The 111,819-nt window shown below is 62.0% G+C and carries 107 protein-coding genes, 1 other RNA gene and 3 pseudogenes (2 of these 111 only partly in view); 57 read left to right on the forward strand and 54 right to left on the reverse strand.

The genetic code is table 11. The annotated features are described in order from the left end of the window. The 4 genes from clpB to DDQ68_RS19250 all read left to right on the forward strand — a co-directional run. Nucleotides 1-2,051, forward strand: partial view of an ATP-dependent chaperone ClpB gene (clpB, locus tag DDQ68_RS19240; protein ID WP_109657750.1) — the 3' portion only. The gene continues 559 nt to the left of window position 1, outside the view; 2,051 of the gene's 2,610 nt are visible here — the last part of the coding sequence; its start codon lies off the left edge, out of view; its stop codon occupies nt 2,049-2,051. 86 nt (nt 2,052-2,137) lie between these two features. Beyond that, nucleotides 2,138-2,701: a hypothetical protein gene (locus DDQ68_RS23100; protein WP_162550255.1), complete on the forward strand. Its 564-nt coding sequence runs from the start codon at nt 2,138-2,140 to the stop codon at nt 2,699-2,701. Between the two features lie 12 nt (nt 2,702-2,713). After that, entirely contained in the window at nt 2,714-3,244 is a 531-nt protein-coding gene (locus DDQ68_RS23105) for a HEPN family nuclease (protein ID WP_162550256.1), read from the forward strand. A 430-nt stretch (nt 3,245-3,674) separates the two neighbouring features. Then, on the forward strand, nt 3,675-5,009 hold the full coding sequence (locus tag DDQ68_RS19250; RefSeq protein WP_109658523.1) for a flavin monoamine oxidase family protein: 1,335 nt from the start codon (nt 3,675-3,677) through the stop codon (nt 5,007-5,009). Between the two features lie 176 nt (nt 5,010-5,185). Here the strand turns inward: DDQ68_RS19250 and DDQ68_RS19255 are convergent, their stop codons facing one another. The 3 genes from DDQ68_RS19255 to DDQ68_RS19265 form a co-directional block, all read right to left on the reverse strand. After that, on the reverse strand, nt 5,186-6,034 hold the full coding sequence (locus DDQ68_RS19255; protein WP_109657752.1) for a class I SAM-dependent methyltransferase: 849 nt from the start codon (nt 6,032-6,034) through the stop codon (nt 5,186-5,188). 228 nt (nt 6,035-6,262) lie between these two features. After that, on the reverse strand, nt 6,263-6,850 hold the full coding sequence (locus DDQ68_RS19260; protein ID WP_162550257.1) for a hypothetical protein: 588 nt from the start codon (nt 6,848-6,850) through the stop codon (nt 6,263-6,265). Between the two features lie 7 nt (nt 6,851-6,857). Beyond that, a complete protein-coding gene (locus tag DDQ68_RS19265) occupies nt 6,858-7,235 on the reverse strand; it encodes a hypothetical protein (protein ID WP_109657754.1) in 378 nt (125 codons plus the stop codon). Between the two features lie 251 nt (nt 7,236-7,486). Here DDQ68_RS19265 and DDQ68_RS19270 point away from each other — a divergent pair, with 251 nt between their 5' ends. Both DDQ68_RS19270 and DDQ68_RS19275 read left to right on the forward strand, forming a co-directional pair. Then, nucleotides 7,487-8,101: a HupE/UreJ family protein gene (locus DDQ68_RS19270; RefSeq protein ID WP_109657755.1), complete on the forward strand. Its 615-nt coding sequence runs from the start codon at nt 7,487-7,489 to the stop codon at nt 8,099-8,101. Nucleotides 8,102-8,212: 111 nt separating this feature from the next. Next, on the forward strand, nt 8,213-10,564 hold the full coding sequence (locus tag DDQ68_RS19275; protein WP_109657756.1) for a M1 family metallopeptidase: 2,352 nt from the start codon (nt 8,213-8,215) through the stop codon (nt 10,562-10,564). Between the two features lie 115 nt (nt 10,565-10,679). Here DDQ68_RS19275 and DDQ68_RS19280 read toward each other — a convergent pair whose 3' ends face one another. Both DDQ68_RS19280 and DDQ68_RS19285 read right to left on the reverse strand, forming a co-directional pair. Beyond that, nucleotides 10,680-11,372, reverse strand: a complete 693-nt coding sequence (locus DDQ68_RS19280) for a cytochrome b/b6 domain-containing protein (protein WP_162550258.1) — start codon at nt 11,370-11,372, stop codon at nt 10,680-10,682. Between the two features lie 11 nt (nt 11,373-11,383). Beyond that, complete coding sequence (locus tag DDQ68_RS19285) at nt 11,384-12,631, reverse strand: pyridoxal phosphate-dependent aminotransferase (protein ID WP_109657758.1); 1,248 nt, start codon at nt 12,629-12,631, stop codon at nt 11,384-11,386. Between the two features lie 127 nt (nt 12,632-12,758). Here DDQ68_RS19285 and DDQ68_RS19290 point away from each other — a divergent pair, with 127 nt between their 5' ends. Beyond that, complete coding sequence (locus tag DDQ68_RS19290; protein ID WP_109657759.1) at nt 12,759-13,430, forward strand: TylF/MycF/NovP-related O-methyltransferase; 672 nt, start codon at nt 12,759-12,761, stop codon at nt 13,428-13,430. Between the two features lie 229 nt (nt 13,431-13,659). On the opposite strand, the gene DDQ68_RS23110 is transcribed toward DDQ68_RS19290, so the two are convergent. The 4 genes from DDQ68_RS23110 to DDQ68_RS19305 form a co-directional block, all read right to left on the reverse strand. Further along, nucleotides 13,660-14,382 (reverse strand): hypothetical protein, encoded by a 723-nt coding sequence (locus DDQ68_RS23110; protein ID WP_162550259.1) that lies wholly within the window; start codon nt 14,380-14,382, stop codon nt 13,660-13,662. A 97-nt stretch (nt 14,383-14,479) separates the two neighbouring features. Beyond that, the gene (icd, locus tag DDQ68_RS19295; RefSeq protein WP_109657760.1) at nt 14,480-15,745 is read right to left on the reverse strand and encodes an NADP-dependent isocitrate dehydrogenase; all 1,266 of its coding nucleotides are present in this window, start codon (nt 15,743-15,745) and stop codon (nt 14,480-14,482) included. A 146-nt stretch (nt 15,746-15,891) separates the two neighbouring features. Further along, on the reverse strand, nt 15,892-18,867 hold the full coding sequence (locus DDQ68_RS19300; RefSeq protein ID WP_245897116.1) for a M16 family metallopeptidase: 2,976 nt from the start codon (nt 18,865-18,867) through the stop codon (nt 15,892-15,894). A gap of 184 nt (nt 18,868-19,051) precedes the next feature. Further along, nucleotides 19,052-21,031 carry a DNA polymerase III subunit gamma/tau gene (locus DDQ68_RS19305; protein ID WP_109657762.1) on the reverse strand — a complete coding sequence of 660 codons (1,980 nt, stop codon included), beginning with the start codon at nt 21,029-21,031 and terminating at the stop codon, nt 19,052-19,054. 184 nt (nt 21,032-21,215) lie between these two features. Here DDQ68_RS19305 and ssrA point away from each other — a divergent pair. Together ssrA and DDQ68_RS19315 are read left to right on the forward strand one after the other, a co-directional pair. Continuing rightward, nucleotides 21,216-21,588, forward strand: a transfer-messenger RNA (tmRNA) gene (gene ssrA / locus DDQ68_RS19310). 105 nt (nt 21,589-21,693) lie between these two features. Continuing rightward, nucleotides 21,694-22,014 (forward strand): hypothetical protein, encoded by a 321-nt coding sequence (locus tag DDQ68_RS19315; RefSeq protein ID WP_109657763.1) that lies wholly within the window; start codon nt 21,694-21,696, stop codon nt 22,012-22,014. Nucleotides 22,015-22,152: 138 nt separating this feature from the next. Here the strand turns inward: DDQ68_RS19315 and DDQ68_RS19320 are convergent, their stop codons facing one another. After that, nucleotides 22,153-22,371: a hypothetical protein gene (locus DDQ68_RS19320; protein ID WP_109657764.1), complete on the reverse strand. Its 219-nt coding sequence runs from the start codon at nt 22,369-22,371 to the stop codon at nt 22,153-22,155. A 698-nt stretch (nt 22,372-23,069) separates the two neighbouring features. Here DDQ68_RS19320 and DDQ68_RS19325 point away from each other — a divergent pair. Then, on the forward strand, nt 23,070-23,414 hold the full coding sequence (locus tag DDQ68_RS19325; RefSeq protein WP_109657765.1) for a hypothetical protein: 345 nt from the start codon (nt 23,070-23,072) through the stop codon (nt 23,412-23,414). Between the two features lie 104 nt (nt 23,415-23,518). Continuing rightward, nucleotides 23,519-23,899, forward strand: coding sequence for a hypothetical protein (locus DDQ68_RS19330; RefSeq protein WP_109657766.1), 381 nt, complete (start codon nt 23,519-23,521; stop codon nt 23,897-23,899). Nucleotides 23,900-23,972: 73 nt separating this feature from the next. Here the strand turns inward: DDQ68_RS19330 and DDQ68_RS19335 are convergent, their stop codons facing one another. From DDQ68_RS19335 to DDQ68_RS19355, 5 genes are all read right to left on the reverse strand, one after another. After that, a complete protein-coding gene (locus tag DDQ68_RS19335) occupies nt 23,973-24,326 on the reverse strand; it encodes a hypothetical protein (RefSeq protein WP_109657767.1) in 354 nt (117 codons plus the stop codon). A gap of 84 nt (nt 24,327-24,410) precedes the next feature. Next, on the reverse strand, nt 24,411-25,394 hold the full coding sequence (gene uvsE, locus DDQ68_RS19340) for a UV DNA damage repair endonuclease UvsE (RefSeq protein ID WP_109657768.1): 984 nt from the start codon (nt 25,392-25,394) through the stop codon (nt 24,411-24,413). A gap of 47 nt (nt 25,395-25,441) precedes the next feature. Beyond that, the gene (locus DDQ68_RS19345; RefSeq protein ID WP_109657769.1) at nt 25,442-26,116 is read right to left on the reverse strand and encodes a carboxypeptidase-like regulatory domain-containing protein; all 675 of its coding nucleotides are present in this window, start codon (nt 26,114-26,116) and stop codon (nt 25,442-25,444) included. A 124-nt stretch (nt 26,117-26,240) separates the two neighbouring features. Next, nucleotides 26,241-26,942, reverse strand: coding sequence for a hypothetical protein (locus DDQ68_RS19350; RefSeq protein WP_109657770.1), 702 nt, complete (start codon nt 26,940-26,942; stop codon nt 26,241-26,243). A gap of 89 nt (nt 26,943-27,031) precedes the next feature. Beyond that, entirely contained in the window at nt 27,032-28,270 is a 1,239-nt protein-coding gene (locus DDQ68_RS19355) for a metallophosphoesterase (RefSeq protein WP_109657771.1), read from the reverse strand. Between the two features lie 104 nt (nt 28,271-28,374). Here DDQ68_RS19355 and radC point away from each other — a divergent pair, with 104 nt between their 5' ends. Next, nucleotides 28,375-29,112, forward strand: coding sequence for a RadC family protein (gene radC / locus DDQ68_RS19360; protein WP_109657772.1), 738 nt, complete (start codon nt 28,375-28,377; stop codon nt 29,110-29,112). Nucleotides 29,113-29,215: 103 nt separating this feature from the next. After that, nucleotides 29,216-29,821, forward strand: a complete 606-nt coding sequence (locus DDQ68_RS19365) for a DUF1684 domain-containing protein (RefSeq protein WP_109657773.1) — start codon at nt 29,216-29,218, stop codon at nt 29,819-29,821. A gap of 124 nt (nt 29,822-29,945) precedes the next feature. Here DDQ68_RS19365 and DDQ68_RS19370 read toward each other — a convergent pair whose 3' ends face one another. From DDQ68_RS19370 to DDQ68_RS19380, 3 genes are read right to left on the reverse strand one after another with little or no spacing between them, the layout of a single operon-like run. After that, nucleotides 29,946-30,686, reverse strand: a complete 741-nt coding sequence (locus tag DDQ68_RS19370) for a ferredoxin reductase (protein WP_109657774.1) — start codon at nt 30,684-30,686, stop codon at nt 29,946-29,948. Further along, nucleotides 30,683-31,327 (reverse strand): sulfite oxidase-like oxidoreductase, encoded by a 645-nt coding sequence (locus DDQ68_RS19375; protein ID WP_109657775.1) that lies wholly within the window; start codon nt 31,325-31,327, stop codon nt 30,683-30,685. The genes DDQ68_RS19370 and DDQ68_RS19375 overlap by 4 nt, the downstream gene beginning before the upstream one ends. 47 nt (nt 31,328-31,374) lie before the next feature. Then, complete coding sequence (locus tag DDQ68_RS19380) at nt 31,375-31,974, reverse strand: Uma2 family endonuclease (RefSeq protein WP_109657776.1); 600 nt, start codon at nt 31,972-31,974, stop codon at nt 31,375-31,377. Between the two features lie 127 nt (nt 31,975-32,101). Here DDQ68_RS19380 and pheT point away from each other — a divergent pair, with 127 nt between their 5' ends. From pheT to DDQ68_RS19410, 6 genes are all read left to right on the forward strand, one after another. Continuing rightward, complete coding sequence (gene pheT, locus DDQ68_RS19385; RefSeq protein WP_109657777.1) at nt 32,102-34,540, forward strand: phenylalanine--tRNA ligase subunit beta; 2,439 nt, start codon at nt 32,102-32,104, stop codon at nt 34,538-34,540. Between the two features lie 155 nt (nt 34,541-34,695). Then, nucleotides 34,696-34,992, forward strand: a complete 297-nt coding sequence (locus DDQ68_RS19390; protein ID WP_070746400.1) for a hypothetical protein — start codon at nt 34,696-34,698, stop codon at nt 34,990-34,992. Between the two features lie 26 nt (nt 34,993-35,018). After that, nucleotides 35,019-35,312 carry a cell division protein ZapA gene (locus tag DDQ68_RS19395; protein WP_068228787.1) on the forward strand — a complete coding sequence of 98 codons (294 nt, stop codon included), beginning with the start codon at nt 35,019-35,021 and terminating at the stop codon, nt 35,310-35,312. A gap of 128 nt (nt 35,313-35,440) precedes the next feature. Next, on the forward strand, nt 35,441-37,108 hold the full coding sequence (gene rny / locus DDQ68_RS19400; RefSeq protein WP_109658524.1) for a ribonuclease Y: 1,668 nt from the start codon (nt 35,441-35,443) through the stop codon (nt 37,106-37,108). A gap of 146 nt (nt 37,109-37,254) precedes the next feature. Then, complete coding sequence (locus DDQ68_RS19405) at nt 37,255-38,025, forward strand: hypothetical protein (protein WP_109657779.1); 771 nt, start codon at nt 37,255-37,257, stop codon at nt 38,023-38,025. Nucleotides 38,026-38,054: 29 nt separating this feature from the next. After that, nucleotides 38,055-39,005, forward strand: a complete 951-nt coding sequence (locus tag DDQ68_RS19410) for an N-acetylmuramoyl-L-alanine amidase (protein ID WP_109657780.1) — start codon at nt 38,055-38,057, stop codon at nt 39,003-39,005. 13 nt (nt 39,006-39,018) lie between these two features. Here DDQ68_RS19410 and DDQ68_RS19415 read toward each other — a convergent pair whose 3' ends face one another. Beyond that, nucleotides 39,019-40,452, reverse strand: a complete 1,434-nt coding sequence (locus DDQ68_RS19415) for a mercuric reductase (RefSeq protein ID WP_109658525.1) — start codon at nt 40,450-40,452, stop codon at nt 39,019-39,021. Between the two features lie 84 nt (nt 40,453-40,536). Here DDQ68_RS19415 and DDQ68_RS19420 point away from each other — a divergent pair, with 84 nt between their 5' ends. Both DDQ68_RS19420 and DDQ68_RS19425 read left to right on the forward strand, forming a co-directional pair. Continuing rightward, entirely contained in the window at nt 40,537-41,310 is a 774-nt protein-coding gene (locus DDQ68_RS19420; RefSeq protein ID WP_109657781.1) for a hypothetical protein, read from the forward strand. Nucleotides 41,311-41,446: 136 nt separating this feature from the next. Beyond that, entirely contained in the window at nt 41,447-41,878 is a 432-nt protein-coding gene (locus DDQ68_RS19425) for an organic hydroperoxide resistance protein (protein ID WP_109657782.1), read from the forward strand. A gap of 76 nt (nt 41,879-41,954) precedes the next feature. Here DDQ68_RS19425 and DDQ68_RS19430 read toward each other — a convergent pair whose 3' ends face one another. Next, on the reverse strand, nt 41,955-43,160 hold the full coding sequence (locus DDQ68_RS19430) for a hypothetical protein (RefSeq protein WP_109657783.1): 1,206 nt from the start codon (nt 43,158-43,160) through the stop codon (nt 41,955-41,957). A gap of 102 nt (nt 43,161-43,262) precedes the next feature. Beyond that, complete coding sequence (sucD, locus tag DDQ68_RS19435) at nt 43,263-44,144, reverse strand: succinate--CoA ligase subunit alpha (RefSeq protein WP_109657784.1); 882 nt, start codon at nt 44,142-44,144, stop codon at nt 43,263-43,265. A gap of 182 nt (nt 44,145-44,326) precedes the next feature. On the opposite strand from sucD, the pseudogene DDQ68_RS19440 reads away from it, so the two are divergent. Together DDQ68_RS19440 and DDQ68_RS19445 are read left to right on the forward strand one after the other, a co-directional pair. Continuing rightward, nucleotides 44,327-45,301, forward strand: a pseudogene (locus DDQ68_RS19440) (PLP-dependent cysteine synthase family protein); the annotation flags it as partial. 111 nt (nt 45,302-45,412) lie between these two features. Continuing rightward, nucleotides 45,413-45,814: a response regulator gene (locus DDQ68_RS19445; protein WP_109657786.1), complete on the forward strand. Its 402-nt coding sequence runs from the start codon at nt 45,413-45,415 to the stop codon at nt 45,812-45,814. 69 nt (nt 45,815-45,883) lie between these two features. Here the strand turns inward: DDQ68_RS19445 and ade are convergent, their stop codons facing one another. Next, nucleotides 45,884-47,542, reverse strand: coding sequence for an adenine deaminase (gene ade / locus DDQ68_RS19450; RefSeq protein ID WP_109657787.1), 1,659 nt, complete (start codon nt 47,540-47,542; stop codon nt 45,884-45,886). A gap of 91 nt (nt 47,543-47,633) precedes the next feature. Between ade and DDQ68_RS23115 the strand changes: the two genes are divergently transcribed. From DDQ68_RS23115 to DDQ68_RS19470, 5 genes are all read left to right on the forward strand, one after another. Further along, complete coding sequence (locus DDQ68_RS23115) at nt 47,634-47,783, forward strand: hypothetical protein (protein WP_162550260.1); 150 nt, start codon at nt 47,634-47,636, stop codon at nt 47,781-47,783. Nucleotides 47,784-47,807: 24 nt separating this feature from the next. After that, nucleotides 47,808-48,473, forward strand: coding sequence for a hypothetical protein (locus tag DDQ68_RS19455; protein WP_109657788.1), 666 nt, complete (start codon nt 47,808-47,810; stop codon nt 48,471-48,473). 22 nt (nt 48,474-48,495) lie between these two features. Next, nucleotides 48,496-48,903 (forward strand): hypothetical protein, encoded by a 408-nt coding sequence (locus DDQ68_RS19460; protein ID WP_109657789.1) that lies wholly within the window; start codon nt 48,496-48,498, stop codon nt 48,901-48,903. Nucleotides 48,904-48,935: 32 nt separating this feature from the next. Next, entirely contained in the window at nt 48,936-49,628 is a 693-nt protein-coding gene (gene cmk / locus DDQ68_RS19465; protein WP_109657790.1) for a (d)CMP kinase, read from the forward strand. A 100-nt stretch (nt 49,629-49,728) separates the two neighbouring features. Then, on the forward strand, nt 49,729-50,610 hold the full coding sequence (locus DDQ68_RS19470; RefSeq protein ID WP_109657791.1) for a 4-hydroxy-3-methylbut-2-enyl diphosphate reductase: 882 nt from the start codon (nt 49,729-49,731) through the stop codon (nt 50,608-50,610). Between the two features lie 12 nt (nt 50,611-50,622). On the opposite strand, the gene DDQ68_RS19475 is transcribed toward DDQ68_RS19470, so the two are convergent. Both DDQ68_RS19475 and DDQ68_RS24325 read right to left on the reverse strand, forming a co-directional pair. Continuing rightward, nucleotides 50,623-51,171 (reverse strand): O-acetyl-ADP-ribose deacetylase, encoded by a 549-nt coding sequence (locus DDQ68_RS19475; RefSeq protein ID WP_245897117.1) that lies wholly within the window; start codon nt 51,169-51,171, stop codon nt 50,623-50,625. A gap of 27 nt (nt 51,172-51,198) precedes the next feature. Next, on the reverse strand, nt 51,199-51,330 hold the full coding sequence (locus tag DDQ68_RS24325) for a hypothetical protein (RefSeq protein ID WP_281271048.1): 132 nt from the start codon (nt 51,328-51,330) through the stop codon (nt 51,199-51,201). 32 nt (nt 51,331-51,362) lie between these two features. Between DDQ68_RS24325 and DDQ68_RS19480 the strand changes: the two genes are divergently transcribed. From DDQ68_RS19480 to DDQ68_RS19510, 7 genes are all read left to right on the forward strand, one after another. Further along, entirely contained in the window at nt 51,363-51,647 is a 285-nt protein-coding gene (locus tag DDQ68_RS19480) for a 2TM domain-containing protein (protein WP_109657792.1), read from the forward strand. 152 nt (nt 51,648-51,799) lie between these two features. Further along, complete coding sequence (locus DDQ68_RS19485) at nt 51,800-52,279, forward strand: ATP-dependent zinc protease family protein (RefSeq protein ID WP_109657793.1); 480 nt, start codon at nt 51,800-51,802, stop codon at nt 52,277-52,279. Nucleotides 52,280-52,405: 126 nt separating this feature from the next. Further along, nucleotides 52,406-53,344 carry a 30S ribosomal protein S6--L-glutamate ligase gene (gene rimK / locus DDQ68_RS19490; protein ID WP_109657794.1) on the forward strand — a complete coding sequence of 313 codons (939 nt, stop codon included), beginning with the start codon at nt 52,406-52,408 and terminating at the stop codon, nt 53,342-53,344. A gap of 23 nt (nt 53,345-53,367) precedes the next feature. Continuing rightward, a complete protein-coding gene (locus DDQ68_RS19495) occupies nt 53,368-54,324 on the forward strand; it encodes a succinylglutamate desuccinylase/aspartoacylase family protein (protein ID WP_109657795.1) in 957 nt (318 codons plus the stop codon). A gap of 45 nt (nt 54,325-54,369) precedes the next feature. Beyond that, nucleotides 54,370-55,035 carry an OmpH/Skp family outer membrane protein gene (locus DDQ68_RS19500; RefSeq protein ID WP_109657796.1) on the forward strand — a complete coding sequence of 222 codons (666 nt, stop codon included), beginning with the start codon at nt 54,370-54,372 and terminating at the stop codon, nt 55,033-55,035. A 271-nt stretch (nt 55,036-55,306) separates the two neighbouring features. Then, a complete protein-coding gene (locus DDQ68_RS19505) occupies nt 55,307-56,419 on the forward strand; it encodes an IS4 family transposase (RefSeq protein ID WP_162549735.1) in 1,113 nt (370 codons plus the stop codon). A gap of 232 nt (nt 56,420-56,651) precedes the next feature. Further along, the gene (locus DDQ68_RS19510; RefSeq protein WP_211320180.1) at nt 56,652-56,951 is read left to right on the forward strand and encodes a hypothetical protein; all 300 of its coding nucleotides are present in this window, start codon (nt 56,652-56,654) and stop codon (nt 56,949-56,951) included. Nucleotides 56,952-57,266: 315 nt separating this feature from the next. On the opposite strand, the gene DDQ68_RS19515 is transcribed toward DDQ68_RS19510, so the two are convergent. The 4 genes from DDQ68_RS19515 to DDQ68_RS19530 all read right to left on the reverse strand — a co-directional run bounded on the left by DDQ68_RS19515 (nt 57,267) and on the right by DDQ68_RS19530 (nt 60,206). Beyond that, nucleotides 57,267-57,911, reverse strand: a complete 645-nt coding sequence (locus DDQ68_RS19515) for an NAD-dependent epimerase/dehydratase family protein (RefSeq protein WP_109657797.1) — start codon at nt 57,909-57,911, stop codon at nt 57,267-57,269. Between the two features lie 115 nt (nt 57,912-58,026). Beyond that, a complete protein-coding gene (locus DDQ68_RS19520; RefSeq protein WP_109657798.1) occupies nt 58,027-58,365 on the reverse strand; it encodes a hypothetical protein in 339 nt (112 codons plus the stop codon). Nucleotides 58,366-58,389: 24 nt separating this feature from the next. Next, nucleotides 58,390-58,701 (reverse strand): hypothetical protein, encoded by a 312-nt coding sequence (locus DDQ68_RS19525; protein WP_109657799.1) that lies wholly within the window; start codon nt 58,699-58,701, stop codon nt 58,390-58,392. Nucleotides 58,702-59,375: 674 nt separating this feature from the next. Next, a complete protein-coding gene (locus tag DDQ68_RS19530) occupies nt 59,376-60,206 on the reverse strand; it encodes a CvfB family protein (RefSeq protein ID WP_109657800.1) in 831 nt (276 codons plus the stop codon). Between the two features lie 195 nt (nt 60,207-60,401). Between DDQ68_RS19530 and DDQ68_RS19535 the strand changes: the two genes are divergently transcribed. After that, on the forward strand, nt 60,402-60,863 hold the full coding sequence (locus DDQ68_RS19535) for an energy transducer TonB (RefSeq protein ID WP_109657801.1): 462 nt from the start codon (nt 60,402-60,404) through the stop codon (nt 60,861-60,863). Nucleotides 60,864-61,057: 194 nt separating this feature from the next. Here DDQ68_RS19535 and DDQ68_RS19540 read toward each other — a convergent pair whose 3' ends face one another. Next, nucleotides 61,058-62,965 (reverse strand): BamA/TamA family outer membrane protein, encoded by a 1,908-nt coding sequence (locus tag DDQ68_RS19540; RefSeq protein WP_109657802.1) that lies wholly within the window; start codon nt 62,963-62,965, stop codon nt 61,058-61,060. 176 nt (nt 62,966-63,141) lie between these two features. Between DDQ68_RS19540 and DDQ68_RS19545 the strand changes: the two genes are divergently transcribed. The 7 genes from DDQ68_RS19545 (at nt 63,142) to DDQ68_RS19580 (ending at nt 68,933) form a co-directional block, all read left to right on the forward strand. Continuing rightward, nucleotides 63,142-64,410 (forward strand): putative DNA modification/repair radical SAM protein, encoded by a 1,269-nt coding sequence (locus DDQ68_RS19545; RefSeq protein ID WP_109657803.1) that lies wholly within the window; start codon nt 63,142-63,144, stop codon nt 64,408-64,410. 35 nt (nt 64,411-64,445) lie between these two features. Next, the gene (locus tag DDQ68_RS19550) at nt 64,446-64,628 is read left to right on the forward strand and encodes a hypothetical protein (RefSeq protein ID WP_109657804.1); all 183 of its coding nucleotides are present in this window, start codon (nt 64,446-64,448) and stop codon (nt 64,626-64,628) included. A gap of 276 nt (nt 64,629-64,904) precedes the next feature. Then, entirely contained in the window at nt 64,905-65,747 is an 843-nt protein-coding gene (locus DDQ68_RS19555; RefSeq protein ID WP_245897118.1) for an alpha/beta fold hydrolase, read from the forward strand. Continuing rightward, the gene (locus DDQ68_RS19560; protein ID WP_109657806.1) at nt 65,744-66,670 is read left to right on the forward strand and encodes a TIGR03915 family putative DNA repair protein; all 927 of its coding nucleotides are present in this window, start codon (nt 65,744-65,746) and stop codon (nt 66,668-66,670) included. Before DDQ68_RS19555 ends, DDQ68_RS19560 begins: the two co-directional genes overlap by 4 nt. A 108-nt stretch (nt 66,671-66,778) precedes the next feature. Continuing rightward, nucleotides 66,779-67,633 (forward strand): dTDP-4-dehydrorhamnose reductase, encoded by an 855-nt coding sequence (rfbD, locus tag DDQ68_RS19565; protein WP_109657807.1) that lies wholly within the window; start codon nt 66,779-66,781, stop codon nt 67,631-67,633. 350 nt (nt 67,634-67,983) lie between these two features. After that, nucleotides 67,984-68,373 carry a helix-turn-helix domain-containing protein gene (locus tag DDQ68_RS19575; RefSeq protein WP_211320143.1) on the forward strand — a complete coding sequence of 130 codons (390 nt, stop codon included), beginning with the start codon at nt 67,984-67,986 and terminating at the stop codon, nt 68,371-68,373. Further along, nucleotides 68,292-68,933 (forward strand): IS630 family transposase, encoded by a 642-nt coding sequence (locus tag DDQ68_RS19580; RefSeq protein ID WP_245897119.1) that lies wholly within the window; start codon nt 68,292-68,294, stop codon nt 68,931-68,933. The genes DDQ68_RS19575 and DDQ68_RS19580 overlap by 82 nt, the downstream gene beginning before the upstream one ends. Nucleotides 68,934-69,112: 179 nt before the next feature. Here DDQ68_RS19580 and DDQ68_RS19585 read toward each other — a convergent pair whose 3' ends face one another. Beyond that, nucleotides 69,113-70,315 carry an MFS transporter gene (locus DDQ68_RS19585; protein ID WP_109657809.1) on the reverse strand — a complete coding sequence of 401 codons (1,203 nt, stop codon included), beginning with the start codon at nt 70,313-70,315 and terminating at the stop codon, nt 69,113-69,115. Between the two features lie 109 nt (nt 70,316-70,424). Here DDQ68_RS19585 and DDQ68_RS19590 point away from each other — a divergent pair, with 109 nt between their 5' ends. After that, entirely contained in the window at nt 70,425-70,973 is a 549-nt protein-coding gene (locus DDQ68_RS19590) for a GreA/GreB family elongation factor (RefSeq protein ID WP_109657810.1), read from the forward strand. On the opposite strand, the gene DDQ68_RS19595 is transcribed toward DDQ68_RS19590, so the two are convergent. Both DDQ68_RS19595 and DDQ68_RS19600 read right to left on the reverse strand, forming a co-directional pair. Beyond that, entirely contained in the window at nt 70,960-71,748 is a 789-nt protein-coding gene (locus DDQ68_RS19595) for a carboxypeptidase-like regulatory domain-containing protein (RefSeq protein ID WP_109657811.1), read from the reverse strand. The genes DDQ68_RS19590 and DDQ68_RS19595 overlap by 14 nt on opposite strands. 584 nt (nt 71,749-72,332) lie before the next feature. Further along, on the reverse strand, nt 72,333-73,259 hold the full coding sequence (locus tag DDQ68_RS19600) for an AraC family transcriptional regulator (protein WP_109657812.1): 927 nt from the start codon (nt 73,257-73,259) through the stop codon (nt 72,333-72,335). A 152-nt stretch (nt 73,260-73,411) separates the two neighbouring features. On the opposite strand from DDQ68_RS19600, the gene DDQ68_RS19605 reads away from it, so the two are divergent. The 3 genes from DDQ68_RS19605 to DDQ68_RS19615 all read left to right on the forward strand — a co-directional run bounded on the left by DDQ68_RS19605 (nt 73,412) and on the right by DDQ68_RS19615 (nt 75,939). Continuing rightward, nucleotides 73,412-74,941, forward strand: coding sequence for an aldehyde dehydrogenase family protein (locus DDQ68_RS19605; protein ID WP_109657813.1), 1,530 nt, complete (start codon nt 73,412-73,414; stop codon nt 74,939-74,941). A 67-nt stretch (nt 74,942-75,008) separates the two neighbouring features. Beyond that, on the forward strand, nt 75,009-75,539 hold the full coding sequence (locus DDQ68_RS19610) for a hypothetical protein (protein WP_109657814.1): 531 nt from the start codon (nt 75,009-75,011) through the stop codon (nt 75,537-75,539). A 7-nt stretch (nt 75,540-75,546) separates the two neighbouring features. Beyond that, entirely contained in the window at nt 75,547-75,939 is a 393-nt protein-coding gene (locus tag DDQ68_RS19615) for a DUF779 domain-containing protein (protein ID WP_109657815.1), read from the forward strand. Nucleotides 75,940-76,164: 225 nt separating this feature from the next. On the opposite strand, the gene DDQ68_RS19620 is transcribed toward DDQ68_RS19615, so the two are convergent. The 5 genes from DDQ68_RS19620 to DDQ68_RS19640 form a co-directional block, all read right to left on the reverse strand. Continuing rightward, nucleotides 76,165-76,674, reverse strand: a complete 510-nt coding sequence (locus tag DDQ68_RS19620) for a DUF4440 domain-containing protein (protein WP_109657816.1) — start codon at nt 76,672-76,674, stop codon at nt 76,165-76,167. A gap of 106 nt (nt 76,675-76,780) precedes the next feature. Continuing rightward, complete coding sequence (locus DDQ68_RS19625) at nt 76,781-77,320, reverse strand: YMGG-like glycine zipper-containing protein (protein WP_109657817.1); 540 nt, start codon at nt 77,318-77,320, stop codon at nt 76,781-76,783. A 177-nt stretch (nt 77,321-77,497) separates the two neighbouring features. Beyond that, nucleotides 77,498-79,924, reverse strand: a complete 2,427-nt coding sequence (pbpC, locus tag DDQ68_RS19630; protein WP_109657818.1) for a penicillin-binding protein 1C — start codon at nt 79,922-79,924, stop codon at nt 77,498-77,500. Continuing rightward, nucleotides 79,921-80,805, reverse strand: a complete 885-nt coding sequence (locus DDQ68_RS19635) for a hypothetical protein (protein WP_109657819.1) — start codon at nt 80,803-80,805, stop codon at nt 79,921-79,923. Before DDQ68_RS19635 ends, pbpC begins: the two co-directional genes overlap by 4 nt. Nucleotides 80,806-80,962: 157 nt before the next feature. Then, entirely contained in the window at nt 80,963-86,506 is a 5,544-nt protein-coding gene (locus DDQ68_RS19640; RefSeq protein ID WP_109657820.1) for an alpha-2-macroglobulin, read from the reverse strand. Between the two features lie 122 nt (nt 86,507-86,628). Between DDQ68_RS19640 and DDQ68_RS19645 the strand changes: the two genes are divergently transcribed. The 3 genes from DDQ68_RS19645 (at nt 86,629) to DDQ68_RS19655 (ending at nt 90,921) form a co-directional block, all read left to right on the forward strand. Continuing rightward, nucleotides 86,629-87,534 carry a LysR family transcriptional regulator gene (locus DDQ68_RS19645; RefSeq protein WP_109657821.1) on the forward strand — a complete coding sequence of 302 codons (906 nt, stop codon included), beginning with the start codon at nt 86,629-86,631 and terminating at the stop codon, nt 87,532-87,534. 68 nt (nt 87,535-87,602) lie between these two features. Further along, entirely contained in the window at nt 87,603-88,805 is a 1,203-nt protein-coding gene (locus tag DDQ68_RS19650; RefSeq protein WP_109657822.1) for a threonine synthase, read from the forward strand. Between the two features lie 226 nt (nt 88,806-89,031). Then, nucleotides 89,032-90,921: a polysaccharide deacetylase family protein gene (locus DDQ68_RS19655; RefSeq protein WP_162550261.1), complete on the forward strand. Its 1,890-nt coding sequence runs from the start codon at nt 89,032-89,034 to the stop codon at nt 90,919-90,921. On the opposite strand, the pseudogene DDQ68_RS24045 reads toward DDQ68_RS19655, so the two are convergent. The 3 genes and pseudogenes from DDQ68_RS24045 to DDQ68_RS24870 form a co-directional block, all read right to left on the reverse strand. Beyond that, nucleotides 90,897-91,406 (reverse strand): annotated as a pseudogene (locus tag DDQ68_RS24045) (pyridoxamine 5'-phosphate oxidase family protein). The gene DDQ68_RS19655 and the pseudogene DDQ68_RS24045 overlap by 25 nt on opposite strands. Nucleotides 91,407-91,484: 78 nt before the next feature. After that, complete coding sequence (locus tag DDQ68_RS19670; protein WP_162549719.1) at nt 91,485-92,192, reverse strand: IS630 family transposase; 708 nt, start codon at nt 92,190-92,192, stop codon at nt 91,485-91,487. Further along, the gene (locus DDQ68_RS24870; RefSeq protein ID WP_109652446.1) at nt 92,173-92,499 is read right to left on the reverse strand and encodes a helix-turn-helix domain-containing protein; all 327 of its coding nucleotides are present in this window, start codon (nt 92,497-92,499) and stop codon (nt 92,173-92,175) included. The genes DDQ68_RS19670 and DDQ68_RS24870 overlap by 20 nt, the downstream gene beginning before the upstream one ends. A 188-nt stretch (nt 92,500-92,687) precedes the next feature. Between DDQ68_RS24870 and DDQ68_RS19680 the strand changes: the two genes are divergently transcribed. Further along, on the forward strand, nt 92,688-93,017 hold the full coding sequence (locus DDQ68_RS19680; RefSeq protein WP_162550262.1) for a transposase-like zinc-binding domain-containing protein: 330 nt from the start codon (nt 92,688-92,690) through the stop codon (nt 93,015-93,017). A gap of 4 nt (nt 93,018-93,021) precedes the next feature. Further along, nucleotides 93,022-93,381, forward strand: coding sequence for an IS1 family transposase (locus DDQ68_RS24875; RefSeq protein ID WP_109657827.1), 360 nt, complete (start codon nt 93,022-93,024; stop codon nt 93,379-93,381). A 70-nt stretch (nt 93,382-93,451) separates the two neighbouring features. On the opposite strand, the pseudogene DDQ68_RS24880 reads toward DDQ68_RS24875, so the two are convergent. From DDQ68_RS24880 to DDQ68_RS19725, 6 genes and pseudogenes are all read right to left on the reverse strand, one after another. Beyond that, nucleotides 93,452-93,886: pseudogene (locus tag DDQ68_RS24880) on the reverse strand (IS1 family transposase). A 274-nt stretch (nt 93,887-94,160) separates the two neighbouring features. After that, complete coding sequence (locus DDQ68_RS19700; protein WP_109654769.1) at nt 94,161-94,601, reverse strand: transposase family protein; 441 nt, start codon at nt 94,599-94,601, stop codon at nt 94,161-94,163. A 5-nt stretch (nt 94,602-94,606) separates the two neighbouring features. Further along, nucleotides 94,607-95,110 carry a transposase family protein gene (locus DDQ68_RS19705; RefSeq protein WP_109657830.1) on the reverse strand — a complete coding sequence of 168 codons (504 nt, stop codon included), beginning with the start codon at nt 95,108-95,110 and terminating at the stop codon, nt 94,607-94,609. A gap of 235 nt (nt 95,111-95,345) precedes the next feature. After that, nucleotides 95,346-96,362, reverse strand: a complete 1,017-nt coding sequence (locus DDQ68_RS23565) for a hypothetical protein (protein WP_211320181.1) — start codon at nt 96,360-96,362, stop codon at nt 95,346-95,348. Nucleotides 96,363-96,471: 109 nt separating this feature from the next. Next, the gene (locus DDQ68_RS19720; protein ID WP_109657831.1) at nt 96,472-96,882 is read right to left on the reverse strand and encodes a response regulator; all 411 of its coding nucleotides are present in this window, start codon (nt 96,880-96,882) and stop codon (nt 96,472-96,474) included. A 290-nt stretch (nt 96,883-97,172) separates the two neighbouring features. Continuing rightward, entirely contained in the window at nt 97,173-98,744 is a 1,572-nt protein-coding gene (locus DDQ68_RS19725) for a sensor histidine kinase (protein ID WP_109657832.1), read from the reverse strand. A 69-nt stretch (nt 98,745-98,813) separates the two neighbouring features. On the opposite strand from DDQ68_RS19725, the gene DDQ68_RS19730 reads away from it, so the two are divergent. Then, nucleotides 98,814-99,644 carry a TrmH family RNA methyltransferase gene (locus DDQ68_RS19730; protein WP_109657833.1) on the forward strand — a complete coding sequence of 277 codons (831 nt, stop codon included), beginning with the start codon at nt 98,814-98,816 and terminating at the stop codon, nt 99,642-99,644. Nucleotides 99,645-99,805: 161 nt separating this feature from the next. On the opposite strand, the gene DDQ68_RS19735 is transcribed toward DDQ68_RS19730, so the two are convergent. From DDQ68_RS19735 to typA, 5 genes are all read right to left on the reverse strand, one after another. Continuing rightward, nucleotides 99,806-100,030, reverse strand: coding sequence for a hypothetical protein (locus DDQ68_RS19735; RefSeq protein WP_109657834.1), 225 nt, complete (start codon nt 100,028-100,030; stop codon nt 99,806-99,808). A gap of 142 nt (nt 100,031-100,172) precedes the next feature. After that, entirely contained in the window at nt 100,173-102,653 is a 2,481-nt protein-coding gene (galB, locus tag DDQ68_RS19740; RefSeq protein ID WP_109657835.1) for a beta-galactosidase GalB, read from the reverse strand. Nucleotides 102,654-102,706: 53 nt separating this feature from the next. Then, on the reverse strand, nt 102,707-103,150 hold the full coding sequence (cynS, locus tag DDQ68_RS19745) for a cyanase (RefSeq protein ID WP_109657836.1): 444 nt from the start codon (nt 103,148-103,150) through the stop codon (nt 102,707-102,709). Between the two features lie 115 nt (nt 103,151-103,265). Then, nucleotides 103,266-103,781, reverse strand: a complete 516-nt coding sequence (locus DDQ68_RS19750) for a DUF6630 family protein (protein WP_109657837.1) — start codon at nt 103,779-103,781, stop codon at nt 103,266-103,268. 79 nt (nt 103,782-103,860) lie between these two features. Next, the gene (typA, locus tag DDQ68_RS19755) at nt 103,861-105,672 is read right to left on the reverse strand and encodes a translational GTPase TypA (protein ID WP_109657838.1); all 1,812 of its coding nucleotides are present in this window, start codon (nt 105,670-105,672) and stop codon (nt 103,861-103,863) included. 243 nt (nt 105,673-105,915) lie between these two features. Between typA and msrB the strand changes: the two genes are divergently transcribed. From msrB to DDQ68_RS19770, 3 genes are all read left to right on the forward strand, one after another. Next, entirely contained in the window at nt 105,916-106,467 is a 552-nt protein-coding gene (gene msrB / locus DDQ68_RS19760; protein WP_109657839.1) for a peptide-methionine (R)-S-oxide reductase MsrB, read from the forward strand. A 154-nt stretch (nt 106,468-106,621) separates the two neighbouring features. Then, nucleotides 106,622-107,410, forward strand: a complete 789-nt coding sequence (locus DDQ68_RS19765) for a DUF3050 domain-containing protein (protein WP_109657840.1) — start codon at nt 106,622-106,624, stop codon at nt 107,408-107,410. 85 nt (nt 107,411-107,495) lie between these two features. Beyond that, nucleotides 107,496-107,843, forward strand: a complete 348-nt coding sequence (locus DDQ68_RS19770; protein WP_162550263.1) for a hypothetical protein — start codon at nt 107,496-107,498, stop codon at nt 107,841-107,843. 90 nt (nt 107,844-107,933) lie between these two features. Here DDQ68_RS19770 and DDQ68_RS24330 read toward each other — a convergent pair whose 3' ends face one another. Further along, nucleotides 107,934-108,698, reverse strand: a complete 765-nt coding sequence (locus DDQ68_RS24330; protein WP_109657842.1) for a hypothetical protein — start codon at nt 108,696-108,698, stop codon at nt 107,934-107,936. 243 nt (nt 108,699-108,941) lie between these two features. Here DDQ68_RS24330 and metG point away from each other — a divergent pair, with 243 nt between their 5' ends. After that, the gene (gene metG / locus DDQ68_RS19780) at nt 108,942-110,984 is read left to right on the forward strand and encodes a methionine--tRNA ligase (RefSeq protein WP_109657843.1); all 2,043 of its coding nucleotides are present in this window, start codon (nt 108,942-108,944) and stop codon (nt 110,982-110,984) included. Between the two features lie 70 nt (nt 110,985-111,054). Here the strand turns inward: metG and pth are convergent, their stop codons facing one another. Both pth and DDQ68_RS19790 read right to left on the reverse strand, forming a co-directional pair. Further along, on the reverse strand, nt 111,055-111,621 hold the full coding sequence (gene pth, locus DDQ68_RS19785; RefSeq protein WP_109657844.1) for an aminoacyl-tRNA hydrolase: 567 nt from the start codon (nt 111,619-111,621) through the stop codon (nt 111,055-111,057). A gap of 167 nt (nt 111,622-111,788) precedes the next feature. Next, nucleotides 111,789-111,819: the 3' end of a 50S ribosomal protein L25/general stress protein Ctc gene (locus tag DDQ68_RS19790; RefSeq protein WP_109657845.1), read on the reverse strand. The gene runs 542 nt beyond the window's last position; the window shows 31 of its 573 coding nt (coding positions 543-573); its start codon lies off the right edge, out of view — the gene reads right to left on this strand; its stop codon occupies nt 111,789-111,791.

The following is a 111,819-nucleotide window of genomic DNA, read 5'->3' on the forward strand; positions in this document are numbered from 1 at the left end:
GCGTGCTCCAGATTCTGTCGCGCCGCACCAAAAACAACCCCGTGCTGCTCGGCGAGCCTGGCGTGGGCAAAACCGCCATTGCCGAGGGCCTGGCCCAGCGCATCGTGGCCGGCGACGTGCCCGAAAACCTGAAAGATAAAACCTTGATGAGTCTCGACCTGGGCCTGCTCGTGGCCGGGGCCAAGTTCAAGGGCGAATTCGAGGAGCGCCTCAAGTCCGTCATCAAGGAAGTGACCGACTCGGAGGGGCAGATTTTGCTTTTTATCGACGAAATACACACCCTGATTGGGGCCGGCGGGGGCGGCGAGGGCGCCATGGATGCGGCCAACCTGCTGAAGCCCGCCCTGGCCCGCGGCGAGCTGCACGCCATCGGCGCCACCACGCTCAAGGAATACCAGAAGTACATCGAGAAGGACAAGGCCCTGGAGCGCCGCTTCCAGGCCGTGATGGTGGACGAGCCGAGCCAGCCCGATGCCATCAGCATCCTGCGCGGCATCAAGGAAAAGTACGAGTTGCACCACGGCGTGCGCATCACCGACGACGCCGTGATTGCGGCCGTGGAGCTGAGCAGCCGCTACATCACCGACCGCTTCCTACCCGACAAAGCCATCGACCTGATGGACGAGGCCGCCGCCAAGCTACGCATTGAGATGAACTCCATGCCCGAGGAACTGGACGAGGTGCAGCGCCGTATTATGCAGCTCGAAATTGAGCGCGAGGCCATGCGCCGCGAAGAAAACCACGACCGCGAGGCCGTGCTGAGCAAAGACTTATCGGAGCTGAACGAGCAGCGTGACTCATTGAAGGCCAAGTGGGAAGGCGAGAAAGCCGTTCTCACTGGCATCCAGACCGAGAAGGAAAACATCGAGCGCTTTAAAACCGAAGCCGAGCAAGCCGAGCGCCAGGGCGACTACGGCCGCGTGGCCGAGCTGCGCTACGGCAAAATCCAAGAGGCCGAGCAGCGCCTGAAAACCTTGCAGGACGAAGCCAGCGCTACCAAAGACGGCGGCGCGATGCTGCAAGAAGTGGTGACCAGCGAGGACATTGCCGAAGTAGTGGCCAAGTGGACCGGTATCCCGGTAAGCAAAATGCTGCAAGCCGACCGCGACAAGCTGCTCAACCTCGAAACCGAGCTGGGCAAGCGCGTGGCGGGCCAGACCGAGGCCATCGCGGCCATTTCGGACGCCGTGCGCCGCTCGCGCGCCGGCCTGCAAGACCCCAAGCGGCCGATAGGCTCGTTCATCTTCCTGGGCACCACCGGCGTGGGCAAAACCGAGCTGGCCAAGGCCCTGGCCGAGTACCTATTCAACGACGAAAACGCCCTGGTGCGCATTGACATGAGCGAGTACCAGGAGCGCCACGCAACCTCGCGCCTCATCGGGGCCCCTCCCGGCTACGTGGGCTACGACGAAGGCGGCCAGCTCACGGAGGCCGTGCGTCGCAAGCCCTACTCGGTGGTGCTGCTCGATGAAATCGAAAAGGCCCACCCCGATGTGTTCAACATCCTGCTGCAAGTGCTCGACGATGGCCGCCTCACCGACAACAAAGGCCGGGTGGCGAACTTCAAGAACACCATCATCATCATGACCTCGAACACGGGGGCCGACATCATTCAGCGCAATTTCAAGGAGCTGAACGAGTACAACCACGAGGAAGTGGTGGACCGCACCCGCGACGAGGTGATGGACCGCCTCAAGGAGCATATGCGCCCCGAGTTCCTGAACCGCATCGACGAAATCGTGATGTTCCAGCCCCTCAAGCGCAAGGAAATCCGCCGCATCGTGGACATCCAGTTCCGCCAGATTCAGCAGCGCCTGCAAGAAGCCGGCATCAGCCTCGAAGCCACCAGCGAGGTGCTCGACTACCTCGGCGAGCAAGGCTTCGACCCGCAGTTTGGGGCCCGGCCGCTCAAGCGCGTGCTCCAGCGCGTCATCCTCAACGAGCTGAGCAAGGAGATTCTCTCCGGCAAAGTGAGCAAGGACGCCGTGGTAGAAGCCGTGCTGGAAGATGGCGCAGTAAAGTTCGAGAACGTGGAGATGCCGGCGGTGTAGGCGTTGGTTGTATATGTTTGTGAGAAGCCCCGTCAGCATGGTGTTGAAGGGGCTTCTCTTATTTAAAACGTTAACGAAACCACAGTATGAAAATGATTTTTGCAATCCTCTTTTCAAGCATTTTACTTTCAACGACTGCTTATGCACAGGTCAATAGAGTGGTCGATGCTAAGCGCGGTTTTAAAGATTTTAAATTAGGTGACCCAAAATCAAAATGGACTGCCAATCTTGTCTTTGACAAAACGGTTGGTACTATGAAAATGTACCGTTACAATGGTCCATGTTGCCAGCAGGTATTTGATTCACAAGCAGAAAAAATACTTTTAGGATTTAGTGATGTAAGCAATAAATTAGTGGCGATATATATTTCGACACCGACTAGGCCGTACAAGTGGTTGGAAGGGTATTTGGAGTATTATGAACATGGATTTAAGGAGATGTTCGGAGAGCCGCAGCATACTGAGCATAAACCCGTACCGGGTAAAAATTTAGAATGTTGGACATATACTTGGTATGGTAGCGACTGTTCCATCGATTTACGTGCGTATTATGGCCCAACCGAGAATGGTGAAATGTACTCTGAGGTTTATGTGCTGGACAAAGCCTATGTAATGAACCAGTCAAGTAAAAAAAGTAGTTCAGGATTTTAAAAGCAGACTGAGATGAGCGAGATGCAAGGTTTTGGAAAATTGTTTGTAGAGCGGTCTGTTAAGATGCTTGATACAAATTGGAATAATTTGAAGGAACAAGATGTAGAGGTTACTACTCTAGTTAGTTGTGTCTTTTCGCTTCTGTGTCTTATTGAGTCTGGCATCGAGTTTAAGCTAGGTAGGACAGAATTAGAAAAGGATAAATTTGAAAGATTTTTTGCTGATGTACCGCTTTTTTATAAGTTCAATCCCTCTGAATTTACTGAAAATAAAATCATTACTAGTCAAGTGCATATAATAGAGAATAGTATTCTTTGTAACGATTCTCAAAATCGTGGTTTTGAAAATTTGATTAAGAAAATAAGAAACTCTTTTGCACATGGTAACATATTGCCTATAAATAAAGCAGGAAAATGGGATGCAATTCGTGCTTGGAATAGAAACAGAAATGATATAATTGATTTTATTTTTGAGGTGGGGACAGAGGAATTGTTTGGAGTATACAAGCAACTGGCCTCGATTTATAAGGAATCAGTAAAATAGTCCGCCCAATCTGGCTCGATCCCCAATCTGGCGCGAGTTTAGGCGCAGCCGTAACTCGTGACCAGCCATGAGGTGGAGGTTGTGCCTCCAGTGCCGCAACGCGGCAATGGTCAGCCGCTCGGACGGGTCGTTTTAGGACCAGTCGTTCTGTTACGAGGCACATCCTCACCAGGTGTGCTGGCACGAGTTACGCTGCGCTAAACTCGCGCCAGCTTCCGAAACACTAAGCTACCTTGGCCGCGGCAGCCACGGCGGCGGGACGCGGGGGCTGCCGTGAGCAGAAACTGAAGACACCCTCGCTACTGCCGCCGCTGGGGTGGCGGCTGGGGCGCAAGCCTATCCTGACAATATTGACTGGGCCTATTAAGCATTGATTCAAACAAAAAGTCCTGCTAGTGCTTGCTAGCGGGGCTTTTTCTTGCGCATTACCATGGCTGCCAACAGCAATAATTATTCTACCGACGTGCTGATTATCGGGGCGGGGGCTGCGGGGCTATTGGCGGCGCGGGAGCTGGCCCGGGCTGGCCGGCGCGTGTGCATCGTGGAGGCGCAGGACCGGATTGGCGGGCGCGTGCACACGCTGGGGCCCCCGGGCTTCACCCAGCCCATTGAGGCCGGGGCGGAGTTCATGCACGGGGAAGTGCCCCTCACCAGGGCCCTGCTGGCGGAAGCGGGCATGGCTTGGGAGGAAGCCGATGGCGAATCGTACCTAGTGCAGGATGGCCAGTTGCAAGCCCAGGCCAATTACTTCGCACCGCTGCCTCCGCTGCTGGAAAAACTCCAGGCGCTGACCCAAGATATACCGCTGGCTGATTTCCTGACCCGCGAGTTTCCGGGGCCCCAGCACGCGGCGCTGCGCGCCTTTGCCACCCAGTTTGCCGAAGGCTACGACGCGGCCGATGCGCAGCGCGTGAGCGCCTGGGCCATGCGCGACGAGTGGGTGGCGGGTGGGGCCCAGGGCTCGCTGCGGCCGGCGGGGGGCTACGGGCCGCTGTTGCACTGGCTGGCGGCGCAGGCGCAGGCGGCGGGGGTCCTGCTGCACCTGGCGGCGCCGGTGCGGGAAATCCGGTGGCAGCCCGGGCAAGTTGAGGCCGTAACGGCCGCCGGCGCTACTTATCGCGCCCGGCAGGTGCTGTGCACGGTGCCGTTGGGGGTGTGGCAGCAGGGCCCTCAGCAGGCTGGCTACCTGGGCTTCGTGCCAGAAGTGGCCGCGCACCGGGCCGCCGCGGCCCAGCTGGGTTTTGGCTCGGTTATCAAAATCGTGCTGGAATTCCGCACACTTTTCTGGCACGAGCGGCTGCCGGAGATGGAGTTTCTGCTCTCCGATGCGGCCGTGCCTACTTGGTGGAGCCAGCTGCCCGCTACTACGCCCCAGCTAACCGGCTGGCTGGCTGGCCCCGCCGCGCAGCGGCTCGCGGGGGCTCCTGATGAGGCGGTGCTGCAACTCGCTTTGGCGTCGCTGGCCCCCTTGCTGGCGGTGTCGCTCGAGGCTCTGCAAGGGCAGCTCTGCGCCAGCTACGTGCGGAACTGGGGCCGCGAGCCGCACACTTACGGTGCGTATTCGTACGCTACGGTGGGCGCTAGGGCGGCGCAAGCGGCCTTGGCTACGCCCGTGGCTGACACGCTGTTTTTCGCTGGCGAAGGCGCCTACAGCGGCCCGTTTGCTGGTACGGTGGAGGCTGCGCTTGTTAGTGGCCAGGACGCCGCCCGCGCGCTGCTGGCCCGGCCGGTACTAGCCGCCGCGCCCAGCCGTCCAGTTGCGTAATCGATGCGGCTATTAGGGGCCCTGGGGTTGGCGGGCTAGTTGATACCGCCGGCGCTCTGGGGCCCTATTGCAATCAAATTAGCGCCGTTTTCACTGCTTGGCAGTATGTCAAAATAGCCGGTGGCAGCGGTGTTGCATTGCTCCGCTTGCGCTGAAATGGCGCTGGCTGCGCATCGTTACCCTTTCTCCGCCGAAAGTACCAGTGAGGTAAATTGCAGGCGAATTTCCCCGTCTATCCTTTTCTGCTCCAGCGCTTCAAACACTGATTTCTTGATGGCTACCCGCGTGGCTTCGTCTGCTTGGTCCATAGCGGCCACTACGGGCGCGGCCACTTCCATCATATTTTGCCAGTATTCATTCGGCGTGGCAAAACTAACGGTGCTCACCATCTCTTTTTGGTGGACGTTTTGAAAGCCAGCTGCTTGCAATATCCCATCCAGCATGCCGGGCTGCGCGCAGCGGAACATGCCGGGGGCCCCGGGCGCCGGGGCCGGTAGGGCCATATGCGCGGTAATGGCGCCCATCATGGTGGTTATCCAGGGGTTCTGGGCCGGGGCGGCCCACACGCAGGTGGCCAGCCGGCCGCCGGGCTTCAGTACCCGGTGCATTTCCTGCGCCGCCAGCAGCATATCCGGGAAAAACATGAAACCCATCCGGCAGCTGACGGCATCGAAGCGGTGGTTATCGAAGGGCGCTTCGCATACGTCGCCCGCCACCGCTTCGTAGTTAGCAATGCCCTGCTGATTAGCATTTTCCCGGGCCACGGCCAGCATGCCCTCCGATAAGTCGAGGCCAATTACCCGGCCGTGGTTGGCCAGGCGGGCGATGGTCAGGCCGGGTTCGCCGGTGCCGGTGGCCACGTCCAGCACTTGGTCGCCGGCCGTGATGTGGAGGGCGTTAACAATCTCGTCCCCTATGGGCCGAAGAAAATTCATTGTCCAGCTGTCCCATTTTTTCCAGCCGGGGGAAAACCTGTCCCACGTTTGCTTTTGTTGGTCGCGGATTTGCTCAAGGGCAGTTTCCATTGGGGGCGGGGGTGAAGGGTGGAAAAATGTAGTTCGGGGCTTGCCATATCTCCCACGAGCTGCTCCGGGCCCCCACCGCCGGCAGGCTTGGTGAAGGAGCGGTAAATCATATATAATATAAATAAAATTTATGAATCATACATGATTTGTAGCTAGGTTCCCAACCCTGCGCAACGCTGGCGCACGGTGCAGGGAAAGCCGAGCCAGCCTTACCCGGCTAGCTACGGGCTACGGCATTTTTCCTTGCCGGGCCATCATTTTCTCGCGCGCCATTTGCTGGCTCAGCGCTTCGCGGAGGTAAGCGGCGTCGGCAAAGTGCTGGGGTTTAAGTAGGTGGCGGTATTTGGCGGGCACGGGCTGGCGGGCGTAGTAGGCCCGATCCACGGCCAGCAAATGGTGCTTGTTGAACTTGTTAGCGTGGGCCACGAAGCCCGCCACCGTGGCCGCCAGGATGGCGATGCCCAGGGGCGGCGAAATGGCTTCGCTGGCCACGTGCTGTTGCCCGTAGGCATCGGTGCTGGAAATGGGTAGCGCAAGCGAGGCTCCCACCACGTAGGGCACCAGGAACAGGTAGCCCGCCGCCCGCCGCTTGCGAAACAGCGACAGCAGGGCCCCCGTGGTGTCGGCGCCGCTGGTGGCCGTGGCTTGGTAGCGCGGCAAGTACCAGTTGTTGAGCACTAACACGGCCCCCGAGTCGGCGGGCGCAGCGGTTGGGGTGGGCCCTTGGGCCAATGCGCTGGGCGGGCCGGACTGGGCAAAGGCCGCCGGCCCGCTGAGCAACAGCAGCGCCAATAGCAAATGGAAAGGAAAACGCATGGCGGAGTTAGCTGGCGGCCTTCACCGGTACGGCTTTGTAGTTGATAATGGGCTGGTTGAAGAACCGGGGCTTGAGCTTGCGCCGCAACGAACGCGGCAGCGGCTGGCCGGCCGCGTAGGCCGTAAGGGTGCGCTCCAAGCGGCCGTTGCCGAAACGCAGCATTTTGGATAAGCCGTAGCCCAGGATGGGGGACGCGACCAGGAATACCGCGCCCACGTTGGGCCCCTCGTTCTGCACTGCGTAGCCGCTGTAGTTGCTGCTCGTCGTGTTGCTGGCCGTGGCGATGCGCACCGCCGACAGGGCCCCGGCCACCATCCACCCGGCCCCGCCGGCCTGGCGGCGACCATATAAATTGATGATGGCCTGGGCCGTGTCGTTGTGCAAATATTGGCTTCGTAAGCGCTGCTTAAGTCCCTGTGGGTCGTTTTCGAGGCCCTGCGCGGCTCCTCTAAAACCGAACAATCCAACCAATAATGCGATAAGTAAAAGTTTGTGCATTCGTATATGAAATGAGCGAAGGATAAGGGCGCAATATAGTAGGCTACTGCTCGAATAGAATGCGGGTTTGCACTTTGCCGCAGCAACTTGGCCGGCGTCCAGGGGCCCTAAGCAAGCTGGATTTGTAGTTTTGCCGCATGGGCTCCGTTTTTCAAACCTACCTGCAATTAGGCTTTCTGCATATCTGCAACCCGCGGGCTACCGACCACCTCACGTTTTTGCTGGCCCTATGCGCGCCCTATGTGCTGGCCGACTGGCGGCGGGTGCTAGCGCTGGTCACGAGCTTCACCGTGGGGCACTCGTTCACGCTGGTGCTGGCCACGCTGCGGCTCGTCACGTTTCCACCGGCCATTATTGAGGCCCTGATTCCGGTGACCATTATGGCCACGGCCGCCTTCAATCTGGCGCGGGCCGGGCGGGCGGGCGGGCCCGCCACGCCGCGCCGGGGCCCCGCGTCGCTGCTCTGGACGGCCCCCAACGCCCTGGCCGCCGCGTTTGGCCTCATCCACGGCCTCGGATTTTCCAACTACCTGCGCGAATTGCTGGGCCAGCAGAGCCGGCCGGTGCTGGAGCTGCTGGCCTTTAATGTGGGCGTAGAGCTGGGGCAGGTGCTGATTGTGAGCGTGATCCTGGCGCTGGGGGCCTTGCTGCTGCGCGGCTTCGGCGTGGCCCAGCGCGACTGGGTGCTGGCTGTGAATGGCGCGGCGCTGGGCGTGGCGGCGCTGCTGCTGCTTCAGCAGAAATACGCTTGAGGTAGGAAAAAATGCAGCGCGGTAGGGAGCTCTGCAACTTGGCGGCGTAATTTGCCGCCTTTACCAGTCTCGGCTACTTCATCCATTTTGTTGAAACCTATTCCCCGGTCCATGCCCCGTTTTTCCTCCCTGAAAGCCGCGCTGCTGCTGCTGCTGGCCGCCCCGGCGGCCCACGCGCAGCTCACCAACTCCGGCACCGACAAGTTCGCGCAGCTCGAAACGCTGCTGCCCACGGCTAACAGCTACCGCACCGCCAGCGGGGCCCCGGGGCCCCAGTACTGGCAGCAGCGCGCCGACTACAACATCGCCGTGACGCTCGACGATGCCAAGCAGGCCATTACGGGCCGCGAAACCATCACCTACACCAACCTCTCGCCCGACACGCTGCCCTACCTGTGGGTGCAGCTCGACCAAAACATCCTCGATAAAAACTCCATTACCACCGCCACGCAGGTGGCCGCGCTCGACGCGCGGGTGCCATTCCAGGCCGTGGACAATATGGTGCAGCGCGACTTCGACGGCGGGTTCAAGATTGAGTCCGTGACCTCGGCCGACGGCAAGGCGCTGGCTCACGTCATCAACCATACCATGATGCGGGTGGATTTGCCCCGGGCCCTGGGGCCCAAGCAGTCGGTGTCGTTCAAAATTAATTGGCGCTACAATATCAACGACCAGCTGAAAATCAACGAGCGCAGCGGGTACGAATACTTTCCGCAGGACAAAAATTACCTCTACGAAATCGCGCAGTTTTACCCGCGCATGGCCGTGTACTCAGATTTCCAGGGCTGGCAGAATAAGCAGTTTTTGGGCAACGGCGAGTTTGCCCTACCCTTTGGCGACTACCGCGTGAGCATTACCGCCCCGGCCGACCACGTGGTGGGCGCCACCGGCACGCTCCAGAACGCTGCCCAGGTGCTCACTGGTACCCAGCAGGCGCGCCTGCGCCAGGCCGTGGGGGCCAAAAAGCCGGTGCTCATCGTGAGCCAGGCCGAGGCCGTGAAGAACGAAAGCAGCCAGGCCGGCCGCACCAAAACCTGGACCTTCGCCGCCAAAAACGTGCGCGACTTTGCCTGGTGCAGCTCGCGTAAGTTTATCTGGGACGCCATGGGCGTGCAGCAGAACGGTAAGCCGGTGATGTGCATGAGCTACTACCCCAAGGAGGGTAACCCGCTGTGGGGCAAGTACTCTACGGAAGTAGTGGCCCACACCATCAAGACGTATTCGAAGTTTACCATCCCGTACCAGTACCCGGTGGCCATCTCGGTGCACGGCCCGGTGGGCGGCATGGAGTACCCGATGCTGTGCTTCAACGGGGGCCGGCCTGAGGCCGACGGCACCTACTCGGCCGACCGGAAGTACGGCATGATTTCGGTGATCATTCACGAAGTGGGCCACAACTTCTTCCCGATGATTGTGAACTCCGATGAGCGCCAGTGGACGTGGATGGACGAAGGCCTGAATACCTTTATGCAGTACCTGACGGAGCAGGAGTGGGAGCGCAACTACCCCTCGCGCCGCGGCGAGCCGAAGGACATTGTGGCTTATATGCGCACCGATAAGAGCCTGCAAACCCCGATTATGACCAACTCGGAATCGGTGCTGCAATTTGGTAATAACGCCTACGGCAAGCCCGCCACGGCCCTGAACGTACTGCGCGAAACGGTGATGGGCCGCGAGCTGTTCGACTACGCCTTCAAAACCTACGCCCAGCGCTGGGCCTACAAGCACCCCACGCCCGCCGATTTCTTCCGCACGATGGAGGACGCCTCGGCTGTGGACCTTGACTGGTTCTGGCGCGGCTGGTTCTACGGCACCGACCGCTGCGACCTGAGCATTGACGCGGTGAAGTACTACAACGTGAACACCAAGGACCCGAGCGTGGAAAACGCCCGCCTGCAAAAACTGCAAGCTGCCCAGCCGCAAACCGTATCGCAGCAGCGCAACGCCCAGGACATCAAGCAGACCGTGGTGGACGAGAAGCCCGACCTGAAGGACTTCTACAACAGCTACGACCCGCTGGCCGTGACCGATGCCGACCGCAGCCGCTACACCGCTTACACCAAAAACCTGACCTCCGACCAGCAGCAGCGCCTGCGCGACAACACCAACTTCTACGAGCTGAGCCTCCGCAATGTGGGCGGCCTCGTAATGCCAGTCATTCTGCAACTGACCTACGCCGATGGCAGCCAGGAAATCCAGAATATTCCGGTGGAGCTGTGGCGCAAAAACAACGAGCAGGTGACTAAGGTCGTGACCACGAGCAAGCCGGTGGTGAGCTTTGTGCTCGACCCCTACCTGCAAACGGCCGATACCGACCTGAGTAACAACGCCTATCCGCGCCAGCCCGTGGCCTCGCGCTTCGAGCTGTTCCAGCAGTCGTTCCCGGCCCAGCCTAACCCCATGCAGCTGCAATCCATCCAAAGCTCAACGCAAAAAGCCGAGGACAAGCCGCTGAACAAATAGGCAGCACCAGCTTTCGAGCAGATACAAAAAGAGCGGCTCCCAGGAGCCGCTCTTTTTGGTGGTGCATGTAGCTCGGACTACAAAGTCCACGCTACACGGTTGCCTTCCGAACGAGCTATGCAGGGCCCCGGCGCGGTAGCTTAGCTTCGCCGCTGATCATCCGCGAAATAAGGCCGTGATCTTTGGTTATTTCCGACCACACCACACCAGCCAAATGCACAACGAAGTAGGTAAGAATCAGGTACATGGTCACGCCGTGTATATCGCCTACCGTGTGCTCGATACTATGCAGGAACGGCACGTCGTCGGCCCAGGTGAGGGCAAGGCCGGTGATGACCATGACGGTCAGGAAGAGGTAGAACAGCGCGTAAGTGGTTTTGGCAAATAACGCGTGGCGCGCGTCGCCCTTATCGGCGGGCGGGGCGAGGCGATACTTGCGGGCTACCAGCATTAGGCGCGTCGAAAAGCGTACCTCCGCGGGTCCCCGCAGCTCCATCAACACGCGCAGCAGCCAAAACGCCGCCAGCCCCAAGCCGATGGCAATGTGCCATTGCCAGATTCGGTCGCTGATGATATGGGCAAACGCCCGGCCTTGCTGCTCGGTGGGGGCCGCACCATCCTTACTCGCCGCCTGAATAAACTCCGGCACGGCCGAGCGCGCATTAACGATAACCTTCAGGAACAAAATAGTTAGTAGTTGCCCAGTCACCAGCAGCGCGCTGCCCCAGTGCCACACGCGCAGCGGAGCCGAGTAGTCGTGGGTAGAATTCGAGTCGGTTTTTTGAACCGAAACAGGTGAGGGAACCATGAGTGAGGTAGTTACGAAGTGGGGAGATACGCTACTTCTGCAGTCGCTGCTCTCGCAAGATACACCGTGCGGCCCGGATACGTGCGCAAGGCTACTTCCAAGCATGTCATGGCGGCGGCCAGGTCGGTGCGGTTGATGACGTAGGCGATGCGCACCTCCTGGATGCCCAGGCCCGGCGTGTGGTAAAAGCCGTTGGCAGGCGACAGCATCAGCGTCTGGTTATCGAGCGTAAACTCTTCCAGCAGCCACTGCCCGAACTTCTCGGCGTCGTCGACGGGCAGGCGGGCCACCACGTAGAATGCCCCGCCTGGCATGGGACACGTCACGCCCGGCATGGCCCGCAGGCGGCCGACCATGAGGTCGCGGCGGGCCTGGTACTCGGCGCGGGTGCCGTCGAAGTAGGAGGGGGGCAGGTCGGTTGCGGCCTCGGCGGCTATCATTTCCAGGGTGGGGGGACAAATGCGCATCTGCCCGAAGTGGAACGCGGCCTGCCACACGTCCGGGTTGCGCGTGACGAAGGCCCCCACGCGGGCCCCGCAGGCACTGTAGCGCTTCGAGATGGTGTCGAGCACTATTGCATACGGCTCGCTGCCTTCCAGGCTGAGCGCGCTGGTCGAAGTGGCCCCATCGTAGCAATACTCGCGGTACGCTTCGTCCGACAGCAAATACAAATCGTGGCGGATGCACAGGCCCAGCAGGGCCTCCAACTCGTCGCGCCGGTACACATAGCCGGTGGGGTTGCTGGGGTTGCAGATGAGGATGGCGCGGGTGCGGTCTGTAATCACGGCCTCAAAATCGGCCAGCGGCGGCAGGGCAAAACCGTCCTCGATGTGTGACGTAACGGCCACGATGTTCACGCTAGCCGCGATGGCAAATGCGGTGTAAGCGCCATAAAAAGGTTCGGCTACAATCACCTCATCGCCCGGGTTGAGGCAGGCGAGCATGGCGAACAGGATGGCTTCGCTGCCCGCCGTCGTCACCATGATGTGCTCGAACTGGGCCGGAATGCCCGCCCGCTGGTAGTAGGCGGCCAGCTTGTGGCGGTAGCTATCGGAGCCCGCCCCCAGCCCGTAGCTCAGCACCTTAATGTCGGCGTTGCGCACCGCCTCCATCATCTCGGGGGGCGTCAGCACGTCGGGCTGGCCGATGTTGAGCGGATAAACGACTTTGCCGGCCTGCTTGGCAGCATCGGCAAAGGGCAGCAACTTGCGAAACGGCGACACCGGCATGGCCTGGCCGCGGTGGGAGATTTGTGGCATACTCATCAAAGGTACGATTGGCGATGCGGTAAGGAAACGCTTCGGCCGTGTAGGGCCCCCGCTGCGGGCAGCGCAGGCGCTAACTTGCCGCGCCGCCCGCCGGGGCCCTAAAATATCCGTAGTTCCCATGAGCGTTGCCCGATTCTTATTCCATCAGCTAGCCAGCGTTTTGTCGGCTAAAAGCCTTTACCTCACCAAATCGCTGAGCTACAAACAGGAACCCGCACCATTGCCAATCAACCTTGATTATGTGCGCTACGCCACGCTGGGGCTGTGCGCCCAGGAAATAGTGCGTAGAAACGTGCTCGGCAACGTGGCCGAAGTGGGAGTGTACAAAGGCGACTTCGCCAAGCGCCTGAATCAGCTTTTCCCGCAGCGCCAGCTTTACTTATTCGACACCTTCGCCGGCTTTGCAGATCAGGACGTGGCCACGGAAGTAGCGGCCGGTTTCTCAGCTGGCAACCAGAATTTTGCTGATACGAGCGTAGAAAGCGTGCTGGCCCAAATGCCGTTTCCGCAACAATGCGTCGTGAAAAAAGGGTTTTTCCCAGCTACTGCCGCCGGCGTGGACGATACCTTTTGCTTCGTCAGCCTCGACGCCGATTTGTACGACCCGCTCCTGGAAGGACTGCGGTTCTTTTACCCACGGCTAGTACCGGGCGGGTTCATTTTTGTGCACGATTTCAACAACGACGGCTACAAAGGGGCCCGCCAGGCCGTGCTGGATTTTTGCCAGAGCCAAAGTCTAAGCTTCATCCCTCTGCCAGATGGCGGCGGTACTGCGGTGCTGAGCAAATAAGCGCGGTATTGAAAGCCCGCGTTATCTGTTGGGGCCCCGGTGGCACTTGCTATAACTCAGCTACGAGGGATTTTTGAGGGTTGTCATGGCGGTGGGCAGCTTGGTGGCGTTTGCTAAACTATACTTCGGGCTGCGAAAGTGCTAGGGGGGGTGCGGTTGCTGTCTACTATAGGCGCACGATAAATCACAGGCTTGAAGCCTACGAGCCACAGACACACGCTAATAGAAGCTATTTTTTTAGTAAATTTTTTGCATCACCGTCAAACATCAAATCCATAATCAACTTCATTGCTTCAGGCTTATCCGTAAAAGACTGCATAATTGCCATATTCTTTTCTTCCTCTGGCATTGAATTGTCAGTAAGGGCTTTCAAAAACGATGGATTTCCCATTATCATCATGAATAAATTAGCCATAGGCTCAGACTGATTTCTCTCCGCAATATCAGCGAAATCAGGAAACTTATGCTTAGTATATTTAGCAAAAGTCAGAACCTGATTGTCTGCCCTACCAGGATTTTTCTCATACCACGAAAAAAAATCTCTAAAGCTTTTACTGAGTTCTCTTACACCCTTCGCCGTACAATCATATTCGATATACCTCTGATGTGATATATCGAATGGGGCGTTAAGTTTTATTTCTCTATTACGAATCAAAATTGTTCCTGGCTTACAACAATGCCTAACCCCTAATTCATAATAGACATTTGGGTTGGGATAAGTAATGTCGACTACCATAAATTCATCATTCATAATATGGTCCAATATATCTGATGTAATTGTACCAGGAACGGCACATTCATCAGCCCTAATAATATCAAGTCCAGGTTTAGCATTCTCTAACGCTGCTTTTATAACATTATCATAAATGTTTCTCAGTTCCTCAGTCGTAATATCCGTTTCACCAAAATTTTGGCCACTAATTGCCATTGCGACAAAACAAGTAGAATTCATATGATTGAGTATTAGGTAGTATTAGATTAAAGAAACCCCCGCGCCAGCCAAAGCCGACGCGGGGGTTTCTGTTGGTGCTTAGGTAGCAGCCAAGCTACTACATATTCTTCACAATCTCAGCGCCGAACTCGCTGCATTTCAGCAGGGTGGCACCTTCCATTTGGCGCTCGAAGTCGTAGGTGACGCGCTTACTTTCGATGGCGGCTTCCAGACCTTTGTTAATGAGGTCGGCGGCCTCTTTCCAGCCCAGGTGCTCCAGCATCATCACGCCCGAGAGGATGACTGAGCCGGGGTTCACTTTATCCTGGTTGGCGTACTTGGGGGCCGTGCCGTGGGTGGCCTCAAAGATGGCGTGGCCGGTTACGTAGTTGATATTGGCGCCCGGCGCAATGCCAATGCCGCCCACGATGGCCGCCAGGGCGTCGGAGATGTAGTCGCCGTTCAGGTTCAGCGTGGCTACTACCGAGTACTCGGCGGGGCGCAGCAAAATCTGTTGCAGGAAGGCATCGGCGATGCTGTCCTTGATGATAAGCTTGCCCTGGTCCTGGGCCTGCTTTTGCAGGGCGTCGGCCACGGCCACGCCCTGCTTTGCCACAATCTTATCATACTGGGCCCAGGTGAATACCTTGGCGCCAAACTCCTTCTCGGCCAGCTCGTAGCCCCAGGTTTTGAAGGCGCCCTCGGTGAACTTCATGATGTTGCCCTTGTGGACAATCGTCACCGACGGCAGCTTATGCTCCAGGGCGTACTTGATGGCGGCGCGCACGAGGCGCTCGGTGCCTTCCTTGCTCACGGGCTTGATGCCGAACGACGACGACTCGGGGAAGCGAATCTTCTTCACGCCCATTTCGTCCACCAGGAATTCCAGCATTTTCTGGGCCTGGGGCGTGCCGTTCATGTACTCGATGCCAGCGTAAATGTCCTCGGTGTTCTCGCGGAAGATGACCATGTTGGTCAGCTCCGGGTGCTTCACCGGCGAGGGCACGCCGTCGTAGTAGCGCACAGGGCGCACGCAGGCGTAGAGGTCCAGTTCTTGGCGCAGGGCCACGTTCAGCGAGCGGATGCCGCCGCCCACGGGTGTAGTCAGGGGCCCCTTGATGCCCACGAGGTAATCGCGGAAGGCGTCAAGGGTCTCGGTGGGCAGCCAATTGCCGGTTTGCTTAAAGGCTTTTTCGCCGGCCAGTACTTCCTTCCACACCAGCTGCTTTTTGCCGCCGTAAGCTTTTCCCACGGCCGCGTCAAATACAAGTTGCGCGGCGCGCCAGATGTCCGGGCCCGTGCCATCGCCCTCAATGTAGGGAATCGTAGGCTTGTCGGGTACGTTCAGCTTGCCATTTTTGATGGTGATTTTCTGTTCTGCCATGTGGAAAAGAGTTGTGCGGTTGTCAGTTAGTAGGAATCGTTGTCAGGGTGGGAATCAAAGGCGGCCCGTGGCGGCGCGGCTTCGGGCGAAGCGCCAGCCGGGCCCCGCAGCCTGACAACTACCGGGGCCCCACGGACCAGGAAGCATCAGTAGCCGAACAGCTCCTTCAGCGTGAGCTGCTGCACGGTGCCGTATTTGGCTAGTTCCTTGAAGTTGAGCCGGTCTTTCGAGCCGATGACCAGCACCACTTGGTTCTGGCCCTTCACTTTGGCGGCCTGAAACTTCTTCAGGTCGTCGAAATTCATCTTGGCGGTCTGCTCGTATACGTCGCGGCGCACGTCGTAGTCGAGGCCCAGGCGGCGGGCCCGCTCGTAGCTCAGCAGAATGCCTTCGTGGGTGATGCGGTCGGTAGCAATGCTGTTGCGGATGGACTGCTTGGCAATCTGAAGGTTGGCTTCGGCCATGGGCATGTCGGTAAGCAGGCCTTGCATGCCGACCATGGCTTCGGGCAGCTTGTCGCTCTGGGTGCCGATATAGCTCACGATGTAGTTGGAGCGGCCCAGCTTGTCGGCGCTGGCGTAGCGCGAGCTGGCCGAGTAGGCTAGGGCCTTGCTCTCGCGCAGGTCCTGGAACACGATGCTGCCCATGCCGCCGCCGAAGTACTCGTTGTAGAGGCTTATTGTGGGCACCAGGCCCTTGTCGTAGAGGTCGCCCTTGGTCAGGAACAGGATTTCGGCCTGCACCATATTGTAATCGGCCCAGTACACCCTGCGGTCTTTCAGCGGCTGCTCCGCGAAATCCTTGGCCGGCGGGTCGGGCGTGAGCTTGGCGGGGGTGCGGTGCTCGGCCTTCAGCACGGCCACGGTGCCTTCTACCGGCCGGGGCCCGTAGTACAGCACGCGGTGCTGGTAAGTGGGCAATTTTTTCAGGATGGCCGTCAACTGCTCCGGCTTCAGGGCCTTCAATTCCTTCTCGCTCACTACGTCGGTAAACGGGTTCCGGGGGCCGTATTTCACGTAGTTCAGCATGGCCTGGTTCAGAATCACTCCCTTGCTGAGCTTGGCGTCCTGGCGCTGTTTGAGGATGCCGGCCACCTGGTTTTTCAGGGCCCCCGCGTCGGGGCGCGGGTTATTCAGCAACTGCTCGAACAGCTTCAGCGCCGGCTCCAGGTTGCTGTCCAGTCCGCTCAGGCTAATGAACACCCGGTCTTGCCCGCTGCTGACGGCGAACGAGCAGCCCAGCTTGTAAAACTCCTGCTGTAACTGCGCCGCCGTGTACTGGCCGGTGCCGAGGTACTGCAAGTAATCGGTGGCTACATCGAGGCGCGGGTCGTTGTTGGTGCCCAGGTCAATGACGTAAAACAGGCTAAACAACCCATTTTCGGTATTTTTGGTGTAGTACAGCGGCAAGCCGGGCTTTACCTCGGCTTGCTGAATGTCCTTCTTATAGTCCACAAACACTGGCTGCAACTCCGTGCTGGGCAGCTTCGACACCTCTGTGTAGTAGGCCGAGGCCGCGTCGCGGTTGGCCGGCACCGGCGTAATGGTAGGCTTCACCACCTTCACCGTGTTGGGGTCTTTGCCGGTGCGCTTGAAGACGGTGACGTAGTTAGCGCCGTAGTGGTCGTTGGCAAACTTCACGATTTCGGCCTTCGTGATGGTGCCGAAATCCTCCTGCTGCTTCACATAGTCGGCCCAGCTGATGCGCTCGATAAACGACTCATAAAAGGCGCTGGCGCGGGCCAGGTTGCTCTCGTAGTCCTTAGTGCGTTGCAGCTTTTCGTTGTTAATGACGGCCGGAATCAGCCAGTCCGGGAACTGGCCATGCTTCACTTTTGCCACTTCGGCCAGCATCAGGGCCTGCACCGCCTCCAGCGACTGCCCCTGGCGGGGTGTGCCGAACAGAATATGCGTGGAATAATCGTCGTTCAGTTCAGTGAAGGTGCTGGCTTGCAGCACCTTTTGCTGCTGGTTCAGGTCGAGGTCGAACAGGCCGGCCTGGCCGTTAGTCAGAATCTTGTCCAGCATCCGCAGCCTCAGGCCGTCGCGGGTAGCTTTGCCCGCAAAGCGGTAGCCCACCATCACGTTCTCGGCCTGGGGCCCCACCACTGCCTTGGTGATGGGAGCCGCAATCGGTTGCTCGACGGGCGAGTTGAACGCCGGCACGGGTTTCTTCTGCCAGGCCCCAAAGTACTTGTCAATCAGCCGGATGGTTTGGTCGTAGTCCAGGTCGCCGCTCAGGCACAGCGCCACGTTGTTCGGCACGTAGTATTCGCCGAAGTACTTCTTAATCTCCGTAATCGACGGGTTTTGCAGGTGCTCAATCGTGCCAATAGTCGTCTGCGTGCCGTAGGGGTGCGTGGGGTAGAGCGCCGCGTTCAGCGTTTCAAACTCCTTGCTAAAGTCGCTGTCGAGCCCCCGGTTTTTCTCCTCGTATACTGCCTCCAGCTCGGTATGGAACAGGCGCGGTACCATTTCGGTGAATCGCTCGCTCTGCACGGCAGCCCACTTCTCCAACTGGTTGCTCGGGATATCTTCCTGGTACACCGTTTCCTCGTTTGAGGTGTGCGCATTCGAGTCCTTCGAGCCGAGGCTGCCCATCAGCTTGTCGTACTCGTTGGGTACGGCGTAGCGGGCCGCCACGCCTGAAATCGAGTCAATCTGGTGGTAGGTGCGCTTGCGGGCCGCGGGGTCGTTGCGCTGGCCGCGGTAGGTCTCGTACAGGGCCTCAATCTTGTCCAACTCGGGCTTTTCCTTGCTCCAATCCTTGGTGCCGAGCCGCGACGTACCCTTAAACACCATGTGCTCAAGGTAGTGAGCTAGGCCGGTGGCGGCCGCCGGGTCATTTTTGGAGCCTGCCCGCACGGCCACGTAGGTTTGGATGCGCGGCGCGTTCTTGTAGTCCGACAGGTATACCGTCAGCCCATTATCCAGATGGTAGATGCGGGCGTTGAGCGGGTCGTTGGGGGCCGTTTCGTAGGAATAGGTTTTCTCCTTTGCGGCGGCCGGCGGGGCCGTGGCGGCCGGTACCGTGGCGGTAGCCGCTGGCTTACTGGTCTGGCATTCGGTTGCAAAGCTCAGGGCTGCCAGGGCCGGAAGTAACAGCAAAGAAGATTTTTTCACGAAATCGGGCGTGCGGGAAGTTAATAGCTAGACGAAAAAACAAAGGTAGTTGGCTGATAGGGGAATAAAAAACGGTTTTTATAGGAGAAACCGAGGACTTTGCCCGCTGTCTGGGGCCCCAAGCTGCGCGCTAAGCGCCAATCACGTTATTCCGCAAACCCAACTTTTCTGCCAATCCCACTCACTAAAAGTCAGCCTCCAGTCCCAGCCGCTGCTTGGCCTCGCGCAAAGCGGGAAACCGCTCGGCTAAGTATTCAAATTTATCGGTGGCCGTGTACAATTTCCGGGCAGTGGGGGCCGCCTGCGCTACCACCGGCACTACGTTGAGGCGGGGGTGGCCGGTGCGGCGGCGCAACTCCACCAAAAACTCGGTGCGCATCTCGTTAAACTGGTCTTCCTGTACCGGGTTGTCCACGGTCAACTCGATGCGGTGGTCGGGCCCGGCGGCCACGGCGCGGTTGAGCAACGTGTACTCGCTCATGCGCTCCTGGGCGCGGCGTTCCTCGGCCATCCCGCGCCACACGCGTTGCAGTAGCGCGTCATCGACGGGCGCTACGGGCCCCGAGCTGGGCATTGGGTCCGCCAGCGCCGGGCCCGCTTTGGCCGCCGCAGGCCGAGCACTAAAATCCTTAAGGCTGGGTAGTTTGCTGCCCGTGCTGGCCCCTAAGATGAGGAGCGACGGCGGGGCCGGGCGCGGCTCCGGCTCCAGGCCTTCCATGCTCGGCACGCCTGTTTCCACATGCGGGAACGTGTCGCGCATCTGGTGGCGCTCGGTAACGGCCGCATCCGGCTCGGCCTCGATGCTGGGCGTGTCGTGTAGCTCGTCCACGCCGTTTTCCACGGGCAGCGGCTCGGGGCCGTCAGCCGGCGCGGGGGCCGCTACCACGGGGGCGGGTACTGGTGCAATGCGTGGCGCGGCCGCGGCCGGTGGGGCCCCCGGCAGCGGCGTTGGGGCGGCTTGGACGGGCGCCGGGGCCCCGGTAGCGGCCAGCCCGGGGCCTTCGGTCACGCTACTGGTTTTTTTTTTAGCGGCTTCGGGGCCGCTTATGTCGCGCACAAATTGCACGGCCCCGTTGAGGTAGGCCAGCTTCATGAGCGTGAGTTCGACGTGCAGGCGCTGGTTTTTGGCTTGCTTGAATTCACGGTCGCACTGGCTCACCAGGTTCAGGGCCGAGAGTACGAAGGCCAGGGGCGCGGCCTGTGCCTGCGCCACGTACTGCTTCTTGATGCCGTCCGACACCTCCAGCAGTTGCACCGTCACGGCGTCTTTGCAGACCAGCAGGCCGCGCAGGTGCTCGGCGGTGCCCACCACAAAGTTGTGCAAGTCAAACCCTTGCTGCATCACTTCATCCAGCAAAAGCAGCGCAGCCGAGAGGTTCTCTTGCAGCAGCGCCTCCACCAGCCGGAAGTAATAGTCGTAGTCCAGCACGTGCAGGTTCTGTACTACGTCTTTGTAAGTCAGGTTATTGCCCGCAAAAGTCACCATCTGGTCGAACATCGACAGCGCGTCGCGCAGGCCCCCATCAGCCTTCTGGGCCAGCAGGTGTAGGGCGTCGTCCTCAGCCGCCACGCCTTCCTGGGTGGCCACGTAGCGCAGGTGCTGGCGCATGTCGTCGACGCGGATGCGGCTGAAGTCGAAGATCTGGCAGCGCGACAAAATCGTGGGGATGATTTTGTGGCGCTCGGTAGTGGCCAGGATGAAAATGGCGTAGGACGGCGGTTCTTCCAGCGTCTTCAAAAAGGCATTAAAGGCCTGATTGGACAGCATGTGCACCTCGTCGATGATGTAGACTTTGTACTTGCTGCCGGCCTGCGGGGGGTAGCGCACCTGCTCCACCAGCGAGCGAATATCCTCCACCGAGTTGTTGGAGGCGGCGTCCAGCTCGTGCACGTTAAACGAGGCGTTTTCTTGGAACGCTACGCAGGAGGCGCATACACCACAGGCCTCTATTTCGGGCGTGAGGTTGGTGCAGTTGATGGTTTTGGCCAGGATGCGGGCGCAGGTGGTTTTGCCCACGCCGCGGGGCCCGCAAAACAGGAACGCCTGGGCCAGGTGCTGGCTCTGAATGGCGTTTTGCAGCGTGGTGGTGACGTGCTGCTGCCCCACCACGCTGCGGAAGGTGGCGGGACGGTACTTCCGGGCCGAAACGACAAAATTCTCCATAAGACTTCCTACAAAGTTACCCCGAAAACAGGGCGTTTGAAAGCCCGCTTTGGGGCCCCCAACCGGCCCGGGGCCCCGCGAAACCTTTCCGCCACCGCTGGCGTTTAGCCAGTCCCGCGTACATTTGCGGTCCGCCAGGCAACTCCTCCGAGTTGTGCAACGGAAACTCGTTCTTCTAACATTTGGGGCTGACCGGAATTGACAGCTTGCGCATATCGCGGGTAAGCGTGCCGGGAGTTGAACGAAGCTCTCCCGTAAAAAAAATCGCTCAAACAACAACTGGCGACTATTCGTACGCCATGGCTGCCTAGTTCAGAATTAGGTAATGCCATCGTGCCGCTTGGGTAAGTTTTTACACCTGGGAGTTCGGCGCGTCGTAAGTAGAAACTAGCCTCCGAAGAGCTGTGATTCGGTAGCGAAACCCAACTGCAGCTAAGGGGATTTCAAGGGCCTGATGTGCGCCTGAAATTCTTCGAAAATTCAAGCATAGATACGCACGTAGAAAGCACGTTGGTCTCCTTGTCTGGACCAGGGTTCGAATCCCTGCAGCTCCACAAAAAAACCTCATCCCTGCCTGGGGGTGAGGTTTTTGTTTTTTGGGGAAACGCCAACCCCGGGCGGGCAGGTGCGTTTGAGAGGCAAACAATCCTGGGCCCTCAGTTATGAAAACTTTGCATGTACACGTAATTGGGTTCGTGGTGCTAGCCACTACTTTGCTAGCGGCCTGCAACGACCCGGCCCGCCAGCCCGCCGCTACGGTTCCGGCCGCCTCGCCCAACGGGGTGCCCGGGACGGCTTCGGGGCCCCGGCCCAGCGATTCGGCCCTGAATGCGCCGGCCCAAACCCAGCCGGTACCGCTCAACCCTGTTGCCGAAGCTGCGGCGGACTCGGTCGCTAACCCGGCTGTGAAAAGTGTGCCGTTTGTGGCCCCTCCGACTGTAAAACGCGTTCTGAGTAACCGCTTAACTAAGGGCAACAACTAAATGCACGGGCAATAACTTGGCTACACAACCTCACAAGCGGTTTTCAAGCTATTGGCACGTGGCGCTAAAAGATGGTTGGGGCTGTGAACTAAGCTTATAAGTAATCTTCGGAGCCCTTCCGACCAGAAAGGTGCCGGGCTATTGCGTGTGGGCAGTGGTAAAGGAGGTCAGTTCCCGGCTGGGTTCCAAGCCTGCAACGCAGCCTTCAAAATAGCGGGCCGTCGAGGGGTTGGCTGTAGCAGCGCTTTGGGCGGTTTGCACTTGCTGGGCAATCAATTCGGTGCCGTTGGTTTTGCGCAACACCGAAACCCGGTACGCTTTGCCTTCTGCTTTGCCTTCGTCAAATGCGGTGAGCATATGAGCTACGCGCGCCGTGGCCGGGAACGTAGCAGCAGCAGAAACCTGGTTGCTAAGTAGGGCCCCCAATACTAACAAGAAAGTGGTGATTTACGGACGTAAAGCAGATTTCATGGGGCTTGCTGTTAGTAGTGTGAGAAGCGAATCAGAAACCAAAAAAATCTCTTTTATCTGATTATCAAAAGACAATTTATGGTGAAATAGGACTAAGCCTAATCGTGTTTTTTTATTACATTTAATTAGCTAAAACCACTCCTGCACAGTGAATAGACAATCTTTTTTTGAGGAAAATTGCCAAAAAATATGCAGTTTATGACATGAATAGTTGCGGACAAGGACTAGAATAGTTAAAAATAATAGTCTCATAATTAGTTTAAAATAGATAATATATTTGGGTAGTACAATTGTGTTTTTGACGGCAATTTGCTCTTAGGTCTTAGTTGAAGCACATGTACTAATAATATTCAGGGTATTCAAATAATAAATTGCAAGATAAATTTGTTACTGATGAGTTTATGGATAGTCGGGGCCTATTGTGTGTGATTAACTGTTGAGTATTTTATCGTGATGCCATAATATTATAATTAGAAAAACTATAACCCCACAGAAATCTATCCCGTATACAGCCCACCTCAGCAAAATCGCTCTGGTTACCGAATACTGTTTTTCCTGCCTTTCCACCCTAAAATTAAATTACCATGAAAGCTTCCAAAATCTTCCTCGCCGCTTTGTTTACTGTTGGTGTAACGAGCGTATCGATGGCTCAGACGACGCCGACCACTACCATGCCGGGCACGATGAGCACCACGCCGGGCTCGAACACGACCACTCCCATGCAAACGCCTGCTACGGGCACCATGGGAACCGGTACGACCACCGGCACGATGGGTAATGGCACGACCACCGGCACCATGGGCAACGGTACGATGAGCACCGGCACCATGAACGATGGTACGATGAACAACGGTACGATGTCGAATCGGAAAACCAAGCGTTCGATGCGCGAAGGCAAAGGTAAAATGAAGACCAAGCCGATGAACTAAGCACAGCTGCGGCTGTGGGTCACACTGCGTAATTAAAACGACGGCTGTTTCGCTTAGAAGCAGCCGTCGTTTTGCTTTGGTTGTACTCGGTTATCCTTTTTGATATGAAAAACTTTTTCTTTCTAATGGGGCTGCTGTTGCTGGGAGCAACGGCTAGAGCCCAAACTGTGCCGTTTGACCCCACGGCGCCGGTGCGGGGCGGGGCCCAGGGCCAAACCGTGGTGCCGCCCTTCAACCCAGGGCTCAACCAGAGCACCATTCAGGGCCCCGCGGAAGTGCAGCGTACGGCCACGAGCCGCGACGCCCAGCCTTCGCGCCTCGATCCAGAGTCGGGCTTTGCGCCGGCCATTACGCCCGAGGGCTCGCCCACGGCGGTACCTGATGTGCGCGAACGGCCCATTATCCGGCAGCGGCCGCGGCGAGAATCGACCGATATAGTGCCGAGCCGTGATAACCGCAGCCGCAGCAGCACAACGCCTTATTAGGGTTTTGACAATGCACAAAAAGCCCCGCTGAATTTGTCAGCGGGGCTTTTTGCGGTTTGGGGCTAACGACTGTTTATTCGGCAGTGCGCTCGTTGTGGGCGGCCAGGTCGCCACCGTGGCGGCGCAGCAGGTCGGCGAGCTCGGTGAGGGGTTTCCTGAGCTCGTCGGGGGCCTGGGCGGCTGCTTCGCCGGTTTGGTCGCCGAGCATGCTCAGCGAGTTGGCGATGGCTGCACCGTCGAGGGCCCCGCTGGTGAGCAGCGATTGGAGGTTGCCGATTTCGCGGGCAATGTCTTGCAGGCCGGGCTGGCCGCTTTGCAGAAACTGCTGCTGCCAGGTTTCGGTGTTATCCATGGCCGAGCCTAGGGGGAGGCTGGTGAGGCCGTTTTTGAGGGCGCTGACGGTGGCGTGCAGGTGGTCGAAAGGCATGGTGTTGATTGAAAAAGAGGGTGGAGATTCAGTAGGAGAAACAAATAAAAAATGTTGGGGCCCCGGGCCCACAGGCGGCGGCAGTTAGCTCTTGACAACTTTTTTGGCGCGGGCCTTAGGAGGCGTCCCGGGGCCCGGGGGCAAGGCCAGGGGCGGCACGGGGCCCCCGGGCGCGGGGGCGGCCAGGCCTAGTTCGCGCAAGATGGCCACGGCGCGTAATGCGCTGGCTTCTTTATCTTTAATTTCCAGCATCATGTCGAAATCGAGCCCGTGCAACTCGGCTACGAAGCCGCGGAACAGCTCCTCGACCATGGACGTGGTGTGCTTGCCTTTGCGCTCGGCGGGGGCCTGCGAGCTGTAGTCCAGCATCGGCACGCCGTCGGCGATGGGGTGCCAGGTGGCGGCGGCCAGGCGCAAGGCCTCGTGCATGGGCTCGCCGTGGCTGAGGCATTCGTGGTGGAAATTATCGAACAGGACGGGCACGCCGGTGCGGGCGTGCAGGTCGAGGCAGTCGCGCAGCGGAAACAGGCGGTCATCGTTTTCCACCACCACGCGGGCCCGCACGGCGGCCGGCAGGGTGGCGTGCACGCCCACAAACCGGCTGATGGCCAGCTCCCGCTCGCCGTATAGGCCCCCGACGTGGATTTGCAGCTTGGCCGTGCCGTCCAGTTCCATCAGGTCCAGCATCGAGCCCTGGTAAACCAGTTCCTCAATGCTGCGCTGCACAATGGCCGGGCTCGGCGAGTTCAGCACTACAAACTGGTCGGGGTGGAAGCTGACGCGCAAGTTGTGGGCCCTAATGTAGTCGCCCAGAGCCCTAAACTCGGCCCCGAAGTGCTGCTGCCAGGGAAAGGTGTTGATTTCGTGCGAGCCGAAGGGCACGATGCCCGAGCCCATGCGGAAGAACAGCAGGCCTTGGGCCACGTTCCATTCCAGCAGGCGGCGCAGACAGGCTAGATTGGCCGTCACGGCCGCCACGAGGCGCTCCTCCGAGTACGAGGCCAGCCGAAAGGTGTTGGCGGCGCTGCAATCCATCGCCTCGTTCACGCAGGGATACCCAATTTTCATATCCTGTGCTTACGCGAAGGCCCGGCCGGGGTTGGGGCCCCGGGGCCCTACGGCTCATAGCCGCGGTTGTCTTTGAAGGCCTTGTTGTACTTGGCGCGGGCCTTGCGGGCCTTTTCGGCTTGGTCGGCAGCTTCCAGGGCCTGTACCTTTTTGCGCTGCTTGCCCTCTCGCGAGAACTGCTCGTAGAGCAGGCTTAAAGGACTTTCGAGGGTGGGAACGGGGGCCTTGGGGGCGCTTGAATCGACGGGGAACATGGGCTTGGGGCGGGGCGGGCGCTTGGCCCCGCTCACCACCGGCGGCACGGGGCGCCGCATGTTGCGCAGGGCCCGGTTGATCATCGCCCGGTCGGGACGGTCGCTGATGACCCGCACTTCGCCCAGGCGTACGCTGTCGCGCTGCAGCTGCACCTGGATGATGAGCTGCGAAAGGCCGGTGCCCCCCAGCGGCAGCAGCCGCGCCCGGAAGCCTACGGCCCGGAACAGGAGCGTATCGGTGGAGAGGGCGTCGATTTCGAACTCGCCCTTGAGCCCCGCAGCCTGCCCCACGCGAGTGCGCACCACCCGCACCGAGGCCCCCGGAATGGCCTCGCGCGAGTCGAACGCCGAGATGGTGCCGCTCACGCGCACCTTTTGCTGGGCCCGCGCCGGTAGGGCCAGCCCGGCCAGCAGCGCCAGCACCCAGGGCCGGCTGCGGCGCATCAAATCGGAAAATCGCAACGTCATTCGGAGCTATAAACGCAAAAACCTGCCCAAGGGGGCCCACTCAAAGAGCAAAGAAAAGCCCGCGCCGTTGCAGGCGCGGGCTTTGATAGACGAGCAGCGCGGAATCTCCGGCCGGAGGCAGCAGTTATTGCTTCATTTTGGCGCCGTCGGCGTCTTTTATCTTCACTTGGCCGTCGCTTTTTACTTTGATTTTCGTGCCATCAGTGAGCTTGGTTTTCGACTTATTCACGGGGGCGCCCGCCGCCGCCCCGGCCGCCGCGCCCATGGCGTTGTCGTTAGTGTTGCCGCTCGTGGCACTGCCACCCATGGCACTGCCGCTGCTGCTCATCGTCGAGCTGGAATCGGGGCTCATCGGCGACGACGACGACGAGGGGTTGGCGTCGTCGTTCAGATAGGTATCCTCGTTGTAGTTGGTGCGGCTCGACTCGTACGATTTGTACTGGGCCGGGTCGGTATAAATACCCTTAAAATCGGCATCGGTGGCCATGTTATAGCCGCGCATCGCGGCGCCCATGCCGGTGGTGTCCGAGGCGTACTTGGTCTTCATGTCGCCGTAGCGCTTCGAGCGGTTGTAATAGGCAGTGCTGATTTTCTCGCGCATCGCCGGGTCCGTAATCTTCATGTCGGTGGCGTACTTGTTGGCGATGCGCTTCGAGCGCGACTTGTAGGCTTCGTCGGTGTATATCGTGGTCGACGCCATCGAGGATTTCATCGCCGTTGAGTCGCTGCCCATGCCCGCGGTAGTGGTGGTTTCGGTTGTTTTCGACTGCGAACAGGCGGCCAGTGAAAGGGCTGTACCGACCACTAATAACAGGTAATTTTTCATGATGAATGGGTGAACGGAAGGAAGTTAGGAAAAAAAATTAGTGCCCCCTGTAAGGGCCCCGTTCGGCCAGGGTTTGGGGCCCTGGGGCCCTACGCGCGCCGCAATTCAAACACCGTAATCTCGGGCAGGAAGCCCACCCGCCCGGGGTAGCCCAGGTAGCCCAGGCCCACGTTCACGTACAGCCGCTGGGCTCCCCGTTGGTAGAGGCCGGCCCACTGCTTGTAGCTGTACTGCACGGGGCTCCACTTGAAGAACGGCAGGTTCACCCCGAACTGCATGCCGTGGGTGTGGCCGCTGAGCGTCAGGTCGATGTCGGGGTAATCGAGTACCTGCGCCTCCCAGTGCGAGGGGTCGTGCGAGAGCAGGATTTTGAACGGCGCGTCGCCGCTGGCCGCGTGGGCCTGCGGCAGGTTGCCGTGCTTGGGGAAGTTGGCGTGGCTGCTCCAGTTTTGCACGCCCAGCACGGCAATTTTGTCGCCCCCGCGCTCGATGGTGTGGCTCGTGTCGTTGAGCAGCGTCCAGCCAATTTTGGCGTGGTTCTGCATCAGGCGCTCCAGGTTGGCGCGCTTGGCGGCGGGGCTTGCCCACTGCACGTAGTCGCCGTAGTCGTGGTTGCCGAGGCTGGAGAAAATAGGCAGCTCCGACCGGATGCCCGCCAGCGCCGGAATGTGCGGCTCCACCTCCGTGGCCACGTTGTTCACCAGGTCGCCGGTCATTAAAATCAGGTCGGCTTTCTGGGCGTTGATGAAGCCCACGGCCCGTTGCAGCGGCTCGGTGGAGGTGAAGCTGCCCGTATGCAAGTCTGAGATTTGCAGTACTTTGAAGCCGTCGAAGGCCGGCGGCAGGTTGGGGTACTTCAGCACCACGCGCCGCACCTGGTAGTCGGTGGCCCCGCGCACCACGCCCCACAACAGCGCCACGAACGGGATGGCGCCCAGCCCCAGCGCCACCTTGGCCAGAAATTCGCTGCGCGAAACCGCTATGCCCGCCGCCCCGGCCGGCCGCGTGGCGGCACTCAGGGCCCAGCGGCCCAGCCGCGTCAGGTCCTCAAGCAGCAGTGGCAGCAGCAGTACCAGCTTGGTCACGAGTACTAATAGCAATAGGCTGATCAGGCGGCTTTTGAGCAGGGCGTTGCCCGATTGCCGTGTGGGCCCCGCCCACAGGGCCAGGCCCCACACGGCCGCCGTGAGCAGCCAGTAGCCCCAGGCCCACGCGCGCCGGGGCCCCGCGTCGAGGTGTTGGGTGAGGGTGCGGGTGGCCTGGAAGCCGTACCACTCGGCCAGGAGCACCGTGGCCAACATAAGCAGCAAAATGGTTGGATTTCGCATAGAAGAAAAAGCAGCGTAATAAGAATATTTGCCCCGTAAACGTAAAGCGGCGTTTTTTGCTTGGCGGCGGGTTAAATTTCGCCCTTTATTTCGCTATACTACCTATGGAAGTGCTTGATAACCTGGTTGAAAAGCCAGCGCCAACTTATGCCGCGTCGGGGCCCCTCGGCATCAAAAGCTGGGCCGAGGAAGACCGGCCCCGCGAGAAGCTGCTGGCCAAGGGCCGCGCCGCGCTGTCTGACGCCGAGCTGATTGCCATCCTGCTGGGCTCGGGTACCGTCAAGCTCTCGGCCGTCGACGTGGCCAAGCTCATGCTGCAAGGCGTGGGCCACGACCTCAACGAGCTGGCCCGCCAGAGCGTGAAGCAGCTCTGCCGCCACCCCGGCATCGGCGAGGCCAAGGCCATTGCCGTGGTGGCCGCCCTGGAGCTGGGCCGCCGCCGCAAGGAAGCCGACGCGCCCGCCCGAACCACTATCACTTGCTCGCGCGACATTTACAACCTCGTGCGCCCCAACCTGATGGACCTGCCGCACGAAGAATTCTGGGTGATTTTGCTGAACCGCGCCAACGTGGTGATGCGCAAGGTGGCCGTGAGCCAGGGCGGCGTGGCCGGCACCGTGGCCGACCCGAAAATGATTTTCAAGGAGGCCCTGGAGCAGCTAGCCAGCAGCATCATCCTGGTGCACAATCACCCCAGCGGCAACCGCCAGCCCAGCGCCGCCGACCTGGCCCTCACCAAAAAGCTGCGCCAGGCCGGCGATTTCCTCGATTTGCCCATCCTTGACCACCTCATCTACACCGACCACGGCTACTACAGCTTCGCCGACGAGGGCGTTCTATAATCGTTGATTATGCATATCAACCGTGATTTCGCTGATTGCAAACGGCCGTTGGTTGCGTGCGACGGCGTTAAACCATTAGTGAATGCGGTAGTTGCCTTGTTCTATGAAAACTAAGCTCTTGATTATTGGCGGCGTGGTGGCCGTGGTGGGTTTCTCGGTGTGGGACATTGCCCAGGGCCCCGACCCGTATTTTGCCCAAGTGCAAGTGGCCCGCAAAGCCAAAAATAGCGCCTTCCGGGGCGGCAACGAGTCGCCGCTGACCGCGGCGCAGCGCCCGCAGTTCGATAGCCTGAAGTACTTCGCGCCCGACAAGAAGTACGTCGTCACGGCCCAGTACGCGCCCCTGGCCCGCCTGGCCCCGGTGGCGATGCAGATGACCGACCGCCGCACCGAGCCCTACACGCCCTGGGGCCGCGCCACCTTCGACCTGAACGGCCAGCGCCAGCAGCTCACGCTGTTCCGCAAAACCACCGACTCTACCTTGTTCGTGCCCTTCGCCGATGCCAGCAACGGCCGCGAAACCTACGGCGGCGGCCGCTACCTCGACGCCGCCGTGCCGGCCGAAGGCGCCACCACCATCGTACTGGATTTCAACCGGGCATACAACCCATACTGCGCCTACAATAACGGCTACAGCTGCCCCGTCCCTCCCGCCGAAAACCGCCTGACCGCCCCGGTACTGGCCGGCGAGAAGACGTTTCACGATTAAAACCTCACGAGACCCCTGCAGGGCTAGCCCCTTTCCTGTGGAGTGGGATGCCAGTACCTGAAGGAGCAATTTGAACGCGCCCCGCCCCGCAAGGGTCTCGTGAGGTTACCTGCCACTGGGGCCCCTAACCGCCCGTTGGCCCAAACCGCTCGGTGCGAATGGCCTCGTCGGGCAGACCCTGAGTTTGCAGCAGCGTGGCCACGTTCTCCACCAGGCCGGTGGGGCCACACACGTAGCATTGCGGGGCCCCGGGCAGGTACGCTACCGCCTCGGCTAGCATCGCGGCATCGACGCGGTGGTGATAGCCGGCCCAGCCGGCCGGGGCCTGGCGCGTGTAAGTGAGCAGCAACGTGAAGGCTGGGTCGGCGGCCGCCATATCCTCTAGTTCCTGCTGGTAGATAACCTCTTCCGGTGTGCGGATGCTGAAAAGCAGTACGGCCGGGTTGGGCAGCCCGGCGCGCTGGCGGTGGCGCAGCATGGCCATCAGCGGCACCACGCCCGAGCCGCCGGCCACTAGTAGGAGTGGGGCAGCCGGGGCCCCGGCGGGCCACACGAAGTAGCCGCCGATGGGGCCCCGCAGCTCCAATTGGTCGCCTACGGCCACACCCTCGTGCAAGTAGCCCGACACTTCGCCGTCGGCAATCAGCTCCACGGTGAGGGCGATTTCGCCGGTTTGCTCCGGGGGCGAGGCGATGGAGTAGCTGCGCTCGGTCTGGTAGCCGTCGGCGGCGCTCAGGCGCAGGTCGTAGTGCTGGCCGGCACGGTGGGCCGTCCAGTGGGGTAGGCTGAGGGTGAAGGTTTTAACGCGGGGCGTGTCGGTGGTAATGGCTACCACAGTGCCAATTTGCCAGTCGAGCCGGCTCACCGGCGCAAGCTGCTGGGGTCGGCCTCGTCGTCGTCGTCGCTGCCATAGCGCTGCTCTTTCCACGGGTCGCCGTACATGCTGTAGCCCGCCTCCTCCCAGAAGCCCGGCTTGTTCACCTCCATCAAGCGTAGGCCCTGCACCCACTTGGCGCTTTTCCAGAAGTAGAGGTGCGGCACCACCAGCCGCGCGGGGCCCCCATGCTCGGGCGCCAGCGGCTTGCCCTCGTACTGCAAGCCAATGAACGCCTGGCCGTTGCGCAGGTCGGCCAGTGGCAGGTTGGTAGTGTAGCCGCCGTAGGAAAAGGCCAGCACAAACTCGGCTTCGGGCTTAAGCTGCACATGTTCGAGCAGCGTGTCCAGGCTCACGCCGCGCCACTTAGTATCAAATTTTGACCACTTTGTGACGCAGTGAATGTCGGGATTGAAACTCTGCTGCGGCAGCGCGTTGAACTCGTTCCAGCTCCACTTCACCGGGTTTTCTACTAAGCCTTCGAGCCGAAACTCCCAGTTGGCCAGGTTGATGCGCGGCGTGGGCCCGGCCGTGAGCACCGGGAAATCCTGGGTTTCGTACTGGCCGGGCGGCAGCTTGTGGGCCCCCCCGGTGGGCCGCTTGGCATGGAAGCCTTTGTTGATGAAGGGCATGTGCGGCGGGACAAAGTGGGGAAAGATGTGCGAAAATCGGCGCGGGGCTAGCCCTTTAGCTCCCGTAAATCGAGCTGGAAGCCGGGCAGCACCGGCTCACCGCTTAGCTCCTGGTCGAAGCCCTGCACGGTTTGCACGGTCTGGCTAGCGGCGTACACGTAGGCCGTTTCGGTGGCCGTATCCACCAAGAAACCTAGCCGAACGCCGTTGCGCAGCCACTGCTCCATCTTGGCTTGCAAGGCTTTGAGGCTATCCGAAGGCGATTTGACCTCGACAACAAAATCGGGGCAAACGGGCAGGAATTTTTGCCGCTGCTGGGCCGTCAAGCTTTCCCAAACCGTAGCTGGCAGCCAGGAAACGTTCGGGGATAAAATGGCTCCGTCGGGCAAGCGGAAGCCTATTGACGATTCTAACGGGCGGCCTCCATGTTGGCGGCTCCACAGCGCCAATTGAAAGTAAGCGTCGCCGCTGGTGGCGCTGGAATCTCCTCCTATGGGGGGCATAATGATGATTTCGTGGTTGGCGGTGCGCTCGATGCGGGCCGAGTCGTTTTCCTGGCAAAACTGGAAAAACCCGTCGTCGCTGAACCCAGCGATGAGCGCGCCGCGCAACACAGTAGCTTCGGCAAAATCGGGGAAGTAGGTCATGGCGGAGAAATGCGTTGAGCTAGGCTAAGATACGCCGCGGGGCCCCATTCGGTCATTTGGCCCCGCCGTACCTTTGCCCGAGTTGAACGGCAACAATCAACCCTTCAGCCCCTAAACAATTCCCCCAATGCGCATCTCCTTCGACTGGCTCAAAACGCTCATTCCCACCGATAAAACCGCCGCCGAGATTGGGGCCCTGCTTACTGGCTCGGGGCTGGAAGTGGAAAGCCTGGAGGAGCTGGAAAGCATCCCCGGCGGGCTGCGCGGCGTGGTGCTGGGCACGGTGCTCACCCGCGAAAAGCACCCCGACGCCGACAAGCTCAGCCTCACCACCGTGGACGTGGGCGATGGCACGCCGCGCCAAATTGTGTGCGGGGCCCCCAACGTGGCCGCCGGCCAGCGCGTGGTGGTGGCCCTGGAGGGCGCCACGCTGCACCCCACGGCGGGCGAGCCGTTCAAAATAAAGAAGAGTAAAATCCGCGGCGCGGCCTCCGAGGGCATGATTTGCGCCGAGGACGAAATTGGGCTGGGCACCTCGCACGCCGGCATCATGGTGCTCGACACCGACCTGCCCAACGGCACGCCCGCCGCCGACTACTTCGGCCTGGGCACCGACACGGCCTTTGAAATCGGCCTCACGCCCAACCGCGCCGACGCCGCCTCGCACTACGGCGTGGCCCGCGAGCTGCGCGCCCTGCTGCACCAGCCCGCCCACCTGCCCGACGTGAGCCAGTTTCGGGCCCCCACCACGGCTACCCGAGCCGTTGGTGTGATTGTAGAGGACGCTGCCGCCTGCCCCCGCTACGCCGGATTACTGCTTGATAACGTGCACGTAGGGCCCTCGCCCGAGTGGCTTCAGCGCCGGCTGCGCAGCATCGGCCTGAGCCCCATCAACAACGTGGTAGACGTGACCAACTTCGTGCTGCACGAGCTGGGCCAGCCTTTACACGCATTCGACGCCGACCGTATTGATGGCGATACGATTTTAGTGAAGAGAGCATCTGGATTTCTTAATCAATTCGAAACTTTAGATGGAGTGGCACGCAAGCTGACGGAAGACGATCTGGTAATTGCCGATGCTGAAGGATACCCAATGGCATTAGCAGGCGTGTTCGGAGGCAAACAATCTGGCGTAAGCGAAGGCACCACCCGCGTGTTCCTCGAAAGCGCCTACTTCGCGCCGGCCGCCGTGCGCCGCACCAGCCAGACCCACGGCCTGAAAACCGACGCTTCCTTCCGCTTCGAGCGCGGCACCGACCCCAACATGGTGCTGCCGGCGCTGCACCGCGCCGCGCTGCTGCTGCAAGAGGTGGCCGGCGCCCGCCCCGCCGCCCCGGTTGTGGACGTATACCCGCTGCCGCTGGGCCCCACGGCCGTGCGCCTGCGTCTGCCGCGCGTCGAGCGGCTGGTGGGCCAGTACATCGAGCCTGCTCGCATCCGGCAGATTTTGAACGATTTGGATATCGACATCACCGCCGAGCACTTCGATGAACAGGGCCACGAGGAATGGACGCTGGCCGTGCCCCGCCACAAGGTGGACGTAACCCGCGAGGTCGACGTCATCGAGGAAATTCTGCGCATTTACGGCTACAATAACGTGGCGCTCAGGCCCCACAACTCGGCCACGTTCCTGGCCAAGTTCCCGAACCCCGACCCGGAGGTGCTGCGCCAGAAGGTAGCGGCGCTGCTCAGCGGCCAAGGCTTTTCGGAAATCCTGACCAACTCGGTGGTGAACGCCGCTTACTTCGAGGGCCCCGGGGCCCCCGACGAAACCATCGTGCGCCTGCTCAACCCCAACAGCGGCGAGCTGAACGTGCTGCGCCCTTCGCTGCTGCCCTCGGGCCTCGAAACGGTGCGCCACAACGTGAACCGCCGCCAGAAAGACCTCAAGCTCTACGAGTTTGGTAAAACCTACCACCGCCGCGCCGACGGCGGCACCGAGGAGCGCAACGTGTTGGCCCTCTACCTGACGGGCAACGCCACGGCCGAAACCTGGCAGCACCCGGCCCGCAAAACCGCCTTCCCCGACCTGGCCGGGGCCGTGGTGCAGGTGCTGGGGGCCCTGGGCCACGGCCAGCCCGCCCAGCAGCCCACCGACCACCCATACCTGGCCGGCGGCCTGGCCTTGCTGGCCCACAACCAACCCGTGGCCCAGGCCGGGGCCGTGGCGGGGCCCCTGCTCAAACGCCTCGACGTGGGCCAGCCGGTGTGGTACGCCGAGCTGGACTGGGATGCCCTGGTGCGCAAGTACCGCGCCGCCCTGGTGGCCCGCGAGCTGCCCAAGTTCCCGGAGGTGCGCCGCGACCTGAGCGTGGTGGTGGACCAAGCCGTGACCTTCGACCAGCTGCGCCGCATTGCCCTGCGCACCGAGAAGAAACTCTTGCAGAGCGTGAACGTGTTTGACGTGTACGAGGGCCCCAACCTGGGCACAGGTAAGAAATCGTATTCGGTGAGCTTCGCTTTGCAGGACTTCTCGCAAACGCTCAGCGAGCAGGCCATCGACCAGGTGATGCAGCGGCTCATTGCGCAGTTCGAGCAGCAAGCGGGGGCCCTGATTCGGAAGTAAGGGATTGTAGAACGGAGTGGTACTCCGTTCGCGCCTGAGCGTAGCAGATACGGAGCGCCATTTGGCCCGCGGCTGCCAGAACGGAGCACCGCTTCGTTCCGCAAGCGCAAGTGTAGCCTGCGCTGTACCTTACGTCCCGAAAAAAACTTACCCCCGTGGCATCGTCCCAACAACTGGCTCAACTCGACCGCCTGGAACGGCAGGTAACCACTTTAGTGGCTGCCTATCAGCAGTTGCGCGAGGAACTGGCTGATGCCAATACTACCGTGCAGCAGCTGCAAGCCGACGTGCGCGAGCGCGACCGCCAGCTAAAGGAGCGACAAAACCAGGAAAATATCGTTAAACTTGTGCAAACCATAGCTGGGGAACCCACCCACGCCAACGAATTAAAACAACGCCTCAACGAATACATCCGCGAACTGGATAAGTGCCTTGCCTATTTGAAGGAATAACTCGATTTTTTCTCAACTAACGCTTTATGAGCGAGTTAGCCATAAAAATCCGAATTGCCGAACGCGACTACCCTATGCGGGTGGACGTGGCCGACGAAGAACGGCTGCGCCTGGCCGGCCGCCAATTGGGCGAACGGCTGCGCGAATTCCGTGAGCAATACGGCATTCAGGACAAGCAGGACTTGCTGGCAATGGTGGCCCTGGCCACGATGGCCGACCAGCTGAAGGTAAGCAAGGAAAAAGATGGTACCGACGCGGCGCTAACCGAGCGCCTGGCCCGCTTAGACGGGCTATTGTCGGGCGTGGTGCTGGCGGCCTAGCGGCCGGTAGCACTAGCATACGTTGGCCCCGCCCGGGCCTTGGCTCCGCAATCGGCGGGGCCGCACCGGGCGCGGCAGGGGGAAGTTTGCCGGTTATGGGTATTGAACCTTTTCAAAACCATAACTACATGTCTACCATATTATTATACTGTCTGTTGGCCGCTGTGGTCGCCCTTGTGGCGGGCATAGTGGTGGGCCGGCAGCTGGCCGGCAAAGCCCGGCAAGACCTTGAGGGCCAGGCGCAAGTGCGGGCCCAGCAATTGCTCCAGGAAGCCGAAGAAAAAGGCAACCGCATCCGCGACGAGCGTATTCAGCAGTCGAAGGACAAGAACCGCCAGCAGCGTAACGATTTTGAGCAGGAAAGCCGCCGCCTCAAAGCCGAGCTGGAAGCCGAGCTGACCCAGCGTCGCCAGGGTGTGATGGAGCAGGAGCAGGGCATCAAGAAGCTCACCGAAACCACGCAGAAGCAGCTTGAGCAGCTGCAACGCAAGGAGAAGGAGTTGGAAGGGGCCCGCGAGAAAAACCAGGCCGACACCCAGCAGCTGCGCGACAAGATTGAGGACCAGAACGAGAAGCGCCGCGCTACCCACGAAGCCACGCTGGCCGAGCTGAAGCAGAAGGAGGAAGAGGCTGATAACCAGCTTCAGACCGTGCAGCGCCAACTCGAAACCGTAGCCAACCTCACCGCCGCCGAGGCCCGCGAGCAGCTCGTGGAATCGCTCAAAAACGAGGCCCAGCTGCAAGCCAGCTCCTTCATAAAGGACACCGTGGCGCAGGCCAAGCTGACGGCCACCAAGGACGCGAAGAAGATCGTACTGGAAACCATCCAGCGTACCGCCTCGGAGCATGCTATTGAGAACTGCGTGTCGGTGTTCAACATTGAGAGCGACGATATTAAGGGCAAAATTATCGGCCGCGAGGGGCGCAACATTAGGGCCCTGGAAGCGGCCACGGGCGTGGAAGTGATTGTGGACGACACCCCGGAAGCCATCATCATCTCGGGCTTCGATCCGGTGCGCCGCGAAATTGCCCGCCTCTCGCTGCACTTGCTCGTGAAGGACGGCCGTATTCACCCCGCCCGGGTGGAGGAAATCGTGGCGAAAACGACCAAGAAAATCGAGGAGGAAATCATCGAGATTGGCGAGAAAACCGTCATCGACCTTGGCATTCACGGCTTGCACCCTGAGCTGGTGCGCATGGTGGGCCGGATGCGTTTCCGCTCCTCCTACGGCCAGAACTTGCTGCAACACAGCCGCGAAGTAGCTAACCTCTGCGCCACGATGGCCGCCGAGATGGGCCTCGATGTGAAGAAAGCCAAGCGCGCCGGTTTGCTTCATGACATCGGCAAGGTGAGCAGCGAGGAGCCCGAGCTGCCCCACGCCATTTTGGGCATGGAGATGGCCAAGAAGTACAAGGAGCACCCCGATGTGGTGAACGCCATCGGGGCCCACCACGACGAGATTGAGATGACGGCCATGATTTCGCCGCTCGTGCAGGCCTGCGATGCCATTTCGGGCTCGCGCCCGGGGGCCCGCCGCGAGATGATGGAGAGCTACATCAAGCGCCTCAAGCAGTTGGAGGAAACGGCCGGCGCGTTCAAGGGCGTGAACCAGTGCTTTGCCATCCAGGCCGGCCGCGAGCTGCGCGTGATGGTGGACGCCGAGAACGTGACCGACGAGCGCGCCGCGGAGCTGAGCTTCGAGATTTCGCAGAAAATCGAGAAGGAAATGCAGTACCCTGGCCAGATTAAAATCACCGTAATCCGGGAAATGCGCTCGGTGGCCTACGCCAAGTAGCACTTTCGGCCGACGAAAATAGACCCTTCGCAGCTACGGCTGCGGAGGGCTTTTTTTTGCCCTGAAACGCCAGCCCGGCACATGCAACCGTCGGCCGGCCGGAGCTTATCTTACTTCCGAACACGGCTAACTAACGCACTGACTACATGAAGCAACGACTATCCACGAACCTTGTCTGGCTGCTGGCCGGGGCCCTGGGCTCCACGGGCTGCGCCGTGTACCGGCCCATGCAGTGCGCGGCCCCAGCCGTGCAAGACCGAGGCCAAGCGGAAGTGACTGGTAGCCTGTATTTTAACCGACGGCTGGAATTTGGGGTCAACTACTCGCCCGTGCGGCATCTAGTGGTGCGAGCCGCCGGGGGCGGCATGGGTGGAAAGGGTGACAGCACCGGCTATTATTCCCGCGTTAGTCAGTACGAGGTGGCCGTGGGCACTTACTGGCCGGTAGGCAAGCATGTGCTGGTAGGGGCCCTGGGCGGGTTTGGGCAGGCGCACAGCGAACTTCGCTACAGCACCATTGAAAGTACACCCACTACCCGGTACGAATTCGATGCCCGGTACAACAAGTTCTTTGGCGAAGCCTACGGCACGGTGCAGATTAGCCCCACCTTCAGCATGGGCCTGGCCTACCGGCTCACGCAGGTACAGTTTACCAGCCTAACCGATTTGGGCCAGCCATTGACTGTGAGCCACATGCTGCGCAGTGAGCCCATGCTTTTTATGCGGAGCGCGTTTGGCGACGGGCCCCGTGGCGAGCGGCCCTTGTATGTACAACTTGGATGCGGGGCGTCCGCGCTTCTTGGCCAGGCAGAGGCTTATCAACTGGCTGCCGGCTCGGAAGGCAATGTATTGCAGCCGCGCACTTATTTTACAGTAGGTCTGGGGTTCTTCCCGTCCGCTCTGTTCAAACGGCCCTGAACCCGTGTGTTCGCCGTTTTCCATTTGCCATGAAATATCTTTCCTCCGCGCTGCTGCTGGCCGCTGGCCTGGCCACGGCCTGTGCCACCAACCCCTACCGCGCTACTAACAAATCGTACCAGCGGCAGGCCAAGGCTTATGCGCGCACCATCCGGGCGCAGCCGCAGCTGAGCGCGGGGCCCGACAGCCTGGCCCGGGGCCCCTACTGGGTGGGCACTACCAACTTTGGGCTACGCAAGCCCAACCTGGTCGTTATTCACCACACGGCGCAGCGTTCGGCGGAGGAAACGCTGAAAACATTCACGCTGCCCCGCACGCAAGTGAGTGCGCACTACGTGATTGGGCGCGACGGCCGCACGTTTCACATGCTGAATGACTACCTGCGGGCCTGGCACGGCGGCGCGGCCCGCTGGGGCAACGACAGCGACATCAACTCGTCGTCCATCGGCATTGAGCTGGACAACGACGGCACCGAGTCCTTTGCTGAGCCGCAGATTAAGAGCCTGCTGGCGGTGCTGAAGTACCTGAAAAAAACCTACAATATCCCCACTGCCAACTTCATCGGCCACGCCGACATTGCGCCCACCCGCAAGAACGACCCCAACGTGACCTTCCCCTGGAAGCGCTTGGCCGACAACGGCTTTGGCCTGTGGTACGACGAAGCGGCACTGCTCGATACCATCGTGGTGGTGCCATCGGCCGTCGTCTTTCCGCCCATGCCGTCGCCCAAGGCCGCGCCGCTGCTGAGGGCCCCGGCCATGCCTGGGCTGGTGCCCGCCGACAGCATTGCCCGGGCCCCGCTGAGCCCGGTTGATGCCTTCGATCCGCGCGAGGCGCTGCGCATTATCGGCTACGACACGCGGGATTTGGGCGCGGCTACCATGGCGTTCAAGCGGCATTTCATTCCGCAAAACGTGAACGCCGTGCTGACCCACGACGACCGGCGCGTACTGTTCAACCTGTACAAAAAGTACTTGTAGGGCCCCCGGGCGCTTACTTCTCCGCCTTTATTTTTGCCTCCTTGAGGTCGCGGAACACGTTATTGAGCGATTCGGCCCAGGTGGGGTGAGCGAACACCATTTCCTGCAACACCTGGTACCGGAGGCGGCCGGCCATGGCAATTTCGATCATGGCCATGACTTCGGCCGCTGCGGCCCCCACGATGCAGGCCCCGAGCAGGCGGTCGTCGGGGCCCACCAGCACCTTCCAGAAGCCCACTTTTTCGCCGGTTTGCTGGGCGCGGCCGGTGCTTGATACCGGCATGACGGCCACCCGGTAGGGCTGCTTTTTCTCCTGCGCCTGGCCTTCGCTGAGGCCAATGCGGGCCACCTGGGGCTCGGTGAAAATGCAGTAGGGCAGGGGCCGCTGCCTGGCCGAGCGCCGCTTGCCGTGCAAAAGGGCATCGCGCACGATGCGGTAGTCGTCGTAGGAAAGGTGCGTGAACTGGGGCCCCCCGTGCACGTCGCCCAGCGCATACACGCCGCGCACGTTGGTTTGCAGGTAGTCGTTGACTTGCACATAGCCCTGCTCGTCGGTTTTGATGCCGGCGAAGTCCAGGCCCAGGTCGCCGGTGTTGGGCGTGCGGCCGGTGGCCACCAGCATGTGGGTGCCGCGGATGCGCCGCTCGCCCTCCGCGGTGTGGGCCGTGAGGGTAATGTGGCCGTCGGGGCCCTGGCTGACGCGGCGCACCTCGGCGCCCAGCACAAACTCCACACCGTCGGCGCCGAGGCCGGTTTGCAGCGCCTTGCACACGTCATCGTCTTCGCGCTCCAGCAGTTGGGTGCCTTGTTCAACGATGGTGACGCGGCTGCCGAAGCGCCGGAACATCTGGCTGAATTCCAGGCCGATGTAGCCGCCGCCCAGGATGATGAGGTGCTCGGGTAGCTCGTCAATGTCGAGCAGCTGGGTGGTGGTCAGGTACTTCACTTCGGCCAGGCCCGGCACGTTGGGCACGGCCGCGTGGGTGCCCGTGTTGATGAAAATGAGGGGGGCGGTAAGGTCCTGGTACTCGTGGGGGGCGCCATCGGGCACCATGCGCACCGTGCGGGGCCCCGTGAAGGCCGCGTGGCCGTGCAGCACTGTCACGCCCACTTCGGGCGCGGTGAGATTTTCGGCGAGGCCGGCGCGCAGCTTGGCCAGCAGCGCATTTTTGCGGGCCATAGCGGCGGCCAGGCCCACCTTTAGTTCGGCGGCGCCCGGCACGGACGGGGCGGCCACTTCGGGGGCCGTGCGCAGTTGGTGCAGGCGGTTGGCGGCGGCTAGCAGGGTTTTGGTGGGGATGCAGCCGTAGTTGATGCAGGAGCCCCCGAGCTGCGCTTTTTCGATGAGGGCGACCCGGCGGCCGGCTTTTGCCAGGGCCGTGGCGAGGGGGTTGCCGGCCTGGCCAGAACCGATAATGAGGACGTCGTATTTAATAGAAGCGGGCATAAACGGAAGAATTTGCTTTGGCATACGGGCCGGGGCCCCGGAAGGGCGGAGTGGGCAAGAAATCCTTACCTTCGCCGTTGAGGTATGGTGCCCCCCCAGAAGCTATTTCGTTTCCTGCTGACTGCCCTGGTGCGGGGTGGTGTGCCCGCGGCCGCTGCGGGCCTGGTCGGCTGCACGTCGCTCTACTTTCCGCCGCCGCCGCACGTGCCGCTGCTCACCCAAAAAAGCGAGTTTTACGGCAGCGTCAGCACCAACCTGCAAAACAATTTTGCCTTCCAGGGGGCCTATGCTTTTGCCGACCACCTGGCGGCGGCGGGCACGTTCTCGTCGCTGCACCGCTCGAAGGGCGACAAAACGGAAAACTTCGACTTCGCTGAGGCTAGCGTGGGCTACTTCACCCGCCTGCCCGACAAGCGCGTGCTCGAGGTGTACGCTGGCGTGGGCGGCGGTAGCACCGACCGCACCGAGCGCAACGCCGAGCAGCTCACCACCCGCCGCCTCGAAGGCAGCCTGAGCAAGGTGTTCGTGCAGGTGAACTACGCCAGTAAGAAGAAGCACAGCGTGCATATCGGCCACCACGACTTCCCGCTGAGCTACGGCACGGCCCTGCGCCTGAGCTATGTGCAGCTCAACAACTTCCGCATCGATGGGCAGGGCCAGGCCCCCATCGGCAACGTTATTTTCGAGCCCATCACCTTCACGCGGGTGCAGCTGGCAGGGCCCTTCCAGCTCCAACTGATGAGCGGCCAGGCCATCGGCTTCCATCCCAACGCCTACCTGAAGGCCGCCAATTCGGTGTTTCAGCTAGGCCTGATTATTGGCCTGGGGGGTAGCAACTCCTGGAAGCCGGGCCAGTAGGGATTAATTTAAAATTTAATAGAGTTGAAAATCAGCGGGTTGTTGCAAATTGTTAAATTTAGTTGTGCACAATTAAACATCAGGCAATCATAGCGAGTTAATCATCCAAATTCACTACTTCTTAATTCTAAACACCATGAGCATTCAGCGTTTATACACGGCCCGCGCCAAAGCCACTGGTGGCCGCGACGGCCGCGCCGTTTCGTCCGACAACGTTATAGACCTGCCTCTGAGCACCCCCAAGGAGATGGGCGGCGCCGGCCTGGCCGGCAGCACCAACCCCGAGCAGCTCTTCGCCGCCGGCTACGCCGCCTGCTTCGACGGGGCCCTGAACCTGGTGGCCCGCCTGGAGAAAACCCCCATCACCGGCAGCACCGTGGCGGCCGATGTGAGCTTCGGCAAAGACGGCGAGAACTACGGCATCGCCGTGGACTTGGCCGTGAACATCCCCAACATGGACCAGGCCCAGGCCGAAGCCCTCGTGGCCAAAGCCCACCAGGTGTGCCCCTACTCGCGCGCCACCCGCGGCAACATCGAGGTGAACCTGACCACGACGACCAACGCCTAAGTTTTCAGGACAGGATTGCAAGAGTAGGGGCCCCGGCGCAATGTGCAGGGGCCCCTATTGCGCTGGTATCAAAGCGTCACTTTGGCTGGCTATCGAAAAACTTATTCAACGGGCGCTTGAATAGGCCGTTGGTTGTGCCTAAATACACGGTGTCGCCGAGTTGCGCGAGGTCGGAAAAATTAGCGTACCCTATGCCGTCGTTCTTCAACTCGCGTAGCTTGATGGTGTTGGCATTTAGCCACCGCAGGGTGTAAAGGCTGTTGGTGATGATGCCGTGGGTAATGCCCACCAGGCTATCGCCCACCGGGTAAAAAGTTGAAAGATTGAGCGCCGAGTTGAAGCCATCAATGCGCTGCCAGCTTGCACAGTCGTTGGCCGAAGTCCAGATGGTGCCACCGTTCTGCATGGCGTAGACGACGCCCTTCCACTTGAAAACCGCAGTAGGATTTACCGGACCGGTGACTTGGGTAAACGTGCCGTTTACTTGCTGGAAAGAGCCATCTTGGTTAATTTTGAATAAGCCAAAGTTGGCGCACCACACCAAAAAATAGTCGTCGACGGCCCAGAAGGACTTGAAGCTGGATTGGCTACGGTCGGCGGTAGGGACGCGAATGAGCTGCGAGGTTATCTGCGTTGTGCCGGTTGGGCTTAGGCCAAAGGAGGTGATGCCGACGGTGGCCGTATTTACGAGTTTGGTTAGCACCAAGTGGAAGGCGTTCTCTTGTGTATTGGTAGAGTAGCCGCACAGCAAATAATTGTTACGGTTGATGACCCCAAATGGAAACCGCGAACCAAGCAAGAAATTTTCGAACCGCGTGGCCGTGGGGTCAAGGCCTTTCAGGTGCAGCCGGGTACCAATGTCGAGGAATTTGGTTGGGTAAATGGTTAGCACTGTATCAGAACTGACGTCGCCATAGCCGTTTGGGTTGGCGTAGAAGTTCGCGTTCATCGGCACGGCGTTGCGTAGGTCCCACGGCAGCGGGTCGAACCCCCAGGTGCGCGATAACGTGTGGCCAAAGCCCGTGTAGTAGCCATTGACGGCCTTCTCAGCGGAACCCGCAATGGGCGAAAGCACCTCAAAGTTTCCCGTTTCCTGCAAGTTGAGGGTATTCGTTCCGGGCAGTACCTGCATCACGTTGCGCTGGGAATTGATGAGGTGCTTAACCTCGGCCCAGCTGTATTGCTTGTCCACCTCCTGCACCACAACCGTTTCCACCTCCTTGTGGCAGGCCGAGCCGGCGAGCAACGTACTCACGATGAAATAGTAACCAAGTTTGCGCATAGGGAAAGGATGGGGAAGATGAGCGGATGGCTAAAAATAGCGAGCAATAAAAAAACCCCGACGAAAATCGAGGTTTTTTAGCAAATAATAAGGAAAACGTTACTACTTCCCGCCCAGCACGCGCAGCATGGTGTCGCCAATTTCGGCGGGCGAATCCACGACGTGGATGCCGCACTCGCGCATGATGGCCATTTTGGCGGCGGCGGTATCGTCGGCTCCGCCCACGATGGCGCCGGCGTGGCCCATGCGGCGGCCGGGGGGCGCGGTTTGGCCGGCGATGAAGCCCACGACGGGCTTCTTGTTGCCGGTTTCTTTGATCCAGCGGGCGGCTTCGGCTTCCATGCCGCCGCCGATTTCGCCAATCATCACAATGCCTTCGGTGTCGGGGTCGTTCATCAGCATTTCCACCGCTTGCTTGGTGGTGGTGCCGATGATGGGGTCGCCGCCGATGCCGATGGCGGTGGTCTGGCCCAGGCCGGCCTTGGTAAGCTGGTCAACGGCTTCGTAGGTCAGCGTGCCTGACTTGCTGACGATGCCCACGCGGCCTTTCTGGAAGATGAAGCCGGGCATGATGCCCACTTTGCACTCGCCGGCGGTCATCACGCCGGGGCAGTTCGGCCCGATCATCGTGATTTCGGGGCGGTCCTTCAGGTAGTGCTTCACGGCAATCATGTCCTTGGTCGGGATGCCCTCGGTGATGGTCACGATGACCTTGATGCCGGCCTGGGCGGCTTCTAGGATGGCGTCGGCGGCGAAGGCTGGGGGCACGAAGATAATGCTGGTGTCGGCCTGGGTGGCGGCTACGGCGTCGGCCACGGTGTTGAACACCGGCAGGTCGAGGTGCTGGGTGCCGCCCTTGCCCGGCGTCACGCCGCCCACCACGTGGGTGCCGTAGTCAATCATTTGCCCGGCGTGGAACGAGCCCTCGGAGCCGGTGAAGCCCTGCACGATAACCTTGGAGTTTTTATTGACCAGAACGCTCATTCTTGGGGGGTTGGGGGATGAAAACGATGGGGGAGGGGTGGCCTGCGCCGCCGCAAAAGTAGGGCTAATTCGGTGGGTGGTGCTACATAAAAATAGGGGCCCTGGGGTCCGCTCGCCCGGCCCGGCGCCCCGGGGCCCTGCCCGAATGCCGTACCTTTACCGCTTCCTACCCAACGTTGGCTATGCATTACAACCACATCATCGAGGCCGTCGGCCACACCCCGCTCGTCCGGCTCAACAAAGTTACCGAAGGCATTAAAGGCACCGTGCTGGCCAAAGTCGAGTACTTCAACCCTGGCAACTCGGTGAAGGACCGCATGGCCATTCGCATGGTGGAGGACGCTGAAAAGGCCGGCCTGCTCAAGCCCGGCGGCACCATCATCGAGGGCACGAGTGGCAACACGGGCCTGGGCCTGGCGCTGGTCGCCATCGCCAAAGGCTACAAAACCATCTTCGTGATGAGCGACAAGCAGAGCAAAGAGAAGCAGGACATCCTGCGCGCCGTGGGAGCCCAAGTGGTTGTCTGTCCTGTCGACGTAGCTCCCGACGACCCGCGCTCCTACTATTCAGTTGCCCGCCGCCTCAACCAGGAAACGCCCAACTCCTTCTACCCCAACCAGTACGACAACCTCTCGAACACCGCCGCCCACTACGAGCACACGGGCCCCGAAATCTGGGCCGGCACCGAGGGCCAGATTACCCACTGGGCGGCTGGCGTGGGCACGGGCGGCACCATCTGCGGCGTGAGTAAGTACCTCAAGGAGCAGAACCCCGGCGTGTTCACGCTCGGCATCGATACTTATGGCTCGGTGTTCAAGAAGTACAAGGAAACCGGCATTTTCGACCCCAACGAAATCTATCCTTATAAAACGGAGGGCATCGGCGAAGATATTTTGCCGAAAAACGTGAATTTCGACGTGATTGACCAGTTCATCAAAGTCACCGACAAGGACGCCGCCCTGATGACGCGCCGCCTGGCCAAGGAAGAAGGCCTGTTTGTGGGCTGGAGCTGCGGCTCGGCCGTATCCGGGGCCCTGGCCTACGCCCGCGAGCACTTAAAGGAAACCGATATGATGGTGGTGGTACTGCCCGACCACGGCACCCGCTACCTGGGCAAAATCTACAACGACGACTGGATGCAGGCCCAGGGCTGGCTGTAGGGCCCTCTACGCTAATATTATTTATCGTTTCGTCCTACTGTTGGGGTTGCGGGTGTTGCGGCCGCCGCGTAATTTCGTGCGTTCTTGTTCAATAATAACGATCAGGCTATGTCCAGCCCTCTAAACCACATCGTACTAGTGGACGATAACGAAACCACCAGTTTCCTGAACAACCGCCTGCTGGGGCGGCTGGCCGTGGCCGAGCAGGTGACGACTTACACCCGCGCCGACGAGGCCTTTGCCAAGCTGTGGGCCGACGGGGCCCCGGCACCCGACTTGGTATTTGTGGACTTGAAAATGCCCGGCGTGTCGGGCTTCGAGTTCCTGAAAATGTACAGCAAGCTGCCCGAGCCCGTGCAGAACAAAACGGTGCTGGCCGTGCTCACCACCTCCATGCACCAGGCCGATACCGCCCGCGTGGCCGAGTACCCCAACGTGGAATACCTCACCAAACCCCTGACCGGGGAGAAGATGCAAAAGCTACTGGACAAACGTTTCCAGCAAGCCTAACCGAGATTTGCCCGAAAAGTAAAAAGCCGCCGGATACATCATCCGGCGGCTTTTTTGCGCCCGAATCACTCAGGCTACGGCGTCGACGAACCGGAACGCTTCGCCGTCGAACAAGCCCTTGTCGCTCAGCTTCAGGCTGGGAATGACGAGCAGGGCCATGAAGGAAAGCGTCATGAACGGGGCCCCCAGCGGCGAGCCCAGCCGCTTGGCGAAGGCGTCGAGGGCGGCGTAGGCGGCCGCTACATCAGCTCCCGGCTGGTCCGACATGAGGCCGGCCACAGGCAGCGGCAGCAGCAGCTCTTCGCCGCCGGGGCCCACCGCCGCCAGCCCGCCCCGGGCCCCAATGACGAGGTTGACGGCCCGTGCCAAGCTGGCGTCGTCGCAGCCCACGGCCGTGATGTTGTGCGAGTCGTGGCCCACGCTGCTGGCCAGGGCCCCGCCCGCCAGCCCGAAGCCTTTGATGAAGGCCATGGCTGGCGGCACGTGCGCCTGGTAGCGGTTCACCACGGCCAGCTTGAGCACGTCACGCGCCGGGTCGGCCACAATTTCGCCGTTTTCTATCAGCGCCGGCAAGTCGAGCCGGGCCGTGACGAGCTGCCCATCGAAGCACTCGATAACGCGCAGCGTGGGGGCCCTGGCGGCCGGCGCGGGCACCCGAAAATCAGCCGCCTGCACAGGCTGGGCGTGGAAGTTATTGGCTGCCGCAATGGGCGCTGCGGGCAGTAGGGACTGGCCATTTTCGGCCACCAGTTGGCCGTCGAGGTATGTCTTTTGCACCCGGAAATCGGTCAAGTTGTCGACCACGATGAAGTCGGCCGGGTCGCCCACGCGCAGCAGGCCCACGGGTAATTTGTAATGTTGCACGGGGTTCACGCAGGCCACTTGCAGCACGTCGAACACGTTGTTGCCCAGGGCTAAGGCCCGGCGTACTAGCTGGTCGATGTGGCCGAGCACGAGCGTGTCGGGGTGCTTGTCGTCGGAGCAGAACATGAGGTGCGGGAAGTGCTCGGGCAGCAACTCGATGAGGGCGTCGAAGTTGCGGGCCGCTGAGCCCTCGCGGATCAGGATTTTCATGCCCACAGCCAGCTTGTCGCGGGCCTCGGCGGCGGTGAAGCACTCGTGGTCGGTGGCGATGCCGGCGCTGGCGTACTGGGCGGCGTCAGGGCCGCGCAGGCCGGGTGCATGGCCATCCACGGGCCGGCCGGCTGTCTGGGCCAGGGTAATTTTCTCCATCACGCCGGGGTCGCGGTTGAGTACGCCGGGCCAGTTCATCATCTCGGCTAAGTAACCGATTTTCGGGTTCTCGAACAGCCGGGCAATGTCGGCCGCCGTGATTTCGGCCCCTGCCGTTTCGAACGGCGTGGCCGGTACGCAGCTGGGGGCCCCAAAGCAAAACTTGAACGGCGACGCGGCTGCGTTGTCCAGCATGTACTGCACGCCGGCCACCCCCAGCACGTTGCCGATTTCGTGGGGATCGGACACGGTGGCGACGGTGCCGTGGGCCACCGCCAGGCGCGCAAACTCGCTGGGTACCAGCAGGGAGCTTTCCACGTGCACGTGCGCATCCACGAAGCCGGGCAGGGCGTAGGGCAGGGCCGCGTCGGGGCCCGGGGCCCCGGTGGGCACCACGGCGGCAATGCGCCCGCCGGCCACCTGAATGGTGGCGGGGCGCACGGTGCGGGCAAACACGTCGACGACGTTGGCGAGCAAAGAAAAATCAGCGGACATGGGCGGAACGGACGGGCCGGGCAATGGGGTTCGGACTGGCAAAGAACCTTATATTTGGCTAAACAAGCCGTTATTCTAACTCCGTATTCCTGTGAAAAAGATTATTGTCTTTGCGCTGCTGGCCCCGCTGCTGCTGGCCAGCGGCGGCTGCGCCCGCCAAAGCTCCATGCAGAAGAAAACCAGCTGGTATAAGCACCACAAATCGGGCAAGCACGTGCCCTGCCCTTGCGAGGGACATTAATTTTCCATTATACACTGCTTCTGCGTGAATAAACTTTACTGCTCATTCGCGCTGGTTGGCGGCGCGGCCCTGCTGGGGGCCCCAGCGGCCCAGGCGCAACTAGCGGGGGCCATCACCGGGTTGATTATTGGCGGCGTTTCCAAGAGCCAGAACCAGTTCCGGGGCCCCGGCGAGTTTTATCGCAAAGGCACGTTTCAGTTGGCTAACGGTACGTGGCAACCGGGACGGTTTTACTACGATTGGCAAAACCTGTACATCGCCGACCCCCAGAGCAAGAGCAAAAAAGCCCCGCCCCAGCGCTGCGCCGTGGATAGCCTGCGTGGATTCGCTTTCGGTACCGATACTTTCTGCATCGTGCACCGCTTCACGGTGCCCAAAACTGGTGAGTGCGTCCGCAGCAGCTTTGCGCGGCGGCTATACCGGGCCGGGGCCATTCAGGTGGTGGCATACACTGACTACCTCACGGGCCTGCGTTCCGCCAGAACGTACAGCTTACTCTGCCGCCCCGATACCACTATTGTGCTGCCCACCAACCCCCAGGAGCTGCGGCGTGTGTTGGCTTTCGTAGTGGCCGACTCGCCCTCACTACTCGCGCAACTGCAACGCGTGCAGGGTATTCAACCCGAAGAACTCAAGCCGTTCATCGAAACGTACGGCCGCTGGAAAGCCGCTCCCGCCGCCGTTAAATAAAGCTGCGCTAGTCACCGAAAATATGCCCGACCAACCCGCCCCCAACCCCGTGCCCGCCCTCGAAGCGGCGGCCGAAGCCGTGCGCCAGCAGCTGGGCCTGGCCGGCTTCGACGCTGCGGGCGTGGCCCGGCTCGACCACTTCATCACGGCGCAGCGGGGTCAGGTGGCGGCCGGCCAGCGGGCGGGCGTGGTGCAGGCATTTGGCTGCTACCTGGGCGAGTGCCTGGTGCAAGTGCACGGCGGTGAATGGGCGGCCGGGCCCGACGGCAGCACTGGCGTGGGCCTGGCCGGCCGACTTTTTTTCAACCCCTTTTATTTAGTTAGTCAGCAGCTGGATAGGGGCGATGCAGCGTCAGTAGCCGCGTTTTTCGCGTCGGTGCCCGGGCGGCTGGGGGCCCCGGCAGCCGGGCGTAAGCGCTGGATTTCGTAACCTTGCGGGGCCAATGGCCAACCGCTTCGCATATGAAACAGCTCGTCATCGCCATTGATGGTTACTCCTCGTGCGGCAAAAGCACCACCGCCAAAGCGGTGGCCCACCTGCTGCACTACGCCTACGTCGACACCGGCGCCATGTACCGGGGCGTCACGCTCCACCTACTGGAGCACGGCATTGCTTTCGACGACCTGCCCGCCGTGGAGCAGGTACTCAAAGACCTCACCATCAGCTTCCGGCGCCACCCCCAGACGGGGCGCAACGAGCTATTTCTGGACGGTGCGAACCGCGAGGACGACATCCGCCAGATGCGGATTTCGAATTCCGTGAGCGAGGTATCGGTCATCCCGCAGGTGCGCCACGCCCTGGTGGCCCAGCAGCAGCGCATGGGCCGCAAGCGCGGCGTGGTGATGGATGGCCGCGACATTGGTACCACCGTGTTCCCTGATGCCGAGGTGAAGGTTTTTATGACCGCTGATATGGAGCTGCGCGCCCGTCGCCGCCAAATGGAGCTAGCCGACAAAGACGAGCACGTGCCCCTGGCCGACATCATCGACAACCTGCGCAAGCGCGACCACATCGACTCGACCCGCGCCGAAAGCCCCCTGCGCCGCGCCACCGACGCCGTGCTGCTCGACACGACTCACATCACCATCAGCGAGCAGGTCGATTTCGTGATTGACCAGGTATTCTCGGCCCTGTTTGCGGCCAGCCGGGGGTAGCGCGGCGGCTTTTGGCACGGTTGCGGCTAGGGCCGAGGCCTCGGCGTACTTTTGCCGCGGGCCAGAACCCTATCCAACTATACCGTGTTTTATAAGCGCTATGCAAGTCACGATTGATAAGAATTCCGGTTATTGTTTCGGCGTCGAGTTTGCCATTCAGATGGCCGAGGACGAATTGGCGCACGAGGAAACCTTGTACTGCCTCGGCGACATTGTGCACAACCGCATGGAGGTGGAGCGCCTGCACCAGCGCGGCCTGTGTATTATCGACCGTGAGCAACTGGCTGATCTGCACGACTGTAAGGTGCTCATCCGAGCCCACGGCGAGCCGCCCGAAACCTACGCGCTGGCTCTGCGCAACAACCTGGAGCTCATCGACGCCTCGTGCCCGGTGGTACTCAAGCTGCAAAACCGCGTCAAGCACGCCTTCGACCTGAGCCAGCGCCAGGACGGCCAGATTGTGATTTACGGCCAGCCTGGCCACGCCGAGGTGGCTGGGCTCACGGGCCAAACCGGCAACCGCGCCATCATCGTGATGACGGAGGCCGACCTCGACCAGATTGACTTCGCCCGGCCCGTCACGCTTTTCAGCCAAACCACCAAGAGCACGGCCGGTTTCTACAAAATGAAGGGCCTGATAGAGGCCCGCATCGCCGCCGCCGGTGGGGCCTTGGAAAGCTTCGACGCCAACGACAGCATTTGCCGGCAGGTGAGTAACCGCGAGCCGCAGCTGGCCAAATTCGCCACGCTCCACGACGTCATCATTTTCGTGAGCGGCCGCAAAAGCTCCAACGGCAAGGCCCTGTTTTCGGTAGTGCAGCAGTTCAACGCACGCAGCTACTTTGTCGAAAACGAGACTGAGCTGGAGGACGAGTGGTTTGCCGGTGCCCAATCGGTGGGCATCTGCGGCGCCACCAGCACCCCGCTCTGGCTGATGCAGCAAGTGCAGGCGCGCATCGAAGCCGTGGGCGAGCTGGTATAGGGCCCCGGGGCCCTAAATCTCAGCTAGCGCTTGCTCGTAAATCCGCCGGCTCTCATCGTCAAACACCACGAACGTGACCGTGGTCGGTACCGTGTGGGTCCCCAGCCACTGCCGCACCTCGCGTACGGCTACGGCCGCCGCCGCGGGTTTGGGATAGCCGTAAATGCCGGTGCTAATGCCCGGGAAAGCCAGGGTTTTCAGGTTATTCTCAGTGGCCAGGCGTAGGCTGTTGCGGTAGCAGCTGGCCAATAGTTCGGGCTCGCCCTTGTGGCCGCTGTTCCATTCAGGGCCCACTGTATGGATGACGTGCGCTGCTGGCAGCCGTCCCCCGCTAGTGATTACGGCTTCACCGGCAGGCAAGCCTTGCGGGTACCGCGTGGCCCGAATCTGTTGGCACTCTTCCAGAATTTTGGCCCCCCCGGCGCTGTGAATGGCGCCGTCGACCCCGCCACCGCCGAGCAGGCTGGAGTTGGCAGCGTTGACGATGGCCGCTACGGGCTGGCGGGTGATGTCGCCCTGCACGAGGCGAATGCGGGCGGTAAGGTCGGGAAGAGTAGGCACGGGCAGAAGGAGCAAGCTGGAAAGGAGCTAACGAAAATCCCGCCCAAAAAGCTGCCGGGCCCGCGCTTCGGTGGCGGTTTCGGGCGCTTGGTCCACCGAAGCCGACGCTTCGGCCACAAGCAATTGCAGGCCCCGGGGCCCCGGGATAGTTTTGAGCATCAAATTCATCCACCGCTTTACCCCCGCCGCCCATGGAACTCCAAGCCCGCGACCCCTACCTGTGGCAGAAAGCCAAGGCCCGTACCAAATTTCAATCGCACCTGCTCATCTACGGCCTTGTGAACGGCAGCTTGTGGCTGCTGTGGGCCCTCACGCCCCAGGGCAGCGAGCTGCTGCCCTGGCCCATCTGGACGACGGCTTTCTGGGGCTTCGGGCTCCTGACGCAGGGCCTGGCCGTCTACGCCGGCCACAGCCGCTCCAAGCGCACCCAGCGCGAGTACGACCGCCTACTGCGCGACCAGCAAGGCTCTTATTGAGTTGCTCGTTGCTGGTTTCTAAGGTATTATGCAGAAATCACCACCGCCGTAGCCTCACGGGACCCCTACGGGGCTCCGGCGACAACAACTAACCCTCGCGCAAAACGCCTTTCCGCTGCCGGAAGGGCGTTTTGCGTTCTACCTTCGCCGGCATGAAAACCCGCCCCGCCAAGCGCACCCTGGGCCGGCGCGAGCTGGTTGATTTCCCAGCCTTTGCCCTGCTCGGCGTGGAAGCCAAGGTGGACACCGGCGCCTATACCAGCGCTCTGCATTGCACCGGCGTGCACGAGGCCCCGGGCCCCGCCGGGGCCCCCGTGCTGCGCGGCCGCCTGCACGACCCCGACCACCCCGGCTCCGACGGCCGGGCCCTGGAATTTGCCGAGTTCACGCGGCGCGGCATCCGCTCGTCCAACGGTGAGGTGCAGGAGCGCTACGTCATCGAGGCCGTAGTGCGGCTTTATGGCAAGGATTTTTGGGTGGAATTTTCGCTCTCCGACCGCTCCGACATGAAGTACCCAGTATTGCTGGGTCGCAGCCTGTTGCGCCAGGGCCGCTTCGTAGTCGACGTGGCCCGGCGTAACCTTTCGCACAAAGCGGCCGTTCGAGCGGCTGCCCGCCGGGCGGCGACATAGCCCGGGTCCAACCGTAAATTTGGGGCGGGGCTGGCCAAGTCGGCGCACCGCTTGTTTAGGGCCCCGGGGCCCGCTTGTGGCCGCCGCTCCTCCCCGTTTTCTGCCCGCACCCTCACCCTCCGACCAATGAAACTGGCCATTCTATCGCGGGAACCCAAATCGTACTCGACCCAGCGCCTGGTGGCCGCCGCCATTGCCCGCGGCCACGACGCCGTGGTCGTCGACCATCTTCAGTGCAACCTGGTGCTGGAGAAAGGCCACCCCGGCATCATTTACCAGGGCGAGCCGCTAGCGCATTTCGACGCCATCGTGCCGCGCATTGGGGCCTCGGTCACGTTCTACGGCACAGCCGTGGTGCGGCAGTTCGAGATGATGAAGGTGCGCACCGCCGTGGATAGCCAGGCCATTGTACGCTCGCGCGATAAGCTGCGCTCGATGCAGATTTTGAGCCGCGCCGGCCTGGGCATGCCCAAAACGGCGTTCACCAACTTCTCGCAGGACGTGCCCGCCATGATCGAGCAAGTGGGCGGGGCCCCCGTCATCATCAAGCTGCTCGAAGGTACCCAGGGCCTGGGCGTGGTGCTGGCCGAGAGCGTGAAAGCCGCCCAATCCGTTATTGAAGCCTTCCATAACCTCAAGGCGCGCATCATTGTGCAGGAGTTCATTGCCGAGAGCAAAGGCGCTGACCTGCGGGCCTTTGTAGTAGACGGCGAAGTGGTGGGGGCCATGAAGCGCCAGGGCAAGGAGGGCGAGTTCCGCTCGAACCTGCACCGCGGCGGCACCGGCATCCTGATGAAGCTGAGCCGCGCCGAAAAGGCCGCCGCCCTGTTGGCCGCCAAGGCCCTGGGCCTGGGTATTGCCGGCGTCGACATGCTGCAAAGCAAGCGGGGGCCCCTGGTGCTCGAAGTGAACTCTTCGCCCGGCCTGGAGGGCATCGAGAAGGCCACGCAGCTTGATATTGCCGGCCGCATCATCGACTACACGGCCGCGCTGGCGGCCAAAAAACGGAGCAAGGGCAAGGCTAAAAAGGCCACCGACGTCCATCCCGACGTCCCCGCCGCCTAGGGCCCCGGCGCTACCTTTGCCCGATGCCCCCGCTCGATCCCATCTACCTCAACGACCTCACCATCATGCCCGGCGAGCGGGTGCTGACGCGGCTGGTGATTTCGCGCCTGCCCTCGGGCACCCTCATCGACGTGCCGGTGCACGTGCTGCGCTCGGCCGTGCCGGGCCCCGTGCTGCTGCTGATGGGCGGCATGCACGGCGACGAGGTGAACGGCATCGAAACCATCCGGCGTATGCTGCGGCGCGACTTGCTGCGCCCCACCTGCGGCACCATCATCGCCATCCCCATTTTCAACATCTACGGGTTCCTGAATTTTAGCCGCGAAGTGCCCGACGGCAAGGACGTGAACCGCTCGTTTCCGGGCTCGCCGCGCGGCTCGCTGGCCAGCCGGGTGGCCCACCGCTTCATGCGCGAAATCATGCCCCTCATCGACTACGGCATTGATTTCCATACCGGCGGCGCGGCCCGGGCCAACCACCCGCAAGTGCGCTGCGAGCTGGAAGTTGATCCGGTAACCGACGCGCTGGCCGCCGCCTTCGGGGCCCCGTTCACGCTGCACGCGGCCCTGCGGCCGGGCTCGCTGCGCGAGGCAGCGCACCGCCTAAGCAAGCGCATTATCGTGTACGAAACCGGCGAGAGCCTGCGCATCGACGACGCTGGGGTGGAAGTGGCCGTGGCCGGCACTCTGCGCGTGCTGCACCACTTGGGCATGGGCGCCGCCGCGCCGCCGCCCGCGCAGGCCGGCGTGGTGTGCCGCCGCCACACCTGGCTGCGGGCGCGGTTTGCGGGCCTGTGGCGCTCGCTGGTGCAAAACGGCGACTTCGTGCAAAAAGGCCAGGTGTACGGCTCCGTGGCCGACCCCTACGGCGAGCGCACCGTGCGGCTCGAATCGCCGGTGAGCGGCTTCGTGGTGGGCCTCAACTACATGCCCATCGTGAACCAAGGCGATGCCCTGGTTCACATTGGCTTGCCGGCGTGAGGGGCCCCGGCCGTACTTTTGTGCATCGTTTCACTTTCTGTTTCAATGAAAAACCCGCTCCAACTGGCGTTTAACGCCGTGCTGCTCGTGGCCGTGGCTGTGCTGTACTTCCTGCACTTCCGCCAGCCCGCCGCCCCGGCCGTGGCCGTCGCGCCCGCCGCCGCCGAAACTGCCGCCGCCCCGGCCGACACCACCGCCCTGGCCGAGCAGCCCGTGACGCCGCCCACCGTGCCCGCCGCCGAAGCCGCCGCTAACGCCGATCAGATTGCCTACATCGAGTCGGCCAAGCTGCTCGACGGCTACCAGGGCATGAAGGACGCCCGCCGCTCGTTTGAGGTGAAGGCTAAGGGCTGGGAGCGCCAGAACCAGGTGCTGGTCACTAACTTCCGCACCGCTGTGGAGGCCTACCAGAAGCAGGCCCCCAGCCTCACGCCCGAGCAACGCGCCGCCGCCGAGCAGAAGCTACAAGCCCAGCAGCAGCAGTCGGGCGAGCAGCAGCAGAAGCTGCAAGCCCTGGCCCAGGAAGAAGAAGGCAAGCTCACGCAGCGCGTGCTGGGCAGCGTCAACAAAAAAGTGGAGGCCTATGGCAAAGCCCACGGCTACAAGCTCATCCTGGTGGCCTCTCCCAGCGGTACCATCGCCTACGGCCGCAAAGACCTCGACCTCACCACGCCCGTGCTCGCCTACCTCAACCAGACGTACAAGAAGTAACCCGGCTGGCTTCGGTCAGTAAAAGTGGCGCGCCCCAGGGTGCGCCACTTTTTTTGGGTCTGGCTCATAAAAAAAGTCTGTCAGGGGCCCATTAAACCCCGACCGATGGGGGGGTTCTAACCGGGTACTCTACCCTACGATTTTTCAACTATTTGCTATTCAGGTTTTTGAGGCCTTATAACAGCCTCTACGGCGTGTTTGCAGGGTTTTTTTGCTAAACGGGGCGGGCCGACCTTTGTGGTTCCAACGCCAACAAAGCCCTTCCCGCCCCGTGAAGCAACGCCTCATCGCCAAAATTACGACCGTTTTACAGCTGGTGCCCCTGGTGGGCCACCTCTCGCGGCAGAAGTTCATCGCCCAGTTCGTTATCGGCCTGATAAAGAGCCGCAACGTGCACTTCTGCGAAGTCGCCCAGCACCTGAACGACGCGGTCAAACCGGCCTCGAACGAAACCCGGATTCAGCACTTCTTTCGCACCGTGCAACCCGACTACCTGGCCCTGGCCCGTCTGGTAATCGCCTTATTACCGGCCACGGGCAAGCTGCGCCTGTGCCTGGACCGCACCGAATGGGACTTTGGCCGGTGCCAGGTCAACATCCTGCTCGTCACCGTGGGCTGCGGGGCGTGGCACGTACCGCTCTACTGGGAATTGCTCGACAACCGCAGCGGCAACTCCAACGCCGCCCAGCGCATCGCCGTGCTCGAAGCCTGCGTGGCCCTGCTGGGCCGCGAACGCATCGGGCTGGTGCTCGGGGACCGCGAGTTCGTCGGTCATATGTGGCTGAAGTGGCTCAAAGACAACGGCTTGAATTTTGTCATGCGCCTGCCCAAGCACCACTTGCTGACCGCTGAAAGCGGGAGCCGTCGCGCCATTGCCGACCTGGGCCTGAGCGTGGGGCAGGTCCGGCGTTTCGCCCAGGTGCAGGTCGATGGCGTGTGGGGGCAAGCCTGGGTCAAAGCGCTCGAAGGCGGGGAGTTCCTCTTTCTCTTTGGCACGTCCGGCCTGACGTCACTGGGGCAATTCTACGCGAAGCGCTGGACCATCGAACAGTGTTTTCAGAACCTGAAAGGCAGGGGATTTAACCTGGAAAACAGCCACTTGCGCTGCCACGACAAGCTGCGCAAACTCGTCGCCCTGGTCAGCCTGGCCTACGCGTTTTGCCTGAGTGTGGGACAGGCGGCGGACCGGCGCAAGCCACTCGCGCACAAAAACCACGGCTATCGCGCCACGAGTTTGAGCCGCCACGGCTTGAATATCGTTCGCCAACTCACCCGCCCCGAAACGGATGCATCAACCAAGGTAGCCCGAATGGTCGAAACCCTATTCGATTGGCTAATCAGGCAAATTACTCTGTATCAAATACCTGTGGAAATCGTAGGGTAGAGTACTAACCGGGTACAACTTGGTATTTTATTTGCAAAATTATTTGTCATCCGTTCTTCTTTCGACTTCTAAACCAAGCGCTTCAGCGCACTTATACTCGTCACGAAGTAGGGTGCGGGGCTTATCCCCGCCCGTCGTTGAACGAAAGCTGACTGAACCGTTCAACGACGGGCGGGGGCAAGCCCCGCACCCTACTTCGTTTTCGCATTCCACTTCGTGAGCAGTATATCCCATGCGTATCAAGTCCATGATATTTGTTTCGGCGCTGTTCCTGTTGCTGCTGAGCAGCGGCGTGGCTTCGGCCCAGGTCCGGGTAGGCGTTTTCATCGGCGGCGGCTACTATCCGCGGCCGTACTACCAGCCCCGCTACTACGCGCCGCGCCCGGTATGGGTGGCCCCGCCGGTGTACTACGCGCCGCCTGTGCCCGTGGTGTACCCGGCCCCCTACTACGCCCGCCCCTACTACGCGCCGCGCCCTTACTACGGGCCCCGGTACCCATACCGCGGTGGCTACTACGGCCGGCGCTACTAGGGCCCTTGTCCGTTTATTAAGCTGTAAAAGAAAAGTCCTGACCGCACTGGTCTTGTCCTTACCCAAATCTTTTGCTGGCTTCTTGGAAGTAGCGTACGCGCCTTTTTTCGCTGGCTAACACCACTCAAAAAGCCGCAATCTGGGCAAGCACTCGTCTAAAAAATCCCTTCCGGCCGCATAGCCGAAAGGGATTTTGAGTTTTGGGTAAGGACAAGCCGCACTGGTTGGGGCTTTTCTTTTAAGATGATTTCCGGGTTTGCGCCACGACACAGTTTTTGGTGCAGTGCGCCGGGCGGGGGGGGCGGGGGGGCAGCGCTACGCGCCGGCGGGCTCGTGCACCCGCAGGCCGGTGGCATCGGTGTGAGCGGCGCGCAGCATGGCGGCGGCCACCGCGGCGGCGGCCACGGGCCGGTATTTGGCCCAGCTGCCGCGCAGCAGGGGCCCCGCCAGGGCCAGCGCCGTGGCGCCAATTCGCTCGCCCAAACGCGGGTGGGCGCGCCGGCCCAGCAGCAGCGATGGCCGGAAAATGTGTAGTGCCCGGAAGGGTAGGGGCCCCACGGCGGCTTCCATCTCGCCCTTTACTTGGCTGTAGTACACGCGGCTATTGGCGTCAGCCCCGAGGCTCGACACCACTAGGAACTGGCTGGTGAAGTTACTGGCCGCCAGCGCCGCCAGCTGCACCACGTACAAGAAATCAACCTTGTGAAAGGCTTCCTTCGAGCCGGCCTGCTGGCGCGTGGTACCGAGGCAGCAGTACACGTCGTCGGCGATGAGCTGGAGGCGGTGGCTTTCCAGCTCGCTCAGTTCCGTAACGACCTGCACCAGCTTGGGGTGGGCCAGGGCCACGGGCCGCCGCCCCACCACCACCACTTTGGCGTAGCGGGCGTCGGCGAGCAGCAGTGGCAGCAGGGCCGCGCCGATGAGGCCGGTGGCCCCGGCCAGGAGGGCAGTTTTTTGCATGGTGTGGGGGCCTGCCAAGCGGGAAGTAGCCGCCCGGGGCCCCGGGCAGTGTACGCAAGCTGGCTGAAATAGCTACTTGCCCTGCATGGCCGGCCAGAACGCCCGTGCCGCTGGGCTAGGCCTCGCCCCAGGGCTGCCGTGGCACGCCTGGCTGCGCGTCGAGCGGGCCACGCGGCAGCTTGCCACGGCCGTTGAACCAGTCCTTGCCCGGCGCGTCGGGGTTGTACGCCACCAGGCAAGAACCGTCGCGCACGATAACGGCGTCGGTGCCCGCATTGGGATTGAGCAGGGGCGTTTTGAACAGCTGCCCCCAGGTATTTCCGCCGAACGCTGGCAGGGGGTGATGGAAATGGCTTACCAGGCTTGGCGCGGGTCCGTCGATTTTTGCAGGGGCACCCGCCAGCGGCCGGAGGGTGGCTAGCTTACCGAAACCAGTGGGCAGGGTCCCCAGCAACGCAACGGGCGCGCCGCCGCTGCCCTAGCCGGGGGGGAGGGGCAGCGGCTGGGCCACCTCGTCGCGCAGCGCGGGCAGTAGGGCGGCCGCTGCAAAATCGGCCTGGTAGTGGGCGCGGCACTGCGGGCAGCTCACCCACTCGCCAAGCTCAAAGAGTACCTCTTCGAACTCGACGTGCGAGGCGCTGTGGGCCTTGCACACGAGCATGGGCTGGTGGCCAAAGCTCAAGCTGCTGCACACGGCGGGGTAGTGGTGCGCGGGGTCGTTGTGGTGAAGGTGCGTGCCGTGCGCCGGGCTTAGCAGCAGGGTACTGCGGGTGATTAGTGGTGGAGGCATAGGGTAGGAAATGAGGAGCCTAAGCTACTCAAGAAGCGCAATATTTCAAAGGCCCGCGGGTGGCTTTTTAGCGCCTCACCACACGTTTGGTTACTGCGCGTTAGAACTATGCAATTAATTGCTGCGCAAGTGATAACCCCTGGGTATACTGCCTGGGTTGAGCCGCTGCTACCGGGCAAAAGCACTGCCGCTGCCCGGCGCGGTAGCCGGGGTCCTGGCCGCTGCCAACCCCCGGCTACGCCAAGCGTGTTATCAGTCAAGCCACACCGCACCAACGAGTTGGAGCGTAAGGCGCCGGCGCCACAGGGCAGTGGCGCGCATCCGGTAGGGCAAAGCAGGCGATGACTGACCTCAATGCAATGCGCGCCCCCGCTGGGGTTCCGGGAACGGCCGCCCCGTAGTTGAGCCGATTACCTACTGGCCGTGGATTGCCAGCCCCTGAGCCGCTTGGCCATGCCCCACGTGCATGCGGCGGAGCAGCCCACCGGGCCCCCGGCCGGGCCGGCCTGAAAAGCAAGTGCCAACACCCGCTCCTGCACTGGCCTTGGCCGGCGCAGGGGCGGGTACTACGCTAAATAGCTATGCGAAAGCAAATGGGTCGCTAAATGTTTATAGTTGCTTGGTAGGCAGTGATTTGTGGCTTTCCTGGTAGCCGTAAACTGGCAACCTGTAACTCAGGTGCGCAGGCGGGTTTCGAGCGGGGCCAGCTCCACGGCGCCTTGCTTGAAGAGGGCCCCCAGGGCTTTTTTGAAGATTTTTTTGCTCATGCCCACGCGGCGGTACACGTCGTCGGCCTCGCTCTTGTCGCCGATGGGCAGCGCGCCGCTGGGGGCGGCGCGCAGGGCCGCCAGCAACGTGGCCGCGGCAGTTTCGACCTCGCCGTAGCCCTCGCGCTGGAGGCGCACGTCGAGCTTGCCATCGGCCCGCACCTGGCGCAGGAAGCCCGGAATGGTTTCGCCGAGCCGCAGGGGCCGGAATACCTCGTTGTGGAACAGCAGGCCCTGGTGCGTGCCGTCGACGATGACGGGGTAGCCCAGGTCGGTTTCGTCGGCTACCATCAGGCGCACGGCGTCGCCGGGCTGCCCGGGGAAGGGCGCGTTTGACAAGAACTTCTTCCACTTGGCCGAGGCCACCAGCCGGTCGCTTTCCTCGTCCAAATATACGAACACGAACACCCGCTCGCCCACGCGCAGGTCGCGGCGCTGGTTGGGGAAGGGCAGGAGCAGGTCTTTCTCCAGGCCCCACTCTAGGAACGAGCCGGCGGGGCCGTGGTCGCGCACGGTGAGCGCGGCGAAGGAATTGACCAGCGCCAGCGGCCGCAGGGTGGTGGCAATCAGGCGGTCTTCCGAGTCGCGGTACACGAATACGCGCAGCACATCACCCACCCGGGTGCCCTCGGGGATGTACTTGTTGGGCAGCAGCAAGTCGCCGTCGTCGGAAGTGAGATAGAGGCCGACGCTGGTTTCGCGGGCCACTTCGAGGTCGTTGTAATCGCCGAGGTTCATAAGAAAAGCAAAAGAGCCGGGGGCGAGGCCCGCCGGAACTGCAAAGCTACGGCCGTCACAAGTGCAATTTTCTAAGACCAAAATAGACAATAAAAAAATTAATATTTCACTTGCTTTTTTAATCGTAAAGCCCTGTATATTTGGACATAGGCGGTTTAAATCAGATCAAGTTATTCACTACAAAATACTATTAACATGAAAATTTTTACGCAATTTCTGTTTCTGGTAGCCTTGCTGCTGGTGGGCGCGGGGCGGGTGCAAGCCCAGGGCATTCTGACGACCGGCGCGCACGCCGGCGGCGGCGACGTGCTGTCCCCGGCGTCCGTCGTATCGCCCGACTCCATTTACGTTAATACCGACAGCCGCCCCGCTTTTGCTGGCGGCGACGTGGCGCTGACGATGTACCTCACCAAAAATATCCGCTACCCCGAAGCCGCAATGCGGCAGCACGTGTCGGGCCGGGTGTACGTGTCGTTTGTACTAAACCGCGAAGGCCGCGTGACCGACGCCCACGTGGTGCGGGGCCCCGGCTGCGGCCTCAACGAGGAGGCCCTGCGCCTAGTGTGGCTGATGCCCAACTGGGCCCCCGCCCGCCAGCAGGGGCAGGCCGTGCGCGTGGCCTGCACCATCCCCATCAACTTCGACACGCAGCACTGATCTACTGTAGGCAGCTGGTAGCCAGCTTAGTACGGTCTGGGGCCAATAATTGAATTGGCCCTGCCCCAGCAAAAGCTGTGGGCAATTCTTCACGAAAGGGCAAGCGGCGGCTTGCCCTTTTTTTGCGCAATGCTGCCAGCGCCGTGCGATGCAAGGGCTCGCCCGGGGCCCCAATGGCGGAAGCGTTGCCAGGCCTATTGGTAGATGGTGACGCCGGGGGCCCCGATGCCGAAGTCGGTGAAGGAAACGGTTTCGCGGGCGGTTTCGAACACGTGCAGGCCATTGGCCGATACGAGGCCGCGCGGGTAGTAGCCCAGCAAAATCTGGAAGGTGCGCAGGGCCGTGAACTCGTTGCGCAGGCGCAGGCCCAGGCCGAAGCCCGTGTAGGGCGTGTTGCCGAAGGGCGTGCCGCCGCCTACTTTTTCGCCTACCCAGGCCGCATCGGCAAAGGCCACGCCGGCCACCCGGAAGCCCAGCAGCGAGAGCGGCGTGAACACCGTGGTTTCGTAGTTGAAGGCGAAGCGGCTGGTGGCCAGGATGGGTACCGACGGCGAAAACCCCCGGATGCCCCGCTCGTCAGAAATGCCTTGCAGCAGCTCGCCCGGCCGGCGGTTGAAGCCCACCGTGGTGGTGGTGCCCAAAAAGTGGCGGTACTGGTAGTTGCCCAGGCGGTAGAGGCGGGTGAAGTACGTGGTCTGGGCATTGAGCAGGCCCTGCTCCCAGGCGCGGTGGTCGGCTAGACGCTGGAAGGTACCAAACTCTAGATTGCCAAATAAATAGCCGTGGCGCTGGCTGAAAATAGCCGCCGCGAGGCGCACGTCGAAGTAGCGGCGCGGTACTACGGCGTTGGCGTCGAGGCCGGCCGTGAAGCTGAGCAGCGTGCCGGTGGGCACGTCCTCGGTGCGGCCGAAGCCGAACAGGTAGCGGTCCTTGTAATACCGCCGCACCGAGTAGCCCACGGTGCCCAAAACCAGGCTCGTGTTGCGGTAGTCGGCGGTGGGGCTGACGGTGTAATCGGTGCGGGTGAAGCGGGTGGCCACGATGAGGCGCCCCGGGTTTTCGTAGCCCAGGTCGTAGGAGCGCAGGCGCAGCGACCGGCCCACCCACAGGTCTTGTCGGTTGTAGCGCAGGTTATAGTAGCTCAGGATTTCGCCCGGTTGCTGCACCGTGAGCGTGATTTGCTGATTGTAAGAGTCCATCGACAGGGCCCCGGCGTAGCGCGTGTTCACGGAGTAGAAGCCGCGCTGCAACGATACGCCGCCGTGCTCGTCGCGGAACTCGTTGTTGTAGCGCGCCTGAGCCAGAAAGAAGTGCCGGAACGGCACCGAGTAGTCGCCACTGTAGCGCCAGCGCTGGTCGAGGTTGCGCCCGTACTGGTACGTGTTGTCGAAGTGGTGGCCCAGGCCCAGGAAGTTCTGGTCGCCCAAGTCCACGCGGCCCGCGGCGGCCCCGCCAGGCTCGAAGTTGCCCGTAATGCTGAACACATCGGTGGTAATAACCACAATGTCAATGCTGTCGGCGGTGGAGGTGCGTTCATTTACCAATACCCGGGCGTCGAGGATTTCGTCGGTTTGGCGCAGCAGGCGCTCCGATTCGGCTAGGGCCTGGGGGGCCAGCCGCTGGCCCGGCCGGAACAGCAGCACCTGCCGGATGCGCGAGGGCGCCGTGCGGATGTGTACCCAGTTGCCGGTGCGGTCGAGCAGCGAGCGGGGCTGCCGCGTCGAGTCGGTGAGGCTGTAGCCAAACGCATCGTTAGGTCGCACCGTCACGCGGCGCACCACCTTGAACGTATGGCGGTCGAACTGCCGGTCGAGCAGCACGGCGTCGAGGCCCGCGTTTTCCTCTTTGGGGCGGGTGAGGCGCAGCGCCGCCGCCGCCGCTCGCCCCACGATGGTTTTGCGCCGGGTGTAGGCTTGCAGCTTCAGGCGCAGGCGCTGCTCGTCGAAGTCGCGGCGTAGCGAATCGGGCTGCTCGCGGCGCAGGGCGGCGTCGGTGCGCAACGAGTCGGGCGGTACCGCCGAGCGCGGGTCGAACGACTGCGCCCGCGCCGCGCCGCCCAGTCCCAGCAGTAAAAAAAGAAAGACGGCGCAGCGCAACAACATATAGGGGGCCCTTGAGCAGCCGTAAGCAATATACGAAACGGCTGGGGCTTCATTTTAGTAGAGCCCCGGATTGAATGAGCCCTACTAAGAAACTTTTTCTAACAAAATTAGCTTAACAGGCATTGCCCGTTAGCGGGATTTGCAGTACTTTTAACACCGAAAAGCAGCCATTCCCGATGAACGAGCGCATTCAGGAAAAACTAAGCATATTAGCTGATGCCGCAAAGTACGATGCTTCGTGCAGCAGTAGCGGCGGCAAGCGCAAAAACGAAGGCAAGGGCCTGGGCAACGCCGAGGGCATGGGCATCTGCCACAGCTACACCGAGGACGGCCGCTGCGTGAGCCTGCTCAAGATTCTGCTCACCAACCATTGCATTTTCGACTGCGCCTACTGCGTGTCGCGCCGCTCGAACGACGTGAAGCGCGCCGCCTTCACCGTGGATGAAGTAGTGGACCTGACCATCAACTTCTACCGCCGCAACTATATCGAGGGCCTGTTTCTGAGTTCCGGTATTTTCAGCAGCCCCGACTACACGATGGAGCGCCTAGTGCGCATCGTGAAAAAGCTGCGCACCGAGCACCAGTTCAACGGTTACATCCACGTCAAAACCATCCCTGGGGCCTCCGAGGAGCTTATTCAGGAAGCCGGTTTGTACGCCGACCGCCTGAGCGTGAACATCGAATTGCCTTCGGAGCTGGCCTTGCAAACGCTGGCGCCGGAGAAAAACTACCAGGAGATTTTGACCCCGATGGCTCAGATTCGGGACGGCATCATTCAGAATAAGGAGGAAAAGGCGCTGTTCAAGAAAGTGCCGGCCTTCGCCACCGCGGGCCAAACTACGCAGCTCATTGTGGGGGCCAGCGGCGAAACCGACCTGCAAATCATCAAGCTCTCCGACTCGCTCTACCAGGGCTACGGCCTGAAGCGCGTGTACTACTCGGGCTACGTGCCCGTGACCGACGACGCCCGCCTGCCGCAGGTGACGCAGCCGCCCGTCATCCGCGAGCACCGCCTGTACCAAACCGACTGGCTGATGCGCTTTTACGGCTTCCAGGCCGACGAAATCCTGGACCCCGCGCACCCGCACCTGGATTTGGAGATCGACCCCAAGCTGGCCTGGGCCCTGCGCAACCGCCACGTGTTCCCCATCGACGTGAACACGGCCGACTTTGAGATGATTCTGCGCATTCCCGGCGTGGGGGCCCGCTCGGCCAAGCGCATTATTGCGGCCCGGCGCTTTGCCCCGCTCACCACCGAGCACCTGCACAGCTTCGGCGTGGTGCTGAAGCGGGCCAAGTTTTTCCTCACCTGCCGCGGCGAGCAGCGCACCGCCCTGGGCGAGCTGACTGAGCAGCAGGTGCGCCGCCAAATCTTGTTCGGCGCCGGCTCGGTGCGCTCGGCCCTGGTCACGCAGCAGCTCGATTTATTTGCCCAAGCCAGCTAATCAACTTCTCGGTTTCTCCTTTTAACGCCTTGGTTATGAAAGTTTCGCACCGCCAAAACGTCGTTCGCCGCTTCGCCTACGAAGGCAGCGGCAAGGCCCCGCGCCTCTCGTGCTGCTGCCACATCAGCGAGCTGATGCCGCTGGTGCGCCAGCTCCACGGCATGGCCCGCGCCGAGGCCGAAGCGCGCCAGGAACAGGAAAACCAGCAGGCTGCTTAAAGGGTTAGCGGCGCTGCTGTAGCGCGGACTTTGTATTCCGCGGCTTTCGCTTCGTCCTGCCGATGACCGTTGGACGCTCGGGCAGCGCCGCGGACTACAAAGTCTATGCTACAGACCGTTCAGTAACCAGGCAGCGAACGCGGACTACAAAGTTCGCGCTACAGACTATCCAGCGACCGTTCAACTGCACAGACTCGCAGCGTCCACGCTACAGCAGCAACCTGGGGCCCCGGCCTGCGGTATGCCCGTATGGCTTACCCCCTCGAACATTACTTTGTGACCACTAATGGCCTGACGCTGCACGTGGTGCAGTGCGGCCCCGCCGCGGGGCCCCTGGTGGTACTCCTGCACGGCTTCCCCGAGTTTTGGTACGCGTGGCGGCAGCAACTGGGGGCCCTGGCCGACGCCGGCTACCGCGTATGGGCCCCCGACCAGCGCGGCTATAACCTGAGTGATAAGCCGCGCCCCGTGCGCGCCTACGCCATCAACGAGTTGGCGGCCGACGTGCTAGGCCTGCTCGATGCCGCCGGCCACGACACCGCCGCCGTGGTAGGCCACGACTGGGGCGCGGCCGTGACCTGGTACTTGGCCGCCAACTTTCCCGAACGCATCCGCCGCGCCGCGGCGCTGAACGTGCCCCACCCGCGGGCGCTGGTCGGGGCCCTGCGCCGCCAGCCGCGGCAGCTTTTGAAAAGTTGGTACGTGTTCTTCTTCCAACTGCCGTGGCTGCCCGAAACCCTGGCGCGGCTGCGTGGCGCGTGGCTGGCGCGCCAGGCCCTGCGGCGCACCAGCCGCCCTGGCACGTTCAGCGACGCGGATTTGGTGGCTTACCAAGCCGCCTGGGCTCAGCCGGGGGCCCTGCGCAGCATGATTAACTGGTACCGGGCCGCCGCCCGGTTTGGCCGCCGCCTGGGCCAAACCGGGCGCGTGGCGGTGCCGCTGCACATCATCTGGGGGCGGCACGATGCATTTTTGAGCGCTAACCTGGCCCAGGAGAGTTTAGCTTACTGCGACGATGGGCGGCTGACCTACCTCAAGGCCAGCCACTGGGTGCAGCACGAAGAAGCGGCGCAGGTAAACCAACTCTTGATTGAATTTTTACGCGAAACGCCCGCATGAGCAAGTTCCCGTCTTTGCGCCGGCCGGCAGCCGTGGGCCCCGCCGCGGCCCGGCCCGTGGGGGCCCCCGCCCTCACCGCCGCCCCGCGCGACTACACCTACGACGGCACGTTCGAGGGCCTGCTCACAGTGCTCTTCACGGTGTACGACTGGCGCGCTGCGCCCAACTCCATCCAGCCCGAAGCCACCGCCCAAACGGGCCTGTTTGCCCAGCCCGCGCACCGCGCCACCGACGAAACCCAGGCCACCCGCGTGTGGGACGGCCTGCTGCGCGCCATGACTGCCGAGGCCCGCGCCCGCCTCTACCACGTGTTCCTGAGCGAAGATGCGGAGCGGGAGATGCTGATTTTCAGGTACGTGGACCTGGCCTTGCGCACTGCGGCCGACATCTCGGAGAACTACACCGACGCCACCGTGCGCCGGGTGCAGCGCCTGGCCCAGCAAATGTTCCGCGAAAAGCACCGCATGGAGGCCTTTGTGCGGTTTGAGAAAACCAGCGATGGCCTGTTCCACGCCAACATCGAGCCCGACTACGACGTGCTGCCGCTCATCGCCCCGCATTTCACCAAGCGCTACGCCGACCAGCGCTGGCTGATTTACGACCGCCGCCGCCGCTACGGCTTGTATTATGATTTGACGCGCACCGACATCGTACAATTCGAGGAAACTGGGGCCCCGGCGCGCGCCACCGACGTGGCCGCCACCGTGCTCGACGAGCGCGAGCCGCTGTTCCAGGTACTCTGGCAGGCGTATTTCGACCACGTGAACATCCCTGAGCGCCGCAACCTGAAGCTGCACCGCCGCCACATGCCCCTGCGCTACTGGAAGTACCTGAGCGAGAAGCAGCCGCGCGCCCAGCCCTTCCAGCCCATCCAAAACAAGCGCCCGCCCCAGCCGGGGCCCCCACTGCTGGGCGCGGAGTAAGGCGCGGGCGCGGTTACTTTGTGCATTGGTGTGAGGATGGCAAAGGCTATCCGTACTTCGGTTTGGTGCACATTTTCCACATTACTACATTTTTTCACATTCGATTTGATGAGCAGCATTTTGGTTTTTGGCGCCTCCGGGCAATTGGGGCAGTGCCTGGCGCACGTGGCGCAGGAGCGGAACATCCCGGGCATCGTTTTTCCGCCCGAGGCGCAGGCCAACATCCTGGACGTGAGCGGACTGCAAGCGCTGTTTGCGGAGCACAAGCCGGCCTATTGCATCAACTGCGCCGCCTACACGGCCGTGGACAAGGCCGAGGACGAGCTGGACCTGGCCCGCAAAATCAACCGCGACGGGGTGGAAAACCTGGCCCGCTTGTGCGGCGAGCACGGCACTACGCTCATCCAGATTTCGACCGACTTTGTGTTTGCCGGCACCGGCAACACGCCTCTGGTGGAAACCGACGCCGCCGAGCCTATCAGCGTCTACGGCCTCACCAAGCTCGAAGGCGAGCAGGTGATTCTGGCCCACACGCGCCAGTTTTTCATCCTGCGCACGAGCTGGCTGTACTCCGAATACGCCAACAACTTCGTGAAAACAATGCTGCGCCTGGGCCAGGACCGCGACGAGCTGCGCGTCATCTGGGACCAGACCGGCACGCCCTGCTACGCCATCGACCTGGCCGGCTGCATCCTCACCATCATCGAATCGCAGAGCCAGCAATACGGCATCTACCACTATAGCAACGAAGGCGTTACGTCGTGGTACGACTTTGCCACGGCCATCTTCGAGCTAAGCGGCACGCCGGTAAAAACCGTGCCCATCCGCACCGCCGAATACCCCACCAAAGCCACCCGCCCAGCCTACTCAGTAATGGACAAGACTAAAGCCAAAACGCAGCTTGGAATAGCTATTCCGCACTGGCGCGAGAGTTTGGCGGTATGTATCAAAGCGCTGTCATAAAGTGTATTATGATTAATAATATATAAAAAATATGTCAAAATCTTATATATTTGAGTTGCTAACACCAGGGGAGGCCCTTGTAAGAATGAGCCTGCTGCTGGTTGCTGTTATTGGCTTCTTTTATCTGTTCTGGCCCCAATATGCCTTGTTCTGGGAGCCTATATATACACAGGCTACAATTCTAAAGCTTGATTCGAGAAGTGTAGAGTATAAGTTTTATGTGCCTTTGCAGAATAAAACGTTGTTTTTTGAAAGGACTATCCAACTTCATGAGTCAAAAAGGTTACAAGGGTACACGAAGCTAGAGCGGATTTCAGAATAGTATACGGGTTTGGTGGTATCTTCTGATTATGAAAGCGTATTCTCTTGATTTGCGCGAACGCGTGGCGGCCGCTAGTGCGCAGCCCGGCCGCACCATGCCAGCCGTGGCCGCCCAGTTCAGCGTCTCGGTGTCGTTTGTGGAAAAGCTGCTGCACCGCCAGCGCACTACGGGCTCGGTGGCGGCACTGCCCCCGCATCCTGGTCCAGCGCCGGAACTGGACGCGGCCGCCCGGAACGAATTGCGGGCCTGCCTGCGCCAGGAGCCCGATGCCACGCTGGCCGAATTGTGCACCTGGCTGGCCGCCATTGGTGGTCCGGCCGTGAGCCAATCGACCTTGTGGCGAGCCGTGCAGGCGCTGGATTGGCGGCGAAAAAAAAGAGCGTTCACGCCGCTGAGCGCGACACCCAGCGGGTCGTAGCCCTGCGCCGGGCCTTTGTCGAAGCGGTGCAAGCCGCAGATTTCACCTGTTTGAAGTTCGTGGACGAGACCAGTACCAACCTGACCTATTGCCGCCGCTACGCCCGGGCCGAAGGCGGGCAGCGCGCCCACCAGGCCACGCCCCTGCACGGGGGGCCGAACGTGACGCTCGTAGCTGCCCTGACGCCCACCGGCCTGCAAGCGGCCATGACCCTGAGCGGGGCCGTCAACGGGGACGTGTTTGCCGCCTATCTCGACCAGGTGCTCGGCCCCACCCTGGTGCCCGGCGACGTGGTCGTGCTCGACAACCTGCCGGCCCATAAAGTCGCTGGACTGGCCCAACTCGTAGAAGCCCGCGGAGCCCGCCTGCTTTACTTACCCCCTTACTCGCCTGACTTCAATCCCATTGAGTTGGCCTTCAGCAAGCTCAAAACCTGGCTGCGCAGGGCCCAGGCCCGCACCCGAGAAGCGCTGGAAGGCGTTATCCAGACGGCCACTGAATGGATAAGTGAGCAGGATGCTAGAAACTGGTTTGACCATTGTGGATACCACGTACAGTAACCTGAAATTCGCTCTAGATGTTGTATATCCTGCTTCTAATCCTGACTATGTAGTAATTCCTATTTTGCAACGCCCATTACCATTCTGGTTCTATGCTGGGATAAATCTCATAACACTTCTTTCCTTCATTCAGAGTGTTGAAGCATTTAGAAAAAGCTTTCATAGCGTAGAATAATATTCTACCGCTCATAAAACCGGTGCAGCGCCAGCGCCAGCGCTACGAAGGCGCTGCCTACTAGGCACACGCCGGCCCATCCGAAGTGCGTCCAGGCCAGGCCGCCGGCGATGGAGCCCAGGGAGCCGCCGGTGAAGTAGCCCGTCATGTACACCGTGTTGAGGCGGCTGCGGGCCTCGGGGCGCAGCGAAAAGATGAGCGTCTGGTTGGAAATGTGGACCGACTGCACGCCCACGTCGAGCAGGAGAATACCCAGCACCAGCCCGGCCAGGTAGCCACCGCCCATCCCCAGCAGCAGGTACGAAGCCAACGCCAGCACCAGCCCCGCCGTGATGGCGTAGCTTGACCCGCGCCGGTCGGCCAAGCCACCGGCCAGCGGCGCGGCCAGGGCCCCGGCGGCGCCTACTAGCCCAAAAAAGCCCGCCACGTCGCTACCGTAGCCATAGGCGGGGCTGCCGAGGTAAAAAACCAGCGTCGTCCAGAACACGCTGAACGCCGCGAAGACGCTGCCGCCTACCAGCGCCGAGCGCCGCAGGTCCGGCAACTCGCGCGCCAGCGTAATCAACGAGCGCATGAGCGAGCCGTAGGTGCCCGCAAAGTGGGGGCGGTCGGTGGGCAGGCGCCAGGCCAGCAGGGCCGTGAGGGCCACCATGAGCACCGCCGCGCCTTCAAAAACCACGCGCCAGCCGAAGTGGGCCCCTACGTAGCCGCTGGCGGTGCGCGAGAGCAAAATGCCGATGAGCAAGCCGCTCATGATGCGGCCCACGATGCGGCCGCGGCTTTCCTCGGGGGCCAGGTGGGCGGCCATGGGTAGTAGCAGCTGCGGCACCGCCGAGCAGATGCCTACCAGCACACTGGCCCCGGCCAGCACCCCGAAGCTGGGGGCCCCTGCCACCAGGCCCAGGCAGCCGGCTGCGCCCAGCAGCATCAACAGAATCAGGCGCTTGCGCTCCAGCATATCGCCGAGCGGCACCACCAGCAAGATGCCCAGCGTGTAGCCTATCTGGGTAGCCGTGGCCACGAGGCTAGCCTGGCTGTCGGAGATGCCGAACGTGCGGCCGATGGCGGCCAGTAGTGGCTGGTTGTAGTAAATGTTGGCCACCACCAAGCCGCAAGTGAGGGCCATTAGCCAAACCAGCGCGTTGTCGAGGCGGGGAGCGGCGGATTTGGCAGTAAGTGGCGTTGGAGCCACCGGAGATGATTTCATAGTAACGGTAAGCAAGGAATAAGCGGCGCGAGTCGGACAGAGGTTCTTAACCCTAGGGCCCTTGTAATGGTTGCCGGCAACCCCGCCCCGGCCATTGCGTTCAACCCTGATGAGCCGCGCATTCACCAAAGAAGACGACGTACAGGCCGCGCCCATCGTGCCGCCCCGCGCCGCCCTGCCGCCGGGCACACCCAACTACGTCACGCCCCAGGGCCTGGCGCAACTGCGCGCCGAGCACACGGCCCTCGAAGCCGAGCACACGGTCGCCGCGGCCAACCACGACAACGATACCGACCGCACCCACCGCCTCTCGCTGCTAAACGGCCGCTTGGCGCTGCTGGCCGAGCGCATCACCAGCGCCAAGGTGATTGACCTGCAAGGGCAACCGACCAAGGAAGTGCGCTTCGGAGCCACTGTGCGGCTGCGCACCGTAAGCGGCGGCAAAGTAGGCTTCGAGCGCACCTTCACTATCGTGGGCGTCGACGAAGCCGATGTGGCGGCGGGCAAAGTGGGCTTCGTGGCGCCCATTGCCCGCGCCATTATTGGCGTGAAGCTGGGCAAGAAAGCCATGCTGCCGCTGGGGCCCCCGCCGGAAGTGGTGGAGGTGGTAAGCATTGCTTATGCTGAGCCGGCGCCTTCCGTGCCTACGGCATCGTGAAGCTGACGACGGGCGAAGGCGTTAGGTTGGGGTTGAACCAGGTGAGCTGGAGGCCCGTAACCAAGTCGTTGTAGAAGCTGCCCTGGCCCGTGCCGTACGCTACGGCGTAGGCGGTGGTGCCGCTGGCGGCGCTAAAGCCACGACCCAGTAGGTTGGCGCGGCTCATCGTCCAGGTAGAAGCACTCACGGCCATGGCTTGTGAACCGCCGGTAAAAATGTGGATGGAACTGGTGGCCGTCAGGTAGCTCACGTCGGGCGTCGTACCAAAGTACAGCACGTAGTCGTGGTTGAAGTCCGGTAGCAGGGTGGTGAGGGTAGTTCGGAAATTAATGGCTGGTACGGTTCCGCCTCCTCCAGTGGTGGCCATTATGCTGGTGGCCTGGAGGCCAGTGGCCCGAATGGTGGGCTCCTGAACGAGCGAGTAGGTTTCGGGTAGCCGGGTAATTACCTCAACCTGCGGATGGGCTACGCTGCGGAGCAGAAACGTGCTCAGGCCGGGCTTGGTGAACACGAGGCTATAGGTGCCGGCCGGCACTGCGCCAATAATAAATTCGCCGGCGTCGTTCGTTGTGGCCGTAAGTAAGGGGTTTGTATTCAGTACCGTAACCGTCACGCCTTCCTTAGGCTGGGCCTTGCTGTTTTGGTCGATGACGGTGACCGTGCCCGCAATGCCGGTCGTCGGTGTGGGGTCCTGGTTCTTTTTGCCGCAGCCATTGAGCAGGGCCAGTGCGTAGCACAGCCCAAGCAGCCAGCAGTACCGTAGGTTTGTTTTCATAAGGAAGGAGCAAGTATTAGAAGGTGTGGCTACGCGGTGTAATATTGGTTGCTAATGTAAAGTGGTAGAAGGCGGACGCAGGGGCCCGCTGTAAAATGTTGCTGCAACCAGTATTGTGCAGCGTGGTAATCACGGCGGCCATGGCCTTCACTTCGCACTGGATAGGTTTTGCGTTCGGGGTACCTGAATCGCTGCCCCGCAGGGGTCCCGTGGGGTTCCGGTAGCTAACTTGGAAACCACTCTACGGCCAGTGCCTTCGACCCCGGCGCAACGGCCGCCAACTGCGCCTGGGGCGACGACGGCCACGCGCCCTACATCACAGCCAGCACCTTCATGTGCCGCATGAAAATACTGGCCCAAGGTGAGGTGGGTAATTGATTTAGGGGCTCCGGGGGGAATTAAAGCACGTTTGGAATCTAAAGAGTGCTTTTAAAACGTCATGCTGAGCGCAGCCGAAGCATCTTTACCGCGGCAGTAATTGTTGGTTTACTGCCGCGGTAGAGATGCTTCGGCTGCGCTCAGCATGACGTTCTTTTAAATTTCCAGCTGTACTCTTAGCAACCGTTAGCCTGGGAGCCCAAGATTCATACCGTCAGCTTCCTATAGGCCCCTGGGGTCAGGCCCTCGTGCTTTTTGAATAGGGCCTGGAAGTGCGACAGGTTGTTAAAGCCGGCGCGCAGGCACACATCGGTCACGTTGGCCAGGGGCTGGCGCAGCAGGTGCTTGGCCTCGGCTAGTCGCTCGCGGATGATGTACTCGATGGGGGTTAGGCCGAACTCGCGCTTGAACACCCGGAAGAAGTTGGCCTTGCTCATGCAGGCCAGGGCGCTGAGCTTGTCCACCGACAGGTTTTCGGTCAGGTGGCGCTTGATGTAGTCCACTACGGCGGCGAAGCGGTGGGTGGTGAGGTGCCGGGCGTAGTCGTGGAAAATGAGCGCGCGGGCCTGGGTTTGCATCAGGCGCACCAGCAGCTCCTGCAAAGTGAAGCTGGCCAGCACATCCTTGGCCGCGTCGGTAGTGCGCGACACGGCCACGAGGCGCTCCAGGGTGCCGGTCAGCTCGGGGGTGTTGGTGAGGTGGGCGTGCTCGGGGGCCCCTAGGGCCCAGGGCGTGTGGGCCTCAGCGCGCGGGTAGCGCTCATTCAGCAGCTCCACGGTATGGCGGATGGTATCCGGGGCGATGGCCACGGCCAGGCATTGGGTGGGTTGGCAGGCGCAGGCCTCGGGGAAGTCAATCTCCATCCGCTCGTCTTCGCCCACCACCACCGACTCGCCGGGGAAGTAATCGAAGGCAGGGCGGCCGGGCAGGTGCATTACCTTTTTGCCGCGCAGCATGGTCGTCAGGGCCAGGCCGTCGAGGCGCAGGGCCACGCGGTAAGCCTTTTGGTGGGTTTCGAAGATGTTCAGCTCGTAAGAATCCAGGGCGAAAACGGTGCGGTTTTCCACTAGGCTCTGCAGCTGGTGCGGTGGCAGCGGGGCCACGGCGGCGGGCAAATGGACGCGAGGATTCATAAGCAAAACGAATGACGAAGACCATGAAGCGCCGCCCGGCAGGTGCAAGTTGCGACAATCCCAGCACTTTCTGCGACGATAACGCAAACGGTTGTTCTACTAATACAAGATCTTTGGCCATTCGCCAACCTCAACCAATTAATTCCTCCGTTATGGCCGAAGTGCTCGAAAAATCCACCACTGTGGTGGCCCGTCCCCAATTCAAGTCCCACTACGACAACTTCATCGGGGGCAAATGGGTGGCCCCCGTCAAGGGCCAGTATTTTGATAACCCGTCGCCCATCGACGGCAAGGCCTTCTGCAAGGTGGCCCGCAGCACCAAGGAAGACATTGAGCTGGCCCTCGACGCGGCCCACGACGCCTTCAAAACCTGGGGCAAGGCCTCGGCGGCCGTGCGCAGCGGCGTGCTGCTGAAAATTGCCGACATCATGGAAGCCAATCTGCCGTACCTGGCCGCCGTGGAAACGGTGGAAAACGGCAAGGCCATCCGCGAAACGATGGCGGCCGACCTGCCGCTGTGCATCGACCACTTTCGCTATTTCGCGGGCGTGATTCGGGCCGAAGAAGGCTCGGCCACGGAGCTGAACGAGAACACTTTGTCGCTCGTGATTCAGGAGCCGCTGGGCGTGGTCGGCCAGATCATTCCCTGGAACTTCCCGCTGCTGATGGCCACCTGGAAGCTGGCCCCGGCCATTGCCGCCGGCTGCTGCGTGGTGATGAAGCCCGCCGAGCAAACGCCCGCCAGCATCATGATCCTCATGGAGCTGATCCAGGACGTGGTGCCCGCCGGCGTGATCAACGTGGTGAACGGCTTCGGCCTGGAAGCCGGCAAGCCGCTGGCCAGCAACAAGCGCGTGCAAAAAGTGTCGTTCACGGGCGAGACGACCACCGGCCGTCTCATCCTGCAATACGCCGCCGAAAACATCATCCCCGTGACTATGGAGCTGGGTGGTAAGTCGCCCAACATCTTCTGCAAGAGCGTGATGGACCACGACGACGATTTCCTTGATAAGTGCATCGAGGGCGCCGTGATGTTTGCTTTGAACCAAGGTGAAATCTGCACCTGCCCCTCGCGCCTGCTGGTGCACGAAGACATTTATGACGAGTTCATTGCCCGTGTTATTGAGCGGGTGAAGGCCATCAAGCTCGGCAACCCGATGGACACCGACACCATGATGGGGGCCCAGGCCAGTAACGACCAGTTCGAGAAAATCCTGAGCTACCTCGAAATTGGCAAGGCCGAAGGAGCCGAGGTGCTGGTGGGCGGCGAGGCTTACCAGCAGGAGGATGGGGCCCTGGCCGAGGGCTACTACATCCAGCCCACCATTTTCCGGGGCCACAACAAAATGCGGATTTTCCAGGAGGAAATCTTCGGCCCGGTGCTATCGGTGACGACCTTTAAGGACAACGAGGAGGCGCTGGCCATTGCCAACGACACGCTCTATGGCCTCGGCGCCGGCCTCTGGAGCCGTGACGCCCACGAGCTGTACCAGATGCCCCGCGCCATCCAGGCCGGCCGCGTGTGGGTGAACTGCTACCACGACTACCCGGCCGGGGCCCCCTTCGGCGGCTACAAAGCCTCGGGCTTCGGCCGCGAAAACCACAAGATGATGCTCGGTCACTACCGCCAAACCAAGAACATGCTCATCAGCTACAGCAAGCAAAAGCTGGGCTTCTTTTAGGTAAATGGGTCAATGAAAGAATGGTCCGGTGGCTGGTTGGCTGCCGGGCCATTCTTCGCTTTAGGGCTTGGCTGACAACGACCTATTGGCACCGGCGTCCGTATATTCGGTCATTGCTGAACCAGTTACTCAGACGGCCATCCGAAACGTAATAAATCGGCTGCCCTGGGCCCTGCTGGGGCTTGGCGCCACCGGGTTTGCCAGCGGGGCCCAGGCCCAAACGCTGCCCGTGCCCGGCACCCGCAACCCGGATTGGAAACTCGAAAAAACCGAGTACCGACGCTACAACGCGCCGCTGGACACGTTGCCGGGTGGCCGGGATGGAACGTCAACGGCCAGCTACGACCGCTATTCCTCTTCGGGTTCGGACAAAATGCCCAACACCGCACAAAAAAGTATTTCGAGCGCTGGCAACCGCAGCTACCACTGGGACGCCGACCTGGCCTATGCTTGGCCGAGCCAGCCGATCCAGTCGGGCCGGCCGGAGCCAGATACCGTAACGGTGCAGGAGCAGCGCACCGGCACCGTGCACACCTACCGCCGCATTCCCGCGAAGGCCGATTTTTGCCTGTGGCATTACGTCAAACCCTCTAAATAATCCTCACATGCCCACGCCCCGCGTCCTCGCCACCCAAGCCGCCGAAGCCACCATCGACCTCCTGCGCGACGAGCACGGGCCCCTGATGTTCCACCAAAGCGGCGGGTGCTGCGACGGCTCCTCGCCGATGTGCTTCACCAAGGGCGAATTCCGCATCGGGGGCAACGACGTGTGGCTGGGCCAAATCCACGGCTGCGACTTCTTTATGAGCACCAGCCAGTTCGAATACTGGCAGCACACACAGCTCACTATCGACGTGACGAAAGGCCGGGGGGCCAGCTTCTCGCTGGAGATTCCGCTCGGCGTACGTTTCCTCATCCGCTCCCGGCTGTTTAGCGAGGAAGAATCCAAAGACATGGCCCCGGTGCTGAACGGCGAAGAGTACCTGGAAGCTGCCTAGAAACTGTTTGACTTGATTTTTTGGCTCTTGGAACGATGTAGAAACGCATCCTTGCGTCTTCGGTTTGAACGACTTATCCGAAAACCGTTCAAACCGGAGACGCAAAGATGCGTCTCTACATCGTGCTGGCGCTAACCCAAAGAGTTCCTCAGGACCCAACCGCCAGAACGCAAAGGGCCCCGGCAACTTCAGTTGCCGGGGCCCTTTGCGTTCTGGGAAGGACAGTTATTTCTTCACCTGCACGGGCAGGTCTTCGAGTTGGGCGTAGCTGAGCTTCCAGGTGCCATCGCTGCCTTTCTTCCAGAGTAGCAGGAAGTTGCCTTCACCGATGCCGCCTTGCTTTTCGGTGGCGATGGGTAGCACATCTACCGCAAACGTGCCGGCCTCGTAGGCCATGTTGGTGTCGGTGCCGCTGCTGGTGGTGCTGGTTTTCAGGTTGGCTACCGTACCGATGGTGGGCGTAATCCACTTGTTGGTAATTTCATCCTTGCCGCTGAAGCGCGTCGCGCCCTGCAAAAACTGAGCATCGTCGGCCAAAAAGGCGGCGGCTTTGGCGGCGTCTTTGTTGTTCCAGGCGCTCAGGAACTGTTGGTTGAGGTCCGACACGCTCACGTTGCCGCTGGTCGTAGTGGTAGTGGTTGTAGCGCTTGGGGCCCCGTTGGTGGCCGGGGCGTTGTTGCCGCCGCACGAGGCTAATAAAGCAGCGGTACCCAGCGCAAACAGATAAATTTTCATAATTCGTAAAGAAAAAGACAAGGTGTGAAAGAAAAGTAGAGAAGAAAAAACAAATAAAACCCAGGCCGGCGAGGCCTGGGTTTTCAAGGAAGTACCAGGCAGCAGCCTACCAGCTTTTCCGGCGCATGGGCGAGGTCGGGTAGGCCGTTAACGCGTTGCCATAGTCGGGGTTGGGCAGGTAGCCCGAAGCGGGGCTGACGCCAGCCGGGCCGGCGCTGGCAACCAGAGCCGTGGTACCAACTGCCACGGCAGTAGCGCCGGCCACGCGGCCCAGGCTGCCCGGGGCGACGGCCACGCTACGGCGTTCGGCGGCGGCGCGCTCGGCAGCGTTGGCACGAGCGTCGGCCGCGGCGATGCGCTCGTTGGCGGCGGCGCGCTCGTTGGCCAGGGCGGCGGCTTGCTTACGCTTGTTGTCGGTATGCTTGCCGATGGCGTAGCCTATGCCGGCGCCGGCCACGCCGCCGATGGCGCCGCCTACCACGCGGTTGCGCTTATTAATTAGGGCCCCGCCCAGGATGCCGGCGGCCCCGCCAATGGCGGCGCCTTTGCCCTGCGGGCTCCAGTTGCGCTGGGCTTGGGCCTGCGAGCTAAATAAAATGCTGAACAGCAGGACCGGAATTAGGAATAACCAGCTGGTATTTTTCATGGGAGGAAAGAAATAAGATATTGAAAAGAATGAAATGGGCAATGGTAAGAACCGGCTGTGCCGGGCCCTAGGCATGGTGTTTTACAAGCACCGTGCCAAGCCGACGAAGGTACGGGGCCCGGCCGGGCGTGGTTTGGGTTGGGCTGACTAATGGCGCCGGGGCCCCGCTAACCGCCGCTACTGCTCGGCCACGAGCAGCTGCACATCTACGTTGCGGCCGTGGTCGTCGGCACACGATACTTTCACTGGCCCCGCAGGCGGGCGAAAAAATACCCGCTCAGCCGCCCCAGCGGCGCGTAGAAACTGGTCGTTCACGTACCAAAACACTTGGCGCACTTCGGGCCCCGCGGCGCAACTGAGCAGCAGTTGCTGCTGCTCGTCGCGGTTGAGCAGGTACTCGGTGTGGGGCAGGGGCGAGGTAATGGCCAGCGGCGCGGCCGTGCCGTCGTCGGCGCCGCGCACCAGGCGGCAGGCGGGGTTGTGGGGAGGTAGGCGCGGCGCGGGTAGCCCCTGCGCCGCCCGAAATGCTAATACCTCGGGCAGTGGGTTGGCAAACAGCTGCCGCCGGTAGCCGCTAGGGGGCACGCAGGCCCGGCAGTAGCTCAGGGCCCCATCGGCCGATACGAGCACTTCTTTCACGTGCTCGCAACGCCGTGCCGACGACAGCCCCGGCAGATAATAATCGAGGATTTGGTGGGGGCAATGCTCGCCCGGCACCAAGCCGCTTTCGGCGCAGACAAGCCGGAAATCGAGGGTGGCCGGGGGCACGGCCCAGTGGTTAGGTGAGTTGTAGGCCAGGGCGTTGAATAAGTCGAACAGCAGCGGTGTAGCCACGTCGGCCCCGGTTAGGGCTGGGCTGCCCTGGCCGCTGAAGTTGCCCACCCACACCCCGATGGTATAGTCGCGGTTGTAGCCCAGGCTCCAGGCGTCGCGGCGGCCGTAGCTGGTACCGGTTTTCCAGGCGATTTTGGGCAGGCGTAGGCTGTTTTCGTAGCCCAGCGGCAGGTCAGGCCGCGTGCGTTGGGCCAGGATGTCGGTGACGAGGAATGCGGCCGCGGGGGAAAGGAGTTGGGCGGAATTAAAAATTAAAAATGAAGAATTAGAAATTGGCCCCACAGCTTGGCCTTGTTTGCGCACGTTCCCCAATGCCCTATTTTTAATTTTTAATTCTTCATTTTTAATTTCAAAACGCAGTGACCCAAACTGCCCGCCATTCGCCAGGGCCGCATATAGCCCGGTCAGCTCTTCTAGGGTGGCGCCGCAGCCGCCCAGTACGGTGCTCAGGCCCAGGCGCGGCGCGGCGCGGGCCACGGTGCGGAAGCCCGCCTGGCGCAGCTTATCGGTGAAGGCGGGCACGCCCAAATCGGCTAGCAGGCGCACCGCTGGGATGTTGAGCGAGCACACCAGGGCCCGCTCCACGGTCACTTCGCCCTGGCAATTTTTGTCGAAGTTTTCGGGCCGGAAGCCGTTGAAGTTGGTAGGCACGTCGGGCAGCTGCATTTTGGGCGTGGCCAGGCCCCGGTCGAAAGCCAGGCCGTAGAGCAGTGGCTTGAGCGTGCTGCCCGGTGAGCGCACGGCCCGCACGCCGTCGACCTGCCCCTGGCTGGCCGCGTCGCTAAAGTCTGACGAGCCCACGTAGGCCTCCACGGCGCGGGTGCGGTTGTTCACCACCAGCACGGCGGCCTGCGTGATGCCCAGCTCGCGCAGGCGCCGCACGTAGTTGCGGGTCAGGTCTTCGGCCTTGGCTTGGGGGCCCCGGCGCAGGGTGGAGGTAATGATGGCCTGGCCTGGAAACTGCGCTACCAGCCGCCGCGCCAGGTGCGGGGCCAGCGCGGGGGGGCCGTGGCGCTGGGCGTCGAGCGGCTCGGCCAGAGCGTCGGCAATGTCCTGGGCCGGGAAGATGTGGTCGCGCTGCATCTGGCGCAGCCAGTGGTTGCGCTTGGCCAGAATCTGGGGGTTGCTGCGGCCCAGCACCAGCAGGCGCGGCTGGTTGGGGATGACGGCCAGCGTCACGGTTTGGGCCAGCGACAGGTAGTCGGGTGGCTGCTGGAAGTAGAGCAGCGCCGCCGATTTTACGCCCTCAATATTGCTGCCGTAGGGCACCAGGTTCAGGTAGAGCTGCAAGATTTCGGCCTTGCTGTAGTGGGCCTCCAACTGCACGGCGCGCAGCATTTCGAGCGTTTTGTTGCCGAAGGTGCGCGCCTTGGGCTCCAGCAGCCGGGCCACCTGCATGGTGATGGTGCTGGCCCCCGTGGTGCGCCCGCGCCCAAACAAGTTGCGCCCCGCCGCCAGCACCACGGCCACCGGGTTTACCCCGAAATGGTACTGGAAATACCGGTCTTCCTTGTAGATAATGGCCCGCTGCAAGGCCGGCGTAATCTCGCGCAGCTCGGTTTTCATGCGCCACTTCTGCGTCGGGTTCAGGAAAGCGTGGAGCACCGAACCGTCGGCCGCCGTCACCAGGGGCGAGTACTGCGGTGCGGGCGGCAGCGGGCACAGCCGGTCGAGCCCCGCGGCGACTACGGCCAGCCCCAGCAGCGCCAGCCCGGCGCGGCGCAGCCAGGGGCCCCAGCTGGCCCACCCGCGCAGTTGCCCGGTTTTCATAGGGCTGGGAAAGCAACGGCCGGCATGCGCCAGTCGCGCTTCAGCCAGCGGAGCACGGCGCGCCGCCAGCCGGGGTTTTGGCGAAACTTAGCCTTGCCCTCGGCCAGCGCGGGCACGTCCAGGGCCCCGGCGCGGGCCTGCCAGGCGGCCAGCGGCCGGGGCCCCGCGGGCGCGAAAAGCTCTGCCAGCACGGGCCGGATTTCCTTGAGGTTCCAGTAGTGGTACACCCACGGCGCGGCCGCCCGCACCACGCCCGCCCGGGCCAGTACTACGCTGAAGGCCAGCTGCTCCATCACGTGCTTGGGGTAGAGGCGGTGGAGCTGCTCGGTGAGGGTGAGCACCTGGGCCAGCAGCGGCGCGTCGGTGCTGCGCAGGCCCAGGGCCCCGGCGTTGTACATCTGGGTATCGGGGGGGATGGGGCCCCCGGCCAGGACCGTGCGGCCGGCGTCCTGCTGCAAGGCCTGGTTGATCTTGCGGTTCAGCGAGTTGCCATCGCGCAGCCGCCCTTCGCCCACGTGCATAAACCGTTCGCCGCGGCCCAGGGCCCCAAAAACCTCAGCCAGCGGCTGCACAAAAACGGTGTCGGTGTCCACGTACAGTAGGTTGCCGGCATAGCGCGCGGCGGCGTGTATTAGCACCTCAATCTTAACGCGGTGCACGAAGTCGATTTCCCCGCGCCACGCCTGCCACTGGGTGGGCTCGATGGGCACGTATTCCACCGCCGCCGAATCGCCCAGCACCCGCCGGAAGTGCGCCGGGTTATCGGTGTACACTACCACCCGGGCCCCCACCGGCTGCCGCAAATACGACAGGATGCTGAACAGCGCTTCGTTCAGCACATCCGGGTTGCCATAGGCTTGGTAAAGGATAAAATCGGCCATGCGGCGCAAGTTAGGGGTAGTTTTCGCCGGGCCGGGCTGCCAGCTTTTCCGCTGGCTGCCCGGTAATCGCTGAATCTTTGAACCAGCACCTGGGGGCCCAAACCGCTGCAACGATTAGCGGGCAGCCGGCGGAAAAGCCAGCAGCCCGCCCGTTCGGCTACTTCACGCGCACCACGCCGGTCCCGTTGTACGAGTGGTATTCAGCGTTGTACATGGCGTCGGCGCTGATGGGGCCCAGCTTGAAGGTGCCTTTGCTGACGGCGCGGGCCAGGTAGTAGAACACCCGGGGCTTAGCGCTGGCGGTGGTGAAGATGTTCAGGCGGTCGTCGCGCACGTCGAGGTAGTCGGGGGTGGCGGCGTCCTTGGCCCAGTCCAATTCGCGCACGGCGCCGATGCGGGGGTTTTCGATTTCCAGGCCCGCAGGCAGCAGGTCGGTGATGGCCACGTTCTTCACCTCGCCGGCCGCGTCGGCGGCCTGGATGGTGATGCGGACCACCACCAAATCGTTCTGGGCGAAGGTGGGGGCCCCCAGCGGCTGGCCGGCGCGGCTCAGGAACTGGCGGCGCACCTTGAGGTAGGAATCCTCCTCGCGGACGGGCGTGCTGGGGCTGATGCCGGCCAGCTCCCAGAAATAGAACAGGTTGCCCTGGCCGGCGGCGCGCAGCGTGAGGGCCCGGTTGGCCACGTTGCGCACCGTGAGGTCGGGGCCCGTGAAGGTGCTCAGCGTCTGGCCGCCGGCGGCCAGGGCCCCGGTGGCGGTGCTGCGGGCGTTCTGGCGGGCAATTTTGCCCAGGGCTAGCAGGGCAAAGGCGCTTTCCTGGGTGCTGAGCCAGCCGGCCTGCTTCACCTGGCGGCTGAGCTGGCGGGCCAGGGTGGTCACCTGCGGGTTGTGGGGGTCGGTGGCGAGCAGGGCGTTCAGCACCAGGGCCTCGTCGCGGATGGGCGAGTAGAACGAGCCGTCCAGGGCCCGGCCGGCGGCGGTTTCGCCCCCGAACTTGGTGGGCAGCAGCTCTCGGAACTGGCGCTGGTTGCCGAGCACGCCCTGGGTGCAGGCCAGCAGAAACTTCGAGTCTTCGGCCAGCAGCGGGCGGTTGGCGCGGTAGTAGTTCATGGCCACGGCGTCTTGCCGGCCGGCCAGGGCCAGCACGTACAGCGAGTAGGCAATTTCCTTCTTGGCGATGATTTTCTGGCGGGCAATGTTGCTCGCGTCGAAGAAGCGGTACTCCTCGGTTTCGCGCTTTTTGAGGCGGAATTGCAGATAGCTCAGCACCTTGTCGAGCACCGATTTATTCACTGCGAAGTTGGCCTGCTGGGCTTCGAGCAGGAAGTGGGCGGCGTAGGCCGTGGCCCACCAGTTGTCGTAGTCGCCGCCCGGCCAGTAGCTCAGGCTGCCGTTGTAGAGCTGCATCGACTCGATTTTACGGATGGCGGCCTGCACGTTGGCGTTGGGGTTATAGCGCTGGGCCTTGGCGGCGGCCCCGGTTTGCTGCTGCAAAGTGGCCGCCAAATCGCCGTAGTACAGCTGCGGGAACGCGGCCGACACGGTTTGCTCCAGGCAGCCGTAGGGGTATTGCAGCAGGTAGCGCAGGTCCTTGCTAAACTCCGTCAGCGGCGAGCGGCTGATGACTACTTGGCTCTGCAGCGAAGCGGGCAGGAAATCAGTCGTCAGGTTGAAGGCCCCCGTAGTGCCGCCGGCCACCACGCCGCTGCCGGTGCGCTTTTCGAGCGGCGCGGCAGGGCGCACGGGGATTTCGATAGTTTCGGTGAAGGTTTCAGTCGTTCCTTTTAAGCCGGCAGCAACTATTTTAACGCTTCCATTGCCAATGGTTTGCCTTGCGCCAATGTGGAAAGTGACTTTATTCTCTTGATTAGGAAGTAGAGGCACCGTCCATTCCTCATTTCTGCCTTTCACGCTGACACCATCTACTCCGTTTAACTCGGCTATGGGTTCGGCGGATACGAGCGGGCCAGTGAGCTGTTTCGTGACCTTAACAAACACCCGATTACTCGTCGTATTCGTCAGCGTCACCGGCACGTCAACCGTGTCGCCGGGGCTGAGGAAGCGGGGCAGCGCGGTGGAAATCACCACCGGGTCGGCCACCTTCATGGTGTGCTCGGCGGCGCCGAAAGCGTCGTCTTTGTAGGCCACGGCCATGATGCGCAGGGCCCCCGAGAACTGCGGCACGCGCACCCGGTAGCGCACCTTGCCGCTGCCGTCGGCGGTGAGGATGCCGCTCCAGTTGGCCACCAGTTTCACGCGGCGGCTGGGCACGGGCGTGGTGCGGCGGCGCAGGTCGGCGGCGTCGCCGCCCGTGCTGCTGCTGCCCAGCTCGGGCAGCAGGAAGGGGTACACGTCGTAGGCCGATACTTCGAGGGCGCGCTTCTGGTAGAAGTAGCCGTAAGGGTCGGGCGTGAGGTAGCCTTTGCGCTGCAAAATGCCCTCGTCCACCACGGCCAGCGTGACCTGGGCCCCCGGCGCGGTGCTCACTTCGATGGTCTGGAAGGTTTGGGAGCGGCTGGCGGCGGGCGCGGCCAGGGCCACCGCCAGGCGGGCAGCGGGCCGCTCCACGCGCAGCGGCACGAAGCCGCGCGCCACCGTCAGGGGCAGGCCGTGGTCGGTGATGGCGCGGATGGCGGTGGCCGTCACGTACACATTGGGCACGTGGTCGGCGGTGATGGGGATTCTCACGCGGGCTGATTTCTGGTCGGTGTTCACGTAGAAGTGTTTGAGCACGTGGTCGCGCTCCACCGTGACGAGGATGCGGCCGGCGAAGGGCGTTTTCAGCAGCAGGTTGGCCGTTTCGCCAGGGGCGTACGTGGCCTTGTCGGGCTCAATGGTCACCTCGCCTTCATTGTTGACCTCGAAGGAGTTGGCCTGCGTATCGCCGTAGCCGTAGGCATAAAAGCGCTGCATCACGTAGGGCAGAGCCCCCGGCCGGCTCACGCGCACCTCGTACTCGCCCGAGTAGATGGGGGTGAAGTTCAGGGCCGTGCCGGGGCCCACCGTCAGGCTTTGGGTGAGCGCGGTTTGCTCGCGCTGCTGCGAGTTATACACGAAGCGGCCGCCCTGGCGCTCCAGCACGGTTTCCCAGAGCAGGCGCACCACGCGCACCTGCGCGGCGGCCCGGGTGGGGGCCCCGGCCGGCGTGAGGGCCAGCACCCGCAGCGGCACCGCCTGGCGCGTGTTCACCAAATCGGGCAGGTTTTGCAGGCCAAACATCGTGGCCTGGGTTTGCACCTCGAAGGTGGCCAGGCGGTTCACCGGCCGCCCCGTCTCGTCAAATACTGTGGCAAAAGCCGCGCCCTCCAGCGTGCCCAAATCGGCAAACTGTGGTACGGCGTAGGTGGCCGTACCGCGGCCGGCGGCATCGGTACGGCCCTCGCGCAGGGCTTTTTCGAAGCGCGTGCCCAGGGCGGTTTCGGCTTGCTCGTTGTCGCGGTCGGTAGTTTTGCGGCGTAGCCCGTTGTTGATGGCGAAGCTGTAACTGGCGTAGCCTTTGGGGTTGAAGGCCTTCTGCTTCAGCGAAAACTCGACTTCGTACTTGCGGTCGGTGGCTGGGGGCCCAAACAGGTTCACGGCCGCGAGGCTGGCCGTCACGGTTTGGCCGGGGCGCAGCACGGCGGGCGCGGCCGTCACGGTCACCTTCAGGCGGTCAGGAATAAACTCCTCCACGCTGATTTTCTTGGAGCTGAGCAGCAGGTCGTTGCCGGTCAGCACTTCCAGCGTGTACAGGCCGGTCATGATGGACGGCGGCAAAATGAACTGGCTCTCAAACGCGCCCGTGCCGTTCAGCTTTTGCTGCAAGCTGCTGTATTCCTTGCCGGTGGGTAGCAGCAGGCGGATTTTCATGGGCAGGCTGGCGGGCGGCGTTTTCCAGGCGTCGGTACGCACTACAGTGTTGGTGCGCACGGTGTCGCCGGGGCGGTACAGGTCCCGGTCGCCGTACAAAAAGGCCTGGTAGCGGGCCGCATTGCTCTGCAAGCCGCCCACTTCAAAGCGTGAGGTTTCGACCTTGCTCCGCGTCAGGTCCAGGAACGTGAAGTCCGCGTCCTTCGTCGCCGTCACCATCCCCAGCGTAAAGCGCTTCATCGAGGCCGCCGAATCGAACTGCGCCACGCCCGCCTGGTCGGTCGTGGCCGAGCCCAGCACTTGGTTGTTCGTGCTCACCAAATTCACCGTGACGCCGCCGATGGGCTGGGCCGTGCGGATGGAGTTGGCGAATACCAGCGTGCCGCCGGTTGCCCCCTGCCGCACAATAAGGCCCACATCGGTCACGGCCACCAACTTGCTCACTTGCAGGTACTGGTGCTCGGTGTCTTCCACTTTCACCACGTACAGCCCCTTCAGGGGCCCCTGGAATTCCAGCTCCTTCAGGTCCAGGTTCAGCAGGCGCAGGCCGGCCTCCTTGGGCAGTCCGTCCACCGAAACCATGCGCTCGGAAATGACGCTGCCCAGCGTTTCGAGGTCGTAGTAGCGGTAGCTGCGGTCGATGTAGTCGCCGTTTTCGTCGGTGCTCGATTCGCGCTGGGCTTCCTCGTATTGGGGGTAGCCGTACTGCTGCTCCTGGCGCAGCAGCTGCTGGATATTATTGGCGTACACCTTGGCGATGGTCACCTTCACCTTGCCCACCTGGTTGATGCGTAGCCCCAGGTTACGGGGCCCCAGTGCGCCGAGATACAGGGCCTTGTCGCCGCTGGCAAACGTGATGCTCGGGTCCTCATCGCCAAACGAAACGGCCTGCTGAAACGCATCGCGCAGGGTGCCGCCCAGCAGCCCGTGGGCGCCGGCGGCCAGCCCAATCTGGTAGCTTTTGCCCACCTCAAAGCCGCCGCGCAGCGCAAAACCGCTCTCCTGCGCCTCCACTGAAAACGCCACCGCGGGCGTCACGGTGAGGGCCTTTTGCACGTCGGCCACCGCAATGGGCTGGCTCAGGTTCACGGTTACCACGGGCTGGCCGTCGAGCAGGGCCCCGGTCAGCTCGCGCACCTCCAGGGTGCTCTGGTCGGGCACCTCGGCCTGGGCCACGAGCGGCGCAGTGGTGGCCTTGGTGCCGGCGGCGGGGCGCAGGCCGGGCGCAATTTCGAAGGTGATGGGGGCCCCGGGGTGCACATCCTGCGCGAAGCTCAGGCCCAGCGTCTGGTCGGGCTCGGCGCTGATAAGGTTCACAGCCAGCGGCTTGCCGTCCTGGCTAACTTTGAGGCGGCTGCGCACGTCGGCGGGCCGCACGGGGTAGTTGAATACCAGGTTGGCCCGTAGCTCGGCCGTACCCGTGGCCTTGGCCGAGCGGCCAAAGAACACCTGCGGGTCGCCCATGCGCAGGTACGGCGTGTGAAAGCGGCTGCGGTTGATGGCCAGTTTCTGCTTGCCGCTGGGCAGGGCCCCGGGCCGCAGGTCGGCCGAAAACACGGTGCTGGGCCGGAACGGCTCCAGGGGCGAAAACGTCAGCTCCCGGTCGCCGGTCCACTTGAATTTACCCCGCACGGCGGGCGTAAATTTTACGTATTGCGTGGTATCCCAGCGGTTTTGCTGGGCCTCGTCCACCACTTTCTCGTCGAAGGTGAACACCACGTTCGAATGCGGGTCCACCTCGTCGCCATCGGTCTGAGCCTGCGCGATGGCCTGCTCCTGGGCGGTTTTTTTGGAGCAGGAAAAAGTAGCCAACAGTAACGACAGCGGTAGAAAACGGAAGCGGGCCAGCATGGGAAGGAGAGGATAAAACCGGGCGGAAGGTAATACCTAAAATCTGCTATACTTCGGAGTTTGGGGGACAGGCTGCCGGCTTTTCCGCCGGCTGCCCGTGCCGTTTAAGTACCTTCGCCGCCATGCTTTCCCAGGCCCACGAAGTCTTCCTCGAAGTTGCCAAGCAGCTCAGTTTCACCAAGGCTGGGCAGGCGCTGTTCGTCAGCCAGTCGGCCGTCAGCAAGCAGGTGAAGGCCCTGGAAGAGCACTACCGGACTGGCTTGTTTGAGCGGCTGGGCAGCAGTATTCTGCTCACGCCGGCCGGGCAACGCCTCTACCAGAAGCTGCTGCAAGCCAAGCAGCTGCAATACGAGCTGCACCAGGAAATGAGTGCCCTGAGCCCGGACTTCGCGCCGGCGCTGCACCTGGTCATTGGGGCCAGCACCACCATTTCGCTCTACGTGCTGCCGCCCGTGGTGTCGGCCTATTTGCAGCGCCACCCCAACCGCCAGCTCAGCCTCAAAAACCGCAACTCCGACAACATCCTGCGGGCCCTGCTGGCCCACGAAATCGAGCTGGGCATCGTCGAAGGCATCCACAAAGTCAGCCACGTCACCTACACGCCGCTGCTGGCCGACGACGTGGTGGCGGTGTGCGCGGCCGGCAACCCGCTCGGCGCCCGCACCCTCGAAGCGCGCGACCTGCTCAGCATCCCGCTGGCGCTGCGCGAAGACGGCTCGGGCACGCTGGCCGTGCTGGAGGAAGCCCTGCGCCACCGGGGCCTCAAGCTGGCGGCCCTGCCGGTGCGCGTGCGCCTGGGCGGTACCGAGGCTCTCAAAAACTTCGTGCGCGTCGACAGCAGCCTGGCTTTTTTGCCTCGGCAGGCGGTGGTGAAAGAGCTGGCTTCGGGCGAGCTGGTGGAGGTGAAAATCAAGGATATGCCCATGCGGCGGCACTTCAATTTTATTCAGCGTAAAGGGACGGAAAACAACGAGCCGTACCGCGATTTTCTGCTCTTCACCAAGCACTACTATGCCGATAGGGCATAGGCTATTCCAAAATTCCATCTCGTTTCGGCATAGCTGGGCCCCCGGGCGCTAGTAATTTTGCCGGTACTATGCTGGTAGCCACCTCCTCCATTTCCCACCTGCGCGCCCTGCACTGCTCGGTCTGCGCCACCCCCTATTCGGCCTTCGAGCTCCAACGCGTGTCGGCCTGCTGCGCTGCCCCGCTGGTGGCCGACTACGACACATCGGAGTACCTGCCCCCAGCCGCCGTCATCAACGCCGCCGACAGCTCGATGTGGCGCTACGGGGCCCTGTTGCCGCTGCTCGACGAGCGCTACAAGGTAACGCTGGGCGAGGGCTTCACGCCCATCATACCACTCCCGCGCCTGGGCGGCGGCTACGGCCTAAACTCGCTGCTGCTCAAGGACGAAGGTCAGAACCCCACCGGCTCGTTCAAGGCCCGCGGGCTGAGCATGGCCGTGTCGAAGGCCCTGGAGCTGGGCGTGGCCGGCTGCATCATCCCCACGGCTGGTAATGCTGGGGTGGCCCTGGCCGCCTACTGCGCCCGCGCCGGCCTGCCAGCTACCGTGGTTATGCCGCGCCACACCCCCGACGCTTTCAAGGAAGAGTGCTACTGGTATGGGGCCGACGTGGAGCTCGTGGACGGCCTCATCAGCGACTGCGGGGCCCGGGTGCGCCAGCGCAACGCCAACGGGGCCCTGCTCGACGTGTCGACCCTCAAGGAGCCCTATCGCCTCGAAGGCAAGAAAACCATGGGCTACGAAATCGCTGAGCAGTTGAACTGGCAGCTGCCCGATGTGCTGCTGTACCCCGCCGGTGGCGGCACCGGCCTCATCGGTATCTGGAAGGCCTTCCGCGAAATGCAGGCCCTGGGCTGGCTCACCCCCGACGCCAAGCTGCCCCGCATGGTGGCAGTGCAGGCCGAAAACTGCTGCCCCCTGCTCGAAACCTACGAAGGCCGCCAGGCCAACTGCCACGCCTACCAGGGCCGCCCCACGCTGGCCAACGGCCTGGCCGTGCCCCATCCCCTGGGCGAGGCCCTGATGCTGCGCGTATTACGCGAATCAAACGGCACGGTGGTAGCCATCAGCGAGGAAGATATGCTGGCCGGCATGCGCGAGCTGGGCCAGCAGGAGGGCCTGTTTGTGGCCCCCGAAGGCGGCGCCGTCTGGATGGCTGCCCGCCGCCTCCTGGCCAGCGGCTGGCTCCAGCCCCACGAGCAAATTCTGCTCCTGAACACCGGGAGCGCCCAGAAATACCTCGATAACGTAATCGGCCGGAGCCAGGCGTAGGGCCTGGGAAGTGGCCCGGCCCGGGCTGCCGGCTTTTCGCCGGCTGCCCGGTAATCGTTGCGCCAGTTTGCACAGCAAGCAGGGGCCCCAGAACGGCCTGGGCAACAATTCGCCAACGATGCAGCGATTACCGGGCAGCCGGCGAAAAGCCGGCAGCCCGGACCAGGTTCAGTCGTTGCGCGCCGGCCCCCGACCGTTGCGCGCCGGCCCCCGACCTTTGCGCCCGATGCGCATCCTCCACGTTCTCTCCGCCGAGTTCTTCGCCGGCTCGGCGGCCTACGCCGTGGCCCTGGCCGAAGCCCACCGGGCCCAGGGCCACGCCGTGTGGCTGGTGTCCGACTCCGACCAGCTGCCCACCGGGGCCCCCCAGGTGAAAACGGCCGTCAGCAACCGCCGCTATGGGCAGCGGCTGCGCAACGCCCGCCTCATCCGCCAGCTGGTGCGCACCGAGCAAATCGATGTGGTGCACGCCCACTCGCGGGCCGCCAGCTGGGTGAGCTACGCCGCCTTGCGGGGCCTCAAAGTGCCCTTGGTGAGCACTGTGCACGGCCGCCAGCACCTGCACACCTCCACGTCGCTCTTCGATATTTACGGTGATAAAGTCATCGCCATTTGTGCCAATTTGCGGACGCACTTAATCGAAGAAGTGCAGATGGACCCCGTCAAAATTGTGGCCCTGCCCAACGGCGTGGCCTTCGGCAGTGAACAGTTAGCAACTAATAATTATCAATTGTTAGTTGACAATGAGCAGTTGACTGTTAACTACTCACTGTCGACTGATAATTGCCTACGTATCGCCTTCATCGGCCGCTTCAACGGCGGCAAAGGCGAGCGGGCAGCGGCGCTGTTGCAGCAGGTGTTCCCACCGCTGCTAGCCGAGTTTCCGGCGCTGCGCCTGGCCCTGATTGGCGGCGAGCTGGAGCAGTTGCCCGCGGCCGGTAAAGGGGCTCTGGCGCAGCTGCAAGCGCAGTTTGGCGAGCGGGTGGAAGTGGTGGGCTTCACCACCGATGTGGCCGGCTGGCTGGCCCGCACCACGCTCACCATCGGCGCGGGCCGGGTGGCCATTGAGGCCCTGGGGGCTGGCCATGCCGTGCTGGCCCTGGGCGAAGCCAGCTACGCGGGCCTCGTCACGGAAGCCAATTTTGCCACCGCCGCGGCCTCTAACTTCGGCGACATTGCGCCCCGCGTCACGCCGTCGGACGTGGATTTTGGGGCCCTGTTGGCCGACGCCCGGGCATTTCTGGCGCGGCCGCAAGCTGTGCCTGGGGCCCTGCAAGTGCAGGTGCGCGCGCACTACAACCTGGCCCGGGTAGCCGCCGAAGTGCTGGCCGTGTACCAGTCGGCGCGCATGAAGAAGGCCGTGCCCAACTTCCTGCCGGTGCTCATGTACCACAAAATCCCCGACGCGCCGCCGGCCACCAAGCACCAGACGTTCGTCACGAAAGACAACTTCGCCAAGCACCTGGCCTTCTTCAAAAGTCGCCGTTTCACGCTCATCACCTTCGCCGATTACCTGCAATTCGCCCGCGGCGAACGGCCCCTGGCCGAGTTTCCGCGGCGGCCGCTGGTGCTCACTTTCGACGACGGCTACTTCGATAACTATACCAACCTGCTGCCCCTTATGCAGCAGTACGGCTACCGCGGCGTGCTGTATTTGCTCGGCGATTTCGGCGTGCGCTACAACCAATGGGACCTCGCTGCCGACCCCACTGAGCCCCGCGCCGACCTCATGGACGAGGCCCAGAAGCGCGCCTTTGTAGCGGCCGGCTGGGAAATAGGGGCCCATACCATGTCGCACCCGCGCCTGCCCGCGCTGCCGCTGCCCGCCGCTACCGCCGAAATCCAGCGTAGCAAAGCCAGCTTGGAAACCGTGCTGCAAACCGAAGTCGTCAGCTTCGCCTACCCCTACGGCGACCTCAACGACGACCTGAAAGCGGCCGTGCACGCCGCCGGCTTCGCCTTCGGCGTAGCCACCGACACCGGTGGCTTGCACCTGGAGGACGATCGGTTCCAGGTGTTCCGCATCAACGTGTTCCCGCACGAAAACACGGCCAGCCTGTTCAAAAAAACCGCCTCTTGGTACCGCAAATACTACCGCCGCAAACGCGGTAAATAGCCACGCCGGGCGCCATCAAAAAGGCGTGGCCGCGGAGCCCGAACATTCAGCAGTACGCTGGGGGCCCTAGTTAGGCTGCACCTTGGATTGCTCTTCGAGGATAGGCTGGTGCTTTTCGCCGGTCGTGATGGCCTTGGGTAGGCAAACGCCCGCACGAGCCCGTTGCCCGGCGTGTCCCAATACTCGCCGTTTTCAATGGTCACCTTAATGAGGGTAATGTTGGGGTCTTCGGTGTCTTTGGGGAAGAAGCCGCGGAAATATTCGCGCCACAACTACTTGGTTTTGTGATGTTCATCCATTATTCCGGCTCTGCTGGCAATGGTCACGCAAGTTGCCTTGTTGGGGTCGGAATACCCCAGGCCTACCTGGTCATTGTGCCGAATCTCGGCGATTTTTTGGGCATTTTTCTCCGAGAAAAACCAGAGCGCCTCGTCGGTGTCCGACTCACAGGTATACATCGGCCGGCTGTGCAGCCGTGCAGCCATGCAGCCGTGCAGCCGGCTGCGGGCGTCGAGGGTGGTGTACTTTACTTCTTTGATCTTGTCCAGAAGCTTGTTAAGCACTCATGCAAAAGTAATCGTGTAGTGATTACCGACGTTTGCCAGCACGTGTTCGAGGCGTTGTAGCAAGGTTTGCTCCGTGGCGTAATCCTGGGGGCGAACCCAATAGTGCTTGCAGCGGTGCCAGAGCAGTTCGATGTGGTTGAGTTCGGGGCTGTAGGCGGGCAAGAAAAAGAGTGTCAGGCCGGCCGCTGCCCACTTGGCTTCACAAGCGCGCACCACGTGCGCTTTGTGAATGGAGGCATTGTCGAGTACGAGCACGGTAGGGCCGCTTAGACTGTGGCAGAATGCGTTGACGGCCAGCACAAATAAGTCGGCCGTCAGGCTGCCTTCCCGCACGTAGGCCTCCAGGGGCTGGTGCGGGGCGTGGGCCTGCCAGAAGCCCAGGACCGAATGCCCCCCGCGCCCCCGTACGGCGGGCAGGCCCACCGGGGGCTGCCCACGCCGTTGCCAGGCATAGGGCACGGGGGCTTGGCGCGAGAAGCGGCACTCATCGACGTAGACCACGGCCACCGCGCCGCGGGCTTCGGCTTGGTGCAACGTGTGCAGGTGCTGCTGGGCGGCGGCAAACAAGACCGGGTCGCGTTGCGCTTTCAGACTCCTGCGGCAGCGCTTCCAGCGGTAGCCGGCGCGGCGCGCCAGCCGGCGCAGCGTGCTCAGGCTGAGCTTGAGGCCCCAGCCTCGGCGGATGTCAGGAAGCCACGCGCGCAATTGCTGGGTGGCCGTACCCAGCCAGGTCGCTACTTTTTTTTACTGCTGGTGGGAGTTTCGGCGGGCGGCCCGACCGCTGGCCCTCGGCCAGCCCGGCCAAGCCCAGCTCCTGCCAGCGGCGCAGCCAGATACCGACCGTATTATAGCCCACGGCAAACAAAGTGGCCAATTGCTGAACGGTCGCCCCGCGGTGGTGTCCCAAAATAACTTGGGCACGCCGCCGCATTCGCGGGTGCGGGCCCTGAGCAGCAGCGGCCTCCAGGGTGGTGATTTCAGGAGCTGCGAGCGGAAGTGAAGCGAGTAGCATACGCCAAAATTAGCGCCTTCGCCCCACACGATTACTTGTGCATGGGTGCTTAATATCTTGGGTAACGGCAACTTGCTCAGCTATGGGAAGGAAGAAATGAGGGTGGAAGAATTGCTAGTGTTACGGGTGACCCCAAGGCTTGAGTTGTTGGCGGTGGTCTATTGGAGAGTGAAGCAGTAAATTAGGGCATGGTTTATACGCAACATTTGTGTGCCCGCTGCGGCAGCGAACACATCCGCCGCAACGGCACGCAGGGCGGCCAGCCCAAATACCAGTGCAAAGCGTGCGGGTACCAAGCGCGGTTTGTGCCGGCGGCGCTCGCCAAAGCGGCGCAGTACGCCCAGGTCGAAGCCTTGCTCACCGAACGGAATTCCCAGCGCAGCATCGTGCGCGCCACCGGCGTGGCGCGGATGACCATCGCCAGGCTAATAAAAAAAAGCGGCGCTGGCCGCGCCCCGGCTGCCGCGTCGCCGGACGAAAAAGGCCCAACGCCGGAAGCCGGAAGTCCTGGAACTTGACGAAATGTGGACCTTCGTCGGCCGGCGCAAACGCAAAGTTTGGCTGTGGCTGGCCGTCGAACGGGCCTCGCGCCGCATCGTGGCCTGGGTACTGGGCTGTCGGGGGGCCGCCACGGCCCGGCGGTTGTGGGCCGCGCTGCCGCCCCGCTACCAGCGCCACTGCCGCTACCACACCGACCAGTGGGAGGCCTACGCCAAGGTCCTGCCCGCGCCCCACCACCGGCCCCACCCGAAAGGTAGTGGCAGACCAACGTGGTCGAGGCCATCAATTGCTCCTTGCGCCAGCGCTGCGGCGTATTGGTCCGCAAATCCTGCTCGTTCAGCAAAAGTTTACGCATGCACACGGCACGAATTAAGATTGTAATTGATAATTATAACCTCACTCTTCAATAGACCACCACCAGGAATTTGGCGGTGGTCTAAACCGTGGTGATTTATTTATTATGGTTATCGATACATATTTTGATTCTTGCATGGTGCATGATCAATGATTTACTGAACGAACAGGATTTGCGAACCAAGACCCCGCAGCGGTGGCGGAGGGACCAGTTGAGGGCCTCCACGGTACTGGTTCGCCCGCTGCCTTTGGCGCTGGGCTGGTGCGCGTGGGTGGGCAACACCGTGGCATAGGCTTCCCAGGCATCCGTGTAGTACGTCGTATTGGTTTGCTAACGGGCGGGCAAGGCTTGAAAGAGCCGCCGCCCTGTGGCCGCTCCCCGGCAGCCCAATACCCCGGCCACGATGCGCCGGGAGGCCCGTTCGACTGCCAACCACCGCCATACTTTGCGCTTGCCGACAAAGGTCCATATTTCATCCAGTTCCAATACCGCTTCTTCCGGCTCAACTAATTCCGAATCAACTGCCTTCATTATGACTTTTTTTTATCCACCGCGCAATCGTCATGCGGGCAACACCCGTGACCCGCACCACGCTGCGTTGCGAGTTGCGCTCGACTAGCAACTTGAGCCCCTGCTTGTACTGAGCGGCCCGCTGCGGCGCGGCGGGGGCAAAAACCGCCTGATGGCCGCAGTCGTAGCAGTGATACTTGGCTTTGCCGCGACTCGACCCGTTTTTTTAGAGCCGTTGGCTTGCACACTTGGCACACGTTAGAATAGTTGAAATTATACATAAATATAATAAAGCTTATTCGGCGTAGTTAGCGAGTTTCGCGTGGACAGGTGCGCGATAGGCGCGGTGCGGGCTGCGCACGCGCAGGTTGTGCAGCCCACAGGCCACGACCATGACCGTATCGCGCACCCATTCGCCGCGCAAGCGGATAGTGCCCTGCACCATGTGCAGGCGCTTGATACCGCTGTGCGCGTGTTCGATAACGACGCGCAACGGACTCAGCAACTGGTTATACAGCTTTTGGGCAAACGTCAACTCCCGCTTCGGCGGCTTCTTGTGGGGCATCTCCACCACGACCCCGGTCGGGGCGTGGCCCAGCAAGCCCAAATCCTGCCGTAACACGCAGCCCGCCGGTAGGTGCAGCGCGTACTCGTCGGCCAGTTTTTTGTCGTGCGCTCGCCCGCTTTCCGTAGCCGAGAGAAAATGCACGTACTGCGTGGAATCGCATAAGGTCATGTTTTTCACGCGGTGCGCTTTTTTTTGGCGCTGTACTCCTCCGCCTGGGCCTCCCGGTCCGTGTTACGTGGTACGCCCCGCTCGACCCCGTCGTAGGCAAAGACCGGCTCCGGGTGGTTAGCCAGGCGCTGAGCCAACTCGCCGCCGTCGCGCACGGGCAGCAGCCCGCGCCGGGCCAGCACCTGGTTGAGCACGCCCAGCAGGGCGGTAGCCAAGTGGCTGACGCGCGCTTGCGAAATGCCAAAGCTGGCGGCCTGGTGCTCTTGCAAGGCGTTGCTTTTGAGGTAGGTGAGCAGAAAAAAGAGCTTTATATCGCTGCCCGCCAGCACGGCGTTGGCCCGCTCGCAGTGGGCGGGGAACGCCCGTTGGGTTCCTTCCAGGGTGTGGTAGCGGTGGTGGCGCTCCCAGGCCGGGGCAAAGTCGGTCAGCAAGTCGTCAAACTCCGCCGCTCGCAAGCTGGTTAGGGCCAGAAACTGGCGGGGCCGCTCGCGCAAACTCAGGTAATCCATAGCCAAATTTACGCCTCGCCTACGGGCAGTAACTTAACACACACTTCCGAATTAGCTTTAATAGCTCACCATGATTTAGACCACCGATAGGAATTAAAATGGCAAAGCCCCCGCGGGGCGACCCAACGGCTGGGTCGCCCCGCGGGGGCTTTTACTGGAAATAGGTAGACGATGCCGCCGGCGGGTTGCTGCGCCGGAGCTACGCAACGGCTTACTGCTAAAAGTTCAAAAAAATCTACCGCTGGCCCGGCGTGCCGTTGTAGAGGGAAATGGCCTGGCGCTGCGAATTGGCTTGCTTGCCTTGCAGCACGATGGGTACGATAAGGATGGGAATGCCCGCGTAGAGCAGTGGCGAGATGCTCTGCTGGCCGTTGGTGCCGCGCAGCGATTGTAGCACGCCGGCCAGCAGCAGGCCCCCGCCCACCACGTAGGCCGCCGTGATGGCCGTTTGGTAGTGGCGGCCCTGGGCCAGCATTTCCTGGGCCCCGGCATTGTCGCGGGTGGCCAGGGCCAGGTTGCGGTAGTTCAGGTTCTGGATGGGGCCGTTGTCTTTGCTGAAATACTCAGTTTTGGTGGTGCGGTAGCCGCCGTAGGGCGAGCCGTAGCCCCCGCCGGGGTAGCCGCCAAAGCCGCCCATGCCGTAACCGCCGTAGCCGAGGCCGCCCATACCGTAGCCGCCGTAGCCGGGGCTGTAGTTGCTGCTGAGGGTGGAGTACAGGCTGATGCGGCCGGTGCGGTCGCGCCGGAACGTGGTTTCGCGCGAGGAGCCGGGCAGCGACGTGCGTACGTAGTGGCCGCTTTCATCTTCGTAAAAGCCCACATCGGCAAAGTCAATCTTACGCTGGCCGTCGAGCAGCAGGTAGCTGTGCCCAAAAATGGGGCTGTGCTGCTCCACGTTGTACACGTTGTACACCATGCCGCTTTTCAGGCCCACCTGGAAGCGGGTGGGGCGCGTGGTGCCACCCGGCAGCTGGCCGGCGGGCGTGGGCGCGTACACCGGAGCGGGGGCTGCAATGGGGCCCGGCGCCGGGGCCGTGCCGGCGGGGGCGGGGTCAGCGGGCAGGGGTTGGCTCACTACCTGGCGGGCCGCGGTATCGGCGGCGGGGGCCATTGCGGGGGCAGGGGCCGGGCGGCGCAGGGCGGGGGCCGCGTTGGGCGGGGCCCCCAGCTGGCGCGGGCCATCGTCTTGGGCCTGGGCCCGGGCGGTAGCGCCCAGCACGAGCAGAGAAGCGAAGAAAACCGTAAGTTTCATGCGGCAAGAAGCAAAAGAAATGCGAGGGGCCCGCAGCCGGTGGGGTCCTGCGGGGCAAACCACGGCCCCGGGCCAGAAATTCCCGGGCCCCAGGCCAAGGCGGCCGGCCTTACTTTAGCAGGTGCTCCAGCAGGCTCAGGCTGTCGATGAGGTCGGAGCTGGTTTCGAAATCGAGGGGCTTGAGGATGTAGCCGTGCACGCCCAGGGCCTCGGTGGCGGCGCGGTCGGCGTCCATGCCCGAGGTGGTGGTGACGAACACCGGGATGTCGCGCAGCGCGGGGTCAGCGCGCAGTTCGGCCAGGAACTCGACGCCGTTCATGCGGGGCATGTTCAGGTCGAGCAAGATGACCTCGGGCAGGGGCCTTAGGGCGGTTTGGCCCTGGCGGCCCAGCAGTAGGTCGAGGGCCTCCTCGCCGTTGAAGGCCGTGTGCAGGGTGTGGGGCACGCTGAAGCGGGCGAAGGATTTCTGCGCCGTCATCGTGTCAAAAATATCGTCTTCAATCAGCAGTACGGAGCGCATGGCGGAGGAATTTTAAGGGAAAGAAAAAGCCAAACAATGGGGGCCCGATGAACCCGCCCGCTGGCTACAGCAGTTCTCAGGTTTATGTACACCTTCGGCAGTAATTAAAAATGATGGTGGTGGTCTAAAACGGGGTGATCCAGCAACTTTTTCCGTTGTCGAACCACTCTTATGATGACCCGGAGCTGCTGTTATTTGGCAAGAGTGGCCCTACGAAGCCCTTCGGGTAATTTGCCGTACCATCCTGTTTTATACCACCGCCATTATTTTTAATTGTATACGGAAACCGCCTAGGACGAGAGCACCGGGGCCGGGCACAGCGTTGCACCAGGCCCCGGCGGCCGGGCGGCCGGCGCGGGGGCCTCGGCTTCCTTGGGCCAGGTAAAAATAAAGGTTGCGCCCTGCCCCCGCGTCGATTCCACGCGCACGCTACCGGGCTGCTCCTCCACCAGCTTCTTCACGATGCTGAGGCCGATGCCGGTGCTTTCGGCGGCGGTGTGGCGCTCGCGCAGGGTTTGGAAGAGCTGGAAAATCTTCTGGTGGTGGGCCGCGGCAATGCCCGGGCCATCGTCGGTCACCGCAAACTCGTAGTGGTTGCCCGCGTCGCGGCTGTGCACGGTAATATGGCCCCCGGGGCCCTCGTGATGCTTCACGGCGTTGTCGAGCAGGTTGGTGAACACCTGCTGCAAGCCTAGCCGGTCGGTGCGGAAGGTGGGCAGGTCGGCGGGCAGGTCCAGCACGAAGCCGGGTGGCACCACCAGCTCGGCGGCTTCGCGCAGCAGGGCCCCCACGTCGGTGGGGGCCGGCACGCGGGCCACGCGCCCGGCCCGGGCGTAGGCTAGCAAGCCGCTGATGAGGTCTTCGAGGCGGCCCAGGCGGCCCTTCACCTGGTTGAAGTACGTGCGTACTTCGGGCGAAAATTCGGCCGCGTGCTCTTCTTCAAGCCACTTCACCAGCGTGGCAATGCCGCGCAGCGGGGCCCGCAGGTCGTGCGAGGCCACGTAGGCAAACTGGTCCAGCTCGCGGTTGCGCAGGGCTAGGGCCTCGAAGCTCTGGTCGAGGCTCTGGGTCATTTGGTTGAGCAGGGCAGCGAGGTCGCCGAGGCCGTCGGCGGCGGCGTCGGCAATCTTCACCGTGTAGTCGCCCCGCACCACCTGCTCGGCCAGGTCGCGGATGGCGCCGATGCGCCGGGCCACGTCGGCGTTCACGGCGGCCAGCTCAGCTTGCAGGCGGCGGTTATCGCGCAGCTCGCGGGTGATGCGCAACAGCAGCCAGCCCACTAGCCCCATGGCCAGCACACCCGCAGCACCCACCACCCGCGGCGCAGCCCGCTCAAACACCGACTGCGAGGCGCTGCGCTGGTCCAGGAGCCGCAACTCCTCGCCCTTCACCCGCCGGAAAATGATGCGTGCCGCCCGCATTGTGAGGCGGTCGGTATTGAGGGCCGTGAGCAGGTCGGCGTGGCTGAGGGCCGCGTCGGGGTTGGCCAGCGGCCGCAGTACCCGGAACTCCAGGTCCACCATGGCCCGTAGCGAGTCGAGGCGCGCTTGCTGGGTGGGGTGGCCCTGCGAGAGCCGCCGCACACCCGCCTGAAGGCCGGGCAGCTGGTGTACGGCCTTGTAGTAAGTGCGCAAAAAGGCCGTGTCGCCGGTGAGGCGGTAGCCGCGCACGCCGGCCTGGGCGTCGCGCAGCACGGCATTCACGGCGTCGGTTTCCTGCATCACCTGGTAGGTGTGCTGCACCTGCTGGGTTTGCTGCTGCAAGCCCTGGATGCTGAGTAGCGCCGCCATGCCGCTTAGCAGCAGTACCGCCAGGGCCCCGGCAAAGCCCAGGGCAAACTTAGTGTCGGGGCGAAGGGACATGCGGACGGGGCCGGGCGGGAAAGGGCCCGCCGGCGGCCCCACGGCGAAGGTACGCCTTACCTTCGCGCCATGCCGTTTGCCCCGCTCGACCGCCTTAGCAGCCTCCAAAATCCTCGCGTCAAGGCCCTGGCGCGCCTCCAGCAAAAAGCCGCCGAGCGCCGCGCCCAAGGCCTCACCCTGGTCGAAGGCCTGCGCGAGCTCACTATTGCCGTGGGCGCAGGCGTGGCCGTGGCTGCCCTTTACACCTGCCCCGAGCTGGCCGGCGCGCCCACCGCCAGGGCCTTGCAAGATCTGTTTGCCGCCGAAGCCGGCCGGCCCGAGTGGCTGGAACTTACGCGCCCGGTGTTCGAAAAGCTGGCTTACCGCGAGGGCTCCGACGGCGTGCTGGCCGTGCTGCACACGCCCACCCGTACCCTGGCCTCGCTGCGCCTACCGCCCAACCCGCTGGTGTTGGTGTTGGAAGCCGTGGAAAAGCCCGGTAACCTCGGCGCCATCCTGCGCACCGCCGACGCCGCCCCGGTCGACGCCGTGCTCATCGGTGACGCGCGCACCGATTTGTTCAACCCCAACGCCATCCGGGCCAGCATTGGCTGCGTGTTCACGGTGCCGCTGGTGGCCGCGCCGCTGGCAGATATTTTGGCATTTCTGAAAGACCAGGGCGTTCGCACCTACGCCGCCGCCCTCACGCTCCGGGCCCACGCCTATACCGAGTGCGATTTCCGGGGCCCCACCGCCCTGGTGCTCGGCACCGAAGCCGACGGCCTGACGCCCGCCGCCCAAGCCGCCTGCGACGACACCATCATCATCCCCATGATGGGTCGCATCGACTCTCTCAACGTGAGCGTAGCCGGGGCTGTGCTGGCCTTCGAGGTCGTGCGTCAGCGCCAGGAAAAGGCTTAAGAAGCTGTTTGAGTTAGTTATAAGCCCTTTTCGGCGGTCATGCTCATCTGGCGTCCACGTAGTGAACCATCACTTCCGCTTCATTAAATAGCCCCAGCGAAGCGGGAGAGATGCTTCACTACGTGGACGCCAGATGAGTATGACCGTTCTAACTCTACTTCTTAGGAGCTTGATGCCTCATTAGTGTCAATTGGCTTGGAGGCGTTGGTACCGGGCGGGTTGGAATGCTCGACGGACCGCGCGCAACCGTCTAGGGTTTTAATAAAGGCATCTACCTTCTTGGTCAAGTCGTCCCGCATCCTTTTCATCTCAGCCCGAAGCTCCTCGGGAGTAGCGGTACCCCAGTTTCGTTCTTTTTGCTGCGCGTCATTGAATTCTTCGCTCATGACGTCGTGATTAGGAGGTGAATTTAACTTCTGAATGCAGCAAGCTATGCCGGCTAGAATGCGCTTTAAGCGAAGCGCCACCGACCTAACCAATGATGGCCAAGTTACTACTAAGCGCCCTGCCGCTACCCGTACATCCTGCCTACCCTGCTTCTGCCTTCGCCGTTTTCAACTCCAAGCTACCGCTCTTCAGGCCCGCGCCGGTAGCCTTTAGCCGTAGGGCCCCGGCCCTGTCGCCGGCCTGCACGATGGCCATCACCTGGCCGCTAAAGGCTTTCATCTGGGGTTTCTGGAAGGGTTCGAGGTTAGTGGGGTCGCCGTTGCCCACGGCGCGGAAGGTGCCGGCGCCGCTCACGGTAAACTTCAGCTCGGTGGCGGCGGCGGGGCAGAGGTTACCCTGGGCGTCTTCCACGCGGGCCGTGACGTAGGCCAGGTCCTGGCCATCGGCGGCGAGGGTAGTACGGTCGGCCACCAAGCGGATATGGTCGGGTTTGCCGGCAGTGTGTACGGTTTCCTCGGCCACGGCTTTGCCCTGGGCATCGTAGGCCACTACTTTTAGGGCCCCGGGGGCGTACTTCACGTTGTTCCACATCAGGCGGTAGCGCGTTTGGGGCTGGTCGGAGGGCCCCTTGGTTTGGCGGCCCTGGCTCTGGCCGTTCACAAATAGCTCGGCTGAGGGGTAATTGGTGTAGCAGAACACGGGCGTAGGCTGGCCTTCGCGGCCGGGCCAGGTCCAGTGCGGCAGCAGGTGCAGGGTAACGGCGGCGGTGTTCCAGCGGGCGCGGTACAGGTAGAAGCGGTCCTTGGGCATGGTGGCCAGGTCCAGCATCCCGAACATGGAGCTGTGCGAAGGCCACTTCTCGTCGTAAGGCGTGGGCTCGCCGAGGTAGTCGAAGCCGGTCCACACGAACTCGCCCATCACGTAGGGCAACTCGTCCTGGGCCACGAATTCTTCGTCAGGCGTTTGCGACCAGTTGCAGGCCTCCAGGTCGTACGACGACGACTGGTTGTCGTCGTACTTCTTGTCTTTGCCCCTCACCACCGGGAATTTATATATGCCCCGCGAGCTGACTGTCGAAGCTGTTTCCGAGCCGAACAGAAAGCCCTGGGGCAGTTTGCCGAACGCTTCCGCGTAGCGGTGCGGCTTGTAGTTGAAGCCCGGCACGTCGAGTACCGAAGCAAAGTTGTTCTTGAAGTCGTCGTCGAAGCGGTCCATGCCCGCCATCACTAGGCGCGTGGGGTCCTCGCGGTGGCAAATATCTTGCAGGTGCTTGGCGATTTTGTTGCCGCCAGGCATGCTCTGGTCGGGCACTTCGTTGCCGATGCTCCACATAATCACCGAGGGGTGGTTGCGGTCGCGGTGCACCATGTTCACGATGTCACGCTCCGACCACTCGTCGAAATACTGGCTGTAGCCGTTCTTTACTTTCGGCGTTTTCCACTCGTCAAAGGCTTCCACCATCAGCATGAAGCCCATTTCGTCGCACAGGCTCACCAGCTCGGGGGCCGGCATATTGTGCGAGGTGCGGATGGCGTTGCAGCCCATGTCCTTCAGCAGTGTCAGCTGCCGGCGCAGGGCGGCCGTATTCACAGCCGCGCCCAGGGGCCCCAGGTCGTGGTGGTTGCACACGCCCTTGAACTTGCGCGGCTGCCCGTTCAGCGAGAACCCTTTATTAGCCTCGAACTTGAACGAGCGAATGCCAAACCGCGTGCTATACTCGTCCTTCAGCGCGTCGCCGGCGTAGAGTTTCGAGGAAGCGGTGTACAAAACTGGGGTTTCCGGGGCCCACAGCTTGGGCGTGGGCACCAGCAGGTTCTGGTCGAATTCCAGCCCGTTGGTGGCCGCCAGCATGGTAGTGGTGGTGGCCACTACCTGCCCGGCCGCGTCGCGGATTTCGGTTTGCAGCCGCAGCGGCTGGAAGGCTCCGTCAGGAGTTTCTACCTTGGTTTTGAGCCGCACTTTGGCCAGCTCCGCCGTGATTTCGGGCGTGGTGACGTACGTGCCCCACACCGGGATGTGCACGTCGTCGGTCACCACCAAGTGCACGTTGCGGTAGAGCCCGGCCCCCGGGTACCAGCGCGAGGCTTCTGGCTGGTTTTGCAGCCGCACGGCCAGCGTGTTGTTACCGTCGGGGCTCAAAAAAGACGTGATGTCGAACGAAAACGAGTTGTAGCCATAGGGCCAATAGCCCACTTCCTTACCGTTCACGAACACATGGGCGTTGCTCATGGCCCCGTCGAAGAGCAGCACCGCCCGCTGGCCGGCCCCGAACTGCGGCACCGCCAGCCGCCGCCGGTACCAGCCCGTACCGATGAACGGCAGGCCACCCGTGCGGCCTGCTTTCAGCGTTGCTTTGGCCTCGTTATTCTGCTCAACCTTAACGGCTTGCAAGTCGTTGTTGCCGTCGAAGGGCCCCGTAATGGCCCAGTCGTGGGGCACGCGCACCGTCTGCCATTTCGCGTCGCGGAAGGTGGGACTGGCGGCGCCGGGCACGTCGCCCTTCGTGAACTTCCAGTCGGCATCGAGCAAGTACTCGTGGCGGGCTTGCGCGGCGGCGGGCCGGGTGGCCAGCAGCAGCAGGGCGGCGGCCAGGGACTTCAGCAGGGGTACAGTGCGGGGCATATTAAACTAATTCGACCCGAAAGCTACGGCCTGCCTGCCGTTTGGCGCACCGGCTAATACGACTTGTAGGGCAAAAATTTACCACTTAGCACCACGTTCACCCGGTCGCCGTTGGGGTTGGGCTCGCGGGTGATGGCCATCGAAAAGTCGATGGCGCTCATGATACCGTCACCAAACTCCTCGCCAATCAGCTCCTTAATGGTGAGGCCGTACACGTTCACCAGCTCGTACCAGCGGTAGATGAGCGGGTCGGTGGGCACAGCCGTAGGTAGCGAGCCTTTGTAGGGCACAATCTGCAGCCACGCGGTTTCCTCGTCGTCGAGGCTAAACACGTGCTTGGCCACGGCGGCCTGGTCGGCGGTCAGCTTCATCTGGCCGAGTAGGGCGGCGGTGGCGTACTCCTTGCTCAGGCCCATTTGCTGGGCCACGTCGGCCCAGCGCAGGCCATTTTTTACTTTCGCAGAAATGATTTTCTCGGTGACAGTGGCGCGGTCCATGGCGGTAGTAAAGGGGGGGGGGCGTGAAATAAAAAAACGGGCCCCGCAGTACCGGGCCCGGTTCCTCAACCAGCTGCGCGGGGCCTTGTTTGGGCCCCCAGGCTTGGCCTTTAAGTTAATATACAACTACCCCAAAGCCCAGGGCCCCGGCCAACTGGCGGGCTACCTCCGCCTGCGCATCGGCCACTACGCCCAAAGGATACGAGTCGCTGTCGAGCGTAAACAGCACCAACGCCAGGCCCAGCGGCTCTAGCGCATCCTGCACGGCATCGAGCTGCTCAGGGCCCGCGCCGCGGTGGCTGGCCAGGGCCCCGGGGGCCAAGGCCAGGCCCTGGCCCTGCTGCGCCAGGATGTCGTTCAGGGCCTCCGCAAGCTCGGCGGGGGTATCTTGCTCGTCGCCTTCCCAGGCCAGGTCTTCGGCCAGCAGGGCGTCGAGCAGGGCCACGTCGCGCAGTTCCTGCGCGGGTAGGGCCCCGGCCATGCCCCGCTCGGCCAACTCCTCGATAAACTCTATTTGGTACGCTTCCGGGTCGGCTAGCACCAGGGCCAGCCGGGCGCTTACCCGCTCAGCGGCAGCGGCATTAGCGCCGGTAAAGTACTGAGCGAATTGGTGCAGCGGGGTGGGATTCATAAAACGAAAAGTAGCATCAGGAAAAATAAAAAGGGGCACGGCCAAAGCCGCGCCCCTTTCTTAAAAAAATGCTAGTGGCCTACTCGGCCGTTTTGGCGTAGCGCAGGCGCTCGTTTTCGTCGAGCAGAATCTTGCGCATCCGGATCGACTTCGGCGTCACTTCCAGGTACTCGTCCTTCTGGATGTATTCCATGGCTTCTTCCAGCGAGAACTGGCGCTTGGGCACAATCTTGGCGTTGTCGTCGGTGCCCGACGCGCGCATGTTGGTCAGCTTCTTGCCTTTCTGGATGTTCACGGTCAGGTCGTTCGGGCGGGTGTGCTCGCCGATTACCTGGCCGCCGTATACTTCCTCGCCCGGGTCAACGAAGAACGAGCCGCGGTCCTGCAATTTGTCAATCGTGTAAGCCGTGCCGGGGCCCGTCTCCAACGAAATCAGCGAGCCGGCGATGCGGCCGGGGATGGGCCCCTTGTGCTCCTCGTAATCCATGAAGCGGTGGTTCATGATGGCCTCGCCGCCGGTGGCGGTCAGTACGTTGTTGCGCAAGCCGATGAGGCCACGCGACGGGATGCTGAATTCTAAGTGCTGCAAGTCACCCTTGGGTTCCATGATGGTCATTTCGCCCTTGCGCATGCTCACCAGTTCAATCACCTTGCCGGCCGACTCCTCGGGCACGTCCACCACTAGCAATTCGATGGGCTCGGTACGCTTACCTTTTTCGTCTTCTTTGAACAGCACTTGGGGCTGGCCCACCTGCATTTCGTAGCCTTCGCGGCGCATGGTTTCAATCAGCACCGACAAGTGCAGGATGCCGCGGCCGAACACTAGGAAAGTGTCTTCTTTGTCGGTGGCTTCCACGCGCAGGGCCAAGTTCTTCTCGGTTTCCTTGAACAGCCGATCGCGCAAGTGGCGCGAGGTCACGAACTTACCTTCCTTGCCGAAAAACGGCGAGTTGTTGATGGTGAAGAGCATGTTCATCGTCGGCTCGTCGATGCTGATGCGCTCGAGGGCCTCCGGGTTGTCGGCGTCGGCCAGCGTATCACCAATGTCGAAGCCTTCGATGCCCGATACGGCGCAGATTTCGCCGCTGCTCACTTCGTCCACTTTCACGCGGCCGAGGCCTTCGAACACGTGCAGCTCGCGGATTTTCACCTTCTTGATGGTACCGTCGGCCTTCATCAGGCTCATGTTGGTGCCTTCTTTCAAAGTGCCGCGGTGCACGCGGCCGATAGCGATGCGGCCCACGAACGACGAGTAGTCGAGCGAGGTAATCTGCATCTGGGGCGTGCCTTCCAGTACCGGCGCGGGCGGAATGGAGGCCACTACGGCGTCGAGCAGCGGAATCAGGTTGTCGGTCTTGTGCTTCCAGTCGGTGCTCATCCAGCCCTGCTTGGAGGAGCCGTACAGCGTCACGAAGTCGAGCTGGTCCTCGGTAGCGCCGAGGTTGAACATCAGATCGAACACCTGCTCGTGCACCTCGTCGGGCCGGCAGTTTTCTTTGTCCACTTTGTTCACCACCACGATGGGCTTCAGGCCCAGGTCGATGGCTTTGCCGAGCACGAAGCGCGTCTGCGGCATGGTCCCTTCAAAGGCATCCACGAGTAGCAGTACGCCATCGGCCAGCTTCAGCACCCGCTCCACCTCGCCGCCGAAGTCGGCGTGACCCGGGGTGTCGATGATGTTGATTTTGACATCTTTGTAGCGCACCGACACGTTTTTGGAAACGATGGTGATGCCCCGCTCGCGCTCCAGGTCGTTGTTGTCGAGGATGAGGTCGTCGAAGTGCTGGTGGGCGTCGAAAACTTTGGAGGCGTGGATAATCTTATCTACCAGCGTAGTCTTGCCGTGGTCAACGTGGGCAATGATGGCGATATTGCGAATGTTCTGGGCCATGAAATTAGGTTTTTGCGGGGGCAAAGGTACGGAAAAAAAGACGGCAAATCCTTGTGGTAATCAAGTCTTAACCCCCAGCCGTCGCCGCAAGCGGCCGCGCAGCCAAGGTGGCAGCTTTAAATTGATTAACTGAGGCGGAAGGTTCCCGGCCCGTTTGCCATCGCCCCCACCGACCGAACCGGGACCGAACTCCGTATGTTGAGCCGTTCAAGCTTCACCCGTTAAAATCAATCCTCCTTTCCCATGCGCTCCGCATTATTGTTTTTCGTCGTTTCCGCCCTCACCCTCAACGCGGCCTGCTCGCAGCAGCGGCCCGGCGCCGTGGCTCTGGCCACGCCCAAGGGCCAAACGGCGGCCCCCGGCACCTACCCCAGGCCCGCCGCTGCCACGGGCAAGCCCGGCGAGTACCCCATCCAAAAAACCGACGCCGAATGGCGCAAGCAACTCACGCCCGACCAGTACTACATTCTGCGGGAAGGGGGTACCGAGCGGCCGTTCACGGGCAAGTACCACGACAACCACGCCGCTGGCACCTACTACTGCGCCGCCGACCACAACCTGCTGTTCAACTCGGCCACTAAGTTTGACTCGGGAACCGGCTGGCCCAGCTTTTGGGCCCCGGCCACCAATGCCAGCTTGAAGGTGAAGTCGGACGAGAGCTTTGGCATGAGCCGCGACGAGATTGTGTGCGCCAAGTGCGGCGGCCACCTCGGCCACGTGTTCAGCGACGGCCCCAAGCCCACTGGCGAGCGGTACTGCATGGATGGCAACGCGATGGTATTCGAGAAAAAGTAGCTTTTTGAGCCGTTCCTTTAGCTTGCCGTAAAAGCCGTTTCTGCCCACTGCGCAGGGGCGGATTTTGCATAGGCCCGCCGGGGCCCAGGTAAACAATTAGGGCCCCCGGCGGGATTTTACAACCCTAAGTCATCCATTTTATTCGCTGCTATCCATGTCGCCTAATCCCAATACCACCGAAGCCTTGCAAGCCGGCTTACTGCCCACCCGCCAGCGCCTGCTGGCCCACGGCCTCTACCACCAAATTCAGTCCCTCGACGACTTGCAGTTGTTCATGTCGCACCACGTGTTTGCGGTGTGGGATTTCATGTCGCTGCTGAAAGCTTTGCAGCGTGACCTGACCTGCGTGACGCTGCCCTGGTTCCCCACGGCCAACCCCGCAACCCGCCGCCTCATCAACTCGATTGTGCTGGAGGAAGAATCGGACGTGGACCCGCAGGGCCGCCCTACTAGCCACTTCGAGTTGTACCTGCAAGCCATGCGCGATTGCGGGGCTGACACCGCGCCCATCGAGCGGCTGCTGGCCGCGCTGGCCACCGGCCAGTCGGTGGCTGCCGCCCTGGACGCCGCCGGGGCCCCCGCGTCGGTACAGCAGTTTGTGAACACCACTTTTGACATCATCGGGGCCGGTCAGCCGCACGCGGTGGCCGCCGCCTTTACCTACGGCCGCGAAGACCTGATTCCCGACATGTTCCGGCAACTGGTGGGGCAGTTGCAAACCCAGTTTCCCGGCCAGCTTGACACGTTCGTTTACTACCTCGACCGCCATATTCAGCTCGACGAGGAGGTGCACACGCCCCTGGCTCAGCAGATGGTGCGCGAGCTGTGCGCCGATGATTCGCTGCGCTGGCAAGCCGCCCAAAACGTGGCCCAGCGCAGCTTGGAGGCCCGCCTAGCCCTGTGGGACGGCGTGCTGGGGGCCATGGTCCCGGTAGCCGCGTAGCCGGGGCCCAACCCCTTGGTCCCGCGCCGCGTTTGAAGCAACGGCCGCCCAGCTCTGGGCGGCCGTCTTGCGTCATCCTGGAATTATGAAACTACTTCGACTGCTTGTGTGCCTGGGCGCCGCGGCCGGCCTGGGGGCCTGCACCGCCACCGAGCAAACCTCCGAACTGGCTACGCCCCGCGTGACGCCCACCGTCGTTAACTCCGACGCCGACCGCCGCGCCATCTACAACAGCAACGGTGGGTACGGCGCCTCGGGCGGGGCCGTGCCCGACGCCACGCTCGGCCGCGTGCACCTGGGCGAGCAGGCCGCCGACATCAACTCCCGCCAGCGCATCGAAACCCTGGGCACTAACTCGGCTAACACCACCACGCCCGAAACCCGCATCCGCCGTATCCGCTACGAGGGCGACACGCTGGGCCGCCAGCCGTAGCCAAGCCGGGGCCCCCGCCCGCCAAAAAGCCGGCCCGCCGCTTCGCAAGGGAAGCAGCGGGCCGGCTTTTTGGCGGGCAATGCCGGGCGCTTATTTACTAACCTCGCCAGTGCTGGCGCCGTTCGACGAGTTCAGCAGGTCTGTAGCTTTCGGCTCGGGGGCGGCTTGCTCGGCGCGGGGCTTGGGGCCGCGCTTGGCGCCGGTGGCCGGCGTGCCGGGCTTGGGGCCCCGCTTCTTTGGAGCGGGCGCGGCGGCGGCTTTGGGGCCACGCTTGGCGGCGGGAGTGGCAACTGCGGCGGCGGGCTTGGGACCCCGCTTCTTTGGAGCGGGCGCGGCGGCTACTGGTGCGGTTTCGGTTGCTTCGGTAGGGGTAGCGGCCGCAGGCGCGGCGGCCGTGCTGGCGGGCGACTTGCGCGGCGCGGCATCTTTGCTCACCTTGCTGCTTTTGCTATCCTTGCTGTTCTTTTTGAGGGTAGCGGGGGCCCCGGCAGTGGCGTCGCCGGTGGGCGCGGGGGCATCGTAGTGTTGCATGATGGTGTGCAGCGCCTGCTCAAACATGCGCTCCGTGTCGCCGTCTAGGCGGCGGGTGGCTTCGCGCACCACTTCCTTCAGCTTGGCTTTCGTTTCTTTGCGGATGCGGGCCACTACTTCGTTCATCCGGCCGTCGAGTTCTTTCTGCAACTGCTTAGCGGCAGAGCGCAGTGACTTTTTCTGGTTGGCTTTTTTATCCGCCCGGTCGTCGGTCAGTTCGGCGCTGGCTTTGCTAGCGGCTTTTTCTGATTTTTGCTGGGTTTTTTCGGCCGGCGTGCGTTTGGTTTTTTTTTCCGCTTTAACGGATGGAGCAGGTTTTTTCATGATGAAAAAAGAGTGAATGAAATGTGCGCCCGCACCAAACAGGGTAGAAGCTTCGGTGTTTTGCCACTAATTGAGGCCAAATATAAAATTTAAATACCGGCATAAATAGTTTTGTTAAAGTTTTTAATTGAATTCACTCCCATTTTTTTTGTGCTGCTTAGTTAATCGTTTGTCCTTGCGCCTTGGAAATTAATATTTCCTGCCTGCAACGCAGTTCAATTGCTATTTTCAACCTTTGCTTTTATGGCTGTTCTTCCTCAGCGCTACACTGTTACGGCAGCTTTGCCTTACGCCAACGGGCCTGTACACATCGGCCATCTGGCCGGCGTATACCTTCCCGCCGACATTTACGTGCGCTACCTGCGGGCGGCGGGGCGCGACGTGAAATTTATTTGCGGTTCCGACGAACACGGAGTTCCCATCACCATTCGGGCCCAAAAAGAAGGCATTACGCCCCAGCAGGTAGTTGATAAATACCACACGCTTATTCGTGACTCGTTTCGTGATTTCAACGTATCGTTTGATGTGTATTCGCGCACCTCTTCGGCCACGCACGCCGCCGTCAGCAGCGACTTTTTTCTCAAACTTTACCGCGACGGCAAGTTTATTGAGCAAACCACGCAGCAATATTTCGACGAGCAAGCCCAACAGTTTTTGGCCGACCGCTACATTGTGGGTACTTGCCCCAACTGCGGCAACGAAAACGCCTACGGCGACCAGTGCGAGCGGTGCGGCACGTCGCTCAGCCCCACCGAATTAATTAATCCGCGCAGCATGCTCAGCGGGGCACAGCCGGTGCTGCGCGATACGAAGCACTGGTTTTTGCCGCTCAACGAGTACGAGCCCTGGCTGCGTGAATGGATTATTGAGGGCCACAAAAACGATTGGAAGACCAACGTGTACGGCCAGTGCAAGTCGTGGATCGACCAAGGTTTGCACCCGCGCGCCGTAACGCGCGACCTCAATTGGGGCGTGCCCGTGCCGCTACCCGGGGCCGAGGGCAAGGTGCTGTACGTGTGGTTCGATGCGCCCATCGGCTACATTTCGGCCACTAAAGAGGCGTTTCCCGACGAGTGGGAAACATATTGGAAAGACGCGGGCAGTAAGCTGGTGCACTTTATTGGCAAGGACAACATTGTGTTCCACTGCATTATTTTTCCAGCCATGTTGAAGGCGCACGGCGGCTATATTTTGCCCGACAACGTGCCCGCCAATGAATTCCTGAATTTGGAAGGCGACAAAATCAGCACGTCGCGTAACTGGGCGGTGTGGCTGCACGAATACTTGCAGGATTTCCCCGGCCAGGCCGATGTGCTGCGTTACGTGCTGTGCGCCAACGCGCCTGAAACTAAGGACAACGACTTCACATGGAAGGACTTCCAGGCGCGCAACAACAACGAGTTGGTGGCCACGCTGGGCAATTTTGTGAACCGGGCGGTGGTGCTCACGCACAAATTCTTTGAAGGCCAGGTGCCGGCTGCAGGTGAATTTTTGGAGATTGACCAGGATGCGTTGCGGCAACTGGCGGCATTTCCAGCCAAAATTGGCGAATTAATTGAAAATTACCGCTTCCGCGACGCGCTGGCCGAGGTAATGAATCTGGCTCGCCTCGGCAATAAATACCTGGCCGATACCCAGCCCTGGCACCTAATTAAAACCGATGTGGCCCGCACCGGTACCGTGCTGCACGTGGCCCTGCAAATTGCGGCTGCCCTGGTGCCCGTGCTGGGGCCCTTCCTGCCCGAATCGGCGGAGAAATTGGGCGCCATGCTCGGCCTTGAGGCCGGGCCCTGGGCCACTGCGGGCCGCCCCAACGCGCTGGTGGCCGGCCACCAGTTACGCGAGCCGGCCCTGCTGTTTGCCAAAATTGAGGACGCTACGGTGGAAGCGCAGGTGCAAAAGCTGCTCGATACCAAGCAAGCCAACTTGCTGGCTAACTCGTTGGTAGCAGAGGCCAAGCCCGAGGTTAGCTTCGACGATTTCCAGAAAATGGACCTGCGCGTGGGCACCGTGGTAGCGGCCGAGAAGGTAGCCAAAACCAAGAAATTGCTCAAGCTTATCGTCGATGTGGGCCTGGAGCAGCGCACCATTGTGAGCGGCATCGCCGAGCATTTCACGCCCGAAGAATTAATTGGCCAGCAGGTGCAGGTATTGCTTAATTTGCTGCCCCGTGAACTCAAAGGCATTCAAAGTCAGGGCATGTTGCTGATGGCCGAAAATGCCGACGGCAGCCTGGCGCTGATGCAGCCCGGCAAACCGGTGCGCAACGGCAGCGGCATCAATTAATAGGATAATTTAACAAATAACGAATGGGGCCCCCACGGTGCGCAACTGCGTACCGTGGGGGCCCCATTCGTTATTTCACGTTCACCGCATTCATGGCGCGCTCCAGGCCCAGGGCCCCAAAAGCCAGTACGGCATCGGCGGCCTTCTCGATGTGCGTGGGCAGCTCGATGCGTTCGTCGCTACTGAACGGGTCGAGCACGTAATCAACCTGCCGGCCCTTGGGGAAGTTGGCATCGACGCCGAAGCGCAGGCGCGCGTACACGTCGGTGCCGAGCGTGGCTTGAATGTCCTTCAGGCCGTTGTGGCCCCCGGCCGAGCCCTGGCCCTTGAGACGCAGCTTGCCGAAGGGCAGGGCCAGGTCGTCGGTGACGACGATCATGTTCTCTGCCGGAACTTTCAAGGTGCTGAGCCAGTGTGCGGCGGCTTTGCCGCTCAGGTTCATGAAGGTGGTGGGCTTGACGAGGGCGTAGGTGTGGCCCTTGCTTTTAATTTCGGTGGTGAAGGCGTGGCGGCCCACTTCAAACCGCGGCGCGTCGAATTTTGCGGCCAAGTAATCGGCCACCATGAACCCGATGTTGTGGCGCGTGTGGGCGTATTCGGGGCCAATGTTGCCCAGGGCAAGGACTAGGATTTTCATCGCTGATTAAACGGATTAACCGTGATTTTGCTGGTTGGCCGCGGAAGAGGAGAAAAAGGGAATAATTGGCAAAGAAAAAGGCGCTTCCGGAGAAGCGCCTTTTTCGGATGATTTTATGATCCCGCTGGAAACAGCGGAATCGCGGCAAATCAGTTTAAATCAGTAATTTACTTGCCAGCGGCCAGCTCGCCTTTCAGG

The sequence above is a fragment of the Hymenobacter nivis genome (assembly GCF_003149515.1).
Classification (GTDB): Bacteria; Bacteroidota; Bacteroidia; order Cytophagales; family Hymenobacteraceae; genus Hymenobacter; species Hymenobacter nivis.

Bases quoted from the DNA above. Each gene is read 5' to 3' on its own strand.
- DDQ68_RS19640 (WP_109657820.1), bottom strand. From the start codon at position 86,506: ATGCTGGCCCGCTTCCGTTTTCTACCGCTGTCGTTACTGTTGGCTACT.
- DDQ68_RS19350 (WP_109657770.1), bottom strand. From the start codon at position 26,942: ATGAAAAATTACCTGTTATTAGTGGTCGGTACAGCCCTTTCACTGGCC.
- DDQ68_RS19330 (WP_109657766.1), top strand. From the start codon at position 23,519: ATGAAAAACTTTTTCTTTCTAATGGGGCTGCTGTTGCTGGGAGCAACG.
- DDQ68_RS19545 (WP_109657803.1), top strand. From the start codon at position 63,142: ATGAACGAGCGCATTCAGGAAAAACTAAGCATATTAGCTGATGCCGCA.
- rfbD (WP_109657807.1), top strand. From the start codon at position 66,779: ATGAGCAGCATTTTGGTTTTTGGCGCCTCCGGGCAATTGGGGCAGTGC.
- DDQ68_RS19260 (WP_162550257.1), bottom strand. From the start codon at position 6,850: ATGCGTTTTCCTTTCCATTTGCTATTGGCGCTGCTGTTGCTCAGCGGG.
- DDQ68_RS23100 (WP_162550255.1), top strand. From the start codon at position 2,138: ATGAAAATGATTTTTGCAATCCTCTTTTCAAGCATTTTACTTTCAACG.
- DDQ68_RS19650 (WP_109657822.1), top strand. From the start codon at position 87,603: ATGCTGGTAGCCACCTCCTCCATTTCCCACCTGCGCGCCCTGCACTGC.
- DDQ68_RS19320 (WP_109657764.1), bottom strand. From the start codon at position 22,371: ATGCTCACCGCATTTGACGAAGGCAAAGCAGAAGGCAAAGCGTACCGG.
- DDQ68_RS19625 (WP_109657817.1), bottom strand. From the start codon at position 77,320: ATGAAAAATACCAGCTGGTTATTCCTAATTCCGGTCCTGCTGTTCAGC.
- DDQ68_RS19395 (WP_068228787.1), top strand. From the start codon at position 35,019: ATGAGCGAGTTAGCCATAAAAATCCGAATTGCCGAACGCGACTACCCT.
- DDQ68_RS19550 (WP_109657804.1), top strand. From the start codon at position 64,446: ATGAAAGTTTCGCACCGCCAAAACGTCGTTCGCCGCTTCGCCTACGAA.
- DDQ68_RS24870 (WP_109652446.1), bottom strand. From the start codon at position 92,499: ATGCTACTCGCTTCACTTCCGCTCGCAGCTCCTGAAATCACCACCCTG.
- DDQ68_RS19500 (WP_109657796.1), top strand. From the start codon at position 54,370: ATGAAAAACCCGCTCCAACTGGCGTTTAACGCCGTGCTGCTCGTGGCC.
- DDQ68_RS19460 (WP_109657789.1), top strand. From the start codon at position 48,496: ATGCCCGACCAACCCGCCCCCAACCCCGTGCCCGCCCTCGAAGCGGCG.
- DDQ68_RS19430 (WP_109657783.1), bottom strand. From the start codon at position 43,160: ATGCGCAAACTTGGTTACTATTTCATCGTGAGTACGTTGCTCGCCGGC.
- DDQ68_RS19375 (WP_109657775.1), bottom strand. From the start codon at position 31,327: ATGCCCTTCATCAACAAAGGCTTCCATGCCAAGCGGCCCACCGGGGGG.
- DDQ68_RS19535 (WP_109657801.1), top strand. From the start codon at position 60,402: ATGAAAATTTTTACGCAATTTCTGTTTCTGGTAGCCTTGCTGCTGGTG.
- DDQ68_RS19325 (WP_109657765.1), top strand. From the start codon at position 23,070: ATGAAAGCTTCCAAAATCTTCCTCGCCGCTTTGTTTACTGTTGGTGTA.
- DDQ68_RS19425 (WP_109657782.1), top strand. From the start codon at position 41,447: ATGAGCATTCAGCGTTTATACACGGCCCGCGCCAAAGCCACTGGTGGC.
- typA (WP_109657838.1), bottom strand. From the start codon at position 105,672: ATGGCCCAGAACATTCGCAATATCGCCATCATTGCCCACGTTGACCAC.
- DDQ68_RS19700 (WP_109654769.1), bottom strand. From the start codon at position 94,601: ATGACCTTATGCGATTCCACGCAGTACGTGCATTTTCTCTCGGCTACG.
- DDQ68_RS19515 (WP_109657797.1), bottom strand. From the start codon at position 57,911: ATGCAAAAAACTGCCCTCCTGGCCGGGGCCACCGGCCTCATCGGCGCG.
- DDQ68_RS19620 (WP_109657816.1), bottom strand. From the start codon at position 76,674: ATGAAAATTTATCTGTTTGCGCTGGGTACCGCTGCTTTATTAGCCTCG.
- rimK (WP_109657794.1), top strand. From the start codon at position 52,406: ATGAAACTGGCCATTCTATCGCGGGAACCCAAATCGTACTCGACCCAG.
- DDQ68_RS19540 (WP_109657802.1), bottom strand. From the start codon at position 62,965: ATGTTGTTGCGCTGCGCCGTCTTTCTTTTTTTACTGCTGGGACTGGGC.
- DDQ68_RS19480 (WP_109657792.1), top strand. From the start codon at position 51,363: ATGGAACTCCAAGCCCGCGACCCCTACCTGTGGCAGAAAGCCAAGGCC.
- DDQ68_RS19335 (WP_109657767.1), bottom strand. From the start codon at position 24,326: ATGCCTTTCGACCACCTGCACGCCACCGTCAGCGCCCTCAAAAACGGC.
- DDQ68_RS19510 (WP_211320180.1), top strand. From the start codon at position 56,652: ATGCGTATCAAGTCCATGATATTTGTTTCGGCGCTGTTCCTGTTGCTG.
- DDQ68_RS19345 (WP_109657769.1), bottom strand. From the start codon at position 26,116: ATGACGTTGCGATTTTCCGATTTGATGCGCCGCAGCCGGCCCTGGGTG.
- DDQ68_RS19305 (WP_109657762.1), bottom strand. From the start codon at position 21,031: ATGGAGAATTTTGTCGTTTCGGCCCGGAAGTACCGTCCCGCCACCTTC.
- DDQ68_RS24875 (WP_109657827.1), top strand. From the start codon at position 93,022: ATGTGGACCTTCGTCGGCCGGCGCAAACGCAAAGTTTGGCTGTGGCTG.
- DDQ68_RS19750 (WP_109657837.1), bottom strand. From the start codon at position 103,781: ATGAATCCCACCCCGCTGCACCAATTCGCTCAGTACTTTACCGGCGCT.
- DDQ68_RS19315 (WP_109657763.1), top strand. From the start codon at position 21,694: ATGAAAACTTTGCATGTACACGTAATTGGGTTCGTGGTGCTAGCCACT.
- DDQ68_RS19270 (WP_109657755.1), top strand. From the start codon at position 7,487: ATGGGCTCCGTTTTTCAAACCTACCTGCAATTAGGCTTTCTGCATATC.
- metG (WP_109657843.1), top strand. From the start codon at position 108,942: ATGGCTGTTCTTCCTCAGCGCTACACTGTTACGGCAGCTTTGCCTTAC.
- sucD (WP_109657784.1), bottom strand. From the start codon at position 44,144: ATGAGCGTTCTGGTCAATAAAAACTCCAAGGTTATCGTGCAGGGCTTC.
- DDQ68_RS19290 (WP_109657759.1), top strand. From the start codon at position 12,759: ATGAGCGTTGCCCGATTCTTATTCCATCAGCTAGCCAGCGTTTTGTCG.
- DDQ68_RS23105 (WP_162550256.1), top strand. From the start codon at position 2,714: ATGAGCGAGATGCAAGGTTTTGGAAAATTGTTTGTAGAGCGGTCTGTT.
- pth (WP_109657844.1), bottom strand. From the start codon at position 111,621: ATGAAAATCCTAGTCCTTGCCCTGGGCAACATTGGCCCCGAATACGCC.
- DDQ68_RS19275 (WP_109657756.1), top strand. From the start codon at position 8,213: ATGCCCCGTTTTTCCTCCCTGAAAGCCGCGCTGCTGCTGCTGCTGGCC.
- cmk (WP_109657790.1), top strand. From the start codon at position 48,936: ATGAAACAGCTCGTCATCGCCATTGATGGTTACTCCTCGTGCGGCAAA.
- DDQ68_RS19495 (WP_109657795.1), top strand. From the start codon at position 53,368: ATGCCCCCGCTCGATCCCATCTACCTCAACGACCTCACCATCATGCCC.
- DDQ68_RS19720 (WP_109657831.1), bottom strand. From the start codon at position 96,882: ATGCGCTCCGTACTGCTGATTGAAGACGATATTTTTGACACGATGACG.
- galB (WP_109657835.1), bottom strand. From the start codon at position 102,653: ATGCCCCGCACTGTACCCCTGCTGAAGTCCCTGGCCGCCGCCCTGCTG.
- DDQ68_RS19655 (WP_162550261.1), top strand. From the start codon at position 89,032: ATGCGCATCCTCCACGTTCTCTCCGCCGAGTTCTTCGCCGGCTCGGCG.
- DDQ68_RS19420 (WP_109657781.1), top strand. From the start codon at position 40,537: ATGGTGCCCCCCCAGAAGCTATTTCGTTTCCTGCTGACTGCCCTGGTG.
- DDQ68_RS19645 (WP_109657821.1), top strand. From the start codon at position 86,629: ATGCTTTCCCAGGCCCACGAAGTCTTCCTCGAAGTTGCCAAGCAGCTC.
- radC (WP_109657772.1), top strand. From the start codon at position 28,375: ATGGAAGTGCTTGATAACCTGGTTGAAAAGCCAGCGCCAACTTATGCC.
- pheT (WP_109657777.1), top strand. From the start codon at position 32,102: ATGCGCATCTCCTTCGACTGGCTCAAAACGCTCATTCCCACCGATAAA.
- pbpC (WP_109657818.1), bottom strand. From the start codon at position 79,924: ATGAAAACCGGGCAACTGCGCGGGTGGGCCAGCTGGGGCCCCTGGCTG.
- DDQ68_RS19765 (WP_109657840.1), top strand. From the start codon at position 106,622: ATGTCGCCTAATCCCAATACCACCGAAGCCTTGCAAGCCGGCTTACTG.
- DDQ68_RS19255 (WP_109657752.1), bottom strand. From the start codon at position 6,034: ATGGAAACTGCCCTTGAGCAAATCCGCGACCAACAAAAGCAAACGTGG.
- DDQ68_RS19530 (WP_109657800.1), bottom strand. From the start codon at position 60,206: ATGAACCTCGGCGATTACAACGACCTCGAAGTGGCCCGCGAAACCAGC.
- DDQ68_RS19410 (WP_109657780.1), top strand. From the start codon at position 38,055: ATGAAATATCTTTCCTCCGCGCTGCTGCTGGCCGCTGGCCTGGCCACG.
- DDQ68_RS19365 (WP_109657773.1), top strand. From the start codon at position 29,216: ATGAAAACTAAGCTCTTGATTATTGGCGGCGTGGTGGCCGTGGTGGGT.
- DDQ68_RS19615 (WP_109657815.1), top strand. From the start codon at position 75,547: ATGCCCACGCCCCGCGTCCTCGCCACCCAAGCCGCCGAAGCCACCATC.
- icd (WP_109657760.1), bottom strand. From the start codon at position 15,745: ATGGCAGAACAGAAAATCACCATCAAAAATGGCAAGCTGAACGTACCC.
- DDQ68_RS19485 (WP_109657793.1), top strand. From the start codon at position 51,800: ATGAAAACCCGCCCCGCCAAGCGCACCCTGGGCCGGCGCGAGCTGGTT.
- DDQ68_RS19405 (WP_109657779.1), top strand. From the start codon at position 37,255: ATGAAGCAACGACTATCCACGAACCTTGTCTGGCTGCTGGCCGGGGCC.
- DDQ68_RS19605 (WP_109657813.1), top strand. From the start codon at position 73,412: ATGGCCGAAGTGCTCGAAAAATCCACCACTGTGGTGGCCCGTCCCCAA.
- DDQ68_RS19415 (WP_109658525.1), bottom strand. From the start codon at position 40,452: ATGCCCGCTTCTATTAAATACGACGTCCTCATTATCGGTTCTGGCCAG.
- uvsE (WP_109657768.1), bottom strand. From the start codon at position 25,394: ATGAAAATTGGGTATCCCTGCGTGAACGAGGCGATGGATTGCAGCGCC.
- DDQ68_RS19585 (WP_109657809.1), bottom strand. From the start codon at position 70,315: ATGAAATCATCTCCGGTGGCTCCAACGCCACTTACTGCCAAATCCGCC.
- DDQ68_RS19725 (WP_109657832.1), bottom strand. From the start codon at position 98,744: ATGTCCCTTCGCCCCGACACTAAGTTTGCCCTGGGCTTTGCCGGGGCC.
- DDQ68_RS19705 (WP_109657830.1), bottom strand. From the start codon at position 95,110: ATGGATTACCTGAGTTTGCGCGAGCGGCCCCGCCAGTTTCTGGCCCTA.
- DDQ68_RS23565 (WP_211320181.1), bottom strand. From the start codon at position 96,362: ATGAAACTTACGGTTTTCTTCGCTTCTCTGCTCGTGCTGGGCGCTACC.
- DDQ68_RS19380 (WP_109657776.1), bottom strand. From the start codon at position 31,974: ATGACCTACTTCCCCGATTTTGCCGAAGCTACTGTGTTGCGCGGCGCG.
- DDQ68_RS24325 (WP_281271048.1), bottom strand. From the start codon at position 51,330: ATGCTCAAAACTATCCCGGGGCCCCGGGGCCTGCAATTGCTTGTGGCC.
- DDQ68_RS19445 (WP_109657786.1), top strand. From the start codon at position 45,413: ATGTCCAGCCCTCTAAACCACATCGTACTAGTGGACGATAACGAAACC.
- DDQ68_RS19575 (WP_211320143.1), top strand. From the start codon at position 67,984: ATGAAAGCGTATTCTCTTGATTTGCGCGAACGCGTGGCGGCCGCTAGT.
- rny (WP_109658524.1), top strand. From the start codon at position 35,441: ATGTCTACCATATTATTATACTGTCTGTTGGCCGCTGTGGTCGCCCTT.
- DDQ68_RS19525 (WP_109657799.1), bottom strand. From the start codon at position 58,701: ATGCCTCCACCACTAATCACCCGCAGTACCCTGCTGCTAAGCCCGGCG.
- DDQ68_RS19470 (WP_109657791.1), top strand. From the start codon at position 49,729: ATGCAAGTCACGATTGATAAGAATTCCGGTTATTGTTTCGGCGTCGAG.
- DDQ68_RS24330 (WP_109657842.1), bottom strand. From the start codon at position 108,698: ATGAAAAAACCTGCTCCATCCGTTAAAGCGGAAAAAAAAACCAAACGC.
- DDQ68_RS19285 (WP_109657758.1), bottom strand. From the start codon at position 12,631: ATGCCACAAATCTCCCACCGCGGCCAGGCCATGCCGGTGTCGCCGTTT.
- DDQ68_RS19590 (WP_109657810.1), top strand. From the start codon at position 70,425: ATGAGCCGCGCATTCACCAAAGAAGACGACGTACAGGCCGCGCCCATC.
- DDQ68_RS19280 (WP_162550258.1), bottom strand. From the start codon at position 11,372: ATGGTTCCCTCACCTGTTTCGGTTCAAAAAACCGACTCGAATTCTACC.
- DDQ68_RS19355 (WP_109657771.1), bottom strand. From the start codon at position 28,270: ATGCGAAATCCAACCATTTTGCTGCTTATGTTGGCCACGGTGCTCCTG.
- DDQ68_RS19600 (WP_109657812.1), bottom strand. From the start codon at position 73,259: ATGAATCCTCGCGTCCATTTGCCCGCCGCCGTGGCCCCGCTGCCACCG.
- DDQ68_RS19770 (WP_162550263.1), top strand. From the start codon at position 107,496: ATGAAACTACTTCGACTGCTTGTGTGCCTGGGCGCCGCGGCCGGCCTG.
- DDQ68_RS19250 (WP_109658523.1), top strand. From the start codon at position 3,675: ATGGCTGCCAACAGCAATAATTATTCTACCGACGTGCTGATTATCGGG.
- msrB (WP_109657839.1), top strand. From the start codon at position 105,916: ATGCGCTCCGCATTATTGTTTTTCGTCGTTTCCGCCCTCACCCTCAAC.
- DDQ68_RS19560 (WP_109657806.1), top strand. From the start codon at position 65,744: ATGAGCAAGTTCCCGTCTTTGCGCCGGCCGGCAGCCGTGGGCCCCGCC.
- DDQ68_RS19735 (WP_109657834.1), bottom strand. From the start codon at position 100,030: ATGAGCGAAGAATTCAATGACGCGCAGCAAAAAGAACGAAACTGGGGT.
- cynS (WP_109657836.1), bottom strand. From the start codon at position 103,150: ATGGACCGCGCCACTGTCACCGAGAAAATCATTTCTGCGAAAGTAAAA.
- DDQ68_RS19635 (WP_109657819.1), bottom strand. From the start codon at position 80,805: ATGGCCGATTTTATCCTTTACCAAGCCTATGGCAACCCGGATGTGCTG.
- DDQ68_RS19595 (WP_109657811.1), bottom strand. From the start codon at position 71,748: ATGAAAACAAACCTACGGTACTGCTGGCTGCTTGGGCTGTGCTACGCA.
- ade (WP_109657787.1), bottom strand. From the start codon at position 47,542: ATGTCCGCTGATTTTTCTTTGCTCGCCAACGTCGTCGACGTGTTTGCC.
- DDQ68_RS19680 (WP_162550262.1), top strand. From the start codon at position 92,688: ATGGTTTATACGCAACATTTGTGTGCCCGCTGCGGCAGCGAACACATC.
- DDQ68_RS19730 (WP_109657833.1), top strand. From the start codon at position 98,814: ATGCCGTTTGCCCCGCTCGACCGCCTTAGCAGCCTCCAAAATCCTCGC.
- DDQ68_RS23110 (WP_162550259.1), bottom strand. From the start codon at position 14,382: ATGAATTCTACTTGTTTTGTCGCAATGGCAATTAGTGGCCAAAATTTT.